This is a genomic window from Schaedlerella arabinosiphila, assembly GCF_003885045.1.
In the GTDB taxonomy this organism is placed as follows: Bacteria; Bacillota; Clostridia; order Lachnospirales; family Lachnospiraceae; genus Schaedlerella; species Schaedlerella arabinosiphila.
Map to the genome: position 1 here is coordinate 5,939,398 of NZ_RHJS01000002.1, position 115,343 is coordinate 6,054,740.

The window sequence follows — 115,343 nt, forward strand, 5'->3', positions numbered from 1 at the left end:
GAAAGGCCGGTACAAACTATGGATTTGCTGAAAAGAAAAATAGACCAGGATCTTGCAGACTGGAAAAAGAATCCGGATCGGCTTCCGCTGATCGTAAAAGGGGCCCGTCAGATCGGAAAGACAGAGTCGATCCGAAGCTTTGGCAGAACCCATTATAAAAATATCATTGAGATCAACTTTGCGCTGCAAAAGCAGTATAAAGGAATTTTTGACAATGGGTTTGAGGTGGATACCATTGTCAAAAATATTTCTTTGATCAATCCGAATCTTGAGTTTGTGCCGGGAGAAACTCTTTTCTTTTTTGACGAAATCCAGGATTGCATTAACTGTGCAACCAGTCTGAAGGCATTCAGGCTGGATGGCCGCTTTGATGTGATCTGTTCTGGTTCGATGATGGGGATCAATTACAATGAGATCGAATCCAACAGTGTAGGATTTAAAGAAGATTATGAAATGTATTCTATGGATTTTGAGGAATTTTTGTGGGCAAAAGGATACTGTGGGGAACAGATCGAAGATCTGTATCAGCATATGCTGCAGATCAAGCCGCTTTCCGAGCTGGAGCAGACGGTTTTTTCAGATATATTCAGGGAGTATATGGTCATTGGCGGAATGCCTGCTATCGTAAATACATTTGTCAAAAATAATCACTACGGCGGCACGTTGAAAATGCAGCAGCAGATTCTGCTGGACTATGAAGAAGACATTACAAAATATGCGAGCGGGCTTGATAAAACGAAAATTTTAAATGTATATCGTAAAATACCGGTATTTTTGGGCAGGAGCAACAAAAAATTCTGTATTTCCAAAGTAGAACGGGGAGCCAGAAACAGGGAATATGTGGGCGTGGTTGACTGGCTTGAGAATGCCGGGATGATTAATGTATGTTATTGCATGGAATTGCCGGAACTTCCTCTGAAAGGAAATTATGATCCCGATAACTACCGGATTTATTTTAGAGATACCGGACTTCTAATTGGCTCTCTCGATGAAGAGGTGCAGGAGGACCTGCGGGCAAATAAAAATTTCAATACTTATAAAGGCGCTGTTTATGAAAACATTGTCGGTGATATGCTGGTAAAACAGGGATATCCGCTCTATTTTTATAAGAATACGAAGGGGACGGTAGAGATGGATTTCTTTGTGCGCGACGCAGATTCATTGATTCCGGTGGAAGTCAAGGCAAATGACGGAGCGACCATTTCTTTGAATAATCTGATCAGCCAGGAGAAATATGGAGACATTGCTTACGGGATTAAACTGGGGAACAAGAATATAGGCTTTAACGGAAAATTTTATACGTTTCCGTATTTCCTGACATTTTTTTTGAAACGTTTTTTGAAGGAACGAAAAAAGTAATGCAGCCTATAGAAGTGCGGCTGAGCATTGAAGTGAATTATGCCGGGCTGCATCCGAATCAAAGAATACGGGGCTGTGAACGTTTTCAAAGAACCCAGCCCCGGAAATCTTTCTGACAGGATGGGCAGGCTGGAAATGCTGCTGCAGGGAATTTGATGAAGTCAGAGCAAGCGTTCAGTATGTAATATTCCACCAAATCACTCAGCCCTGCAGTACCTTCAATACTGCCTCTTCCGTATTTTCAACACCGATGCCGGAGATAAAGGGCATGCCCATGATCACCGGGACTGCGTAATCCTTTCTGATTCTGGCGGTGGAGATAATCAAGGCGGCTCCGGACAGGTTGGATTCGATCTCAGAGATCCGCACCTGGCAGATTTCCGCATCAATGCCGTTCTGCCTGCAGAGGTCCGCGACCTTTTTTGCTGCGATTGTTGAGGTTGCCACGGCTCCGCCGCATGCTACGATGATTTTCTTTTTCATAGTGACCGCTCCTTTTCTTTTATAATGTCGATGACATTCTGTACGTCTCCTGCTTGCGTTATGTTTGTCAATATGTCTGTATCCTGGATGATCGTCAGGATTCTCTGCAGTTCTTCCATCTGTTCACCGGGGTTTGCCACTGCCAGCAGAAATACGATCTTTACGCGTATTTCCTCATTGTCGGTACCCATCTGGATGAATGGTACCGGATTTTTCAGCACCGCGATGGCGGTTGCCGCCCGATAGACCTGGCTGGCATCCGTATGTGGGATTGCCACGCCGAATCCGTCTATGTCCAGGCCGGTGGGATATTCCTTCTCCCTTGCACACAGCGCGTCTATATAAGTATCCTTCACATATCCTTCCCGGATCAGCGCGCCGCCGAGCCGGCTGAACACATCTCTGCAGGACACTGCCTCCATATTCAGGATGACCAGCGATTCCTTTAACGCTTCCCAAATCATGTACATACCTCCTGACCGCGGCCAATCTGCGCAGCGTCTGCCAGAAAAGGGCCGACCCGTATATTTTGGCCTGTTCAGATTATAGTATAAATAGAATCTGTTTGTCCGTCAATTCATTTGTTGCGATCCCGTATTATGAATCCTGCATTGCAGATCGGTAAAGCCGATGGAAATCTATTTGATTACTGTTCACACCCTTTGGGGGCCCCAGTAACTGTATCCAATCCATTTTAAGTCGCTTTCGGTGAGAGGCTGGATATTATAGATATATAAAATGTAACTATTGACATTACATCAAAGACGTGGTATGATGCTTGTTGTAACAAAGAGTATTACATTTGACGTGAATATTATCATAAAACGGAGGGAGAATGATGAATGAGAAAGCAAAAAAATATGTGGATTTATTTCGAAAGGTCAAGATTGCATCCGCCGCGACCGTAGACCAGGACGGACATCCGCGCAGCAGGATCATCAACGTGATGATCGCCGCGGAGGAAGGGATGTATATCGTGACCTCCAAAGGGAAACCATTTTATGAGCAGCTCATGAACACAGGGGAGATTGCACTGAGCGCCATGTGTCCGGACTGTCAATCTTTGAAGTTTTGCGGTAAGATAAAAAAAGTGGAAAAGCAGTGGGTGGATAAAGTTTTCCAGGAGAACCCAGGGATGAATGAGGTCTATCCGGGGGATACACGCTATATCCTGGACGCATTTTTGATCTATGAGGGCTCCGGGGAATGGTTCGATTTGATGCATTATCCCATCAGCCGGGAGACATTTTCCTACGGGACGGAGGAAGAGAGGGCCGGATTTGAGATTACGGACGAGTGTATCGGCTGCGGCTCCTGCCTGAGGGCCTGCCCTCAGAAATGCATTGCACAGGGAGAGCCCTGGCGGATTGATCCGGTACACTGCCTGCAGTGCGGCGCATGCAGGGAAGTGTGCCCGGCGGGGGCGGTGCGCAAGCTTCACGCGTAGGTACCGGAAAATATGAGGCAGGACTTTTACGAATTACCGCCTGACAGTATCCGGGAGCTTATTATCAATTGTGAGTATCCATATGCGGAAAATACAAAAGGAGAAAAATCAAATGTTATGGAATGAAGTCATCCAGGCTTACATGGAAAGGAAGGAATGGTTTCTGGAGCTGATGGTGCAGCATATCACTCTGGCGCTTGTCGCTGCTGCACTGTCCGGAACCATCGGCCTGCTGGTGGGCATCTGGATTGCGGAGCACGAGCGGATGTCCGCGCCGGTCCTGGGGATCGCCAATGTATTTTACACGATCCCTTCGATCTCGCTGCTAGGTATGCTGATCCCATTTCTGGGAATCGGAAATAATACGGCGGTTGCAGCGCTGACCATCTACGGGATTATGCCCATGGTGCGCAACACCTACGCCGGAATCCGGGGCGTATCTGCGGATGTAGTCATGGCGGCAAGAGGGATGGGGAGCACAGACCTGCAGATCATGACCAGGATCAAACTCCCTCTGGCGGCAGGGGTGATCATCGCCGGTGTGCGCAGCATGGTGGTCATGACCATTTCCACGGCGGCCATTGCGTCCTTTATCGGGGCAGGCGGTCTGGGCGTGGCAATTTACAGAGGTATTACAACTTACAATATGGCGCTGACCTTCGGGGGCAGTTTTCTGATTGCGCTTCTGGCGCTTTTCAGTGACCTGCTGCTTGGAAGGCTGGAAAAAAACATGAAGAAGAGGAGTGGAAACTGATATGAAAATGAAACAGACAGCAGCAATTTTAACGGCATTGATTGTGGTATTTGCCGGCGTGGGATGCGGGAACAACGGTGGAAATGCGGACCCGGGCGGAAGCACTGCCTCCCAGAGCGGGGAAAATGAGCCGGGCGGGGAAAAGAAAGACGCGGCGGATGCCGATGAAAAGAAACCTGCAGAAGGCTCCAAGGAAGCAATCCAGATTGCAACCAAACCCATGACAGAGCAGTATATCCTGGGCGAAATGCTTAAGGCTCTGATTGAGAAAGACACGGACTATTCGGCGGAGATCACAAAGGGAATCGGAGGCGGAACCAGCAATATCCATCCGGCTATGGAAAAGGGCGAGTTTGACCTGTATCCGGAATACACCTCCAGCGGCTGGGTCATGGTGTTAAAGCATGAGGCCGATGAAGTGGAGGATGAGGAAATGCTGGAAAAACTGAAGGAGGAATATGAGGAAAAGTTTGACATGACCTGGGTCGGACTCTACGGCTTTAACAATACATTTACGGTTGCCGTGAGAAAAGAGGCGGCGGACAAATATCAGCTCAAGACCACTTCGGATATGGCCGATGTATCGGATCAGCTTGTGTTCGGCGGCAACCCGGATTATATCGAGCGGGAGGACGGTTTTAATCTGCTCTGCGAGACCTACGGTCTGGACTTCAAGGACGTGCGGGACATTGACATCGGCCTGAAATACGAGGCCATGGAGCAGGGCGACATTGATGTGACCAATGGATTTACCACGGATGCGCAGCTCAGCCGCGATGATATTGCAGTACTCGAGGACGATAAACACCTGCAGGTCAACTATTTTTGCTCCACGGTAGTAAGAAAGGACGCTCTGGAAACATATCCGGGCCTGGAAGAAACGCTGCTGAAAATGGACGGTATTTTGACGGACAAAGAAATGGCTGCGCTGAATTATCAGGTGGAGGTAGAAGGGAAAGACGAAGCGGAAGTGGCGGAAGAGTTCCTTAAGGAAAAAGGGTTGATGTAACTGAAAGGAACATTTGGATATGATTCGATTCGATCATGTGAAAAAAAGTTTTGGTGAAAATTGTATATTGGAGGATTTCAGCCTGCAGGTGCGGGAAGGGGAATTTTTAACGGTTATCGGCAAGTCCGGGTGCGGTAAGACCACCATGCTGAAACTGGTCAACGGCCTGCTCATGCCGGATTCCGGACAGATTTTCGTGGAAGGAAAGGATCTGGCCGGGACAGACCTGGTGGCGCTGCGGCGGCGGATCGGCTATGTGATTCAGAACGGCGGGATATTTCCCCATATGACCGTGGAAAAAAATATTACCTATGTCCCGGTCATCAGCGGCAGAAAAAATAAAATCGAGAACCACCGGCTTGCGCTGCGGCTGCTGAGAACCGTAGGTCTGGAGGAAGAGATGGCAGCCAGATATCCGTCGGAGCTCTCCGGCGGACAGCAGCAGAGGGTGGGAATTGCCCGTGCGCTTGCGGCCGGTCCGAGAATCCTCCTGATGGACGAGCCATTTGGCGCGCTGGATGAGATCACCAGGCAGACCATGCAGGATGAAATCCTGCGGCTGCAGAAAGAGCTGAAACTGACCATTGTATTTATCACCCATGATATCCGGGAGGCCATGAAGCTGGGGGATCGGATGCTGGTCATGGAGCAGGGAAAAGTCCGCCAGCTGGATACGCCGGAGCAGATCCGGCTGAACCCGGCGGATGCATTTGTCCGGGAGCTTGTGAAGGGATATACGGGTGCGGCCCTGGCTGGCCATACGCCGGTATGGGGGCCGGAATCCGAAGCAGAGCCGCCGTCTCCGGCGATGGCTCACAGCGGCCGGAACAGTTTGTGGGAAGGAGCAGTGGATGCAGATTACAAGTAGATTTACGATTGCGGTGCATATGCTTCTGTGTATGGATGTATTCCAGGAGGAGTACAAGGTTACCAGCGATTTTATGGCGTTTAGCATCGGGGTCAATCCCGTGATCATCCGAAAACTTTTGTCCCAGCTAAAGGACGCCGGACTGGCGGAGGTCAGGAGGGGACCCGGCGGGGCTGTCCCTGCCAGGCCGCTGGATGAGATCACATTTCTGGACATTTACCGGGCGGTGGACTGTATCGGGGAAAATACGCTGTTCCATTTTCACGAAAACCCCAGCCAGGACTGCCCGGTGGGGAAAAATATTCATCGGATACTGGACGACAGGCTTGTCCAGGTGCAGGACGCCATGGAGCGGGAGCTGGAGGCGATTACGCTGGGAATGGTGAAGGAAAAGCTGGAACACTGACGATAATGGAGCTGGCAGATTGTACATGGGAGATTGGGCAGAAGCAGAAACGGCATTGAAGAAGCAGATTGACAGCGGACTTCCGGTTCCCTGCCTGCTTGCATGGGATAGCATAACTTTCTGCTTGACGGACACAAGGAAAATCCTTATGATTTTATTAACAGGGACTAGGTAAATTTGGAGACTTCCCGGAGGTGGCTATAGTGAAAGAATTTCATGTGACAGGCACATGCAATCCGGATCGGCATTATATGGTAGATATCAGCGGCCGGATAGAGCAGATTACCAGCGATTACATCGACAAAGGAAAATATTTTACTATCAATAGAGCAAGGCAGTATGGAAAAACAACACTGATGTTTTTACTGCGGAGATATCTGCTGGAAAAATATGTTGTCATTTCGATCAGTTTTGAGGCGGCAGATGAATTGTTCGTTTCCTCCTATGCATTGGCAGCAGGACTCTGTAGGAACGTCGGCCGCCAGCTCCGGATGCAGGATGTGCCGGAGGACATGATAAGAAAGTGGGAAGTTCCCATTTCTAAAGAATTTCCATTTGATGATTTCGGTGAACGGATTTCAGAGCTGTGTCTTCAGTGCGGCAGGAAGATTGTGCTCATGATAGATGAGGTTGATAAAAATTCTGACAATCAGATTTTTTTGGGATTTTTGGGACTGCTGCGTGCTAAATACCTTGCTCAGGCCGGCGGAATGGATCAAACTTTTCAATCGGTGATTCTGGCAAGCGTCTATGACATCAAAAATCTCAAGCTAAAACTTCGCCCGGATGAGGAGGCAAAGTATAACAGCCCGTGGAACATTGCAGAAGATTTTAATATGGATTTTAGCTTTCAGCCGGGAGACATTGCCGGAATGCTTACGGAGTATGAAGCTGATTGTTCTACAGGGATGGATATTGAGGAAATCAGCAGGCTGATTTACGATTATACCGGCGGCTATCCCTATATGGTATCCAGGATCTGCAAGCTGCTCGATGAGAGAATTGCCGGGCATGCAGATTTTCCAGAGAAAAAAGATGCATGGACAAAGGCAGGAATCTTAGAGGCAGTACGGCTGTTTCTGAAGGAACCGAATACGTTGTTTGACGACATGGTGAAGAAGCTCTGCGACCATCCGGAGCTGAAACATATGCTGGAGGATATTTTGTTTTGCGGTGTCCGGTATTCGTTTGAAATTCATAACCCCAATATCAATGTTGGCGTTATGTTTGGATTTATCAGGGAACAGGATAATACCGTGATGATCGCAAACAGGCTCTTTGAAACAAAAATGTATAACCTGTTTCTTTCGGAGGCAGAGCTGGATGGAGAACAGCGCAGCAAGGCGCCTGTTTACAACCAGTTTGTTGCTCATGGAATGCTTCAGATGCGCCTGGTAATGGAAAAATTTTATGAGCATTATGAAGAAATATTTCATAACTGCAGTGATAAGTTTATAGAAGCGGAAGGCCGGCGTATCTTTTTGATGTACCTGAGACCGATCATGAATGGATCGGGAAATTATTATATAGAAGCACAGACACGGGATCATAACAGGACAGATGTTATCGTTGACTATAAATCCCAGCGCTATATTATCGAAATGAAGCTTTGGAGAGGAAACGCCTATAACGAACGTGGTGAAAAGCAATTGTTTAATTATCTGGATTATTATAAAAAGGATACCGGATATCTCCTGAGTTTTAATTTCAACAAAAAGAAAGAAACCGGAATAAAAGAAGTTCTTATGGATGGGAAAAGAATTATTGAAGTTGTTGTTTAATGTTTACAATTGAAAGATGTTTAAAAGGCACTGCAAAATACAATCCCTGCAGTGCCTTTCCCTTCTTTATTCCACCGTCTCAATCGAATCCACAATACTCATTTTCCCAATCCCATACAACGGTATAGCTGTCGCCGCCATACATGCGGCCACGGACACTGCCGCCGCTTCCAGGATGGCGGCCGCGGGAACGGCCGTAAGCCGGAGCATATCGGAGGCGGCTGCCTCCACGAAAATCGTGCAGATGTATCCGCACACCCCGCCGATGACCGAAGCGATCAGTCCGTAATAAGCGCCCTCCCACAAAAAGGTTTTATAAAGGCTGAGGCTGCTCATCCCGATTGCACGCTGCATCCCGATTTCATGGATGCGGGTATGGATATTCGTGTAAACGGTATTGACAATATTCAAGATTCCGATCAGCCCGATAAAGAGGATCAGTCCCCAGCACAGAAGACGGATCTGCTCAAAGCTCTCAGCCATCTGCGAATCGGCTTCCCGGTAGGAGAGCCATCTGCTGCCTGGATTTTCTGCGCACCATGCATCCAGCCAGCTTTCAAATTCTTTCTCATCCGCACCCTCTGACAAAGTGAGATACACTTCCGAAAACTGTTCATTTCCCACCAGACTGTTATACAGCGGATCTACAATTATGATCTGAATGCCGTTGGTAAATCCTCCGCTGCTGTCAGCTAGAGGGTTATTCAGGATTCCGGCGATCCGCAGAGACGTTCCGTTGACCGTGATCCTGTCGCCCTCATGAAATTCCGTATGCGCTATGTCATGTCCTTCCGCAGCAAATGCAACGGGATTTTTTAAAAGGCATGCCGCGCCGTTTCGCAGATCCTCCAGGTCTTTTTCTGTGAGGCCGGAAACCATGTTTTCCAGACGTTTCTGATCTACAGAGCCAATCTGAACGGTTTCGCTGGGACCAGGGGTAAAATCCAGATCAATCGGAAACACGCCGTTTTCCTGGCTGTATACAGTCAGCTTGTTGGTGGAAAGCTCAGAAATCATGTCCTGTTCACTGCACTTTTCCAGGGCTTCCGGAGAGATCCCGCCTGCATCATTGGAAACAGAGTAGTCGCCGATATGCATATCCTGTACGGCCTGGCTGGCGTCCAGCAGTCCGCTGAAGCTCTGCAGGGCGACGAAAACGGTGATGCTCATGACAATGGACAGAATGGTGATCACCGTGCGGCCGCGGTTTCGCTTGAGATTCAGCCGTGCGTAAAATGCTTCGAAATTGCGGATTTTTTTCTGTGTTCTGCGGCGGCGCCGGATTTTTACAGTCTGACCGCTCATGGCCGCGGTGGGAGACACATGGGAAGCATACCGGGCGGACGGAAATGCGGCCAGCACTGCAAACAGCAGCGTGACAAAGACGCTCAGAACCATAGGCAGAGGCCCGCCGGTACGGCTGTCTGCGATCATAGCATTCAATTCACGTGTATTTTCCGCCAGAAACAGATCCGGATTCAGCATTCCAAGCACTGCGGTCAGAATCCCTTTTGCCGAAATGCTGCCCAGCAGAAGGCCCAGCGGAAGTCCGATCCCGCAAAGGATCAGGAGCTGCACCGTAACCAGAAGATAGAGCTGTCTCTGCTCGCTGCCGATGGCGCGAAGGGTTCCGTATTCGCGGATGCGTTTTGTAACGGCCACTTTCAGAATGTTATAGATCACCAGCCCGGCGGCCAGAAGGATCAATGCGCCTGTCAGCACGCATGCCGCCGCCATGAACGGGAATCCGCTGCCGGTGTCCGCATTGGATTCTTTTTCATAGGATATGCCCAGCGCATCCAGGAGAATCCAGTTGTATTGAACATCATCTTCTGCAACCTGCAGCGTTTCGGACAGATCCCATACGATAGACTGAAACTGGCTGTGATTCTCTGTCTTAAAATCCGTGGAATACAGAAAATACCGTTTTGGAAGCAGTTCCTCTGCAGTCCCCTCGCCGACCACCGCGCCCAGGGTTCCGCTTACATAGCTGATATAGTTATTTTCCAGAATCCCGGTCACCAGGAAATCAGCAGTATACTCATAAGGGGGCTGGGTATCCGTTTTCAGGCTGACGCTGACAGGCAGGCGGACGGTATCGCCCAGGCGAATGGTACCCGGCTCTGCCCCGGAACCCGCGCTGCCGGCAGCAAAACCAAGATACCGCAGCGTTTCTTCCGACAGCGCGATCTCGCCTGCCCTCTCCGGAAGCCTTCCTTCTTTCAGTGTACCGACGGAGGGATACGCCTGCAGCGCGTTTCCCTGATATTCCCGCAGATCCAGGGTCAGGCTGCTGTCCTGCAGCGGGACGCGGCCGAGAAAGATCCAGCTTCCCACATCTTTGAGACGGGAATCCTCGAAAAGGGCCTGATTCTGTTCTTCATTCAACTGATGAAATGTGGCATAGCGGTTTCCGTTCAGGCCGGCCGCCTGATCCACGCGCATCGTCTGCAGTATACCGATGGACTGCCCCATGGCGGCGGTGGCGGCGGTGGACAGAATCACGGCGATGAGAACCAGGACGGACGTAACCTTTTGGGCCTTTAATTCCTTCCAGGCAAGAGATAAATAAGATTTCATTCTGCGTTCACCTCCGAAAGTACCCCGTCTACGATCATAAACTGGCGTTCGGCCATCTGTGCGATCCGCTTGTCGTGGGTAATGATTACCAGCGTTTTTCCCATGCTTCTCCAGATATTTTTCAATAAATCCATGACCTCGCCGCCGCTTCGGCTGTCCAGGTTGCCGGTGGGTTCGTCCGCGAAGATGACGTCTGGTTTGGCAATCAGGGCGCGAGCGATGGCGGTTCGCTGCTGCTGCCCGCCGGAAAGCTCATGGGGCAGATGGCTGAGCCGCTCCCGGATTCCCAGCAGTTTTGTAAGTTGATCCAGATACCCTTCATCCGGCTGCTTTTTATTCAGAAGAAGGGGCATCACGATATTTTCCCTGGCGGTCAGGACGGGGAGCAGATTGAACTGCTGGAAAATAAAACCGATGCGCTGCCGCCGAAACGCGGACAGCTCCTTGTCCCGAAGTTCGTAAATGTTCCTGCCGTCATAGGTCAGGCTGCCGGAGGTGGGCCGGTCCAGCCCGGACAGCAGATGGAGCAGGGTGCTCTTGCCGCTTCCGGAAGGCCCTATGATGGAGAGAAACTCTCCCTGGCTGATTTCCAGGCCGGCGCGGTCCAGTGCAGCCACACGGCCCTCTCCGGTGCCGTAAATCTTTGTCAATTCTTTTGCTTCGATATTCATAAAAATAACACTCTCCTTTTTTCTGGTCTGGCAGCGAAAGCTGTCTGCCCGGAAGGCGCCGAAACATGTCTTCCGGTATGGTCGATAAGGAGAGTGTAAAACATAAATCTCAAGAAACGCTCAAGGTTTTGAAAATATAAAAAATTCCAGTTGAAAATTTAAAAATATGCGGTGGCCTTTGCCCCATGTCCTTTTACATTTTCTAATTTCAATTTTCCTCCATGCTTTAAGCAGATGGTCTGGCAGCTATAGAGACCCATCCCGAAATGGCTGACATTCTCCGCAGGCAGTCCGGGGGATGCAGAATCCCTGGCAGGCTCCCCGGCCAAACCAAACGGCTTCGGCCCGTTTTGGATCAATTCGTCAGAAAATCCGGGGCCGTCGTCCGCCACGGACAGCAGGATATACGGATCTTTCATTTCTACTGTAATCTCCAGCTTACACTTTGCAAAGCGCGCCCCGTTGGCAATCAGATTTTCCGCGACGATCATGAACAGCCCATGGTCCAACTCCGCAGACAGCATTTCTGAGGACTCAATCCCCCCATACCCAATCGCTGTGGACGATGTCTCTCCAGGCCCAATCGCTGTGGACGATGTCTCTCCAGGCCCAATCGCTGCGGACGATGCCTCCCCAGGCCCAATTGCTGCGGACGATGTCTCCCCAGGCTCAACCGTCCTTTGCGCCGCTGTGATCCCCGGTACCGTGACCCGGCAGGAAAGGCCGGGCGCAAGCAGTCGGGCGGTGTCCACCAGTTCCCCATACAGAAGATCGCATGGAACCTTTTTTTTCCGCACAGGCATCTGTTCCAGCCGCTGGATGCTGCTCATGCTTTCAATATACTGCTCAATACGGAGGGTATAAAGTTCCAGCCGGCGGATGGTCGATTCATCGTGGATTCCTTTCCGCAGCAGTTTGGAGGTTCCTTTTAACACTGTGACTGGGTTTCGCAGGTCGTGGGCAAACGCGGCGTTCAGCCGTTTTCGTTCCTCAGCCTGCCGCCAAAGCGTCTGGTTGTTGGCCAGCAGGGTTTTCCGCATTTTTTCAAATGCAGAGCAGAGCTGCCCCAGTTCATCCTGTCCGGGCGGTACAGGAATCGCAAAATCCAGGTCGTTTTCCATGATATGCGCTGCGCCGCTGTTCAGGATTTCCAGCGGTTCTTTGAGCTTGACCCGGTAGAACAGCATGGAGGTTATAAGGATCGCAGCCGTGAAGATCAGGATGGGCAGGGCGATCTGCAAAATCCCCAGCAGCAGGAAGAGAATTTCTGTGCCGGCGGAAGGCTCAGACTGGTCAATCATGACCGCCTGGGTTTGGCCAAAGTCCATAAAACTGCGGTTATTTGGAAAAAAAAGCCTGCATTGGATACATCCGATAAAGGCGCCGACGGAAAGGAGGGACGCCAGAAGCAGTCCGAAAAACATCATCGTAAACAATGCATTTTTTAAACGCATCCGCCTTATCCAACCCATTTGTAGCCCACCCCCCAGACGGTTTCGATGTAGCTGTCGGGAGAAACGCCGGAGAATTTGGCGCGGATCTTCCGGACGTGTTCCATCACGGTATCGCTGCTTCCGCCGCCGTCCAGTCCCCAGACCAGCTCATAGATGCGCTCCCGGTCAAAGACCTGGCCGGCATTCATGGAGAGCAGCTCCACAATGTCAAATTCCCGTTTGGATAAAGGAATATTTTCGCCGTTGAGTTGGACGGTCCGGGCGGAATAATCGATGGCCAGTTCCCTGAAAAAACGCACCGCCGCATTTCCCTGCCGTCTCTGTTCCCGCCGCAGATGGGCGGCAATCCGGGCGCCCAGTTCATCCAGATCGAAAGGCTTTACAATATAGTCGTCGGCCCCGGTCTGAAATCCGACGACCTTATCCGCAGATTCGATGCGGGCCGTCAAAAATAATACCGGACAGTTTACATACTCCCGAATCTGCCGGCAGACCTCAAGCCCGTCCATTTCCGGCATATTGATGTCCAGCAGGATCAGATCCGGCCGGGCGGAGACCTTCTCCAGGGCTTCCCGGCCGCTGTATGCGGTCAGTATATCGTATTCCGGTTCAAAATAACTTTTTATCATATCCACAATGCCCGTTTCGTCATCCACGATCAAAAGCGTTTGTTTTCGCATCACTTATCAGCTCCCATGTTTTTTATCAGTTTTATTCTACGGTCTTTCCAGTGTTTGTGCAAGAAAATTTTACGTTACTGTTACTGGAGCACCCAAAGGGTGTGAACAATAACAATTTTACGTCGGCGGGACCTCTAACTCCGTCTGCGCTATTATTGACTTTGGGGCAGGTTTCTGGTAGAATTTTCTGTAACAATTCAGAACAGAGGCAGCTTTGGGGTAAATCGTCTGCGCAGCAGGCGCACCTGCGGCCGGCTGTTCTTTTTAAGGATACGTCCGGCCAGGGGCGGACGATTTCATGTTTGACAGGGAGAGAGACAATGAAAAAACGATCGGCATATTATTTCCTGACCGGGATTGCGGTGTGCTGTCTTGCGGCCTGCAGCGGGAAGCCGGAGGGGTTGGAAGGGCAGAAGAACGGGACGGGAGAAAAGCTTACGGTCACTGCCCTGTATTACACGGAACTGCCGGAATTTGAGGCGCTGGCGGAGTCTTCCTTCAAAGACATTGACCTGCAGATCGAGCAGGAGAGCGTTTCCGCATACAACGGTGTTACGCTGCAGCGCCTTAAGGAAGGGCAGGGTCAGGATCTGGTGTTCACCTCCATGCCCAGGGGAGAGGCCGGGGAGTATGTGCTGGACTTGAGTGCGAATGCATTTTCCGCAGATTTTACCAGTTCCACGATGGATCTGATCCGGCGCGGCGGAAAGACCATCTGGCTGCCCATGCCCGGCGTGTACAAAGGGCTGATCGTAAACCGGACGCTGGCCCGGGAACTGGGGAAGGACGTGCCCGAAAGCCTGCAGGAATTAAAAGCACTGATGAAGGCTGCCAAAGAAGCAGGTGCAGGGGCGGACGAAAACGGATTTACATTTGGGGCCGCGGAGATGGACGAGCTCTCTGTAGGGGAAATGATCCTCGGTACGATGATTCCGGATTTTCTGGGGACGATGGAAGGCGAGTGGTGGGCCAATGATTTTCTCGGCAAAAAAGCAGATGCAAAGGGGATATTGGAAGAGCCTTTGTCCTTGTTTTTCTCCCTTGCGTCGGAAGGATATATGGATCCTGTGTGTATTTACAAGGGAATGGCCCAGGAAAGCATTGCCCCCGCGGCAGAGCGCATGGTCTTGCGGAAACTGTCGGTATGCAGCGGCAACAGCGACACATTGCACCGCATCCGGGAGAGCGGCACGGAGGATGAATTTGTGATGATCCCCTTTTTAAGCGGCGCGGGCCATCCGCCTTGGGTGACCACTGCACCGGCTTCTTATCTGGGTGTCAATAGGGCGCTTGCAGAAGACGAAAAGAAGCTGGATGCGGCGCTGCGCCTCCTGGAGCTGTTTGCAAGCCCCGAGGGACAGGCGGCGGTGCTGCGGGATACGCGGGCCAGCATGTCTTATCTGAACGAACCGGTGGAAGGCTCGGGCGCGGAAAATACCGGGCTGGAGCGGTACGTGGAAGAGGGATATGTGTACAACACCAATCGTTTTTACGCGGATATGACCGGGCTGCTCGGCAGCAGTATGGTGAGGGTCAGCATGGGCAGGACGGAACTGTCCGAAGCCCTGTCTTCCATCGACAGCCTGAATAAAAACAGGACGGACCACAATACGGGGGCGGAAGAATAAGCTATGGCAGATATCAATAAAAAGAAAGAAACAGGACAAAAAGAAAACGAAGAAGAACAGGAAAAAGGCAGGGGCGTCCGTTTTATCACGGCGCTTTGCATTTTGCTGGTGGTGGTGAACTTTTCTACCTGGTGGCTTTTAAAAAGTTCCCAGGAGACGACGGAAGATGCGGTCTACGGCGTCAGCAGCCTGTATCTGGAAGAGTTGACGATGCAGAAGGCGAACCAGTTTACGGATACGATGAAAAGCGAGATCCGGCAGCTTCTGGTGACCATCCATGCTCTCCGGGAATCGGATCTGGCGGATCAGAAATCCATGCAGTCGTTTATCGGACAGATGAAGAATAACAACGATTTTGATTTTTTCGCGCTGATCGATGAGCATGGGACGGTGTATACGGAGAACGAAAGCTTCCCCGGAATTTCCAAATTTCAGTTTCCGGAACGGGACTTTACGGAGCCTGCGGTGTCATTTGACCAGAGTATCGGAAATGAAAATCTGGTGCTGCTCACGGTGCCGCTGGAAGGCAGGTCTCTGGACGGAAGCGGCCTGATCGCGGCGTCTGTGGGGATCGACGCGGACACGGTGTCGGACAGGCTGGCCCTGAGCCAGAGCGACGGACGGTCGTTCAGCAATGTGGTAATGGCTGACGGCAGCTATGTAATCCGAACCTACCATATGCATATGCCGGAAAATACCAACCTGTTTTCCCTGTTGGAGCGGGATGCCGAATTTACAAACGGGACTTCCGCAAAAGGCTGGAAGGAAGACATGAAAGCGGGGAAGCCTGGGATGGCAGTCTATGAGCTGCAGGACGTCCTGCATTATACATATTATATGCCCATTGAAGGTACGGACTGGTTCATCACGACCACGCTCCATTACGACCTGATCAGCAGAAATGTGGATGTGATCCGGACGACTCTGACCAGAAACAGTACGATTCAGCTTATTTTGATCCTGTTTGTCCTGTGTGCGCTTTTTGCGGTGTACCTGTCGATGCAGAAGCGGAACCAAAGGCTGCATTTTGAAAAGCTGCAGGCAGAGGAGGGGAGCAAGGCAAAAAGTGCCTTCCTTTCCAATATGTCCCACGATATCCGTACGCCGATGAACGCTATCATTGGATTCACCAATCTGGCCGTCAAGCATGCGGAGGATGCCGAAAGGACGAGAAATTATCTGAACAAGATCCTGGCTTCCGGCAACCACCTGCTGGCATTGATCAACGACGTGCTGGAAATGAGCCGCATTGAGAGTGGGAAGCTGCATCTGGAAGAAACGGAATGCAATCTTCTGGAGGTGCTGGACGGCTTAAACAGCATGATTTTCGGACAGGCTCAGGATAAGCAGCTGGAGCTGGCCATGGATGCGGTTCATTTGGCGCATGCCGAGGTATACTGCGACAAACTGCGGTTGAACCAGATGCTGCTCAACCTGCTGGGCAATTCGATTAAATTCACACCGGCAGGAGGAAAGATCTCGGTGCTCGTTGAGGAGACCGGGGGCGCCCCGGAAGGCTTCGGTTCCTACGTGATCCGGGTTAAGGACAATGGGATCGGGATGTCTCCCGAGTTTGCGGCAAAGGTATTCACCCCCTTTGAGCGGGAAAAAACATCGACGGTCAGCGGGATTCAGGGAACCGGGCTGGGAATGGCCATTACGAAGAATATTGTGGATCGGATGAACGGAACCATTGAGGTGGTGACCGCGCCCGGCCAGGGCTGCGAGTTTGTGATCCGGCTCAGGCTCAGGCTGCGGGAAGGGGCGGCACAGGCTGCGGGGGCCGGCGGCAGCGAAAAGCAGCGGGGCTTCGGGCAGCAGGATACGGCGGAGATCCCGGAAAACAAACCGGAATTTTCGGGCAGACGGATTCTGCTGGCGGAGGATAATGACCTGAACCGGGAGATTGCAGCGGAGATCCTGGAAGAAGCCGGATTTGAAATCGAGGAAGCAGAAGACGGAGGCACCGCCCTTGAGAAGGTGCGTGCATCCGAACCGGGATATTATGATTTGATCCTGATGGATATCCAGATGCCGGTTATGGACGGCTATGAGGCATCCAGAGCCATCCGCAGTCTGGAAAACAGAGAGCTGGCCGGGATTCCGATCATTGCCATGACGGCAAATGCGTTTGAGGAGGACCGGAAAGCAGCCCTGGAGGCGGGCATGGACGGACATCTGGCGAAACCGCTGGATCTGGATATGCTGTTTGCCGTGCTGGAAAAAATGCTGCGCTGAGGCCGGGAAGGCAGCGCGGCCCGGCGGCTTTATTTTGGAAAATGAAGGGTTCCCCAGACCGGCGGACTGATGACGAAGAGCACTTTCGTGACGGCATCCGTATCGTTGATACACATATGCGGAAGATCTTCCCGGATGATCGTAGTGTCTCCGGTGCGCAGCTCGATCACTTCGTCTCTAAGTATCAGAGTCAGGACGCCTTCGAGAACAAGAAGCGTTTCCTCCGAGTGATGGACGATGGGGATCTCGGTATCCCGGGAGCGGGGCTGCAGGACGGCTTTTACCATCAATATCCTGGGCAGAAAATTTTGAGAAGGAAGCGGCGTCAGAAATTCGTATTCGATGTCGCTTTTTTTCGTATGTACGGACACACGGTCTTCCTTCCGGATCGTCAGGCTGCCGTTTTCCTGCTCATCCTCGATCAAAACATACAGCGGAACGCCAAATTCCTTCGCGATCTTCCGCAGGGAGGACAGGGATGGTTCTGCTTCGTTTCTTTCTAATTGTGAAATATATCCGATCGACAGGCCGGTACGCGCTGCCAGTTCTTTGATCGTCAGGTTCATTTTTTTCCGGTATTTTCTGATCTTGTTGTCTGACATGAAAAACTCCTTACTTGCAACGAATATACTGGTATTATTCTAACGTTTTTCACCGCATTGTGCAACAAATTTTTCTTTCCGCATGGTTTGTATCCCACACCTTTTAACCCCCTTTTTTTCTTCATGAAACAAATTTGACTGGATCAATTTTAGAATTATATTGACCTGAAATTATATATATAGTAAAATTAGTTGAAATATCTGATGAAAAATATTGATATTTTCTGAATTTTACCGGAATGGTTTTGGACGGCGGACAGGCAATGTCTGCGCAGGCAGACAAATCGATTGGTTTGGAAAAGGAGAAAAAAGATGAGAATTACAGGAATGAAAGTGGAGAAAGTGAGGATTCCCATGACGGCATCGCTGAAGGTGGCGTTTGCTACAGTGGATTCGCTGGAAAGCGTTCTGATCCGTGTGGAGACAGACGAAGGCTGCGTGGGATTCGGGGAAGCCTCCCCCTTTGCGCCGGTGACAGGGGAGACGCTGGATGGAGTCATCGCGGTGCTGGACATTTTCCGGCAGGGGCTGATGGGCATGGACCCTATGGATATTGAGGCGGTGCATGCCATGATGGACGGCGTGATCGTAGGAAACGGAGCCGCAAAATGCGCCGTGGATCTTGCCATGTACGATCTGATGGGTAAGGCGGCGGGAGTGCCGGTGTACAAGCTTCTGGGCGGATATTCGAATACCGTGCAGAACGACATCACCATCGGTATCAGCACCCCGGAGCAAATGGCGGAGGAAGCGAAAAAATATGTGTCCGAATATGGATATCGGATTTTAAAGGTCAAGGCGGGCATTGACTGGCAGGAGGACATCCGCGCCATGAAGCTGATCCGGGGAGCGGTAGGCCCCCAGATCCGTCTGCGGGTGGACGCAAACCAGGGATACGATATTGCCAAAGCCCAGCGGGCCCTCAAAGGCTTCCGGGAATACGGCGTTGAGGCGGTGGAGCAGTGCCTACCCCACTGGGATCTGGAAGGAGCCGCATACCTTCGGAACCATGCGGAGGGAATCCACATGATGCTGGACGAGTCGATCCACGATCCGGTGGACGCGGCCAGAGCGTGCCGTCTGGGGTCTGCAGATATTTTAAATATCAAGCTGATGAAATGCGGTGGGCTGTATCCGGCGCAGAAGATCAATGCCGTGGCAGAGGCAAACGGCGTGACCTGTATGGTGGGCTGTATGCTGGAGACCAGGCTGGCGATTACCGCAGGCTTAAGCCTGGTGGCGGCCAAGAAAAATGTGACGGAAGCAGACTGCGACAGCTTCTTATACTACAAAGAAAATCCGGTGGAGGGCGGATTTGTCCAGGATAAGGATACGTTTACACTGCTGAATAAACCGGGCTTTGGGGTGACATTCTAATACTGCCGGGAAGTCAGAAAATACAAGAGAGGTGAGAAAAAAATATGCAGTTTCCTATTTTTCAATCTACGGATGCGATGCTGACAGTCATTCTTATGATGGTCGCGTTTTCTCTGTGGGTGCAGAAATTTAAACTATTTAAGTATGTCGGGCCGGCGCTGACGGTGATTATCCTGGGAATGATCCTGGTGAACCTTCACATTGTGCCGGGAGCCCAGGACGTGTACGGTGTGGTCATCACCTACTGCGTACCCATGTCCATTTCCATTTATCTGCTGAATGTAAACTTGAAGGAGCTGGCAAAGCTGTCCGGAAAGGCGCTGGCAGCCCTGCTGTCGGCGGTGTTCAGCGTCTGCCTGATGGCAACCCTGTTCGGTGCAGTCTTCGGCGGAAAGATGTTTGAAGGATGGAAGATCGCGGGGATGTTTGTGGGGACTTACACAGGAGGAAGCGGCAACCTGACCGCCATTGCGGTAGGGCTGGACGCGGCCAATGATACCATCGCCGCGGCCAATGCGGCGGATTATGTGATCGGTATGCCGACCATGTTTTTGATGTTTGCGGCTCCGGCGCTGTTCCAAAACGTGAAATTTTTGAAAAAAGTGTGGCCTTATGAACTGGAAGAAAAAGACCGGGTAGGCGAAGGGGATCATCCGGTACTGATGGGGGATGAAAAGTGGAGCATCAAGGATATCGCATGGCTTCTGGCGATTTCCGTACTGATCGTGACTGTTGCCACAAAGCTCTCCGCCTTTATGCCCTCTGATTTTGCCAGCGCGGGAAGAGTCCTGCTGATCTCCACATTTTCCATTATCGCCGCGCAGATTCCTTTTGTGAGCAGGCTGCGGGGCAATATCAACCTGGGGCTGTTTTTCGGGCTGATGTATCTGGCGATCATCGGATTCAGCGTAGACCTGGCGTCCTTCTTTAGTTCCACGATGATTATTACCGTGTTCTGCTTCTGCGTGATTATCGGAAGCATTCTGCTCCATCTGCTGATCAGCAGGCTGTGCAAGGTGCCTTACGAATATGTGATCCTTGGAATCACCGGCGCCATTGCGGACGGGACCACCGCATCCCTGGTGGCATCCAGCGCGAAGTGGAACCGTCTCATCAGCGTGGGCCTGCTTATGGGCGTGGTCGGCGGAGTCTGCGGAAATTATCTGGGGATATTGGTTGCGTATGTGATCCGGGCGATCATCGGAGCTTAGAAACAAAGGAGTTTCGCTTACAGACAGGAGAAAGAGTGAAAAAATATGGAACGATGGGGATTTTATCTGTCAGGTATCCGATATGGTATCTGTGAAAAAGAAGGAGAACACATTTTTCATCAGCCTCTGCTTGTAGAGACAGGGGAATTTGGAGAAAAGAGAGAACTGACAAAGGAAGAGGAGTGGTATAAAAAGCTGGGGAAGATGGATGTCCTTGACGCCCTTCTCCATACGGAGGAGTACGAGCACGCCCTGGCGGAACAAGAGGAGGGATTTTCCACCCCGGCGGGAACCCGGTATGAGCGAAAGAGCGAAACGGAGTACGTGGAGCGGGAGATCAAATTTCCGAAAGACCTGCTGGTGGAAGACGGGCAGATCATCGCCTTTGTGACGCCTGCCCGGGACTGCTGCTCCCTGCTTGTGCGGGAAGGCTTTGAGGACAGAACCCTTCTGGCAAAATGGAAGGAGACCTACCCGGAGCCCATCTGCCGCGTCCGTCCGGTTCAGACGTACATGGTGCCCATGCGGGACGGGGTTCGTCTGGCGGCGGACGTATACCTTCCCGAAAAGGAGGGAACGGCAGCGGCAGTGCTGGTCCGCACCCCCTACGGAAAATCCAATGACATGGAGCCTTACTACCGATTTGTCCAGAGGGGCTTTGCCGTGGTCATCCAGGATGTCCGGGGCCGGGAGGACAGCGAAGGCGAATGGCTTCCTATGTACTATGAAGTGGAGGACGGGGACGACACCCTGAACTGGATCGCGGCCCAGCCCTGGAGCAGCGGGGATGTGGCCATGACCGGCGGTTCGTACCTGGGGTATGTCCAGTGGGCGGCGGCTGCCAGCGGCAATCCACATTTGAAGGCCATGCTCAGCAGCGTCTGCTCCGGCAGCGCCTTTGTGGATGTGCCCAGACGGGGCGGGTGCTTCAATTCCGGTATGCTGGCATGGGCCTTTGCCGTGTCCGGCCAGCGCATGGACGCGCAGAAAATGGTGCGGGAGGACTGGGACGAGGTGCTTGCGATCCGTCCCCTGGAGGACCTGGCGCCGAAAGCGCTGGGGTACGATGTGCCGTTCCTGCGCAAATGGATTTCCCATATGGACTGCGACGAGCTGTGGCAGCGGGGAAGCTGGAAGGAGCGGTTCGGGGCGCGGCGGGTGCCTGCGCTGATCATGTCCGGCTGGTTTGACGACAACGGGATGGGGACTACGGAAGCCCTGGACCTGTATGCGGATTATGAGGAAAAGAAGGTGGTTCTGGGGCCCTGGATGCACAGCGGCAATGCCAATTATGACATCCACGGGTTTGCGCTTGGAAACAATGCCCTCCGGTATGACATGGATCTGCTCTGTTTTGCATGGCTGGAGCATTATGTCAACGGTGTGGAAAACGGGATAGAGAAGACTCCGAAGGTAGAGTATTATACGATGGGGAGCAACCAGTGGAAAACAGCGGACAACTGGCCCGTTCCCGAAACCCGGGAGCTGGTGCTTTACCTGGACGGGGACGGAACAGATGGGGCAAAGCAGCAGCCCGGGAACGAAGACTGCGGGGCAGCAAGCCGGGAGCAGCAGCCTGGGGACGAAGACTGCAAGGCAGTGGGCCAGGAGCAGCAGCTTGAGGAGAACACCTGTGCCGCAGCAAAGAACCGGGGCCGCCTGACCACGGAAAAAGCACTTGCGGCAGGGGCAGATATCTACCGCTACGACCCGGAAAATCCGCCGGTTCATATCATTGACCTGTCGGAAAATGAGCTGGAAGTGCCGGAGGATTACACGGAGGAGGAGAAGCGAAAAGACATTCTGTGCTACTCCACGGAATCTCTGGAACAGGATCTGACCATTACCGGGGACGCCTTGGCCCAGATTTACATTTCCTCAGACTGCGAGGACACGGATCTGGTAGTGCGGATTACGGATGTGGACGAAAACGGGCGTTCCATGAAACTGGCGGACGGCGTGATCTGTGTCCGTTACCGGAACCAGTTCTCCCACCCGGAATTTATGGAACCGGGAAAGGTATATCCTGTGGAGATCCGCACCACAAAGCTGTCCCACACCTTCCAGAAGGGGCATAAGCTGCGGGTGACGGTTACGTCCGGCGCGAAAAACTTTATTTTCCCCAACCGGAATACACGGGGCGGGTTCAACGGCGTGGAGATGAAGGTTGCAGAAAACCGGATTCACCGCGGCGGGGAATACGCTTCCCGGATCGTGCTCAGACAGGAAATCTAAAAAAAGAAGACTGCCTCCTTGTGAATCGAACAAGGGGCAGTCTTTTTTACGCGCCTTTTTATTTTGTAACCAACTCCACTTCTACAGGCAGGGACTTTTCAACCTCTTCGCCTGCGATCAGCTTGATCGCCGTCAGGACAGCGGTCTCGCCCATCAGCTCCGGTTTCTGGGCAACCGTAGCCGTCATCCGTCCGGCTTCTACCTCATTTACCGCGTCGTCGGTGGCGTCGAAGCCGACCACCTTGATATCCTTCCGGGTGGCCGCGATTGCCTGCAGCGCTCCAAGGGCCATCTCGTCGTTGTGGGCAAATACGCCTTTGATGGAAGAATCCGACTGGAGGATATTTTCCATAACGGTCATTCCCTCCGCGCGGTCGAAATTCGCGCTCTGGCTTGCCACAACGTCCAGATCCTTGTCTGCCGCTTCATGGAAGCCTGCGCCGCGGTCGATGGTAGCGGATGCCCCGGGAACCCCTTCCAGCTCCGCAACTTTCGCGCCTTTTCCAATCTGCTCGATGAGATATTCCGTAGCCATCTTCGCACCGGCCACATTGTCGGACGCGATCTGGCAGTGTACGTCAACTCCGTTTACCACACGGTCAACGGAAATGACCTTGATGCCCTGGGAAAGCGCGTTCTGCACGGCAGGCGCAACCGCGTCGGAATCCACCGGATTGACGATCAGGACGCTGACGTTTCTGGAAATCAGGTCTTCGATGTCGTTCTGCTGTTTTGCGCTGTCGTCACCGGCATCCGCAACCGCCAGTTTTACACCTTCTTTTTCTGCGGCCGCCTCCGCGCCCTCAGCAAGAGATACGAAGAACGGGTTGTTCAGTGTGGAGACGGAAAGCCCGATGGAACCGTTTCCGGTGCTCTCCATGATCTCCCCTTCGCCATCGATGGTGATCGCGTTGCACCCTGCCAGGCTGAGTGCCATAGTTAATACCATCATGATACCTGCTATTTTTTTCAACATTTATTTTTTCCTCCTTCATGCTGCAGCCTGCATGCGCCGCAGGCTACCCTGTGTATGTATCGCTGATTTTTTGCGCATGTGTGTGAAGTGGCTGTGAATAGTAACAAACAATACGCCCCACCATTATCTCTTGCGGTCCGACAGTACGGCGATCAGGATGACGAACCCTTTGATTACGTCTTGATAGTAAGAGGATACGCCAAGGATGTTCAGGCCGTTGTTCAGCACCGCGATGATGAGCACGCCGATCAGTGTTCCGTAGATCTTTCCGCGTCCGCCGCTCATACTCGTACCGCCGAGGGCTACGGCCGCAATGGCGTCAAGCTCAAACCCGTCTCCAAGCTGGGGCTGTGCGGAACCGAGTCTTGAAAGCAGGATCAAACCGGACAGGGCGGACATAAAGCCGGAGATCGCGTACACGATGATTTTGGTTCTGTGGATGTTGATTCCTGCAAGCTTCGCGCATTTCCAGTTGCTTCCTGTCGCGTAGACCGCCCGGCCGAAGGTGGTTTTGTTGAGCAGGAAATAAAAGCCGGCAAAGATCAGAAGCAGCAGGATGGCCGGAATGGGGACGCGGTAAAAATTCCCTCTTCCCAGCAGTTTGAGCACAAAGCTGTCTCCCAGGTTGGAGATCGGCTTTCCGCCTGTATAGATCATCGTAGCACCGCGGTAAACTGTCATGGTGATCAGGGTCGCAATGAACGCCTGCAGCCTTCCTTTTGTCACCAGAAGCCCGCTGACTGCGCCCAGCACGGTTCCGATTGCCAGAGCCAGAAGCATGGCGGCGCCGGCCGGAACCCCGCTGGAAATCATGCCTGCACAGAGTACGGTGCTTAAGGCAAGGACAGAGCCGACAGACAGGTCGATGGCATCCGTCAGGATAACGCAGGTCATACCGAAGGCGATCAGCCCGTTGATCGAGGACTGGCGGAGCAGGGATAAAAAGTTGCTTCCTGTCCGAAATTCAGGGCTTATGATACTGATTCCGGCAACCAGCAGTACCAGCGCGATTAGGGCGCCCTGATCCTGCAGATGATCTGTTATTTTCTTCTTATTTGTTTCCATTAAATTGTACCTCCTGTCGCTAATGTCATGATATTTTCCTGATTGGCTTCTTCTTTATAAACGATTCCTCTGACCAGGCCCTCGCGGACCACCATTACCCGGTCGCTCATGCCCAGGACTTCCGGCAGCTCGGAGGACACCATGATGATCGCCACCCCTTTTGCCGCCAGGTCGTTGATGATGCTGTAAATCTCCTTTTTCGCGCCGATATCCACGCCCCGGGTGGGTTCGTCCAGGATCAGGATCTTCGGGTCTGTGTAGACCCATTTCGCGAATACGACCTTCTGCTGGTTGCCGCCGCTTAAGTTGCTGCACTCATGGGACGGCCCGAAGCAGCGGATGCGCAGTTCTTCGATCCCTTTTGTCACCAGTTCCCGTTCCTTCTTCCGATCCAGCACATGATTGTTGGAAACGATGGGGAGGTTGGCCAGCGCAATGTTTTTCTCTATGCTTTCCTCCAGCATCAGCCCTTCTACCTTCCGGTCCTCGGTGATGAAGCCGATCCCGTTTCTCATGGCCTGGATGGGGGACTTGATCTGCACCTCTTTGCCGTTGATCTCGATTTTTCCGGATTCATAAGGGAGGTTGCCGAAAATGGCCTGCATAATCTCGGTTCTTCCCGCGCCCATCAGGCCGGACACTCCGAGAACCTCCCCGGCTTTCACCTCAAACTCCACATCCTGGAACACGCCTTTTTTGGTCAGGCCGCTGACCTTTAAGACAGTTTCTCCGATCTTGCAGTCGCGCTCCGGATAACGCTCCCCGATCTCACGTCCGATCATCAGCTTGACGATCTCATTCATATTGGTCTCCGGAATATGTTTGGTTCCCACATAGGTACCGTCGCGCAGTACGCTGATCCTGTCGCACAGCTCAAAGATTTCCTCCATTCTATGGGAAATATATACGATGGAGACTCCGGCTTTGCGCAGCGACTGGATCACTTCGAAGAGAACCACCGTCTCGCTCTGGGTCAGGGCGGCAGTGGGCTCATCCATGATGATGACCTTGGCGTCCACCATGAGGGCCTTGCAGATCTCAATCATCTGCTGCTGGCCTACGGACAGGTTGGACATGACCTCGCCAGGATCAATCCTGACGCCCAGCCGTCCCAGCGCTTCCGAGGCTTTCTGCCGCATGGCCTTCTGGTTGCAGAATCCGAACCTGTTTTTGATTTCTTTTCCCATAAATAAATTTTCTTCCACCGTCAGGTCAAATAATACGTTCAGTTCCTGGTGGATAAACACGATCCCCGCTTTTTCCGCTTCCTGCGGGTTCTTGTAGTTTACTTCCGCGCCGTCTACAATGACCGTCCCTTTGTCTTTCGTGTAGACGCCTGTTAAAATCTTCATCAGGGTAGACTTTCCGGCTCCGTTTTCACCCATGAGCGCATGGACTTCCCCATGACCCAGGACAAATCCGGCATCCTTCAGCACCTGATTCGTTCCGAAGGATTTGTCAATCCCCTTCATTTCGATCTGCATTTCATTTCCTCCTAGTATAATAATGTTGTCGCGGGATGGCATTCGAAAATGCCTTTTTCTTTAAAACAGGCAGGCAGACTGCAGGATGATGTTGGCGTAGGGGGTTGTTTCCCCTGTTCGGATGACCGCCCTGCATGACTTCGTACGTGCCTTTAACTCCGCGTGGGATACGTATTCGACCTGGCATGCCGTATCCATCTGTTCTACCAGTTCCAGGATTTCTTTTAGAACCGCCGGGTTCTGCTCACGGATTTCCTCCGCAAGAACCACCTTTTCGATCTTCATTTCCTTTTCCACTTCCCTCAGCACTTCCATGAAGGAGGGAACGCCCAGCTTCAGCGCAAGGTCGATGCGTTCCGTCTCGTCCGGGATCGGGAGGCCGCAGTCCCCGACTGCCAGCGTATCCGTATGTCCCATATAGGACAGAACCCTTGAAATATCCGCGTTTATAATTCCGTTTTTCTTCATATTGCTACCTCCCAGATTTGTAACCAATTTGCGAAGCAAATTGATTGCTTAACATGTGATCCTATTGATTCTCCATTGCAGCCATGACTTCTTCGCGGGTCGGCATTCCGCCCTGCGCTCCGAACTTTTCCGTGGACAGGCCGGCCGCCGTATTGGCAAATGCGAGAGCCTCCGGGAGCTCTTTTCCCTCGGTGACAGCTACGGTGAACGCTCCGTTCAAAGTGTCTCCGGCTCCGGTGGTATCTACGACATTCGCTTTTCTCGCGGGCACCAGGATGACCTGACCGCTTTTCAGACAGGTGCTGACGCCCCGGGAGCCCTGTGTGATCACCAGCTTTTCCGGATATCTCTTCATCATCTCCTCAAACGAAATGTCTCTGCCGAACAGGATCACGGCTTCATGCTCGTTGGGGGTCAGGTATGTAACCTTTTCCAGAATTTCCTGCTTCACCGGCCGCGCGGGACCCGGATTCAGGACGACCTTGACGCCGTTTTCAGCACAGAGGGCGATGACATACTCGACTGTCTCCTGGGGGATCTCATGCTGGAGCAGGACGATCTCGCACTCCAGAAGGGAATCCTTCACTTCGTTCACGTAGTCGATATTGACATGGTCGTTTGTGCCTGCAACGACTATGATCGTATTGTCGTTGTCCCCAACCGTGATCATGGCCAGCCCGGTGGGCACCCCTGTAACCGTCTTGATGCATTTTGTCTCAACGCCTGTGTCCTGCAGGTTCTTTAACAGGCTTGCACCTGCCGCGTCGTCTCCTACGCATCCGAACATCTCGACCTCTGCCCCCAGCTTTGCCATGGCAACCGCCTGATTCGCACCTTTTCCGCCTGGAATATACTTCAGATCCCAGCCCTTGAGTGTCTCTCCTTTGAGAGGAATCCGCTCTGCCTTCACCGTCATGTCCATGTTAATGCTTCCGACTACTCCGATCTTTCCCATGATTTTGTACCTCCTTTTTGAATTGTATAATCTGCATTATAAACTTTTATATAAAATTTTCAATAGTTTTTTATAATATTTTTTGATAAAAATTAAAATTTGTTTATATATGATAAAAATAGATGAAAAAAATTGTGCAAAATTACCATGGATATATCTGCTGTTATGGAAAAGGATATATGGAAAGAATTTTTAGAATAAAAAATAGAATAAAAATTTTATATAAAATTTTATAAAATTTTGGCTGTGGGAGAGATTTGAGCGTATATTTCTGGACAAAAAAAGGCCGCCGCATTTTGCTGGATGCGGCAGCCTTGTCTTGTCGTTTGTATCTGTTCCGGCCATACCGGATCGAATTTGATCGGTTCCTTCCGGCCATTTGGAATCCATCCCCGGACTGTATGAACACAGAGCTCTTAGCCTGTAATTTCTTTCACGCTTCCACGTTCTATAAAATCCGCACAGACCTGGATTTTCACCTTTGCCTTACTGTCAGTCCTGTCCGCCGAGAGCAGTTCGCGGACCGCCCTGGCCCCCAGCTCCTGCTTGTATACGTGGACCGTAGACAGAGGCGGATCAGAAACCATCCCATAGGCCACATTGTCAAAGCCGATGACCGATATATCTCCGGGTATGTCGTAACCGTATTCTTTCATGGCCTGCATACTTCCGATTGCAATCACGTCGGTATCCGCAAAAAATGCCGTGGGCAGTTCTTTCGCATGATCCAGGTACTCCTTCATCTTCTGATACGCAGTTTCGATTTTGGTGCCCACCGTTGCGGTATATTCCGGCTTCGCGGGGAGTCCATGCTGATTCATCACCTGGCGATAGCCTGCCTCTCGGGAACGGAATGCCTGTATCCGAAATTCTCCGCGCAGGTAACCGATCTTAGTATGCCCTTTTTCTACCAGATATTCCACGGCTCCGGCGGCGGCGTCCATATCATTGACCAGTACGCTGTCAAAGGCATATTTGTCGCAGCGTCCATCCAACAGTATGATCCGGTTTTTCGCGCCGGCATAGGGTTCATAATCCTCCTCGAGCATCTCTGTCCCGAGAAGCACCACCGCGCTCTGCATGTCCGACAGAATGTCGTAAAGCTGTTCCTGATAATCCGGATCATGGATGTCCACATAACAGAATACCGTTTCATAGCCCATGAGCTTTGCCTGGTGCTCTACGCCTTCGATCACGGAGGGGTGAAAGGTGCTGTCATCGATGATCAGCCCATTCCTCCGGAATATCACAAACCGGATCTTCGTGATCTCCTCGTCCACGCGGTAGCCCAGTTCTTCCGCAACCTTTAATATCTTTTCGGCAGTCTCCTTATTCACTCCTTTTTTGCGGTTCAGCGCATTGGAGACCGTAGACATGGAAAATCCGGTTTCCTCGCTGATTTTACGAATATTTACCTTCATGCTCTATCTGTCCTCTCGCTTCAAGTAAATATTATTATAGCATACTCAAAAAATTTTTGGAAAAGATTTTTGCGGTACGGGCGGAACTTTTTCCAGCTGTGCGGTTGCAATCCGACAGGTCGTTTACATGCAATTTATTGCAATGGAAATGACCTGTCGGATTAGCAACCCATTTATTAATGAGCAAAATGTGGCTGCGTTAGCAGACACAAGAGTGCGTTAGCACGGATTTTGCGAATGGATGAATGGGTTGGATACTCTTTAGAGTATCCAACCGCACAGCTGGAACTTTTTTCGAAAAATAATCGCTGCTATGAAAAGGCAACCAGCATAGAAACAATAAAATTACCTGTGCCATGCAGCAGAATACTCGGAAGAATGGAGCCGTTGAAGAGCTTCTCATTTAAACATCCCAACAATAACGCGCCCATTCCGGTAAAAATAAAAACTAAGGTATGATACCACAATCCTACATCCAGTCCCGCTATCACATAAAGTATATTGTGCATCAGTCCGAACAGAACCGCCTGCAAAAGAACCCCTTTCACGATTCCTGCCTTGCTGCAGAACCGTTTGCATAAAAAACCTCTGTACAAAATTTCTTCCGCTACGCCATTAGCGATAAAATTTTGGATGAAAGCCGGCAGGATGGCAGCAGCTCCGATTCCTGCAAAAACATTGCCGGATATAGAAGAACTGTCTTCTATGTATTCCAGTGTTTTGGGATCGATAAACTGTGTAAAATCAAAATTATAAAAGAAGTAATATAAAACTGCAAAAGCGAGCAGTACATACCATTTGGTTTTTAACTGGGGTTTGTAAAGCCCGACCCACTGAAAAAATCCTTCTTCCTTTCGGTGTCTGAAAAACCACCAGGCCGCAGGCACGGATGAAAATAAAATCAAATTTACAAACATTGTGGTTATGCTAGATATGACAAGTTCCAAGACAAGTCCCTCCTTAAATTTTTCCAACCGTACAGCCGGAAATTTTTTGGTTCCCGCGAAGCAACGAGCCAAGTAGCCATGCTTGCATGGATATTTGGCGACTGCCGCGAGGGTCAAAGACACCGTAGCTTGCTGCGGGGTCTTTGGTTTCTGGAATGAATCCTTGGTTATATTATCATAACGGCCCTGATATGGCAACCCGTCCATGTTACAGGTCACGCCTGACCGGTCTCGAACTGTAATCCATATATTCATCCGAGCATCAGAAATATTTTTGTGTATTGACAAAATGATATTAAAATGATATCATATCACTATCAAAACTAATTGGCTTTTTTTCAGGCATAAGAGTCGGGAAGGCGAGGAGGACATGTGACATGAAAGAAAAGGTATTGAAAAACAAGAAAAACGGTATCGCGATGCTGCTGCTTTTTTTACTGCTCTATATAGCGGCAATCGCAGGTACCGTTGTGGGCGGGATCATCATTTCCAGGAAGGGACTTCCGATCCTGCTGATCATCAGCTGTATCTGGCTGGCGGTGGGATGGATTCCGTTCTGCGGCCTGAAAGTATTGAAGCCTCAGGAGGCCCTTGTACTGACGCTGTTTGGAAAATATGTGGGAACCCTGAAGGAAGAGGGCTTCTACTACGTGAACCCATTTTGCGCCAGCGTGAATCCGGCGGCCAAGACTAAGCTGAGCCAGAGCGGGGATGTGGACAGAGGCGCACGGAAAGCATTTTCCATTTCCATGGAAGGCACTAACGTACAGGGAGAGACGCCGGCCAGCAATAAGATTTCCCTCAAGGTCATGACCCTGAACAACAGCCGCCAGAAGATCAACGACTGCCTGGGCAATCCGGTGGAGATCGGGATCGCGGTGATGTGGAAGGTGACCGATACGGCGAAGGCAGTGTTCAACGTAGACAACTACAAAGAATATCTTTCCCTCCAGTGCGACAGCGCCCTCCGGGATATTGTCCGTATTTATCCCTACGACGTGGCTCCCAATGTGGATACCACCGGGGACGGCGTGGCGGACGAAGGCAGCCTGCGGGGCTCCAGCGAGGTGGTGGCCAACCGGATTCGGGAGCAGATCCAGCAGAAGGTAAGGGACGCCGGCCTGGAGATCCTTGAGGCACGCATCACTCACCTGGCCTACGCGCCGGAGATTGCGTCGGTGATGCTCCAGAGGCAGCAGGCTTCCGCGGTTGTGGATGCAAGGAAAATGATCGTGGACGGTGCGGTCGGCATGGTAGAGATGGCGCTGAACCGTTTGAATGAGAATCATATGGTGGAACTGGATGAGGAAAGAAAGGCGGCTATGGTTTCCAATATGCTGGTGGTGCTCTGCGGCAATCATGACGCGCAGCCCATTGTAAATGCAGGAAGCCTGTATTAAAATATGGCTGAGTCAAAAAAGAAGCAGGTTCCTCTGCGGCTGTCGGAAAAGCTGTACAACGCCATTGCCGCATGGGCGGAGGATGACTTCCGTTCCGTGAACGGACAGATTGAATATTTACTGACGGAGTGTGTAAGACAGAGGAAGAAAAACGGAAAATATGTTTCAGAGCATCTGGATGAGCCGCCGGAGCTGGATATCTGAAACGAAAGTATTCATACGGCAGAAAAATAGTCGCCGCTGTGTTTGAATTACAGCGGTTGCTGTTCACACGGCGTCGTGCAGCAGAGTGCACGACGCCTATTCATTCATATGTGCAAAAAATCATTTACTTTCTTCTTGCTTTCTGTTATACTTGCCGTGTGAAAACTTATCGGACAGCGCCATTCTGGCAGTCCGGCACTTCTGGCATTTCGCCGTATTTCACAGTAGCTTTTACACTCTTTTACAAAAGAAAGGAGTCATACTCTATGTCTGAAAAACACGTAACTGGCGGCAAGCTGTGGGATGAAATCCTCAAAGCGATTGTGGATGCCATGCCGGAGCAGCTCTTTCCGCTCTTCAAAGAAATTTATGGAAAAGACTATCCGAAAGGTACTTCCATCACCCTGCTCGCCACGGAATCCTCCACCTATCAGGAGAGCCCGGATACACCTCCCGGCTCCCGTTTGTCCGATATCACACTTTTAGTAAACGGTACGGACTATTATCATCTGGAATGCCAGATGCATAACGATCAGGATATAGTGATCCGTATGATCGCTTATGATCTGCACTTTGCAATGCAGTACACGACTTCCGCAGACGAGAAGCAGGGAGGGTTCGTCATGCATTTCCCCCGCTCTACGGTCATTTATCCGGAAAAGAACGGGAAACTTCCGGATTGTCTGCGCTGCCGCATTGTCTTTCCAGACGGCAGCGAACACATTTACCAGATTCCCACTGTCCGGATTCAGTCTTATTCCCTTCAGGAAATTCATGAAAAGCATCTGGATCTTTTTCTGCCTTATGTACTGCTCCGCCTGCGCCCCCGCATGAATCCGAGAAGAAAAAGCCAGCTTACCAAAAAGGAATTGACAGACTTTACTGCCCAGGTTATATTAATCTTAGAAGATGAATGGAAACAAGGTTATCTGACGGAACGCGAATTTGATGACTATATCAATCTTTTCCGCCGTGCAGCAGACAGAGTCTTAAAAAAACATGCTGATTTTCGAAAGGAGGTAGACCTTATGACAAAACCGCTGATCGAACTGCCCAGCGTCCTCCAAAAGCGTCTTCGTACTGAGAACGACGCCCTGATCGCTGACCTTGCTGAAAAAAATAAGCAGCTCGCGGATAAGGATGCAGAGCTTGCGGATAAAGATGTGGAGCTTGCCAACAGGAATACTCTGCTTGCGGATAAAGATGCAGAGCTTGCCAACAAAAATGCAGAACTGGCCCGAATGAAAGAACTACTCGCGCAGTATCATATTCCTGCGGCAACATAATTCACCTCTCTGCAGGTATACCCAAGGGCGACCCATCACGGAATTGGCAGGATGCGCTGCCGTGAGCACCTGGTCAGGGAGCGGTTACTGTTCACGATGCCTTGCACCTTGCTGCAAGGCATCCGGCCAGTAAAATAGCGGTTGCGTGCATCCAGCCCTCGCGCGGTTCTAAACTGGTGATTGACATTCCACCATACCAATGTTACACTAAAAAAGCAAATAAAATATTCAGGGGAGCTTGTATCGGCAGGCTGAGAGGAAGTAATCAACTTCGACCCTTATACCTGATGCGGATAATGCCGCCGTAGGAAGTCACAGTTGATTTTTTTCGGAGATACCGTACCAGGTATCTCCTGTTTTTTTGCAGAAATATGTCACAAATGTGCTGCGATTTGCAGCAACACCAAAGTCAAAGGTATTGTTAGAATACTTACCAGCAACGGGAGGTAAAAAGATGCGGAAAGAACTGCTTGAAAATGTCAGAAACTCACACCCACTGATCCACAATATCACCAATTATGTGACTGTCAACGACTGCGCCAATATCCTGCTGGCCTGCGGGGGTTCGCCGATCATGGCGGACGACGTGGAGGAGGCGGAGGAGATCACATCCATCTGCGGAGGACTGAATATCAACATCGGCACCCTGAACCAGCGGACCATTCCTGCCATGCGAAAGGCCGGGATTCGGGCAAATGCATTGGGCCATCCGGTGGTTCTCGACCCGGTGGGAGCGGGCGCGTCGCGGCTTCGGACTGACACGGCCATGGATCTGCTGGAACATGTAAGGTTCTCGGTCATCCGCGGAAATATTTCCGAGATCAGGACACTGGCATCCGGCACGGGCAGCACCAGAGGGGTGGACGCGGACATTGCGGATGCGGTTATGGAGGAAACTCTGTCCGAGGCGGCAGCATTTGCGAAAGAATTTTCCAGAAAAACAGGCGCGGTACTTGCAGTCACAGGGGCCATCGATATTGTGGCGGATGAAAAGACGGCCTTCTGTATCTTCAACGGACACCCCATGATGAGCGGCATCACAGGCACCGGATGTCAGCTCTCCGCCATGACCGCGGCCTATGTCACCGCCAACAGAGAGTGCACGCTGGAAGCCGCAGCCGCAGCGGTCTGCGCAATGGGAATCTGCGGGGAAAAGGCATGGCAGCGTATGACAGAGGAGGACGGAAACGCCTCTTACCGGAATTATATCATTGATGCGGTCTGCCGTCTGACAGGCAGGGAACTGGAGCAGAAGGCCCGGTATAAAATCTTATGATGCGGTGTGAACAGCAACGTGCTGATTACAATTACAGGAGGCGAACATCATGAAATGCAGCAAGGAAACCATGCTGCTCTATGCAGTTACGGATCGTGCATGGACAGGAAAACAGTCCCTGGAAGAGCAGGCAGAAGCCGCGCTGAAAGGCGGCGTGACCTGCCTGCAGCTTCGGGAAAAAGAACTGGATGAGGAAGAATTTCTGAAAGAAGCCATAGAATTAAAGCGGCTCTGCGCAGCCTATCATGTCCCCTTTATTGTCAATGACAACGTGGAGATTGCCGTAAAATGCAAAGCGGACGGCATTCACGTAGGCCAGGAAGATATGGAAACGGGAAAAGTCCGTGCCCTGGCGGGGCCTGAGATGATGATCGGCGTCTCCGTCCAGACCCCGGAACAGGCCGCGGCGGCCCAGGAGGCGGGGGCAGACTATCTCGGGGTAGGGGCGGTATTCGGTACTGCTACAAAGCCGGATGCCATCGACGTATCCCTTGAAACTTTGAAAAAGATCTGCGAAACCGTATCCATCCCGGTTGTGGCCATCGGCGGCATCTCGAAGGCAAATATGCACCGGCTTTCCGGTTTGGGAGCGGACGGGGCGGCTCTGGTATCGGCTATATTTTCCGCAGGGGATATCGAACAGGAATGCAGGGAACTGCGGAGGCTGTCGGAACAGACCTTTTTGACTTCCCGGCAGTTCTGAAACGAAATAAAGCACAGACAGGAGAAAACGGATGAATACAGCATTATCAATCGCCGGAACCGACCCAACCGGAGGCGCCGGTATCCAGGCGGATTTGAAAACAATGACCTTAAACGGTGTATTTGCCATGAGTGTGGTCACTGCGCTGGTGGCGCAGAATACCACAGGCGTAACAGGAATCATGGAGGTGTCTCCGGAATTTCTGAAAAAACAGATCGACGCGGTATTTGAGGATATCCGCCCGGATGCGGTCAAGATCGGCATGGTATCCTCCTTCGGCCTGGTGGAAATCATTGCGGATCGGCTGAAAGCATATGAAGCAGAGCATATCGTACTGGACCCGGTCATGGTGTCCACCAGCGGTTCCAGGCTGATCAAGGAGGATGCGGTGGAGGCGCTGGAAAAATGGCTGATGCCTCTTGCGGAGGTGGTGACGCCCAATATCCCGGAGGCAGAGATTTTGTCCGGTATGACCATCCGCAATGAAAAGGAAATGGAAGAAGCCGCGAAAAAGATCAGCGGCACATACGGGTGCGCGGTGCTGTGCAAAGGCGGACACAATATCAATGATGCAAACGACCTGCTGTACGCGGACGGAAGCGGTACATGGATTTTGGGAGAACGCATCATAAACCCCAATACCCACGGAACAGGGTGCACCCTGTCCAGCGCCATTGCCTCGAATCTTGCAAAGGGGCAGGGCATGGAAGAATCGGTAAGGAACGCCAAACGTTACATTTCCGGGGCGCTTGCGGCCATGCTGGATCTGGGAGCAGGGAGAGGCCCCATGGACCATGCATATTACATTCACGGCCTAACCGGCCGTGAACTGTAACTCATGCATTCGACCTGCACAGCGAATTTGCGGCGAAACATTGAAAAAAGGCATATCTTGTGGTATGATGGCGGCATGTTTGGAATCGGATTCCAACTGTGCCGTCATTGCTTTTACAAAAAGAAAGGAATTTATATGAAATATATCAGACAATTTGGAATCATCCTGTCGGTGACCTGCGCAGGCGAGCTTTTGAAGTATCTCATTCCGCTTCCGATCCCGGCCAGTATATACGGACTTGTACTGTTGTTCGGCTTACTGTTTTTCAAGGTGATCAGGCTGGATCAGGTGAAGGATGCTGGCGAATTTTTGATCGAGATTATGCCGCTGATGTTCATTCCGCCGGCAGCAGGGCTTCTGGTTTCCTGGGAGCAGATGCGCGGGATGCTGGCTCCGCTGTGCGTGATCATTCCCGTTACCACATGCCTTGTCATGTTTGCAACCGGTAAAGTCACAGATTTTATGCTGAAACATAAGGAACCGTAGATACAAGGAAGGGAAATAAAAAATGAATGGATTTTTTCTGGAATCGGCAACACTGGGAGTCGTCATCAGCCTGGCAGGCTATTCGGTTGGAACGGCGGTAAAAAAGAAATGGAAGCTGCCCATCCTGAATCCCCTGCTGATCGCCATCGTGCTGGTGGTCGCATTTCTTGCCCTGTTCAAAATTGATTATGAAGCCTATAACAGCAGCGCAAAGTATCTCAGCTACCTGCTCACCCCAGCCACCGTCAGCCTTGCAATTCCGCTGTACCAGCAGATCGAGCTTCTGAAAAAACACGGAGCGGCTATATGCATCGGCATACTATCCGGCGTACTGACAAGCCTGGTATCGGTCCTGGCACTGGCATTTATTTTCCGGCTGACCCACGAAGAATATGTGACGCTGCTGCCTAAGTCCATCACCACAGCCATTGGGATGGGCGTATCGGAGGAACTGGGCGGATATGTGGTAATCACTACCGCCGTGATCATCATTACAGGCGTATTCGGAAATATGGCCGCGGAGACATTGTGCAGGGTTTTCGGAATCAAACATGCCATCTCCAAAGGTCTCGCCATCGGAACCGCATCCCACGCGGTAGGCACGGCGAAGGCCATGGAAATGGGAAAGATCGAAGGAGCCATGAGCAGCCTGGCGATCGTGGTCAGCGGGCTCTGCACCGTCGCAGGGGCGGCTGTGTTTGCCTCCTTTCTTTGATGGGCAGAATTTCATAAATGATCGGGAATGAATCAGCTTGACGGCAGGCCGTCAGAGTAACCTATTCCCGGTCAGCTTTCAGGAAGCTGCTCCGCCTTGTTCATCCGGTAAGTGATCAAAAAATCCTGGGGACTGACACCCACATGCTCCCGGAAAATCTTGCAGAGGTAGTTCTGGTGGATTTTACGGGATTCCGCAATTCCCGCAATGGTAATATTATTTTGAAAATTCTGGGCAATATAGCTGAATGCCCATTCCAGATAATAGGTACTCATGCCGCTGCTGGAGGGTGTGGTTTTGGATGCGGATGAACGCATCAGGCAGTCTATGAACATGTACAGGTGCGACAGCAGGTTAAAAGGCATTTCCGTAGGATGGTGCGCGATATAAAGCATGGATTCCTTCAGCTTGGCGGAATAAATCTTTTCCGAGGAGCGGTACACCGGATTATTGATCGAAAGCCCGGAAAGCATGAGCGCTTCCTTCGCGTGCATTCCGTCAAATTCAATCCAGGTATATTCCCAGGGATGCTCTTTATCGGCGGTATAGGTGGTAATCTGCCCGGGCACAATGAGGAATCCCTGGTTGCTGCGGATATGATACGTATGGTCCGCGCCGTTCTCGTCCGTAGCCTGCAGAGTGCCGCAGCCTGAGATTACATAATGGAACAGATAATGGGAACGGATATGCGGCCCATAGGAAGACAGCGGGTCATTTTGCGCATATCCGAACTGGTAGATACACAGGTCGATAAAAGTCTGATTCTGATTCCGCCGACGATTCTGCCGTCGAACTGGAATATGGATTCATTTGCAAAAGTTACAGACCTTCTGCCCTTTGGAAAGCTGTATATCAATACGATCCTGATGATCGTTGTCCGTGTAGTCTGCGCGGTGGCTTTCTGCTCCATGGCAGGATACGCATTTGCAAGTGGCCGCTGATCGTAAATACAGATATCAATGCCACCACATTGTCTGCCGGGCTTTCCAGCCTGAACGGACAGTTCAGCACCAACTATCCGGTGCTGATGGCAGGCTCCCTTCTGGCAATGCTGCCGATGGTCGTGCTGTACCTGATCTTCCAGAGACAGTTCATCGAAGGCGTGGCAATGACCGGAGGAAAATAAACGTTTCGCGGGCAAGGAGGAACGGGCTCATGAAAATAATTACAATACAGACAAAGCATACGACCTATCAAATCGGCATCCATCCGCTTGGCTTTTTGCTGCATTTGTATTACGGCGCAAAAACAGAACAGAATATGAGTTATCTGCTTCAATACTATGGAATTGGGCGAGTATGGGGCGATGCAGCTTTACTTTAAGGCGGATGAAAATTCAGATTACTTAGGAACACACTCTATCTGATACATTCAGGCGGCGCCGGGAAATAGATGAATCTGACGATCAGTCTATTTCCCGGCAGATCTGCGGTTTTGGAAGATGTGGTTACAGATGAAATTCTTTGTACAGCTTTTCACGATATTTTTTATCGCTTGTTGCTTTGCGTATATCATCCATTCGATTTGCCTGTATCAATTGCTGAATTAACTGGCTGACCCGATTTTCACCTTCTTCTAACATCATTTTCCCTATTCTTGTCATACGTACCTCCTTTCTCAGCTGATTCAGATCAAACTCGTCTAAAAATTTTTCCGCCATTGCATATACCACCGCTTCCATTTTCTGCGTTTCTTTTGATGTTAATGATTTACACTGTTTGATTGTACAAAACGCAGCCCGGAAACGTTCCATCAGGCTGGATTGCCCATCCATCAAGGGTGTTAAAATCAAAGGGATAAGATCCGATTTCGTGACGTGACGGCCGCTTTTGATCTTTTTCTCAAGCTTTTCCAACACTTTATCCGCATTTTTGGACTTCATCGTAATGGGGCGTACTCTGTAGGTGTTGAGCCCCTCCCTGAATTTTGTCATCGGATGCCGGATGTTGCCTGAATATAACACATAGGTTGTTACGCTGACATCGTGGAGATAACTGGTCAGGGCTTCATATGTGCGGAAACGTTTCAAAGACTTTAGCCCTTCATTCGAACTTTGAAATTCAAAATGCAGCCATGAGCCGTCCTTCATTTCCAGGTTAAAATCCTCAAACAGCTTCTTTACTTCAAGATAAACCAATTCCGTAGGGGCAATCCGGATAACCTCCCCCTTGATCCCCAGATAAGGGAGCAGCTCGTCTGCAAAAAACTGCATGACAGTTTTCATTGCCGCATCCTCCGGCTGATGAGCCACATCTGCTGCCTGCTCCGAAGCGGCAGGCATTTCCATGTACTTGTTTTTATTTTTCTCCATGCACGTCCTTTCCGTAAACATAGAGGAGAAGCCTTGCGGAAAATCTGCTGCCAGTAGATTTTCCACGCCCTATGGAATCAATTTTCAGCATATTGTTGTCTTAACTATAGCAAAAAATGAACCGACAGACAATGATGTTTACCAATTTTTTTGAGTAATAATATTGCTGGCTAATGTTTGTACTTTGGCTGACTTTTCCATTGAAATACTCCCGAACTCTGGGAAGATCTACTTAGGAAATGGATCTTAAGATTATCTCGGGCAAGAAAACCCGATCAAGAATTGTGAAAGCTTCTCCCTGTGACCATGTCCCGTCTGTCATATTGAACATAGGCAATTCAATAAAATCAGTGTATATGCCGGAGCAGGAAATGTCAAGGAAAAAATTCTGCTGAATAGGAACATTTTTTTTTAATGGTATAGCCGGTTCATATCAGGTAAGGACGCGAAACAATCTTGACTTTTCACCTGCGCAGGTGTAGTATTACCTTATATCTTACAAATGTAGTACATAAAGGAAGAAGACAAGATGTATCATAAAAAGCGATACCAGCTCCCACTTGCGATGATGCTCACATTCCTCATAATAACCGGATGCAGCGCCTATTCCCGCAGCGCTCCGCAGGAATCTTCTCCTGCCCGGGAAATCCGTGCTGCGGAAAATAAACAAAATCGACAAAACCAGCACCCCCAAAATAACCTTTCCCCCATTCCGTCCATCCTTTCCGAATCCTACCGCGGCATTTTTGAGGAGGCGGTCAGGACGGATACCACAGACACCCTGGAAACGGCGGCCCGTCTGGTGGAACGGATCGGAGAGAGCGGTTATCCGGCGGTGGACTGCCAGAACCAGGTCAATATGGTCAATGGGGATCGGGCCGTGGATTTCTGCAGGCAGGCGAAGGCGGGAAAACAGGCGGAACTGACGATTTTTTCGGTTGAATACAGCGGAGGGCTGACCCAATACGATCTCCAGGCGGACGCAGGAGAGCTTTCGGTTACCCGGAGCTATTATCACTTCGAGGACGGAGAGCTGAAGCAGAAAAACACCTGCACCTATCCGGCAGATTTCTGGGAATACACGGAGGAAGGTTATCTTCTGTTTTGCGGCAGCTATTTCTCACAGGAGTATTATATCTATGCGGTAAATGACGTGACGGCATGCACCGCGCTGCGCGTGGAGCCGCTGGACGAAGAATACAGACAGATGAACCGGAAGTATATCCTGCCTGTAGGCTACGGCCTGAACAACCTGTTCCTTACGGATTGGAATGAACAGGACATAGGCCAACTGGATGTGTATGATTTGTTTGACAAACTTTATCTCCTGGTCTGGGGGGAGGCGGTTCCCTACAGGATGGACGAAAACCTGGGCGTGGGCGCGGTGTATCGGATTCCCGGGGAGGAATTTGAACAGGTGATACGGACGTATCTGCACATCGACCGGGAGACGCTTCGCTCGAAGGCTGTTTATTTTCCGGAGGAAGGCGTCTATGAATATAAGCCCAGGGGGCTTCACGAGGCAGAGTCCGCAGACGTGCCGTATCCGGAGGTGACAGGCTGCAGAAAAAATTCAGACGGAACGTTCACCCTGACTGTCAATGCGGTCTATATGAGAAACAACACTTCCAAAGCATTTTCCCATGAGGTGGTCATCCGCCCGTTGGAAGGGGAAAGGTTTCAATATGTATCCAACCGGGTGATCCCGTCCCAGGATAACTTTGACCCTGTATGGCGCAGGGAACGGCTGACGAAAGAGCAGTGGGAGGAATTTTATGGAGAGAATTAAAAAACGACTTTCCGCAGGTTTTATGATCTTGATGTTGACTGTGTCAGGCTGCAGCGCATCCACACAGGAAGAACCGAAAAACAGCGGCGGTTCCGGGAAATCTTCTGCGATGGAATCCGAAGCGGACGCAGACGCTGGCAGCCGGCAGGACGCGGACAAGGGGTACGACCTACCGATCTCCCAATCTGCAAAGGAGGAGGCGGAAGCGGACTGCAGAAAGGCCATGGAAACGATCCGCGCCATTTATGCAGAAGCAGACAAGGGCGATGCGCTCAACCCCATGCCGGATCGGGAAGTGATTTTTGAAATGTACGAAGCGCTGCAGGAGACAGGCTGGCCGGTGACTGCTTCGGGTTTTCATTATATTATGGGAAATGATGAGAAAATGGAAGCATTTTTGGAAAACTGCCTGGACGGAACAGAAGGTGAACTGACCCTCTACAGGATCAACGCCGGCGGAGGGCTCAACAGGAGTCATTTCCTGTTTGACGGCACGGACATGTATGTGACCGACACTGCAGCGGCATGGAACGCGGAGAACAGTCCCGTTATCTCAAACCACTCGCTCCACAGGATTAAAGAGTGGAAATATACGGAAAAAGGATGGTTTTCCTACGAATACTGTTTGCCGGAATTTCCGGAGGTGACTGAGATCGCCAACGGCAACAACCTGCTCCGGGTCAGACCCATGCCAGAAGAATATATAAAAATGGCTGAGACATACCTGCTCCCCATCGGCTATATGGGCAACAACCTGCTTCGGTCGGACTGGGACGGCGATCACCTGGAAGAGCTGGACTACAACGGACTCTACGAGTATTTATATGTTTTGAAAAATCAGGAAGCAATGGCAGAGGAAGCATATGCCGGCGGGATTCCCAAAGAAGAATTTGAAAATCTGATCACGGAATATCTGCCTGTAAGTGCAAAAGATCTGGCCGGGTATGCGGTATTTGATGCAGAGAAACAGACTTACGGGTGGGAACACTTAGGGCCGGTGACTTATGCGGCCAACCGGTTCAGCAGTTCGATCCCGGAGGTGCGGGAGATCAAAGAAAACCCGGACGGTACGCTGGAAGTCTCGATTGACGCAGTCTGCCAGGCCATGGGGGAAGACTGTGTGATCAGCCATATTCTGACCATGCGGATTCTGGAGGACGGAGGCGTCCGGTATCTGGGAAACCGGGTTCTCGGGGACGGACTGAAACAGATCACCGAATACCAGTACAGGCTGCCGAAGGACCAGAGGTAAGGAAACGCTGTGCTATGAGGAGGAGACGCTGTGCTATGAGGAGGAAACGCGGATGCAGGAAAGCAGGTTATTCAAGATTGTGTATCATCTGCTTGACAGGGGACAGGCGACGGCCCCGGAACTGGCAGAAAAGTTTGAGGTATCGGTCAGAACCATTTACAGAGACATTGATGCCTTGAGCGGGGCAGGCATCCCTATTTATACGGAAACAGGCAGAAACGGCGGGATTCATTTGCTGAATGAGTTTGTTCTGGATAAAGCCATGCTGTCGGAAGAGGAAAAGCAGGAAATCCTGACAGCCCTGCAAAGCATGAATACCGCCCAGGATATGGGCGGCAGCCAGACATTGCAGAAGCTTTCCGCGGTGTTTCATCTTGATTCAGAGAACTGGCTGGAAGTGGATTTTTCCAGATGGGGAAATAAGGGATTTGATAATAAAAAATTTGAACTGCTGAAATCGGCGGTCATCCATCGAAAATCCGTTAAAATACATTACGCGGGCTCCAGCGGGGCGGCCGGAGAAAGGATCGTGCAGCCGTGTAAGCTTGCCTATAAATCAAAAGCATGGTATTTGAAAGCATTTTGCACAGAAAAACAGGATTGGCGGGTATTCAAATTAAGCCGAATTTTTGATTTGGAAATTTTAGACGAATGCTTCGAACATCGGGAGTACCCAAAATCGATCGACAGCGCCGAGGGAGAATACAACCAGATTACGCTGCGGTTCCCGAAAGAAATGGCATACCGCGTCTATGATGAGTTTGATGAAAATGATATACAGCGGAAGGAGAGCGGTGATCTGATCGTGTCCGCCAAAATGCCGGAGGATGCTTGGCTGACCGGCTTTCTGCTGTCGTTTGGAACGCAGGTAGAGATCCTTTCGCCTGTCTCCCTGAGACATGCTTTGGCAGAGCAGGCGAGATTGATCTATGAAAAATATAAGGAAGCATGAAGTTAATTTTCTGTGCCTTTGTCAGTGACAGTAATGCTAACGCTGGGAATCCCGCTGACACTTTTTGACACGAGTCTTTCAATTCCTTCCAACTGTTCTTCGGAAATGGGGCTCTTCGGATCGGCGCATAAGGTTACGGAAACAGCCGATTCCTCAGAATCAGCAGCATCAAAATGGTCAATCGTGACCAGCGGATCACTGCCTTCTGCGATCATTCCGATTGTCTCCTGCAGCCTCGTTTCCAACTCGATTTTGCGATATTCATCTTTGTCTTTTTCCGTCATATCTGTCTGGTCTGCGTCAACAAACGTATCGTATGTGATATTACTGTTTGAAGCCTGCTGATGCTTTGCAGCCGAAAGACGGCTTACAGTGAACAGAGAACCGGCGCACATGAAACCGGCCAGAATGACAATGATACCAATATACCTTTTTTTACTCATTTCTTCCTCCTTTTTAAGGGCCTGCTGCGAATTTCAAAAAGCCGGAATCTCTGACACGCAGCTCTGTTGGATTCCATACCTGTTAAAAAACAAGAATACACTAAGTCGAGTTTACTTTCAGATATAAAAAATGTCAATAAAAATTTCATATTTTCTTGACTTTTGTCATATCATATATCATAATAAACTTAATTATATTTTACTTATTTACGATTAAGTAAATTGTAATTAAGTATTATGCGAAATGTGAGGTGACGGGATGTTTATCGGAAGAGAACGGGAAACGAAAACGCTGGAGAAGCTATATCGAAGCGATGTATTTGAATTTGTTGTAATATACGGAAGAAGGCGGGTCGGCAAGACGACCCTGATCAGTGAGTTTATCAAGGACAAGAAGGCGGTTTTTTATCCAGGGATCGATTCCAATGAGAAGCAGAATCTGGAGATCCTGAGCGCCAGCATCCTGTCTGTATTCACGGGGACGGAGGTGGGGTCGGTATTCCGGGATTTTCATGAAGCGTTGGAGCTGATCTACCGGATGTCAAAGGAAGAGCGTTTGATACTTGTGATTGACGAATACCCATATCTGGCCAATTGCTATGGGGGAATTTCTTCCTTGCTGGCATCGTTTATCGACCACAAGTTTCTGGAATCCAAATTGATGCTGATTCTCTGCGGCTCATCGCTTTCCTTTATGGAAAATCAAGTGCTGGGATATCAGAGTCCGCTCTATGGGAGAAGGACCGCGCAGATGAAGATCCGGCCCTTCACATTTGCCGAATGCAGCAGGTATTACCGGCATTTTGACAGACAGGAGCTTGCGCTGGCTTACGGGGTCACAGGGGGGATTCCGCTGTATATGTCCAAGCTCGATGACAGAAAGTCCATGGAAGACAATATCAGGGACAATTTTTTCGACACGTCGGCCTATCTGTTTGAGGAGCCGGGAAACCTGATCAAGCAGGAGTGCCGGGAGCCGATGCAGTACAATGCGGTCATCAAAGCCATTGCCACGGGTTCCAGCAAGATCAGCGAGATATCCGGGGCATCCGGGCTGAACGACACGGGGGCGACCAGCAATTACATTTCCAAATTGATGTCGCTGGGCATCATTGAGAAGGAATTTCCATATAAGATGGAGCACTCCAGGAAGACAATCTATAAGCTGTCGGACAGTATGTTCCAGTTTTGGTATCGCTTTGTGCCCGCGAATCTGTCTCTCATCGGGCAGGGGGCGGGAGACCGGGTTTACCAGCGGGTGGAGAAGCAGATTCCTGCCTATATGGGATTCGTGTTCGAAGAGATCTGCAAGCAGTATCTCTGGCAGGAGAATTTAAAAGGAAAACTGCCCGTTGAGTTTACGGATATGGGCCGCTGGTGGGGCAATGACCCTGTAGAAAAGCGGCAGACAGAGATCGACATTCTTGCGGATAATGAGGAAGGAGAAGCGATCTTTGGGGAGTGCAAGTGGAGAAATGAGCTGACCTCTGAGGCGGAGCTCAAAGAACTGCAGCACCAGAGTACGCTGTTTCACTATAAAAAAAATGTACTGATCCTGTTTTCGAAAAGCGGGTTTACGGACGGATGCCGGGAGCTGGCGGACAAGCGGGGGGATGTGCTGCTGATCAGATTTGAGGATATGGAGTGGGAGAAGTAGCGGGGATTTTTTACGGAAGTGATTGACAGAAGTGTAAACAAGTGGTATTGTAAAAAGGGAGTTAGGAATAACTAACATAGGTGCGTTTGAGGTAACGCACAGTTATAGGATTCATTATGCAAGTCAGAAGGATGTCAGAAAATGACTGTTTTCTATCAAATATTTTGGATAGATATTTTTCGGGCATCCTTTTTCGGAAAGATGAAGTTAGTTTTGGCTAACAAAAAGAAAGGAGTAAAAAATGAGTGTTGTAATCATAGGCGGGCATGAACGTATGGAGTCAAAATATAAAGAAATCTGCAGAAGATACCACTGTAAAGTAAAGGTTTTTACAAAGATGAAAACAGATCTGAACCATAAGATCGGCAATCCGGATCTGATGATTCTGTTTACTGCTACGGCATCTCATAAGATGGTGCGCTGTGCGCTCGCGGAATCGGAGCATAGCAACGCGGTTCTGGAGCGTTCCCACAGCAGCAGTGCAAGCGCACTGATCAATATACTGGAAGCATATGCATGAGCATTTTGCCGATATTATGTTCGGGGCAGCAGGCGGATATATCCATTTGCGGAAGAAATACATCCATGAATAAAGTACCTGGCGGCAGGATGATGCACTGCGTGGCAGGACGACAGTATAAAACAGGAGGGAATCTGCAGGATGGGCAGGAGGAGTGCGGCGTTTTTTACTGGGATCCGGAGGTGACGGCAAAGATCCTGCCTGCCGTATTCCTCTCGGATTTTACTTCCACAGGGAAGATGTCATTTTCACGTTGGATCAGAAAATCGACTTCATACGGAGGATTGCTTTGGCTCCAGTATCTGGGAACGACTTCAAACTGGGTGATCAGCGTCTGGAGCACATAGTTTTCGGTCAACGCACCTTTAAATTCCGTGAACAAACGGTTTCCTTCGCCAAAAGCAGTCGGGGCCAGCATTGACAGACGGCGGAGAAGCCCCACGTCTACAAGATAGATTTTAAAAGCCGCCAGGTCGTCATAAGCGGAGACCGGAAGTCCCGGTGCGCTGCTGCGGTATATTTTATGCACCAGCCTGGCATCTGCCAGCCATTGCAGTGCGTCCTCATATTCCCTTGCCCGCGCCCCTTCTTTTACTGCCTTATAGATGAATTTCTTGTTTTCTCTGGCAAGCTGGGAGGGAATTGACTTCCAGATCATGGAAATTTTGGGGAATTCTCTGACATCAGGGTGTTTTGCAAAATCCCGTTCATAGGCACCAAGGATATCAGACAATGCATCCTGCATCGCATTCACATCGCGCGCTTCTGTCCACATCAGTACGGATTCCGGCATACATCCGGTAACATAATACATCTTTAATTTTTCACACAGGGGGTTAAAAAATGCATCCGGCAATGGCTCCATAGTATCCACTGTACCCAGAAAAGCAGCAAGATTTTCATCCCCGTTTGCTATCAGAAATTCGGTGAAAGTCATGGGGTCGATCTGCATGAAATTTACCTTGCCTACCGGAAAAGAGGAAGGCTTGGACAATGCGATTCCCAGCAGGGAGCCCGCACAGGCAACATGATACTCCGGAGCATTCTCGCAGAAGTATTTATGTGGCTTCATCACATGATTATGTAAAACAAGCGGCGTACCTTGTAAAATCCTCTGAATTGCGGTATATTAACAGAAATACAGGATCACAGCCAAGGATTCGATTTTGCGAGACCAGGAGGAGACGACAATGCAGGATACCAACGAAATTCCCCGCATTTTAATAGTAGAAGACGACGCGGACATCAACCGTCTGCTCTGCCGGATTTTAAAGAAAAGCGGATATTGCCCGGAGCAGGCATTTTCGGGGACGGAGGCCAGGCTGCTGCTTGGGACGGGCAGCTATGACTTGATTATTCTGGATCTGATGCTGCCGGGGATGACCGGGGAGGAGCTTTTGGACAATATCCGTAAGGAACAGAACCTTTCCATGCCTGTGCTCATCCTCTCCGCAAAAGGAAGCCTTGAGGACCGGGTGGGGCTGCTCCTGGAGGGGGCCGATGATTACCTCACCAAGCCATTTGAACCGGAGGAGGTCGCGGCGAGGGTCTGCGCCCTGCTCCGCCGGTGCGGGAGAACACGGCAGGATGGGGCGGCCGGAAAGGAAACGCAGGCGTATACCGTCAGGAACTTGACCGTTTACCCGGAGGCACGCCAGGTTATGGTAAAGGGGAGGGAGATCCCCCTGACCGGCCATGAATTTGATATTCTGCTTCTGCTCATCCGGAATCCGGACAAAGTATATTCCCGGGAAAATCTGTACGAGCAGGTCTGGAAGGGCGGCTATTACGGCGAGGACAATACCGTCAATGTCCATGTCAGCAACATCCGTAAAAAGCTGGCCAAGGCAGATCCGGATGAGGAATACATACAGACCGTATGGGGGATTGGGTTTAAGCTGAAGCATAGCAGACCACAGACTTGTTTGCTGCATAAGGAGGCAATGTGATATGAAAAGATTTCACGTAACAGGAAATTGTGTCAGAGACAGGCATTATATGGTAGATACTACGGAGAAAATAAACACGATCATTGAAGAATATATTCAGCAGGGAAGCTATTTTACGATTAACCAGGCAAGACAGTATGGCAAGACTACGACACTCTATCTTCTGGAAGAAAAATTACGAGAAACATATATTGTCCTGAATCTAAGCTTTGAATCTGCTGATGAGTATTTCAAGTCTTCTTTGAATCTTGCAGAAGGGCTCGTGATGGACATCGGAGATTCTTTGATGCGTCAGAATATCCCGATGGAGATACTGAATGAATGGAACAGCCCCGTTTCAGAAAGATTTCCCATGAGGACACTTGGAAATAAAATCAGCCGTTTATGCAGCGAATGTTCCAAAGAAATTATCTTGATGATTGATGAAGTAGATAAGAGCTCTGATAACCAGATTTTTTTATCATTTTTGGGTATTTTGCGGGAAAAATATCAGAAACAGCTTGCAGGGAAAGACCATACATTTAAATCAGTGATTTTGGCCGGAGTTTATGATATCAAGAATTTAAAAATAAAACTACACCCTGGGGAGGAAATAAAAAACAACAGTCCTTGGAATATTGCGGCAGACTTTTTAGTGGATATGAGTTTTACAGCAAAAGAGATTGCGTCCATGCTGGAGATGTATGAGGAAGATTATCACACGGGAATGGATATCATCGAAATGAGCAGTCTGATTTATGAATATACTTCTGGTTACCCATATCTGGTATCCAGGATATGTCAGCTGTTAGACGAAAGAATTGCCGGAAGCCAGTTCTGTCGAGATAAGAAAGACATATGGACGAAAGAGGGCATACTTGAAGCAATCCGTATCCTTTTGAGAGAACCAAATACATTATTTGACGATATGATTAAGCATCTGCAGGAGTATCCGAAACTGAGTCAAATGCTGAAAAATATCCTGTTTCAGGGCAGGCGTTATACCTATGAGGCGAATGCACAGGTGACGCAATTAGGAATTATGTTCGGTTTTTTGAAAGAACAGAATCAGGCTGTTTGTGTATCAAATCGGATCTTTGAAACAAAGCTGTACAATTTTTTCCTTTCAGAGGAAGAGAATGTTTATGAAAATCAGCCCGATATTGTGAAAAACCAATTTATTGTTCAGGGAATGCTGCGGATGGATCTGGTCATGAAAAAATTTTACGAATATTTTGAAACTGTTTTTTCAGATGCGGATGAAAAATTTGTAGAAGCGGAAGGCAGAAGGATTTTTCTGATGTATCTTCGTCCGATCATCAACGGGGCAGGTAATTATTATATTGAGACACAGACACGCGACAAATCAAGGACAGATGTGATTGTGGATTACAGAGGAAAGCAGTTTATAATTGAATTGAAATTATGGAGAGGAAAAAAATATCATCATGACGGACAAACGCAGCTTGCAGGATATCTGGAACAATATCATCAGGATAAAGGGTATCTTTTGACATTTAATTTTAATAAGTATAAGCAAACTGGAGTGACGGAAAGTATGTACAAAGGAAAAAAGATTTTAGAGGTTGTCGTTTAGTAGGATTGAATGAAGCTATGAAAAATAAATATTCAGGAGATTCTTTATGATTTCTTTAAACTTTCTTGAGGACAAATTAACACCTGCGCTGTTATGATTCCATATGAAGACGGAAGACCCTCGAAAAGAACAGCAGAAAAACAGCGTTGAGAGGGAGACATCCGTCTGAAAAAAGAACAGTTCAGAAAGGAATCGACAGCCATGAATGAAGCAGTCATTGAAGCCAGGGACATTACCAAGCAGTACAAAGACCTGACAGCCCTGGACCATGTGGATATTACGGTCCGGCGGGGCGAGATCTACGGGTTGATCGGGGATAACGGAGCCGGGAAATCCACATTTCTCAAAATCGCAGCAGGACAGATTTTTCCCACCGGGGGCTATCTCCGCCTGTTTGGGAATGAAGATGAAAAAGCAGTGCAGAAGAGCCGCTCCCGTATGGGCGCCATTGTGGAAAACGCCGGATTTTTTCCCAAAATGAGTGTGGAAAAGAATCTGGAATACTACCGGATTCAGCGCGGTATCCCGGGAAAGGAAACGGTAGAATCCGTGCTGCGTACGGTCAATCTGCTGGAAAAAAGAAGGGTAAAATGTGAAAAACTGTCCATGGGGATGAAGCAGCGTTTCGGACTGGCCCTTGCCCTCTTAGGAGAGCCGGAGCTTCTTCTGCTTGACGAGCCCATCAACGGCCTGGACCCAAGCGGTATCATCGAGATGCGGGAGCTTTTGCTTAAGCTGAATCAGGAAAAGCGGATCACCATCCTTCTATCCAGCCACATTTTGTCGGAGCTGGAGCAGATCGCGACTATGTACGGTTTCCTGAGCCGGGGGGGTGTGCTGGAAGAGATTTCCGCCCAGGCCCTGCGTGAAAAATGCGCCGGCTGCATCGACCTTCGTCTGACAGAACCGGAAAAATACGCTGCAGTTCTGGAAAAAGAGCTTCCGGGCACTGCATATCAGGTTCTGCAGGATCAGACCATACGAATCACGAATCCGGGGCAGGAATCCGCCCGGTATGGCCGTCTGGCATACGAGCACGGAATCGGCGTACAGGGGCTGGACGAACGTCACATGTCCCTGGAGGATTATTACGTCAATATTAAGAACAGGGGGAAACTGTAATGGCAAATTATATGAAAAGTGAATGTTACCGAATCCTGCATGAAAAAACAATTTATCTGCTGACGTTGACGATGGCGTCCCTTCTAGTTCTTATGAATGTGGTGCTGTATCTGTTTTCAGCCTATGCGCCCGGGTTTTATTATGGAACCCTTAGGTTTTCTTTCATTATGCTGATTTCAGATATGGAGGTATTCTACATCGGCGCGTTTCTGGTGGTCATGCTTTTGTCTTCCGATGAATATAAAAACGGAGTTTTGAAAAATGCGGTTGCAGGAGGGATAAACCGGGTTCACATGTTCATCGGAAAATGCATTGTATACGGGATTACCGCGATGGTCAGCGCGGCCCTGATTCTGGCGGCATTTATCTCCACGGCCTATCTTCTTTTGGAGACGGACTTCTCCATACCTCTGGAATCCACGCTGCCGCTCAAAGTACTGCTTCTGGGTGCGGCGGCAAATGTGCCGTTTTCCCTGGCGACTGTCGTTCTGACTATGGCGCTCTACAATATCTTTCAGAAGGATGCTCAGGTGGGAATCGGATGTGCAGTCATCATGTATCTGATTCCGACGGCGTTTCGCCTGCTGGGATTCCAGATTCCGATCTGCGCCCGAATTGCCGCCTGGATGCCCTGGAATTTTGTGAAAACAGAGGTCAGCGCGGCATTCAGCATCATACAGATGGACGCCTTGTGGATGCACCCGGAAGGATTTTTGAAAGAAATGATTGCAGGCGCGGTGGGGATCGTGCTGTTCGGCGCGCTGGGAATCTGGGGCTTCCGAAAGAAGGACATTGCCTGACAGAAGGCGGCCTGCTGCGGGGACTTGATCGGATCTACGCAGAAAGCCGCAGGCGGCAGAAATTCTGTGTTAGAGCACTCGCGGAAACTCCCTTGTATCTATCTTTGCGGCTGATTTTCCGAGAGTACTCTGTTCAGGATGGAGGTGAAACCTGTTGGAGATTTTTCTGGCATTTGCGGTATGTCTTGCGCTCTACTTCGGTATGCGGTATGCCTTATTGAAACGGAGTATACGGGAAATCAATAAAGAGCTTGGGGAGATTACGCAGCGGATCGAAGAAAACCGGATTCTAAAATTATACGCTCCCCAGCGTGAGCTGGAAGATCTGCTGGTTTCCCTGAATCATCTGCTGGAGCAGGTCAGGGCGGAACGCATTTCCTATGAAAAACGCGAGCTGGAATTTCAGAGGCAGCTGGGAGATATCAGCCATGACCTGCGGACTCCGCTGACCGCCATTCAGGGATATCTAAGGCTCATCGACCAGGAACGCCTGGGCAGTGAAGAGCGGGAATATCTGGAGGTGGCCCTGCGCAGATCCGCGCATCTTAAGCATTTGATCAGCCAGTTTTATGAATTTTCCACATTGCTCTCCGGAAACTACAGCATGGAGCTGCGCCAGGTGGATCTGGGCCGCATGTGCAGGGAACAGATCCTGGGGTATTACGGGCAGTTGGAGGCTGCGGGCATCAAAGTCCAGGTTCAGATCCCGCAAACCCCCGTATGCATCCGGGCAGACGAAAACGCGCTGTCCAGGATCATCGACAACCTGCTGCAGAACGCCCTACGTTATGCAGGACGCCGGCTGGTAATCCAGGTCAGGGAGGGAGAAACGGCTGCGCTCATCTGTGCCAATGACGCAAAAAACCTGACCGGGGAGGATGTACGGCAGATGTTCCGCCGGTTCTACACCGGAGACCGGGCCAGAAGCCAGGGCGGAACCGGGCTGGGACTGGCAATCTCCAGGCAGTTGGCAGAACAGATGGGCGGCTCTATGACGGCGGAGTGTAGGAAGCCGGAGGGCGTCCAGGAAGAAGAAAGCAATGATGTTTGGCTGGTTTTAAAAACCGTATTTCCATGTGAAACGCTTTAAAACCATAAAAAGTGGCTGTCGGGAAATGGAAAAATTTACACAATATATACTGCGAACCATTCAGGATACAGCAATATACTGCGTATGATTCCTATTTTCTGACAGCCCATTTTCCGCTGTGCAGAAGAGGAGCGGGGAGAATGCCCTCCCGGCTATGTGGCGGACAATCCGAATCGAACCTCACAATCCTTCCGAAAGAACGATATCCCATAACAATCTATCTTTCGATAGCCTTCTTCACGCAATTCCTCCATATACTTTTTATCATAAATCTGCTGTACTGCTTTTTCTGCATCCACTTCCAGATCATCAATCGAATCGGATACCTTTAATTCCAGAATAAATGACCGACCCCGCAGGGAAGGGCTCTTCACCATGATATCAGAACGTCCATTCCCCGATTCACGGTTAGATTTTACCAGATAGTTTTCACTCTGACTTAAAATACCGGTTAAAAAACCATGATAATAATTTTCCGCACTGTCATAAAAACTGACGGATCGAAAAAGCTGCCCGTTCAGGATATCCGTCATCCGCTGTGCGTTTCCCTCTTCCATTGCCTGGTACAGATCATGAAAATCTTCCTTTTTTATAATCTCTTTCATCCAGTTCCTGATGGTATTCTCATAAATCGTCATGACCTCGATATTGGGAATACGCACCTTTAAAAAAATATATTTTTCTTTGAAATATTCATTTACTTTTGTCAGATATCCTGTAAAATAAAGAAAATTCCACAGGTTTTCACCATCACTGTGCATATCTCCATAAGTTACTTCTTCATGCACCTGAATATCTAATGTCTCACCGCTTAAAAGCCTTTCAATCTGCCCTTTGGTCTCCCGGTCAGCCCTGACAATCAAATCCCTGATGATATCATTGGAACTGGTATTGATCCAATAGGGACGTGGAAATGCATTCACATCTGAATATAAATCATACAAAAATTTTATGACGCTCCAAGGATTATAAACCTCTGTATTTCCGAACAGATATCCGTCATACCATTCTTTCATGATGGGGAAGCGATTTTCCACACCATAATACGACATCATCTGAATGACCTCCGATTCAATAAATCCAAAATGTTCACTGTATTTTTTATCAAGTACAGAGATAATATTCAAATGGTTTAATCCTGTAAAAATACTCTCTTTTGAAATCCTCAGACATCCGGTGATAACGGCAAACTGCAGATAATCATTTGTTTTCAATGCCGACTCAAACAGCGTCCGGATGAAGTCCGTCATTTTTTCATAAAATCCTCTGAAATACGCATTCTCCAGCGGTACATCATATTCATCGATCAGGATAACCGTATTCCTGCCTGTAATCTTATACATGCATTTGCTGAATAATTTTAACGCGCTCCGGATCTGCTTTTCATCTGCATTTTCATCCGCAATCTGGAGGTACTGCTCATATTCCGTTGGTGTAATCCGTTCTTTTCCCTGCTCAATGAAATTTCTATGCCTGTCGAACTCGGACGCAATCTCCGCCTGCAGTGCATAGCAGGCTGTCTCAAAATTTTCCTGCTTTGCAGATTTCAGCGTCAGGTTCATCACAGGATACTTTCCCATCTGACCGGTATATCTCTCCCCGGCATCCAGAATCCTCATCCCCTGGAAGAGCTCTTTATTGCGGTGATTCTGTTCCATATCCCCGCTGTCTTCAAAAAAATAGCGGAGCATACTCAGGTTTAAAGTTTTTCCGAATCTTCTTGGACGGGTAAATAAATTTACTTTCCCTTTCAGATCCAATAATTCTTTTATCAATAGGGTTTTATCCACGTAATAATAACCAGACTTTACCATATCTTTAAAATTTTCCACACCGACCGGTAATGCTTTCTTCATTGAATCACCTCCATGTCCCCCCAATTATACCAAAGACCTGCTGAACAGGCAAATGTAATTCAATCAATATTTTAACAGTTTTTGTGGAATTAGTCCGGTATGTAAGCTATAATAAAAAGTAGCAATTGCATGTAGAAGAGAGGTGCTGCTATGGGAATTTATTTAAACCCGGGAAATGAAAATTTCAAAAGTGCATTACGCTCCGAGATCTATGTGGACAAATCCCTTTTGCTGAAATATACAAACTCTGTAGTAGACACGGAACAGAGATGCCTCTGCGTCAGCAGACCGAGACGCTTTGGAAAATCAATCACCGCTGATATGCTTGCCGCATACTATGGAAAAGACTGCGATTCATCAGGGATGTTTGCAGAACTTAAAATTTCAACAGATAAAAGTTATAAAGAACATTTGAATCAGTACCATGTGATTCATGTAGATATGAATACGTTCTGCCATAAACGGGATGCTGCAACCAGGCTTGAAATTACGGCTTCACAGGCTGTGGATTTATTTCATATGGAAGTGATCAAAGAGCTTCGGAAGCAATTTGGGGAATGTGTGAAAGAGGACGCGGCAGACCTGCTGACGGTTTTGGCGGATGTGAACGACGTGCTCGGAGAGAAATTTGTCATTATTATTGATGAGTGGGATACGATTTTCAGGGAAAACAAGCTGGATACAAAAGCGCAGGATGCATACATTGATTTGCTAAGAGGACTGTTTAAAAATGCAACCTCAAAAAAGTTTCTGAAACTTGCCTATATTACTGGGATTCTGCCTGTTAAGAAATACGGTACGGAATCGGCATTGAATAATTTTGATGAATTTACTATGATACAGGCCGACCCGCTGGAAAAATATGTGGGTTTTACAGAGAACGAGGTACGGGAGCTCTATCAGAAATATGAGATGAGTTTTGAGGAGGCAAAAGGCTGGTATGATGGATATGTTCTGGGCGATCACGTTCATATTTACAATCCGAAATCCGTTGTAGATTCCCTCAGGAGAAAGCACATTTCCAATTATTGGACAAGTACGGAAACCTATGAATCTTTGAAGACATATATCGGCATGAATTATGAAGGGCTGAAGGATGCGGTTGTTTCCATGATTTCCGGCGGAAGAATCAGGATAGATACGGGTACATTTGAAAATGACATGGTACACTTTGCAAGCCGGGATGATGTATTAACCGTATTGATTCATCTGGGGTATCTGGCATATGAAGCAGAACAGGGAGAGGTGTATATTCCCAACGAAGAGGTACGTTCTGCGTTTGTCCGGGCTGTCAAGAAAAATAAGTGGGATAAGGTGATCCAGGTAATTGAAGCTTCAGATATGCTCTTAAAAGCAACATGGAGTCAGGATGAACAAGCTGTTGCCAGAGCAGTTGATAGTTGAGTTAAAATGCGGAAAAAGTACGAGGACAGCATTAGACCAAATCAGAGAACGACGATATGCAGAAGCACTGGAAGAGTATAAGGGGAATTTGCTGTTAGTTGGGATTAATTATGAGAAGGAAAGCAAAGAACACCAATGTGAAATAGAAAAAATAGTGTGGTAGAAAGAAGATACGCACCTATATATTACAGAAAAAGCCAGGATTTATATCACAAATCCTGGCTTTTTCTGCGCCCGAAACATCCAGCCACCGCAAAGATGGCGGAAAATAGTTCTATCAGGGTGTTCTGGCTTACAAAGCCATTCAACCGTTAATCTTTTACCCGGTCTATCTCTGTCAGATTAACACCCAAACTGGAAAGAGTTACTTTTAATTCTAAATATCTTTTGTGCATAGAAGCATAAGTATCAGGAGCTATCTCTTTAATTGGCAGCATCCAATCCTGTAATCTTGAAAATTCTGTTACATAATCTTTGATGATATCTGCTGCGCTTGGCATAAGGCCACCTCCCTTTGAGAAAAATATGTGAAACGTATTGCTGATACATTCATTGTACCATTTATTTTCATGAGAGACAACTGAGATTTTTTAAAGAAGAAAGTAAAAATACCACTACCTATTCGGAGCAATTTGTGCTACAATTTATTTACAATATTGTAACGATTCGGGACAGCAGCTGCGTATGCAGTTTCTGCCTGAGGTCTGCTGTCCTGAGCCGCTGCATAATAAAAATAGAATAGGGGAAAAGATATGGCAAAAGAAATGATTGCAATGCTTCTTGCCGGTGGTCAGGGTTCCCGCTTGTATGCCCTGACGCAGAATCTGGCAAAACCTGCAGTTCCTTTCGGCGGAAAATATCGGATCATCGATTTTCCGCTGTCGAACTGCGTAAATTCAGGCATTGATACTGTCGGTATTCTGACCCAGTATCAGCCGCTTGTTTTGAATGAGTATATCGGCAACGGCCAGCCGTGGGATCTGGACCGTCTGCACGGAGGGGTGCATGTCCTTCCGCCGTATCAGCAGGCATCTGGTTCTGACTGGTACAAGGGGACAGCCAATGCGATATACCAGAACATTTCCTTCATCGAGCGCTATGACCCGAAATATGTCATCATCCTGTCGGGAGACCAGATCTGCAAGCAGGATTACAGTGACTTCCTGAAGTTCCACAAAGAAAAAGGCGCGGAATTCAGCGTTGCCGTTATGGAAGTGCCCTGGGAGGAGGCGCCCCGTTTCGGCCTGATGGTTACAGACGAGAATGACAAGATCACAGAATTTCAGGAGAAGCCGAAGAACCCCAAGTCCAACCTGGCTTCCATGGGGATCTATATCTTCAACTGGGATGTACTTAAAAAGTATCTGATAGAGGATGAGGCAGATCCAAATTCGGAAAACGACTTTGGAAACAACATAATCCCGAATCTTCTGCGTGACGAACGGACCATGTACGCGTACCGTTTCAGCGGATACTGGAAGGATGTAGGAACCATTTCTTCCCTGTGGGAGGCCAATATGGAAGTCCTTGATCCGGAGCACAGCGGTATCAACCTGTTTGACGAAAACTGGAAGATCTACAGCCGCAACAGCGGTATGACCGGACATAAGATCAGTGCGGACGCGATGGTAGAAAATTCCATGATCACCGACGGCTGCCGGATCGGAGGAGACGTGAAGCACTCCATCCTGTTTGCAGGCGTCAAGGTAGAGTCTGGGGCAAAGGTTGAGGACGCAGTCATCATGGGCGGAAGCGTCATCAAAGCCGGCGCGGTGGTAGAACACTGTATCATTGCGGAGAACGTCGTGATTGGGGAACATGCGAAAGTAGGAGCAATGCCCGATGGCGAGACAAACGGCGTGGCAACAGTCGGCTCCGGCGTTTTCATCGGAGACAACGCAAAGATCGGCCCCAATGCCATGGTCAATAATAATGTAAAGGACGGTGAAGAGCAATGGTAAATTCGAATGCAGATGCATTGGGTATCATTTTCCCAAATAGTTATGACGATCTGGTGCCGGAGCTGGTCACCGAACGGCTGATGGCCTCCATCCCATTTGCAGGCCGTTACCGTATGATCGACTTTATTTTATCCAGTATGGTGAACAGCGGGATTGACAATGTTTCCGTCATTGTCCGCCAGAATTACCATTCCCTGATGGACCACCTTGGTTCCGGGCGCGAGTGGGATCTGACCCGCAAAAACGGCGGTCTCAACATCGTACCACCGTTTGCCGAGAAAAATGTAAAGATTTACAACGGACGCGTAGAGGCTTTGGCAAGCGTGCTGAGCTTCCTGCAGAACCAGAAGGAAAAATACGTGGTTATGTCAGACGCCAACATCGCGGTGAACTTTGACTTCGCGGCATTTCTGAATACCCACATTGAGAGCGGGGCGGACGTGACCGTGGCATATACGGAAGAGGAGCTTCCTGAGAGTGCACTTCTGGCGGAGACAGACAACAAGGGTCTGTATTACACACTGGATCTGGAGAAGAACCGGGTCAACAACATCAAGATCAATTCCCGGTCAAGCGGAATCCAGAATTTCTCAATGAATATTTATGCCATTGAGAGAGCGCTTCTGATCGACCAGATCAGACAGGCTTCTGTGCGCGGCTATGTATTTTATGAGAGGGACATCCTGTCACCCCATCTTGTGACCCTGAACGTACAGGGATACAAGTACGAAGGCTACACCGCACGTATCAGCGATATGCACAGCTACTTCGAAGAAAATATGAAGATGCTGGACGACGCCAATGTGGACGCGCTGTTTGCGAATCCCATTTACACCAAGATCCGTGACGACAACCCCACCAGATATATCCCCGGCTCCCGGGTGAAGAACATCATGGCGGCGGATGGCTGCGTGATTGAGGGCGAAGTGGAGAACAGCATCCTGTTCAGGGGCGTGAAGGTCGGCAAGGGCGCGAAGGTGAAAAACTGCGTGCTCATGCAGGACACGGTTGTAGAGGCAGGAGCGGATATCGAATACGTGATTTCCGATAAGAATGTGGTGATTTCCGAAGGAAAAGAACTCAAGGGGACAGATACATTCCAGATATTCGTTGAAAAGAGAAAGAGGGTTTGACGGAAAAAGTCAGCCTGTGCAGCAGGAAACAGAATCTGCGCTGAGAATATGATAAGGGGCTGCCGGGAAATCGGATTTACACATAATCTGTGAAAATTCAGCTATTTCCCGGCAGCCCTTTGAATATCATCGTATGCAGAAAAGCTGTCGGCGTCAGTTTTTCTATACTGCGGCAGAAAAAAATGCGGAAACAATGTATTATGCGTTAAAAAAGAACTCAGATCCCCACATTTCCGCTGCTGACCCCTGCTTTGGCGTCCTCCTCCAGGGGCAGCCAGTCAATGACCTTCTTGATATACCGGTTCCAGAAGTCCCATTCGTGGGAGCCCGGCCCTTCCTCGTAAGTTACATCCACTCCGGACGACAGCAGCCAGTCACGGAACTTCCGGTTTGGTTCCACCAGCGAATCCTCAATGCCGCAGGCCAGATACATCTTCGGCAGTTCTGCCTGCTTTTCCAGCAGCTTCTTTACCAGCCACTTAGGGTCTTTATCGCTGTCCTTTACCTTGGACAGGTCTCCGAAAAAGCTTTCCGCAAAGTCCCTTCTTTCTATAAAAAAGGGGGCGTCGTTGGTGCGCTCCTCCAGTCCGTCAATGAGCATGGCAGAGGACAGTCCGGCGATATATCCGAAGGTATCGTGGTATTTCAGGCCATTGCGGATGGCGCCGTATCCGCCCATGGAGAGTCCGGCAATAAAGGTATCCTCCCTTTTGTCGGACAGCGGGAACATCTTCCGGGTGATCTCCACCAGCTCTTTCCCGATCAGCTCCCCGTAGTAATTGTGGGAGCTTTCCTGATCTACGTAAAACATGTTATCGCCGGAGGGCATGACCACGGCCAGATCCTTTTCCTCCGCCCACCTCTGGACATTGGTGCCGGATACCCAGTCAGTATAATTTCCGAAAATGCCGTGCAGGAGATACAGGGTCTTAAAGGGTTTCTCTTCCCGCTGGGGCATTCCCGGAAATGTAAGCTTGTCCACCGGAAGGATGACATGGAGCGGAACCGTCCGCATCAGTGATTTTGAAAGAAAATTTACTTGAATGAGTGCCATTTCTATAGTTCCTCCTCACTTTGATGATATGTTTTATTTTAACAGAAAAGGGGATCAAATACCAAACTTTTTTGACTGCGGGGATGCCCCTGGGCATACATTTTGTGACCGTTTTCTAAAATAAGTAAACATATGAGTAATAAAAGGTGGTATAATGTGATTTAAAATTCAAGATATGCAAATGATATGTGTATGAGGATTTAAACCGGCGCAGGGTGGATATAGGTAAAGCCTGCCGTGAAATAATATCGATCAGGAGGACATGTAAATGGAACAGCTACTACAGGAATTTAAAGGCGATCTCACAGAGTTTCGTGAAATGACGAAAAAATTTTATGCAGGTGAAGTCAGCAAGAAGGATTACAAAGGATTTTCCGGCGGCTTCGGCAGTTACGCACAGAGGGACGGGAAGACAAGTATGCTCCGTCTCCGTCTGCCGGGCGGAAGGCTGACAAAGGAAAAGTTAAAATTCGTAGCAGACGTGATTGAGGAGTATAAAATCAAAAAAGTACATTTTACCACATGCCAGACCATCCAGCTCCACGATTTAAGCGAAAAAGATGTCTGCCAGATCATGGAAAAAGCATTTGACGCGGGGATCATTACAAGAGGCGGCGGAGGGGATTTCCCGAGAAACGTCATGGCTTCGCCGCTGTCCGGCGTGGAAGCCGGGGAGTGCTTTGACGTGATGCCTTATGCCATGGCGGCCTCCGATTATCTGCTGCATTTCATCAAAACGGTAAAGATGCCAAGGAAGCTGAAAGTGGGATTTTCCAATTCCCCGGCAAACGAGACTCATGTGACCTTCCGGGATCTGGGATTTGCGGCCAGAGAGGATGGTACATTTGACGTATACAGCGCCGGAGGGCTTGGAAGAAATCCGATGATGGGCGTACAGGTAGCTTCACATGTACAGCCTTCGGAGATTTTGTACTATATCAAGGCAATGGTCGATACTTTCCTTGCACACGGCAACTATGAAAACCGGGGCAAGGCCAGGACGCGCTATATGCAGGAAGCTCTGGGAGCAGAGGGCTATCGGGCGGCATATCTGGAAATGCTGGAAAAGGCCAGAGGGGAAGACTTAAAACTCTCGGTTCAGGAAAACCCGGTGAAAAAATCCGGGGACGGGACGCATCTTTCCGGCAGACGTGTCATTGCACAGAAGCAGAACGGCCTTTACGCGGTCAGCTACCATCCGGTGGGCGGTGTGCCGGAGACGGAAAAGTTTGCGGAGCTGTATGCGGCCATAGAATCCATGGAGGATGTAGAAGTGCGGATCGGGCCGGATGAGCAGATCTATATCATCAACCTGACCGGGGAGGAAGCAGAGAAGGTGCTCTCGGTCACGGCAGACAGCGCGCGTACCCTGTTTGAGACATCTGTTGCCTGTATTGGAAGTACCATCTGCCAGATCGGACTTCGGGATTCCCAGGGTGTGCTGAAGTCGATTTTTGAAGAAGTGGAACAATATCATTTTGCGGACGGAGTACTGCCGAGAATCCACATTTCCGGCTGTACCTCCTCCTGCGGAACCCATCAGATCGGCGCACTGGGATTCCACGGCGGCGTGAAGCGGGTGGATGGCACGGCGGAGCCAGCATTTACCCTGCATGTCAATGGATCGGCCAGGGAAGGCGGGGAACGCTTTGCCGAAGAGTGGGGGCTGATACTTCAGAGGGACATGCCCGCATTTTTCACAGAGCTGGGACAGGCGGTCGAGGCGGAGCATACCACCTATGAAAAGTGGTTTGCGGCAGAACCGGAAAAGCTGCGGAAGATTGCCGAAAAATATCTGTAATATCAGGAAATATATCACCGTACAGCCGGAATTATTTTCCAATAGGACAGCTATATGTCATATTAGATGTGCTATACTTTACCGGCAGTATAAGAAGCGGCTATATAGCAGATTTGCTTCGGGGCTGACAGGATCAGAATTGGAGGTGAAGATATGGAAAAATGGTTGTATGTAATGACGATCAAGAAGGCAAAAACATATAACAAGGTTACAAAAGCCGTAATCACAAGGCATGTAGAGAATCTGAGAAAACTGGATGCCGAAGGGAAAATCGAGCTTTGCGGCCCCTTTAAGGGGTATCCAGGAGTTGCCGGCATGGTCATTTTTAAGACCCAGAGCTATGAGGAGGCCGAAGCGCTGTGCAAGCAGGAACCGCTTGTTGCCGAGGGGTATGCGTCCTATATTCTGGCAGCTTTGCAGGTAGCCGACAAGGACAACAACTATTTGCTATAAAAAAGTGCCAGCTGTGAGTACCTGGCCAGAGGGTGAACAATAACCGTCTGGCCGGGGGCTCCCGAACAAGCCCATTTTTTACTTGACACATTCTTTAAATCACTGCTATAATACACCTACATATCAGGGAAAAATCTTTATTCATCCATTTATTCAAAGATACAAATCTGAAATTTATCAATGGAATCCCCAATATGGAAGTCACAATGAAATAAATGTTTCGTATTACATTGGAAGAGACGGCGTGGCTGCTAAGCGGAAGAGCACTTCTGGTTACTGTTCACAATGAGATCTTCTGTCAGAAAACACTTGCATTTTCTCTCCAATGTCATACAATGGAAAGGAGACAAGATGAAAAGAAAACTGGAACAACTAAATTTACTGGACGATTTTTTGTTCGGCAGCGTATTGTCTTATCCGGAAATCGGGGAAGCGTTCTGCAGAAGGATTTTGAAAATCCTGCTCAATGTGGATATGGACAGACTGCATGTAGTCCCTCAAAAGGTCTATTATGGCTCGGATACGGATCAGCACGGCACAAGGCTGGATGTGTATATTGAAGAGACCGGAGGGGCAGGGACCGTTTACGATGTAGAACCGGACAAAAATGACAGCATTGAACTGAAACGCGCATTACCCAGGCGGGTCAGGTTTTATCATTCCAAGATCGACGGAGGGAGTCTGAAAGCGGGGAACGATTACTCAAAGCTAAAGCAGGTGATTGTTTTGATGATCATGCCCTACGATCCGTTTGATAAAAACCGGATTTTATACACGATCCGCAGAAAATGTGAAGAGGAGCCGGATATGGATTACGATGACGGGGCGGCAACCTATTTCTTTTATACAAAGGGAAAGAAGGGGGAACTGTCAGAAGAGGCGCGGAAGCTTCTCCGATATATGGAGGATTCCTGCGAAGACAATGCGGATAGCGCGCTGCTTGAGGATATCCACAAAATGGTAGAGACAGTCCGGTACGACAAGGAGGTGTCTTTAGAGTATATGAAGGTATATGAAAGAGAACGGATGATTGAGAGCCGTGGAGAAGCAAAAGGTAAGATCAAAGGTGAGATACTGGGAGAAATGAAATTCATCCGAAATATGTCAAAGTCTATGAAACCGGACAAGATTTCAGAATCCTCCGGGCTGGATCAGGAGTATATTGAAAAAATCCTTACCTACATATGGAAATATCCTGAGGAAACGGATGAGGCGGTTGCGGACAGGATACTTGCTGCCGGGAAAAAAGAGGAATGACAGAAGCATAATTGGTCAGACAAGGGAGAACAGCAAGTGTCTGATCCTGGTCAATCATCATACAGATGGATCGGGATCAGGCACATGCTGTTTTTGCATACGCATGCAGATTGGCCGCCATTAGAAAAGAAAAATAAAATTTGGCTGGATTTTGTTATGGAATTTTGTTTTGAAAAAAAGTCTTGACATTTTTTTGAGTGAAGTGATAAAATACATTTTGTGAAAAATGTTTTATATACGAACAATTTGTGATACAAACAATTGTTGAATCAAACAATTAGCAGCGTGAACAATTGAAATCGTATCCAATCAGTGCAGCGAAACCGCAAGTACATGATTTTGTAAAGGAACAGATCAAAAAGAAAGCAGCCATATCCCAACGAAGAAGGAATACGCTGCAAACCAGGAGGTGAGTGGAATGTGTAAATCATGCAGTATCAACGATCAGGTTGGATTTGAGATTCAACGGACGGGGCATATGATGTCCCGGAGGCTGGAGGCACGGGTGAAGGCGGAGGGTGTCGATGAGGTGACGCTGACCCATGGATGGATCATCCGTTTCCTCTACGAGAACCGGGCGAAGGAGATTTTCCAGAAGGATATTGAGAAGTATTTTCTGGTGGGCAGATCCACGGTGACAAACAGTATACAGCTCATGGAGAAGAAAGGACTGGTGCGCCGGGAATTTGTTGAGTGCGACGCAAGGCTGAAAAAAGTGCTTCTGACGGAAAAGGGAATCCGTGCCCATGAGACCATTGAGGCAATGATCGCGGAGATGAACTGCGGGCTGCTGGACGGAATTGACGAAAAAGACGCGGAGACGTTTCTCAGGGTCATCCGCAGGATCAAGGAAAATATAGAACAGCAAAAGTAATAACATGAGCAATAATAAGAGCAATAACAAGAGCAGCAAGAAGGAGGAGCCTAATGATCAGGACTTTATTAAAAGAAGTGAAAGAGTATAAGAAAGCGTCCATCGCAACACCTTTGTTCATGCTCCTGGAGGTTTTGATGGAAACGCTGATTCCGTTTCTGATGGCATCCATCATTGATGACGGTGTTAACGCGGGAGATATCGGGCACATTTACAGGGTGGGCGGCTTCATGGTGGCCGCTGCTGCGGTGGGCCTGTTTGCCGGAATGGCAGGCGGGCGGTACGGGGCAAAGGCTTCCGCCGGATTTGCAAAAAATCTGCGGGAATCCATGTTCAACCACATCCAGACATTTTCATTTGCAAATATTGACAAATTCAGTACAGCCGGGCTGGTGACCCGTCTGACCACAGATGTGACCAATCTGCAGAATGCGTACCAGATGATTTTGCGGATGTTTACCAGGGCGCCGGCCAGCATGATCTGCGCAATGGTCATGGCATTCAATATCAACGCAAGGCTTTCCAGCATTTATCTGGCGGCAGTTATTATCCTGGGCGTGATCCTGTTTTTCATCATCCGCCATGCCACCGGATTTTTTCAGCAGGCATTTCCAAAGTACGATGAGTTAAATGCCTCTGTCCAGGAAAATGTATCCGCGGTCCGGGTGGTGAAGGCATATGTGAGAGAAGAGCAGGAAACAAGCAAATTTCAGCGGGCAAGCCAGAACATTTATAATATTTTCGTAAAAGCGGAATGCAACGTGATCGTAAATGCTCCGCTGATGATGTTTACGGTGTATACCTGCATCATCCTGATCAGTTGGCTGGGGGCGAAAATGATCGTCAGCTCGGCACTGACTACAGGCGAATTGATGAGTTTGCTGGCTTACTGTATGAATATTTTAATGAGCCTGATGATGCTGTCCATGGTATTTGTCATGATTTCCATGAGTATGGCCAGTATCCGGCGTATTTCCGAGGTGCTTCATGAGACCAGCGACCTGGACAATCCGGCGGAGCCGGTCTATGAGGTGAAGGACGGGAGCATCACCTTCCGCCATGTGGATTTCGCGTATAAAAAGGACAGCGCCGAGCCGGTTCTCAAGGACATCAATCTGGAGATCCGCTCCGGTGAGACCATCGGGATCATCGGAGGCACCGGCAGCGCCAAGACCAGCCTGGTCAACCTGGTGAGCCGCCTGTACGATGTGACGGACGGGGAAGTGCTGGTCGGAGGAAGAAATGTCAAAGAGTATGATATGGAGTCGCTGCGGAACCAGGTGTCGGTGGTGCTGCAGAACAACGTGCTCTTTTCAGGAAGTATTTTGGAAAATCTTCGTTGGGGCGATCCGGACGCGGCAGACGAGGAATGCGAGGCGGCCTGCCGGCTGGCCTGTGCGAATGAATTTATCCAGAGATTTCCGGATGGGTACCATACCCACATTGAACAGGGCGGAAGCAACGTGTCCGGAGGGCAGAAGCAAAGGCTCTGCATCGCCCGCGCCCTGTTGAAAAAACCGAAGATCTTGATTTTGGACGACAGCACCAGCGCTGTGGATACGGCCACGGACGGTAAGATCCGCCGGGCATTCCGGGAAGAGATCCCGGATACCACGAAGCTCATTATTGCGCAGAGGATTTCCAGTGTGCAGGATGCGGACAGGATCATCGTTATGGAGGAAGGCCGGATTGACGGCTTCGGAACTCACGAAGAGCTGCTGGCGCAAAATGAAATTTACCGGGAAGTTTATGAATCCCAGACCCAGGGCGGCGGGGACTTTGATGAACCATCCGGAGAGGCTTCGGAGGAAAAGGCACGTGAAAGATCCGGGGAAGCTTTGGACGAAAAGGGACGTATTGAAAGAAAGAGAGGTGAAGCCTGATGCCAGGACCGATGAACAGAGGCCCCAGAGGTATGAAGCCCCAGGTAAAGAACCCGGGAAAGCTTCTGGCGCGGCTGATGAACTATGTTTTCCGGGATTATAAGATCCATTGTATTTTTGTATTTATCTTTATTTTCCTGGGTGTGATCGCCAATGTACAGGGAACCATGTTTACAAAAAATCTGATCGACGATTATATCACTCCGTTTCTGCTGACGGATTCGCCGGATTTTTCACCCCTTGCCCATGCCATCGGCAGGGTGGCGGTATTTTATGGGGTGGGGATTGTTTCCACCTATGCGTATAACCGGATCATGGTCACGGTGACCCAGGGTACTCTCCGGGATATGCGGAATGAACTGTTTGCCCATATGCAGAAGCTTCCGGTCAAATATTTTGACACCCATGCGCACGGCGATATCATGTCGGTTTATACCAATGATATCGACACGCTGCGGCAGATGATCAGCCAGAGCATTCCGCAGATCATCAACAGCGCGTTTACCGTGGTGAGCGTCTTTGTCAGCATGGTGATCCTGAATATCCCACTGACCATCGTCACCTTGATCATGGTAGGATTGATGCTGTTTTGTTCTCAGAAGTCGGCCGCAAACAGCGGAAAATATTTTCTGGAACAGCAGCGGAACTTAGGGGCGGTGAACGGATTCATTGAGGAAATGATGAACGGTCAGAAGGTGGTCAAGGTCTTCTGTCATGAGGAGGAGAGTAAGAAGGAGTTTAAGAAGCTCAATGACCGGCTTTTCGTAAGCGCGGACCGGGCCAATACATTTGCCAATTTCCTCGGCCCCATCAATGCCCAGCTTGGAAATATCAGCTACGTGATCTGCGCCATCGTCGGCGGCATCCTGGCCCTCAACAGGGTGGGTGGCTTCACGTTGGGCGGGCTGGCCAGTTTTCTGACCTTCAACAAGAGCTTCAGTATGCCCATCAATCAGGTCAGCCAGCAGTTGAATGCCATCGTTATGGCCATGGCAGGGGCGGAGAGGATCTTCCAGCTCATGGATGAACCGGAGGAGACCGACGCGGGCTATGTGACCTTGGTGAATGTGACCGAGGAAAATGGGGAACTGAAAGAGAGCAGGGAGCGCACCGGAAGATGGGCATGGAAGCATGTCCACCAGGCGGACCAGTCCGTGGACTATGTGGAGCTTACGGGAAATGTGGTCTTTGACGGTGTGGATTTTGGATATAACGATGAGAAGATCGTGCTCCACGATGTAAAATTGTTTGCAGAGCCGGGACAGAAGATCGCCTTTGTCGGTTCCACCGGGGCAGGCAAGACCACCATCACCAACCTGATCAACCGATTTTACGACATTCAGGACGGGAAGATCCGGTACGACGGCATCAATGTCAACAAGATTAAAAAAGCCGATCTGCGCCGTTCCCTGGGGATCGTGCTGCAGGACACCCATCTGTTTACCGGGACGGTGAAGGAAAATATCCGTTTCGGCAAGCTGGACGCCACCGAGGAAGAGATCGTGGCGGCGGCAAAGCTGGCCAACGCGGACGGATTTATCCGAAGGCTGCCCAATGGGTATGATACCATGCTCACCGGGGACGGGGCGAACTTAAGCCAGGGACAGCGGCAGCTTCTTGCCATTGCCAGGGCGGCAGTGGCAGACCCGCCGGTACTGATCCTGGACGAAGCCACAAGTTCCATCGACACCAGGACGGAGCGGATCATCCAGGAAGGCATGGACCGCCTGATGAGCGGACGGACCACATTTGTGATCGCCCATCGGCTGTCCACGGTACGCAATTCGGACTGCATCATGGTGCTGGAACAGGGACGGATCATCGAACGGGGAACCCACGACCAGCTCATCGAGGAGCAGGGAAAATACTATCAGCTATACACAGGAAATGCCATCAGTGCATAAGAAAAATCGGGGCGAAACGGGAATTGCCCGCTTTCAGAAAATCTGCTGCCGGCAGTTTTTCCGCATACGATGGTAAAAAATTCCACCTGTACGGTTGGATGCTCTTTGAGCATCCAACCGTACAGGTGGAAAAAATTACTTTATAGATCGGCTGTAATGAGGAGGAGCACGGATGGAATACATTCCTGCCAAAACAATCGTAACAAAGACGAAAGCCCCGTCCCAGTGGTTCGGGATTGACTATAATATGAACATTTACAAAGGCTGCTGTCACGGCTGTATCTACTGTGACAGCCGATCCGACTGCTATCAGATCGACGATTTTGACCGTGTGCGGGCCAAGGAAAACGCGCTGCAGATCATCCGGGACGACCTCCGACGTAAGACGAAAAGCGGCGTAGTCGGTACAGGTGCCATGAGTGACCCTTATAATCCCTTCGAAAAAAAGCTGGAACTGACACGCCATGCCCTGGAGCTGTGCGACGCCTTCGAATTTGGCGCGGCGGTCGCAACGAAGAGCGCGCTGATGGAGCGGGATATCGACATATTGCAGAGTATAGCGGAGCATTCCCCGGTACTCTTAAAAGTGACGGTGACAACGGCGGACGATGATCTGGCCGGGAAGATTGAACCTCATGTTTCCCGGCCGGATGCAAGGTTTCGAATGATTGAGAAGCTGAGCAAAAACGGGCTTTATACCGGTATCCTGCTGATGCCGGTGCTGCCCTTTTTGGAGGACAGTACAAATAACATCGGGGAGATCATCCGCCGTGCAGAAGCCTCCGGAGCCAGGTTTATCTATCCGGATTTCGGCATGACCCTGCGGGGAAACCAGCGGGATTGGTATTTTGCAAAGCTGGAGGAATTGTTTCCGGGGAAAGGTCTGGCAGACAAGTACTGGAAACGGTACGGCAATTATTATGAATGCCGAAGCCCCCAGGCAAAACGGTTGTGGGAGTATTTTGCAGGGGAGTGTGAGAAGCGGGGGATTGCGTACCGGATGGAGGATATTATCAGCCAGTATAAGAGGGCTTACAGGGTGGAGCAGTTGAGGCTGATTTTTTAGAATTTACTGTGAATCGTAGTTACTGGTCACGCCCCGACCAATCACTACGCTGATTGGTCGGGAGGATGCACATAAAAGGCGGTATTCAGACCGCCCATTGCCGCAGGCAATTTAAAATACGGCCAATTCCGTGATGGAGCGTCTTTGGGTATACATGCAGAGAGGTGAATTATGTTGCCGCAGGAATGTGATACTGCGCGAGTAGCTCTTTCATTCGGGCCAGTTCTGCATTTTTGTCAGCAAGCTCCGCGTCTTTATCCGCGAGCTGCTTATTTTTTTCAGCGAGGTCAGCGATCAGGGCGTCGTTCTCAGTACGAAGGCGCTTTTGGAGGACACTGGGCAGTTCGATCAGCGGTTTTGTCATAAGGTCTACCTCCTTTCGAAAATCAGCATGTTTTTTTAAGACTCTGTCTGCTGCACGGCGGAAAAGGTTGATGTAGTCATCAAATTCGCGTTCCGTCAGATAACCTTGTTTCCATTCATCTTCTAAGATTAATATAACCTGGGCAGTAAAGTCTGTCAATTCCTTTTTGGTAAGCTGGCTTTTTCTTCCCGGATTCATGCGGGGGCGCAGGCGGAGCAGTACATAAGGCAGAAAAAGATCCAGATGCTTTTCATGAATTTTCCCGTTCTTTTCCGGATAAATGACCGTAGAGCGGGGGAAATATATCGAATCAGGTGAAGAACAATACAAACCAAAACCAAGAGAAAAGAAAGCGGACTAAAAGGCAGGGAAGAGCGTACTTAAAATCGTTCTTCCCTCTTTTTCGCCCATCCTGCCGGCCGAACATCGAGAAGCGCAGTACAAGCTGCCGCATGAATCATAACAAATAACTAAATATTTCCTAAATGTTTTCTTAACCGCCACATCGCTGTTTACACCACATTTCCAACATGCTACAATACCTTTATCAATTTCCGGTCTATGATTGGAATTTTGCAATATGGAGGATAAATGTATATGAACCGAATTTTATGGAAGCATGCGACAATGAAAAAATGGCTGCAGTATTTCCTTGTATTTTTATTGGCATTTACTTTGTCAGGTTGCGGCGCTGCGCCGGAATCTGCCGAAAAAGCCGGCAGTTCTGCGCTGTCAGGTAAAACTTCAGATACAGATCAGGAAAAAACAGACGTTGGGCTGTCGGAAAAAAGCGGAACGCCGCAGACAGCAGAGAAAGAGATACAGGGAAAAACGGATGCAGCCCAGTCTGAAGATGAGGATACATCAGGGAAAGAAAATACAGCCCAGTCCGAAGATGAAGAAAATCCGAAGATAGATGAATCTTCCCAGGCATCCGATGATATTCCGCATCAGACTACATCAGACGAAGACTCCGAACTGCAGGAAGACGGCGTTTACACATCCAGGGATGAGGTGGCGCAATACATCTTTACGTACGGTCATCTCCCATCCAATTTTATCACGAAAAAAGAGGCAAAAGCCCTGGGATGGGAAGGCGGGGGCCTGGAACCTTATGCGCCGGGCAAGTGCATCGGCGGAAGCCGTTTCGGCAATTACGAAGGGCTGCTGCCGGAGAAGGAAGGACGTGTTTATACGGAGTGCGACATCGACACGCTGGGGGCTGACAGGCGCGGCGCCAAGCGGATCGTTTTTTCCAACGACGGACTGATTTATTATACGGAAGACCACTATGAATCTTTTGAACTTTTGTATGGAGAGGAATAAATATGCGTATATGTATATTAGACGGGGAAAACATCCTGAATAAAGAAATGCTGCACGACACACTGGCCGCGGCTCTGGATTTTCCCGACTGGTACGGCAGGAACCTGGACGCTCTGTATGACTGCCTGACCGATCTGGCGGAGGAGACGGAGATCCGGTTTCGGAACGAACAGGCATTGGCGGAGCATCTGGGAAATTATGCCGGGGCCCTGAAAAAAGTCATCTGCACCGCCGTGGAAGAGAATCAGAATATACAATGTATTCTGAATCATGCATGAATTGATATAAATATAACAAAGCACTGAAACCCGAAGGAGGATCTATGGACTTAAATAAAGAAAACATGCGGAAAATAAGGGAACTGATCGTCTTTACGATTGTTATTCTGATCGGGCTGTGGAAATACACCCTGATCGTGGATTTCCTGGGATTCATCTTAAATATCATCTTTCCGTTTTTACTGGGCGGCGCGATCGCCTTTATCCTGAACGTGCCCATGAGCTTTCTGGAAAGCAAAATATTCGGAAATGACGGCAAAGACGGCAGGCCCGGTCTCAAATATGCCAGGCCCTGCAGCCTGACGCTGACGATCCTGTGTGTGATCGGTGTGATCGTTCTGGTGATGTTTGTGGTTATCCCGCAGCTCGGTTCCACCTTTATGGGCCTGGGCAAGACGATCCAGGATTTTACCCCGGTGGCCATGGCGTGGGTTGAGGAAATATTCCACAACAACCAGGAGATCATGGCGCTGCTGGAGGATTTGAACATGGACTGGGACAAGATCCTGGACGGGGTTGCGGCCTTCTTTAAAAACGGCGCGGGAAGCGTGCTGGATACGACCATGTCTGCGGCAAAAAGCATCATCAGCAGTGTGACCACATTTTTCATCGCATTCGTATTTTCCTGCTACATCCTGCTGCAGAAGGAAAAGCTGCGCGTCCAGGTGCAGAAAATCTTTTATGCTTATCTGCCCGGGAAGATCGTGGAGAAGATACTGGATATCTGCTCCCTGACCTACCGGACATTTTCCAGCTTCCTGGCCGGACAGTGCGTGGAGGCGCTGATCCTTGGGATGATGTTCCTGGTGGCAATGTGGATACTGCGGCTGCCCTACGCCCTGCTGGTGGGAGTCCTGATTGCATTTACGGCGCTGATCCCGATCTTCGGGGCATTTATCGGATGCGTCGTGGGGGCATTTCTGATCCTGATGGTGGATCCGGTGAAAGCATTAACCTTTGTGGCCATGTTCCTGGTGCTGCAGCAGGTGGAAGGCAACCTGATCTACCCCAAGGTGGTAGGCAATTCCGTGGGGCTTCCCTCTATATGGGTGCTGGCCGCGGTCAGCATCGGCGGCAGCCTGATGGGCGTTGTGGGAATGCTCGTATTCATCCCGCTGGTGTCCGTGGTGTATATCCTGTTCCGTGGGGACGTGTATAAAAGACTGGAGAAAAAAGGGATTGCGCTGGAAAATATGTCAGGCGAAGATCAATAAAATCGCTTATTACAAAAGAATCGTTGGGAAATGAGATGCTCCCTTTCAGGCAAGTGAAATAAAAAGACCTGTTGCCTGGAAGGGAGCATTTCAGAAAGAACATTTTTCGGCAGCAGCCTTCCTGAAAAAAGCCGTTTTTATGGAAGCCGGGGCGCAGGCAGCGCATGGGCCCGTATGATCGCCCGGATAGCATTGTAGAGATCCGGCTTCAATTCCTCGAAACTGACCGGTTCATTTTCCAATATGGTACTGTAGCAGGCGGAACTTGCCAGCTCCGCGATCAGAAAGAGCATGGTCTCCGGGGCGCGCAGCCGGAGGGCGGGATCCGCCTGGATCAATTGCTGGAAATAGTCCATGCTGCTCAGCTCCGCATTCAGATCCGCATCGTCTTCGCTTTTTGTCACAGCCTGCTTAAAGACGCCCCAGCTCAGATTTTTCGAGATGAACCGGAGGATGGGCTTATTCTTTTCCAGCTTGCCGATCACATAATCCACGATAAAGATCATCTTGTCCTCAAAGGACGGGATGTCGGCTTTCTGAAGCTCCTCGTGGGCCGCCAGGAACAGTTTCCTGGCGGTTTCCGCGATGAGCCTGTCCCGGATCTCATACTTATCCTTAAAGTAAAGGTAGAACGTGCCCTTTGCCACGCCGGCCTTCTGGACGATATCGTGGATGGACGTTTTCACAATTCCCTGTGATAAAAATAAATCATACGCACTGGAAAAAAGCGCGTCCAGCTTCAGTTGTTTGTTTTCTTCGACTTTTCCCATAGTGTGTTCCTCCTGATCACAGACAATGTGCGCTGCAGCGGCTGCGGGCATCCGGCCCCCTGCCGTCTGGCCTGTATAGAATCCATTTTGATGATGCACATCATTATAAACAAAAAATGACCAAAAGTCAATAATTTTATCGCTAAAATTCGACTTCTGGTCATTTGCAGGTTACAGTTTGGTTTTCCTGTCAGGAAAGGAGGATTTCCCTGCCGTTTACATATTTTCCGGCCAGCCGTCCGCCTTCCTCCGCCAGATAAATATACCGTTCCAGACGTTCCTTTGTATTCAGTTCTTTTGCCGTGCGGATGCCTGAATCGTCAAGCACCAGCGCGTCCAGTTCATATCCGTTTTCAAAGCTTCCCACTTTCCCGAAGAACGATCCGCCCCCTCTGGTGGCCAGGTAGAAGGCTTCCTCCATGGTCAGGGGCTTTTTCTCCTGGTCGATGAGCCGCCAGTAAAGCTTGGAAACGCCCACCGCGTCGGCCATGCAGCGGAACATGGACATATTTGTCCCGCCGGCGATATCGGTTCCAAGTCCGACAGGGATTCCCGCATCCAGATATCTGCGGATGGGGGCGATTCCGGAAGAAAGGTTGGTGTTGGACTGGGGGCAATGTGCCACGTACACCCCGTTGTTCTTCATCAGTTCCACTTCCAGATCCGAAGAATGTACACAATGGGCCATGACCGTTTTCGCCTCTTTGCCGAACAGGCCGTAATGCTCATAGACATTTCCATAGCAGGCAGACCAGGGGAACAACTCCTGCACCCATTGGATCTCTGACAGATTTTCCGACAGATGGGACTGCACCGGAAGACCGTATTCCTTCTGCAGCTTACCCAGCCCTTCCAACAGGGGTTCGCTGCATGTAGGCGCAAACCGGGGGGTAAGGATGGGACGGGCATTGGAATATTTTCCAGAGGTCTCACGAAGCCATGCGGCGGTGCTTTCCAGGGATTCCAGGGCATCCGTTTCCCGCAGGGCATCGGTACAGTTCTGGTCCATATTGACCTTGCCCACATAAGTGGACAGGCCGGAAGCATCCAGCTGCTTCATCAAAAATTCCGTGGCCGGAAGATGGATGGTGCCGAAAATCACAGCTCTCGTGGACCCGCTTTTTTTCAGATCTTCGACAAAAATCCGATAAGCTTTTTCGGCATATTCCAGATCCGAGTACCGGCTCTCCTCCGGAAAGGTATGGGTATTCAGCCATTCCAACAGTTCCAGATCCATCCCGATGCCCCGGAAAGGGTATTGGGGGGCGTGGATATGCAGGTCGGTCATGCCGGGGATGATGAGCCGGTCTCCATAGTCCTTCACCGGCAGATTCCGATATTCGTCCGGGATCACCGGATAAACGCCCCGGGAAATTCCTTCGCAGCAGACCAGATATCCCTGCTCAGTTACCGACAGATGGTTCTTCGTCTCTGAATAACAGATATTTCCTTTTAAAATAAATGAATGTTCGCGCATATGCATCTCCTCCTTCTGCTTTTGCTGCAGGCTGCCATTTTGAATTGCCTGGGGCAATGGACGGCCTGCGCCTGCCAATATCGCATATAAACCGATAAAAAAAGAATTAACTACAACAAACGAATGTCTATGTAGTCAACTCTTACGGCAGTCGGTAGAAACTCTGGGCCAATCCCCAGGATATACATATCAGCGATCACTGTATTTAATTCTATCTCCGCAGATGTACCAAACACCTGCATTCCATTTTATTATATACTTTTTGAAAAGGATTATCCATACATGTTTTTCACGAAAAATTCAGATTATTTTTGTGTATATGTTATAAAATATGTGTCTGGATATTTCTGGTCTGTAAGTTCCCCTGACAGATTTTTTTAAAAGCGGTACAAAAATAAAAATGACTAAAAGTCAACAATTTTTAAAAATAATATTGACTTTTGGTCATTTCTGTTATATAGTACTTTTGCAATAGAAAATGACCAAAGGTCATTCTGGAAAAGGAGGCATTTAACATGGTGAAAGCAGGTAAAAAGATTGTGAAGTACAGGATCGTGATTCTGATACTTGGCCTTCTGCTGTTGATCCCTTCTGCGTTGGGATACTTTAAAACCAGGGTCAATTACGACATCCTGTATTATCTGCCGGACAACATCGACACGATGATCGGGCAGGACATTTTGATGGACGACTTTGGAAAAGGCGCCTTTGCGATGGAGGTCGTGGAGGGCATGACCACGAAGGAAAGCGCGGATCTGAAAGCACGGATTGAAGAGGTGGAAGGCGTAGCGGATGTGATCTGGTACGATTCCCTGATGGATACGTCGGTTCCCATGTCCGTACTGCCGAACCGGTTTCGGGAAGTGTTCAATACGGACAGCGCCACGCTGATGGCAATCTTTTTCGAAGATTCCACGTCGGCAGACGGCACCATGGATGCCATCCACGAGATACGGAGCGTGACCGGCCGCCAGTGCTATCTCAGCAGCATGTCCGCGGTGGTGACGGATATCAAGGATCTGTCGGAGAAGGAGACACCGATCTATGTATTGATCGCCGTGATCCTGACCTGTATCGTGCTTTCGGTATTTATGGACTGCTGGGTGCTTCCCATCTTCTTCATGCTGAGCATCGGAATGGCTATTGTTTACAATATGGGTACCAATTATTTTTTAGGGGAGATTTCTTATATTACAAAAGCGCTCAGCGCGGTCCTGCAGCTAGGGGTAACCATGGACTATTCCATTTTCCTCTGGCACAGCTATCAGGAGAACCAGCAGCACTATGACGGAGACAAGGAAAGGGCTATGGCGCACGCAATTGCGAATACATTTTCTTCGGTGGTCGGAAGCTCCGTCACCACAGTGGCAGGATTTATCGCATTGTGCTTCATGAGCTTTACGCTGGGCCGGGATCTGGGAATCGTCATGGCAAAGGGCGTGATCTGCGGGGTGATTAGCTGCGTAACCATTCTGCCCTCCCTGCTTCTGGTGTTTGACAAAGTGATTCAAAAGACCACCCATAAGTCTATGATCCCGAGGATGGATAAAACGGCGGCGCTGATCACCAGGCATTATAAAGCGTTTGTGCTGGCGTTCCTGATCCTGCTGGCGCCTGCGCTTTTGGGTTACAGGAAGGCGGAAGTCTACTACAACCTGGATGCCACCCTTCCGAAATACCTGCAGAGTATTCAGGCCAATGAAAAGCTGGCGGATGAATTTGACATGAATGCCACGCACATGGTTCTGGCGGACGCGAAGCTTCCATCGAAAGATGCCAGAGCCATGCTGAATGAAATGTCGGACGTGGCGGGCGTCAAGTTTGCTCTGGGCTTGGACAGCATTCTGGGACCCGCGGTTCCAAGGGATTTCATCCCGGCGGAGGTGACGGAGAAACTCAAACAGGGAGACTGGCAGTTGATTCTGGTCCAGTCGGAATATAAGGTGGCCACGGATGAGGTCAATGAGCAGTGTGAAATCCTGAATTCGATCATCAAAAAATATGACAGCTCCGGGATGCTGATCGGGGAAGCACCCTGCACCAAGGATCTGATCACCATCACGGATAAAGATTTTAAGGTAGTAAGTGCGGTATCCATAGTTGCGATTTTTCTGATCATCACTGTGGTATTCCAGTCCGTTTCCCTTCCGGTGATCCTGGTGGCCGTGATCGAATTTGCCATCTTCATCAACCTGGGAATCCCCTATTATACGGGAACGAAGATGCCGTTTATCGCATCCATCGTCATCGGGACGATCCAGCTTGGAGCTACCGTGGACTATGCGATCCTGATGACGACCCGGTACAAGAAGGAACGGGGAAACGGCAGGGAAAGACAGGAAGCGATCCGGATTGCGCTGTCATCCTCAATCAATTCCGTCATTGTATCGGCGCTGGGATTTTTCGCCGCAACCTTCGGGGTGGGACTGTATTCGGATATCGATATGATCTCTGCGTTGTGTACCCTGATGGCACGGGGAGCGATCGTGAGTATGTTCGTAGTCATCTTCATCCTGCCGTCCATGCTGATGGTATTTGACAAGGTGATCTGTGTGACGACGAGGGAAATGCATCAGAAAAAGGAAAAGCTGAAAACAGCGGCTACTTCATAAGTGGAAGTCAGAGCCTGGAATGAAAAATGGACCCAAAAAATTGGATTCATTTAGAAAAATTGGATTTATAATAGAAAAATTAGATTTATAATAGAAAAATTGAATTTGTAAATGAAAATCTGATATATAAACGAAAAGCGGATTTATAGACGAAAATCAGAGTTATAAATGGATTGAACAGGAGGTTGTGCTTTATGAAAAACAGAGAAGTAAGGGTATTCATAGCAAGTATGATGTTGGTAAGTCTGGTAGCGGGAAGCCTGGACGGGGCTTGGCTTCACGCACCGGAAAAAGGGAATGTGACAGTTACAGAAATAGGATTTGCAGGCGCGGAAAATAAAGAAACGGCAAAAACCAATTCGGAGACGAAAGCGTCGGAGAAAAAAACGGCGGAAAAGAAGGCTTCGAAAGAGACGTCATCCGAGACAGGCGAATCCGCCACCAAAACTTCCGCAAAGCCCACAAAGGAAGAAACCGTATATGCAAAAATTGACGGGAGCGGCTCCGTAAAATCTGTGACCGTGTCCGACCAGCTCAGAAACATTTCCGACCAGTCAAAGCTGGAAGATATCTCGGATCTCCAGGATATTGTAAATGTCAAGGGCGACGAGGCATTTTCCGCAATGGGCAAACGAGTCGTATGGGATACGTCGGACGCGGATATCTGCTACCAGGGCACCACGTCAAAGGAACTGCCGGTAGGGGTTCGGATTTCCTATAAGCTGGACGGAAAGGAGATTTCCGCCGCAGACCTGAAAGGGAAGAGCGGGCATGTGGTGATCCGCTACACATATGAAAATAAAAGCGGAGGCAGCGGCAAGGCTTCCACCCCGTTTATGATGGCAACGGGACTGATCCTGGATGGGGAGAACTTTAAAAATGTGACCGTGGAGAACGGCAGGCTGATCTCTGACGGGGAACGGAACATGGTGATCGGTTACGGTTTCCCGTCTATGAAACACCTTCTTGGAATTGAGGAGAAGGATCTGGATATTCCGGATTATTTTGAGATGGAAGCGGATGTGACAGAGTATGAACCGGTGGAGGGGATGACCATCGCGACCAACAGCATTTTCAATGACCTGGATACAAACGGGTTTGACAGCCTGGATGAATTGAATGATTCCATGGGCGAACTGCAGGACGCTTCCAGCCAGCTTGTCAGCGGAAGCGGGGAACTGAAAAACGGGATCGACACGCTGCTGGCATCCTCCGGCACGCTGACAGACGGAATCAACCAGCTTGTAAACGGAGGCGGGGAGCTGCAGTCCGGAACCAGCGAACTGGCGGATGGAAGCAGCGAACTGCTGGACGGAAGCCATAAGCTGGCAGACGGAAGCCAGGAGCTTGCGGATGGAAACGCAAAGCTGGCAGACGGAACCGGACAGCTCTATGACGGGACCAGGACATTGGCAGACGGGGCCGGGGAGCTGAATCTGGGTCTCAGGACAGCGGCGGAAAAGACGCAGTCCGTGCTGCTTCCCGGGGTGAATGCGTTGGATGCAGGCGTGACGCAGATGCAGGGACAGCTAGGGGAAAAACTCCCGATCCTTGTCGGCGGAGTACAGGAGCTGGACGGCGGAATCAAACATGCGCAGAGCGGAGCAGCAGCGCTTTCTAGTGCGGCGGGTGAACTGGAAAGCGGGGCAAACGCTTTGTCAGGCGGTGTCAATGAACTGAGTGCGGCCATTGATCAACTGGCTGCCGGAGCAAGCAGTCTGGACAGCAGCATTCCCACTGTTACGTCAGGAAATACACAGAATATCAGTACGGCCGCGGTGCAGAATGCGGAGAACATTTCAGCCCAGGCCGCGGCATTGGAAGGGCAGTTGAACGCGATTTGGCAAAGCGCAGCGGCGGCCGCATCAGAGCCGGCAGCTTTTAATGATTCGGGAGCAGCGCAGGATTATCTGTATTCGGTTCAATCGGTACTGGGCAGCATCAGTACGGAGGACCCGGACGTATTGGCGGCATTGACAGAGGCCCAGAGCCTGGTAGGAAATGCAATTTACGCCATGGGCAGCAGCGATGGCGGAGGAACATCCAATTATGCCGCGGAACAGGCCGCTGAGCAGGCCGCGGCGGCAATTGGAACTGCTCAGTCGCTGTCCGCAAATGCAGACGCACTTGCAAATGATGCCGCAGGAATTTCTGCACAGGCTGATGCCGCGGCGCAGCAGCAGGCAGACCTTATGGCGGCGCTGCCTGCTATAAAATCAGGGGTACAGCAGCTGTCGAACGGACTGGCAGGAGTACAGCAAAAGTTACCTGCTCTGGTGGAAGGAGCCGGCACGTTAAGCGGGGGCGCAGGAGCAGTAAGAGAGGGGATGGATGGACTTAAGGCAGGGATAGACCAATTGGCAGAAGGCACATCGGCTTTGAGTGCAGGCGTAGACGGTATGGCCGCACAGGTCAATTCAGGAGTGGAACAGCTGAAAGCCGGAACGGCCCGGCTTGCAGACGGGGTAGGAGGCAAAGACGGCCTTGCCGGCGGCCTGGCCCAGTTATCCGCCGGCGCCCAGAAGCTGGATGCAGGAAGCACGGAGCTTTCAGAAAAAATGGGAGAAGCTGACGCAGGCGCAAAAAGCGCGGCCTCCGGCGCAGCCGAACTGGCTTCTGGAGCCGCGGAGCTTTCTTCCGGAGCCACGGAACTGGCCTCCGGAGCCTCCCGGCTCAACGACGGCGCGCTGACATTAAAAGACGGCCTGGATACCCTGCAGTCCGGCTCCGGCGCCCTGGTCGCCGGCGTACAGCAGTTGGATGACGGCGCGGCGGAACTCAACGATGGCATGATCCGATTCGACAGAGACGGAATCCAGAAGCTGGTAGACGCGTTCGGAGGAGATGTGGAAGACCTGCTGGATAAGATGAACGATATGTTGGATGCTTCCAGAGCGTATAAGAATTTCTCAGGGATTTCCGATGGTATGGACGGAGAGGTGAAGTTCGTATTCGTGACAGAAGAATGACAGGCACGATGGGACTATAGAAGGACTTCCGGCACGGGGAAATGTGCAGGGGGGAGGAAAAGGACGGCTGCGGCCGTCTTTTTTCTGCTGCAGAAAAATGGACTGGACGCACAAAGAGAATCCAACCGTTCAGCTGAAAATTTTTCTGAATGGGGCAATCTGTAAAAACAGGGTGTTAAAAGACACGGATTTAAGGTATACTACATATGAAAGAGTATTTTCATATTGGGGAGCGGATCTTTTGGAGGCCGGACTATTTTTATGCGGAGGAATATAACCAGACTATGGACGAATTTTATCAACGGATCGAAGACTTAAAACAGGCGCTTGCCGGACAAAAACTGGTCATCTTTGTAGGGGCGGGGGTATCCAGAAATTCGAATCTGCCGACCTGGGGACAGATGGTGCAGACGTTTGCGGAGCGGATCGGCTATCCCTCCATCGAAAGGCTGGCAATGGAGGAATACATACGGATTCCGCAATACTATTACTGCATGGATGAAAGCGAAGGCCACAGGGACTATTACCAGCTTCTGCGGGACCTGATCCCCAGGAACGCAAAGTCCAACATTTTGGATGAACTGATCGTATCCCTGGGCCCCAGGCATCTTGTGACCACCAATTATGACAAGCTGCTGGATCAGATCGCGGACGGGTACGAGGTGATCCGTGAGGACCGGGACCTGCTTAAGGGTACGGCAAACCAGTACCTGATTAAGATGCACGGGGACATCGACCAGATAGAAAAGCTGGTTTTTAAGGAGGAGGACTACCTCTATTACTCCGAGACACACCGCCTGATGGAAGTATTTTTAAAATCCCTGCTGATCGACCATGTATTCCTGTTCGTTGGATATTCCCTGAATGATTATAATCTGAAGACATTTGTGAGCTGGATTGAATACATTGCCCAGGAAATGAAAGTCAAGGACGGGATGCACAAAAACTATTTCCTGTCCAGCAGCGAGCAGGCGGAGAAGGACTATCTGCAGAAATATTACGAAGGAAAAGGGCTGGAAGTGATCAACCTCTACAACCTTCCGGAGGAGGTCAAAGACCAGACCTGGCGGGTGCCGCTGGAAGAAGATCTGGGAAGAAGGACTTATGTGGTGCTGGAATTGCTGAAAAATGGAAATACAGAAATATATTGAGTGAGTCTGGAGAGAGCCTGTTTGTCAGGCTCTTTTTCTTTCGGGATTATTTTTTCGTTACTATTCATAATAACTTTTTTCGTTACTATTCACAGTTGATTTAAACCAAAGGCTTATCCACTAGAAATTTTGAGTACAAACATAACAAGAAAATTTCTATTTAGAAAGTCGCTAAAACAATGAAAAAAATGTTGTTTTTAGTGATTTTCTTCTTGTATTTCATATCGGTATGTGTTATAATTAACACATACCGATATGAGGAGGAATATTATATGAGCATTGTTTATCAGACGGACAAAAGATCTGGAATTACTTATGCTTATGAATCGAAAGCATACTGGGACAGCGAAAAAAAGCAATCCCGTTCTAAAAGAACATTGATCGGCAGGGTTGACCCGGAAACCGGCGAGATCAGAAAAACAGACGGACGATGCCGAAAAAATAGCCCTTATCAAACCGTACAGCTGACGGAACAGGATGAAATTTTAAACCGGTTAAAAGGCATGAAGATTTCTGAGCTAAAACAGGAAATATTACGCCTGGAAATCGAGAACAGGGAACTCAGGAATAAACTGGAATCCCAGTAATCAAAGGAGCAGCTATCGTGATCTACAGTAACAGCAAACGTGTCAGCCTGGAGCGAATGTCCGCTGAAATCATAAATCTAAAAGACAGGATACAGGATTATCAGGAACGCTGCCATTCCCTCACCAATGCCCTGGCCAGATGTGAAAAATCAAAAGAAAAAATGAAAGCCGCTTATGAGGAAATGCTTTCCGAAAGAGACGCGCTCATCAAGGAACTAACAAATAAGGTGCTGCATCTTGAAGCTGTAGCGGCTCATGACGGCACAAACACGGGAATGTCTACTGCTACTACGCCAATCAACAAGAAAAAAGTGATCCCCAATTCCAGGCGTGGAAGCAGTTTAAAAAAGGGCGGACAGCCGGGCCATGAGAAGCATGGGATGGAAAAATTTGAAGATTCCGATATTACGGAGACCATTTCCCATGAGCTTGACCTGTCTGCTGAAACCTGTGATTTTTGTGGTGGGAAACTCATAGATACAGGGGAGTCCATTTCAAAAGACGAATTCGATGTAGAGATCAAAGTTGTGAAACGCAGGCATGAATACCATATTTACAGTTGCGTGGACTGCGGCGCGACAGTACGCCTGCCGATTGAGAAACGTCTGAAAGAACAAAATCAATATGGAAGCCGTGTACAGGCGTTGGCCCTTTCTATGATGGCTACCGGAAATGTAGCGGTTAATAAGGCGCGTATGCTGGTCAGTGGTATGACGGACGGGCTGATGTGTCCAAGTGAAGGCTTTATCTGCAAGCTGTATAAAAGGGCCTCGGGGAATCTTCAGGCATTTATGTCTGACCTGAAAAGGGTATTGATTACAAGGGCACTCCTTTACTGGGATGACACTGTGGTCATGATACAGACGAAAAGAGCCTGTATGCGTTTTTATGGAGACGAAACGATCTCGTACTATACCGCCCATGAGCATAAGGACCTGGAGGGCATGCTTGATGACCAGATCCTTACAGCGCTCACTCCGGAAACAACGGTCATGCATGACCATAACAGGGTGAACTATAACGAACTTTTTTGTTTTCAGAACATTGAGTGCAACCAGCATCTGGAAAGAGACCTTCAAAAGATAGCGGATGATAATCCGACCCATAAATGGGCAATTGGTATGAAAGGACTGATATCATCGACAATAAAGAAGCGTAAGGATCTGATCTTGAAAGGAATAGAGTCCTTTCCGGACCAGGAGATAAAAAGTTTTAAAACGAAAGTGGAACGTTTTTTGAAGAAAGGGGATAAAGAAAACAAAAAATCCAAAAACAAGTATGCTGTTTCCTTCGAAAGGACCGTTTTGGATCGGATTGAAAAATATCAGGAGAATTATTTCAGATGGGTAGAGGATTTCCGCCTGCCGACAACAGATAATTTAAGCGAGCGAGGGCTGCGCGGAATCAAATCCCATATGAAGATCTCAGGACAATTTGACAGCGAAAAAACCGCAAAGTATTATGCGACAGTGAAGACCTATGTGGAAACGTGCAGAAAGAATCACATAAACGAAATGGAGGCACTTTCAAGATTATGTGCCGGAGCTCCTTACACTGTTGAAGAAATCTTTGCATAAACTGTCAGTTCATAATACCAGCAAACCAAGAGACTATTTCAAATCCCTTGGTCTACTGGTGTTTATAATTTTAAATCGACTGTGAATAGTAACCTTTTTTCGAAATAATTTTCCAAAAACCTATTGACAAATAAGAGAAAATGTCTATAATTAATTATATCGAAAAGATAATAAATAAATGAAAAATAATTCGCATTAAGCACAAAAAACAAGAAAATAATTCAAATATTGGTGAATTATGCTCAAAAATATAATCGAAAAAATAATAAATAAATGAGGGAAAGGGAGAGCAGGACATGACAGAAGCAAGTGTAAAAATGAGGGAACTTGGTATTTCGGAGGAGGCTGTTGAGGAGGTGCTGTTCGTAGCCAAAAGGATGGACGACAAAGGACTGGTAAATTCCTTTGCGGGAAATATTTCCACAAAGCGGGACGGCAAGATCTACATCACTCCCACCGGACAGAACAAAGGGATGCTGACCCCGGAGAAGATTGCGGTCATCAACGAGGACGGAGAGCGGATCTGGGGGATGAAGGAGACTTCGGAGATCATCATGCATTCCATGGCGTATGATATCTGCGAGGAAAACGGATGGGATGTAGGCGGCGTGGTACACAGCCATTCCAAGGTGCTGACCGCGTTTTCCATGGCCTGCCGGGATATTGAGACAGAGGCGCTCCCGGAGATGATGGGGAATTTCCACAAGATCCCATGCGCCCCCTACGGCGCGCCGGGGACAAAATACATCCTCACCATGGCGGAACCATACCTGGCGGAAGGCTACCGCATCGTCCTGCTGGGGAACCACGGCAGCCTGGCGGTGGGAAAGACGGTGGAGGATGCCATGAACATTGTGGAGGCCAGCGAAGCTATTGCGGAGCAGATTCTGATTACAAATTACATCTTAGGCGGCGAAAAGAAGCTGGACGCGCTGGAAGTTGCAAGGTTCTACGAGATATACAAAGAGAATCGCGCAAAACGGGTAAAATAACCTGCATTTGTAAATAACCGCGATTTCGATTTAATGATTGATTCGCATGCCTGTGAACGCTTATAATGATTCGGTAAGGGACGTCGCATTCACTGCTGCGCCCGTATAAAACCAAAAGCGTTATGCTCTTCAAGAAAGGCGGACAGGACATATGGAAAATGAATCAATTCTGGAAAGCAGAAAATACTACCAGCGGAACAAGATGCTGAACGTGATCCGCACACACACGGACGTTTCCCGAAACGACATCCGGAAGATCACGGCCTACAGTATGACCACCGTGATGAATACTGTGGAGGACATGATCCACGACGGGCTGATCTGCGAGGAAGAATGTGAGGAAGCCAGGGTTGGAAGAAAGCCGGTGTGGCTCCGGCTGAATCCACGGGGAGGCTATTTTGTAGGGGTGGAGTGGAACCGTACCTGGATGCATTGCGTCGTTCTCGATTTTACAGGAAAGCCGATCCATCGGCAGAGAAAGGCGATCGACGACGCGCACCGGTGTACGGACGGGCTTCTCGGCCTGATCAAGGACATGGTCCGGGAGGCGATCCGGGTGCCTGAAGGCGGGAAAGAAAAGGTCATCGGGATCGGTCTCGGCGTCCCCGGCTACAGCGACAAGGTGAAGGGGATTGCACTGTCCTACACCTACTTTGAAGGGTGGAACAACATTCCGGTGCGGCAGATTATAGAAGAGGAATTTCAGATTCCCTGCTATATGGGAAATAACGTAGACGTAATGATCTATGCGTATAAATGGCTGGTGTTCCGCGGCTCCTGCGACGATATGCTGTTTGTATCCGTGCGGACAGGCGCCAGGGTGATGCCGGTCATCAACAACCAGGCGGTAAGCAGCCGGTACGGGTTTCCGGGAGAACTGGGACATATCCGGGTGGGCACCGGCAGCAGGATGTGCTCCTGCGGACGCTACGGCTGCCTCAACTCAGAGGTATCGGACGTGGCGATCATGGGTAAGATTCGGGACGGCGTGCTGGCCGGAAGATTTAAAGGGATCGCAGAGATGATCCAGGGGGACACGGAGAAAATCACCATGGCGGTGTTCCGGGAAGCAGTTCTTGCCGGGGATGAAGATTCCCTGGGGCTTCTGCAGCAGGCCAGCCAGTATCTGGGAAAAGCCCTGGGTATCCTGGTCAATATCTTTGCGCCGAGCAGGATCGTCCTGTACGGGGAACTGGCCTCCATCGGAGCTCCCTTTCTGGAACGCCTGAGAACATGTGTGGAGCGGGATGCCATCCCTGAAAATACGGATATATTAAATATAGAAGTTTCCGAATTTGGTCCGGATCTGGGGGCAATGGGCGCTGCGGCGCTTGTGCTGCAGGAAGCATTCGAATTTCTGGAGGAAACGATCTGAAAACAGGACTTGAAGCGAAAATACGATCTGGGATAAGAGACGATCTCACTTACCGGATGATTTGACATGAAAGAATATTTGATATGAAGGAAAAATTGATGATAGCCGCCGATATCGGCGCGAGCAGCGGAAAAATGGCGGCCGCCGTATATGACGGCCGGCAGATGCACATAAATGAATATTGGGATTTTCCGAACCGCCCGGCCGACATCGGGACGGCCCTGTACTGGGATGTGTTCGGGCTGTACCATTCCATCCTGGACGGGCTTGCGGTGTTCCGGGAAAAATACGGACAGGCCGAAACCTTTGCCGTAGATACCTGGGGAGCAAGCTATGGACTGCTGGACAGATACGGACGGCTTTTAGAGCCGGTTTACCACTACCGGGACGAGCGGACGGCGGGTACCATGGAGGATATGAAGCAGGTGATGGATGAGTGGGAGCTGTTTTTGCTCACAGGATGCCAGTGCAACAGCACCTACACGCTTCCCCAGCTTTACTCCTGTGTGGTGCAGAAAAGCAGGATACTGGAAACGGCGGAGGATCTGCTGTTTTTACCGGATCTTCTGTCTTACTTCCTGGGGGGACAGATCAGTTGTGAGATGACCATCGCGGGAACCTCCTGTCTCCTGGAAAACCGGCAGGAGGATTGGAGCCGGGAAGTAATGAAGCGATTCGGGCTTCCGGAGAAAATGCTTCCTCCCATTGTGGAACCAGGCACTACGAAAGGCAGATTGGGGGCCTGGGCTGTGGAAAAAACCGGGATGCAGGACACCAGGATCATTGCCGCGGTGGGGCATGACAGCGCCGCTGCAGTGGCGGCCATACCGGAATTTGGAAAAGACGCGCTGTATATCAGCGTAGGGACCAGCATCAGCATGGGAATCGAAAGGGAGCACTGCCTGCTGACCAGGGAGGCATTTGAAAAGGGCTTTAAAAATACCGGAGGAATCGACAGGAGAAAGATCATTTACCGTGATTTCTCGGCAAGCTGGCATATCAATGAATTTTTGCGGACCAAGCGGGAAGGGGGGAAGGACTACTCCCACCCGGATCTGATCTGGCTGGCCCAGAATACGCCGTCCCCCAGGGTCTATATCGATGTGGAGGACGGACTGCTCAACACCGCGGGAGGCGATGCGTGCGCCAAGATGAATGATTATCTGCGGCGTACAGGGCAGCGCCTGCTGGAAACAGACGGGGAATTTATCCGCTGCATCTATGAAAGCATTGCGATGAAGGTTCGGTATTACGCGTATGCATTCCGGGAACTGAAGGAGGATTTCAGGCGGGTCTATGTGATCAACGGGGGTTCCAGAAACGGGCTTTTGATGCAGTTCATCAGCGACGCGCTGAATATGGAGATCTGCGCGGGCATGCCCTATGCGACCATTTCCGGCAATCTGCTGACACAGCTTTATGCCCGGGGCGAGGTGGCGTCGGTGGAGCAGATGCGGCAGCTTTCAAAGGAATCCTTTGAACTGAAGGTGTACGAGCCGCAGCAGGGCGCGCAGTGGAAAGAGGAATTTGCAAGATACATCACATTGAGGTCCAGTCAATCAATCATACATTAAAGGAGGAAAAAACATGTTTAAGAAAATGGTAAGTGTAATGCTTGCAGGAGCAATGGTAATCAGCCTTGCAGCCTGCGGCGGAGGCGGTTCGGGCGCAGATTCGGGAAGCGGCAGCCAGAGTGGGACAAGCGGCGAAAGCAGCAGCGATGAGGGCAGTGATGAGGGAGGCAGCGGCGAAGCCGGCGGTACGATCTCTCTGTGGACCTGGTCACCGGTTACGCGCACAGCGGAAAAGATGATCGCAGCATTTGAGAATGAAAATTCCGATATCAAGATTGACTATACGAATTACAACTACAATCCGGAATACTTAGAGGCAATCTCCGCAGCTTCATCCGCGGACAACCTTCCGGACATCATGGGGCTGCAGCCCGGTTCCCTGACCCAGACCTATTCCGATTATCTGATTGATCTGGGAGAATATGCAAAAAAGGAATGGGGCGACGACTGGACATCCGTGTATGACAACGTGACACAGAGCCAGCTCCAGCTTGGTAATAAAGAGGGAGACGAAAGCTACTACATTCTCCCCATTGAGACGCAGGTAATCTATATCGAGTACAACAAGACCCTCTTTGACAGTCTCGGCCTGAAGGCTCCGACTACATACGCAGAGCTGGTAGATTGCTCAAAGAAGCTCAGAGACGGCGGCTATGCTCCGTTATTCTTCGGCGGCGCTGACGGATGGCAGCATGTAAACCTGCTGATCATGTGTACTTCACAGATCGACAAAGATCTCTTCGACGCATGCCAGAACGGCGAGAAGGAATGGACCTGCGACGAGATGAAGAAAGCAATGACCAACTACAAGAAGCTGTTTGACGACGGCGTGATCCAGGACGGCGCGCTTTCCTCCACAAGCTACAGCGACGGAACGACTTTGTTCCTCGCAGGCCAGGCGGGAATGATGGCTCTGGGTTCCTGGTGGGCGCAGGAATATACGGCAGAAGATGTGTCGGATGCGGTTGCAAACTGGGATTATGATTACTTCTACCTCCCGGCAATCTCTGATGATGTGGAAGACTCCAAGCCCATCGGCGGCGTAGACTTCGGATACGGCATCACAAAGAACTGCAAGAATCCTGAAGCGGCATGGAAAGCTCTGGCCAGCTTCGCGGCAGGCGCAGGCGGACAGGAGATCGCAAACGATATGAACAACCATCTGTCCTACCCGGATATGGAGCCGGATACCAGCGCGATGATCGAAAGGGACGGCCTGCAGAATGCGGTTGACGAGTTCAACAGATCCGGTAAGGATATCGCAGGCGGCCTGGTAAACCAGCGTATCGCGGAATCCACCATTGAGACGGCGGTTCAGGAGGCGATGCAGGGCCTGGTCGGCGGAGAATACGATGTGGACAAAGCGGCAGCGCACATTCAGGAAGCGCAGGATGCTTTAAAGTAGGCCGAAAGATTATTTTGGAAATTATCATTGATTGAATGCCTGGATCGGAGGGGAGCCTTTGCGGGCTCCCCCATTTTTTTCAAGGAAGGAGGGTGTTGAGTGGAGAATACGAAAACAAAGAAAAAGCAGAAGATCAACTGGATCGCATATCTGTTTATCGCGCCGGCAATGTTTTTCTTCTGTCTTTATATTTTGTATCCTATTTTGTTTGTTTCGACACACAGTGTATATAAGTGGTCAACCCTGTCGAATATGGAATTTGCAGGACTGTCAAATTATCTCAGCTTATTCAAAGATTCTACATTCTGGACGACCATTAAAAACTCGGCGGTCTGGATCGTGGTCACGGTGCCGATACAGGCCTGTCTTGGATTTATTCTTGCGTATATCATCGAAGAACGGCTCGGACGAAAAAAGCGGAACGGAAAAGGAATTTCGAAGATGGTATTCCGTACCATTTTTTTTATCCCGGTGGTAACCTCGGTAACGGTTGTGGCGATCGTGTGGAGCAAGATTTTTCAGCCCTATCAGGGGATTTTGGGATATTACCTGAGCCATTGGTTCAATATGTCCCCCACCATCAATGTGCTTGGAAACGCGAAGGTGGCCCTGCTCGGAGTGATGCTGGCGAATATCTGGGAGTGGACGGGATGGTCCATGATCATGTATGTGGGCGGCCTGTCGCAGATCTCCGATGATATCAAAGAAGCGGCCCGGATCGACGGCGCCACGGTATGGCAGGAATTGAGATACGTATATCTGCCTTCCCTGGCATCGGTGCACAAATCCCTGCTGATGCTGGGCGTCATCGGCTCTCTGCAGACCTACGCGCTGGTGGGCGTGATGACCAACGGCGGACCGAACCATGCCACGGAGATGCCGGGAACGTACATCTTCCTGAAAGGCTTTACCCAGAACCAGATGGGATATGCATGTACCATATCCGTAGCGATCCTGTTAGTCGCTTTGATCCTGACATTTATACAGGTGCGTTTCCTTGGTTCCGGTGATTTCATGAGGAAAGGAGAATGACCATGGCAAATTCAAATCATAAAACGGGATCCCGTCCGCAGATGGGGCAGGCAGGATGGATACTGCTGCTGATATTTGCGACGGTCATGACGCTGCTGCCCTTGATCTTTACGCTGAGCCTGTCTTTTCGGACGCAGAATTCCATCTACGATCCGCGCCTGTTTGTGACAGAGCTGACCAACGGCAATTATATCAAGGCGATGAAGGATAATCCGACCATTCCCTACAATTTTCTGGCAAGCTTTGTGATCTCGACGGTTTCCACGGCTGCGACGGTATTGTTCGCTTCCATGGCGGTGTTCGGATTTTCCAGGGAAAATGTGAAAGGGAAGCTGCTGATGTACAATATGATCATGTGCGCCCTGATGGTTCCGATCAGCGCGCTGGTGATCCCGATTACCCAGCTCAACAGCAGGTTCGGGCTGCTTGACAACTATTTCGGGCTGATCCTTCCGTATATCGCGCTGAACATCCCTTATGCGGTCACGATCCTCCAGGGGTTTATGTCGGGAATCCCGAAGGAACTGGAGGAGGCAGCCATTATTGACGGCTGCACCACCCCGGGGCTGTATGTGCGGATCGTACTTCCGCTGCTGAAATCCGGTATTGTGGTGGTGTCCATCTGGACGTTTTTGACATGCTGGAACGAATTTTTCCTGGCTCTCTGTACGATGACCAAGGCGACCACTAAGACGCTGCCGCTGATCGCGCAGCAGTACAAGGGCGTGTACAACAGTCAGCCGGGAGTTCTGTTTGCGATCCTGATTATTATTACGATCCCGATGATCATTTTCTATACCATTGTCCAGAAACAGTTTGTAAAGGGGATGACATCCGGAGCGGTAAAGGGTTGACGGCCTATGTGGATATTTAACAGTGAAGAGACGGCGCTTGGTGAAGCGCTGGAAGGAATGATATCAGCGGAACCGGAAACATACCGGAGGCTGGATACAAAGTATGGCTACGGTATGTTCCGCAGAGACCTGCCACCGGACCGGGTGCGGATCATCGTGGACGGGGGCGGCGGCTACGGGCCGATGTGGGCGGGATTCGCCCGGCCCGGCCTGGCGGATGCCGCGGTACACGGCGAATTTAACAGCGCTCCGAATGCCTACGTGCTCTATGAGATGGCAAAGGCCGTTGATGCCGGGAAAGGCGTGCTGTTTTTGTGCAATCATTTTATGGGGGATTACCTGAACAACGACATGGCGCTGGAACTGCTGGAGCGCGAGGGAATCCGTGCAAAAGCCTGTTATATCTCAGATGATGTATGCAGCTGCATCGGTGAGGAAAAAGAAGCGAGGGGCGGGCTCCACGGAATCGCGCAGATTGCCAAGCTTGCCTGGAACTGTGCGGCACGGGGGGATTCTCTGGATCAGGTCTTTCGTCTGGCCCAAAAGGGAAACGACAGGCTGCGTTCCATTACGATGAAGGTGGAAGACCAGGGGCAGATCCTGGTGGGGCCGGGATTTTCCGGGGAACCTCCAAAGGAGACCGTGCCCTTTGAATCGGCAGACCAGTTGGCGTCCCTGGCCCTGGAAAAGCTACTGGCAGAGCTGGAGCCTTATGGCCCGAAGGAAGTTTTTCTTTGCATCAACCGTCTGCGGAGGATGTGTTTTACCGAGGGCTTTGTGGTGCTAAGAGCGGCGGTGCGGTATCTGCGGGAACGTGGGATAGGCGTGTGCGGGAGTTCTGTGGGAACGTATTTTGATGTGTTTGATTCCAATGGATGCATGATATCGCTGCTGGCGGCGGATGAGGAAATGAAAGCCTGCCTGGGCAGCGTATCCGGGTATGATTTTACGGTTTGAATGGAATGAGATGGGGCTGCTGCGGTGCGGTAACGACGGGAGTACAGCTTGGGCAAAATGAGACCTATGGATCTGCTGCGGTGCAGTAACGACGGAAGTGCAGCAACAGCGGATATTACAGCTTTAGCGGAATAGGATGGACAGGGCTGAGGTGCCGCGGCAGCAGCGGACATTCAGTCTGAGCGAGGTGAGACAGATGGGGCGGATAACGGTAGAAACACTGCAGAAAATGTTTGCGGATGGGGCCCGACTGATAATAGAGAAGGAACCGTATTTGACGGAAATTGATTCGGTTATCGGGGACGGGGATCACGGGATCGGGATGAAGCGGGGGTTTTCCGCGGTTGCCGGGCTGCTTGCAGGGAAGTCATTTTCCTGTGCGGATGAACTCTGCCAGGCGGTCAGCATGGAACTGATCCGGAGTATGGGCGGGGCTTCCGGAGTGATCTTTGGAACTATGTTTTTCGGCGGCATCAGCAGGCTTCCGCATAAAGATACGGTATCCGGGGAAGAACTGGCGGATTATTTTTACGAGGGCGAGCAGGCTATTGAACGGAGGGGCAGATCAAAGCCGGGCCAGAAGACGATGCTGGACGCGCTTTATCCCGCTGTCTGTACCATGAAGGATCATGCGGAGGCAGAAATCCCGGATATGTTTTTGGCAGCGCATCGGGCGGCGCTAAAAGGCATGGAAGAGAGCAAATCCATCCTGCCACGGGTGGGGCGCAGCAAAAATTTCCGGGAGGGCGCAGTCGGGCTTCCAGATCCGGGGGCTGTGTCTGTATGCTATCTGTTCCAGGCGTTTTCAGAGAGTGCGAGATAGGAAAGGGGTAAGAATTATGTTGGAGAGAGTCAGCAATATTTTGAGGCTTGCGGATCAGTGCAGCACGTCTGCGATTGCATTTATCTGTACGGATTATAATATGGTATATTCGGTCGTGACGACGGCGGAAAAAACAAACACACCTGTCATTGTGATGTTATTACCGGAGCACGTGGAGATGAACAATACCATGAATGTCAGCGGATTTGCGCAGATGACAAAGGAACTGGCAGCCTCGGTAAAGGTTCCGGTGGGGCTGCATCTGGACCACAGCTATGATTACCGGTCGGTGATGGACGCCGTCCGGAAAGGATTTGACTCGGTGATGATCGACGCATCTTCCCATGAGCTGGAGGAAAATATCGCCATTACCGCGAAGGTGGTGGAAACCGCCCATATATTCGGCGTGGATGTGGAGGCGGAGATCGGGCACGTAGGGCTTGCTCAGGACTGCGACGGGGATAAGAGTGATTTTTATACAAAGGCGGATGCCGCCGAGAGATTCTGCAGGGAGACGGGCTGTGATTCACTTACGATTGCCATCGGAAATGCCCACGGCGTCTATGTGGAAACACCCCATCTGGACATTGCGCGGCTGGAAGAAATCAATGCGGCCACAGATGTGCCCCTGGTACTCCACGGAGGAAGCGGCATCCCCCATGACCAGCTGGAGATCGCATTTACAAAAGGGATCAATAAGTTTAATGTGGGTACGGAATTTCTGGGAGTGTATTACGATGCAGTTACGGAATACGTGAAAAAAACGGAAGGCGACGGCAGGCCGCTGAAAATGCTGGAGGTTCCCATGTTCGTACAGGAACGGCTGGAGAAGTATCTGGAAGAAAAACTGAAATTATCCAGATTTTGAATCAAGCAGCTATATCATATTGAATGCCCATGACGGCTAACTGTGCACCTGCTGCATGGTTAGCCGTCATTTCATGTCTCCTGTTGAATTTCTTGTTGCATATATGATCTAACCATGCTATACTGACAGCACATCAAAATCAAGGACAGCATTTTTTCAAAACTTCTATCTGTCCGCCGGATACGTTTATGTATCAGGATCTGTTTTTTCATGGCGTCTCAGCCGGAAAATACAAATTTGAAAATTTCACGGAAACCAGGTATTGACGAAGGAAGAACAGATGGAATTTATCATCCTGCCCCTGACTTACAAGGGAAAGGAAAAAAGCAGGCATGTATCCGATGGTGCTTTGAGATGGCAAAGCTGCTGGATGACGACAATATGCAGCGTTTTCTATTATCCGGAATGCTGGTATTCGCGGACAAGGTTATCACTGCAGAAGATTCCAAACAGATCAAGGAGTGGATTATGATGACAAAGGTTGGACAGTTATTTGAAGAAGAAAAGATACAATACGGTAAAGAGATTGAAAAAAATGTTACCCAAAACGTAACCCGGCGTAAAGAACTGGAATTTACAGAAAAAATGCTTTGCGCCGGCTTATCTGTTAAAGAGGTCAGTGAAATGATGACTGTTTTAACGCTGGAAGATGTCCGGGAAATCGCCGGAAAGATGAGACATAATTCTAATACGGCGAACGGATGAAGCTTATCAGGGATAAGCAGGCCGTCAAAAGCTGATGGGTAAATCCTGCAAAAAATACGTCGGGATGGCATTGAATGGATGCCGTGTCGGCGTATTTTTGTTTGGCATTATCCGTTACAATTTGCGGCTGACTGGTCTGTGATATTGTAAATAGCGGCCATTTCTTGAGTGCCAAAGTTTTTCTACCTTTTTTCTATATTCCCTTGACAAATGTTTTATTTTGTGGTTACATGAACATATGAACAATTATTCATATGATATAGATTTGACTTGGAGGGAGATTATGGGAGAAGGAAAAATTCAAAAGGAAGAAACAATAGAAAAGGACAGAAAACATCAGCATCCCGGCTGTACACACGAGGGCCATACCCATGAGTCTCATGCACACAGCCACGCAGCCAAGTCGCACTGCGGCTGCGGCCACGACCATGCTCATGATGGCGACGGTCATGGGTCCCATGCACACAGCCACGCAGCCGAATCGCATTGCGGCTGCGGCCACGACCATACTCATGATGGCGACGGTCATGAACCACATGTTCACAGTCATGCAGCCGAATCGCACTGTGGCTGCGGCCACGACCATACTCATGATGGCGACGGTCATGAACCACATGTTCACAGTCATGCAGCCGAATCGCACTGTGGCTGCGGCCACGACCATACTCATGATGGCGACGGTCATGAACCACATGTTCACAGTCATGCAGCCGAATCGCATTGCGGCTGCGGCCACGACCATACTCATGATGGTGACGGTCACGAACCACATCTTCACAGTCACGCAGCCGAATCGCACTGTGGCTGCGGCCACCACCACAGCCATGAAGGCCACCACCATGAGCCGGCAGAACGCCGTCCGGAGAACCATGCATTTGACGGTGTAAAGAAGCAGATCTACATCATCGAGAACCTGGGCTGCGCCAACTGTGCGGCGAAGATGGAACGGAAGATCCAGGAACTGCCCCAGGTGGATTATGCCAACCTGATCTATGCGACCAGGCAGCTTCAGGTGGTGACGAATACGGACGAAGAACTTCTGCCGGTATTCCAGGGAATTTGTGCTTCCATCGAAGACGGCGTTACGTTGACAAAACAGGAGACAAAGCAGGCAGCATCGGAACGAAAAGCAGCAGAAAAAGAAAAAGCCAAAGAGAACAAAAAAGACATCTGGGAACTAGGAATCGGCGCAGTGCTCATGGCTGCGGGAATTGTGACGGAAGGGGATTTACCGGCCGTATCCGCGGTTCTTCTGGTCATAGCATACTTAATACTGGGCAGGCACGTCCTGTTGACGGCCGGAAAAAATCTCACAAAAGGCCATGTGTTTGACGAAAATTTTCTGATGAGCATTGCCACCCTTGGCGCATTTGCCATACAGGATTATAAGGAAGCGGTCGGCGTCATGCTCTTTTACCGTGTCGGGGAGTTGTTCGAGGAGATTGCAGTCGCGCGCAGCAGAAGTCAGATCATGGACGCCGTAGACCTGCGCCCAGAAGTGGTCAGTCTGGTACAGGGCAGTGAAGTGCAGGTAATCCCGGCAGAGCAGGCAAGGCCCGGCGATCTCCTGCTGGTCCGTCCTGGAGACCGTATCCCGCTGGACGGGACGATCATGGAAGGGGAAAGCCGGATCGATACCTCTCCGGTGACAGGAGAGCCCGTACCCGTTGCGGCGGGAATAGGGGACAGCGTAATCTCCGGCTGTGTGAATACCTCCGGCCTTCTCAGAATCCGGGTGGAAAAAGCGCTGGAAGATTCCATGGTAACAAAGATCCTGGATTCCGTGGAAAATGCGGCCGCAAGCAAGCCGAAAATCGACCGCTTTATCACTCGGTTTTCCAGAATCTATACGCCCATTGTCGTAGCGCTTGCGGCGGCAACAGCCATCCTTCCGTCCCTGGTGACCGGCGACTGGCAGTATTGGGTATATACGGCGCTGACGTTCCTTGTCATTAGTTGTCCATGCGCACTGGTACTGAGCGTACCCCTTGCGTTCTTCTCAGGAATCGGCGCAGGTTCCAAGCTGGGGATTCTGTTCAAGGGCGGAATTGCGATTGAAGCCCTGCAGAATGTGAAAGCGGTTGTTATGGATAAGACCGGGACAGTCACGGAGGGAAACTTTGAACTCCAGAGGATACTTCCCGCGAAAGGATTTGCGGAGGAGCAGGTGCTTGCCATGGCGGGAACCTGTGAACAGAACTCCACTCATCCCATTGCGGCCAGTATTATGGCGGCAGTACAGAAACAGGGGATCACACCGTGGGCGCCGGATTCTGTGAAGGAAATCGCAGGAAAGGGCATCGAAGCGGCTGCAGAGGAAGGGACACTTCTCTGCGGCAGCCGTTCGCTCCTGTTAGATGCAGGCATATCCACAGATGATGAGCGGGCGGAAAGCGGCGGAACAGAAGTGTTTCTGGCAGTCAATGGAAAATACGCCGGCAGCCTGATCATAGCGGATACGGTGAAGGAGGACGCAAAGTCCGCGGTTACGGCAATGAAACGGCAGGGAATCGTAACCGCCATGCTGACCGGGGACGGGCCGGAGACCGCCCAGGCAGTTGCGGCAGAGACCGGGATCGACGAAGTCCATGCAAAGCTGCTTCCGGAGGAGAAGCTCCGGGAACTGACACAGATCCGCAGCACACACGGCAGCGTTATGTTTGTCGGAGACGGGATCAACGACGCGCCTGTGCTGGCCGGCGCGGATGTGGGGGCGGCCATGGGAAGCGGCGCGGATGCGGCCATCGAGGCGGCAGACGTGGTGTTTATGACCTCTGCCATGAGCGCGATCCCACAGGCGCTGTCCATTGCAAAGGCAACCGGACGGATCGCAAAACAGAATGTGATCTTCGCCCTGGTTATCAAGGCCGCGGTCATGGTGCTCGGCCTGGCAGGGCTTGCAAATATGTGGATGGCAGTTTTTGCAGATACAGGTGTGGCGATGCTGTGCATCTTAAACTCCATCCGAATCCTCTATAAAAAACAGTAAGCTCGAAAAAACCTCGCTAACAGTTTTTTATGCATCCCACGTAAACGGATACAAGACATCCGTTAAGTGCTCATAGCTAAAAAAACAGTAACCTGGAAAACGAGCGTTATGTCTCCTGTATAAATTCCCGGTATTGGCCCGGCGTGTATCCGGTTTTTTTACGGAACAGTTGGCTGAAATACCGGGAATCTGTATATCCCACGTTGGCGGCGACCTCATAGATCTTCAGATTGATGTCCTGCAGATACTTTTTGGAGGCGTCAATACGCACATCAATGAGATATTCCTTGATTGAGGTTTTTTCGATGTTTTTGTACAGCGTACTCAGATAACAGGCCGACAGGCCGATCTCATCGGCAATGGATTCCAGGGAAATGTCATGCGCATAATTCTGGCGGATATACTCCTTTGCCTTCTCGATAAATTTCTGGCTTTTGTTTGTGCGCAGATGCCCGATTTCCTGTATGACTTCCCTTAAATAATCTGAAAAAATTCCTTTGATATCCTCCAGATTTGTACAGCCCGTGAGCCTTCGGATGATTTCATCCGAGAGTACGGCTTCCGAAAGAGTAAACTCCTGGTTCAGCGCATTGGAAAGGTAATAGTACAATTCCAAAAACTTATTGGTCGCCAGTGAACGGTCACCGTGAAGCTGAAGCACATTCAAATAAAAAATATTCAGATATTGTTCCGTGTGGGGAATGTCGCACAGCTTTAAATATTTCAGGAGATCCTCCTGGATATACTTGAAATTCGGCAGGCTTTCACCGGTGCTCCTCAATTCCACATCCGTAATGCAGATGATCTCATTAAATCCAATATAAAACGAATATTTGCTTGCAGATATGGCATCCTTCACCGACTGGCGCAGATAAGCGATCTCCTGCACAGCCGTGGAAAGTCCGATGGAAAACGGCTGCTCATAATTAAAGTCCAGATATTGCCGGATTCGGTCTGCGATGCGGTACACCTCCTTCTGTACGGTTTCAATATCACTGTGGTCTGAAGAAAGCAGGATCGTGATGGAGCCGGTATCATAGAAATAGATCGTCTTAAAGGAATCGACCGTAAACAGCATCAAAGTCTGCGCCAGCTTTGACACATTGATAAAATCCTTCTCAATTTCCTGAGCGTCGTTATCCTGTGAAAAATCAATATAGAGGGCCTGATAGGAACGGTTCAGGATATCGATTCCAAACAGGCGGAAGGTAGAGTCAATGATCTCCAGATCCTCCAGATTTTCCCGGATGATCTTAAAAAACCATTCCTGCATCAGCGGCAGGCATTCCAGTAGCTGCTTTTTCAGCAAAAAATCCTGTGCTTCGGCTTCCTTCTCCTCACGGAGTATCCCGTGGATCTGAGAGAGCTGTTCATAAAGCTCTTTTTCATTCACCGGTTTCAGCAGATAGTTAAACACATTGTACCGCAGGGCTTTCTGGGCATAGCCAAAATCATCAAACCCGGATAAGATAATGAGTTTGGCATGGGGCATCGTTACACGGAGCGTATCGCACAGATCCAGCCCATTGGAGGCTCCCATACGGATATCGGTGATGATCAGATTCGGATGGGTTTCCCGGATGATCCGCAGCGCCTGCTGGTTATTATTTGCGGTTCCCACAATTTTGTGGGGGATATCAAAAGTAGAAATCAGCTTCACCAGATGATGGATCACCAGTTGTTCATCGTCTACCAATACAATATACAGCATATACTTCTCCTTTACAAAACGCTTTTTGCAATCCGGATGATTGCAGTGACGCCGCCGTCGGCATTTTCTTCATAGACCAGATCCGCCTGATTTCCGTAGCAGTTGCAGAGCCGCTGGTATACGTTCTGAATGCAGTAAAAGTTCAGGTTGTCTTCCTTATAGAGCGTACGGCGGCGTACCAGGTAGTTCAGCATTTCAATATCGCTTCCCAGCCCGTTGTCGGCCACGGACAAAAACAGTGTTTCTTCCGTTTCCCATACGGACAGAGTGATCCATCCGGTTTCTTCCATCTCTTTAAAACCGTGGAGGATACAATTTTCTACCAGGGGCTGCAGGATCAGCTTGATAATCCGGTAATCCGGAATGGAAGCAGGGAGATTTAACTTCAATTCAATCTGGTTTGCGTAGCGCAGCTTCTGGATCTGGATGTAGGAGCATACCTGCTCGATCTCTTTTTCCAGTGAAATATAGTTGTTCCCGTTATTCAGGCTGCTTCTCAGAAAATTGCCCAGCCCGGCGACCATCTCACCCGCGTGCCGGCTGTCCTGTGTGGCGATCAGGGCGCTGATGGATTCCAGGGTATTATAGATAAAATGAGGATTCATCTGCGACTGGAGCGCTGCCATTTCCGCCTGCTTAAATTTTAGAAGCGTTTCCTCACGGGATCTGATCAGTTCTTCGTTTCTGGCCAGCATATGATTGTAAGCGTCATAAAGCTGGTTGATTTCAATGCAGTTTTGCCGTGCCTGGCCGGGGGCCTGTTCCATTTTCTGGATCTGCATACAGAGCCGGTTGACAGGCTGAGAGATTTTCCGGCTGTTCATTTTAGAAAGCAGGGCGGCCAGAAGCAGGGTAAAAGCAAAAATCAGCGCCATCAAAATAAGATTCTGCAGGGTATTCCGATAGAGCTCCCAACTGCTGATACTGCCGATCACCCTCCAGCCTGCGGTGACAATGGGAAATTCCACGTGCAGGTGGGAGTATGAGGGCTTATCCATGCCTTTCTGCAGGCTTTGGAGCAGGGAGTCCGGTACTTCCGTATAAGGGAAAAGGAGCTGTCCGTCAGCTTCCATGAGCACATACCCCTTTTCACCAAAGGAAATGGAGCCGAGATGGCGGATCAGCCTTTCCACAGACACGTTAGCCTTGATGACGCCCAGCCTTCGGGTTACATTTTTTACATCGAAAAAAATACGGGCGGCACACAAAGTCGGCCTTTTAAAAGTATCCGTATCCACAAACCAGTAGGTTCGTCCGCCTGCATCCAGGGTGCTTTGAAACCATTCCTGGGAGGAGACGCCATCTGCGGAAAACAGGGCGCTGCTGAATTGGCCGGATGCCGAAAAGCTGGGAAGAAACCGGTGGCTGTCATAGGCAAAGATCTGGACGGAATCCAGATTTTTTTTGAACAGATCCACGGAAAACAGCATTTCATTGACCTTGGTCAGAAGCGAGGCGGTGGGAGAGGAAAGCAGTTGCTTAAGGGCGGTCTGAAGTTCGGAATCTGCATGGGTAAGCGTCAGATAATCATCAATCATCTGTGTATGATTGTTGATATTGATCTGGGCCTGCTTCAAGGATTCGTACATATTCTGTTTTTCATTGGAAAGCGTATTGGCCGCGTCAATGGCGGCGCTGAAAATACTGATCAGCAAAGCAGCGGCAACGATCAGGCACATGTAGTTATGGAAAAGTATTTTCTCAAAAGATTTTGGTTTCGCCATGGCTGCCTCCTTTGTACTGTCCGGGAATCTGTATATACAGCGGATTGAGAACTGTAACAAGTATTCGGGGTTTCTGTCTGGATTATACCTGTTTTTGGAAAGAAAAGAAAGCGTTTGGAAAAACTCGAAAGAAATCAAACAAAATAGAAAGTTTACCATATTTCAATCTATGGACGTCTGGATTAAGATAACTGAAAATGAAACGGAAAGGGGTTGGAACATGAATCTGAAAAAGTACGATGTGATCGTTGCAGGCGGCGGAACGGCAGGGATTGCGGCCGCACTTGGAGCCGCCAGGGAAGGGGCGTCCGTGCTTGTGATCGAAAAAAATGCGTATTTGGGAGGGACGGCTGCGTCCGGGCTTCCATTCATTGATTTTTTCAACAGGGACGGAAAACAGGTGACGGCGGGGATTGCAGAGGAGCTCATGCAGCGTCTTTTCAGTGAGCGTGCCGCGCTGGGCCACATCCGGACGCAGGGAGGGCACCTCAATTCCGTGACGATGATCGATCCGGAATGGGTCAAGATCTCGGCGGAGGAGATGCTTCTGGAAAGCGGCTGCAGCATCCTTTATCATACTTTTGTATGTGCTGCGGATGTAGAGGGCGGCTGTTTGAACAGTATAACCGCGGCCAATAAAAACGGCCTGACGAAATTCCATGCAGGATGCTTTATTGACACGACAGGAGACGGGGATCTGGCAAAATTCGCAGGAGCAAGGTACAGTACAGGCAGGGAAAGCGACGGGCTGTGTCAGGCCATGAGCCTGTTGTTCAAGCTGGGGGACGTGGATGTGGAAAAAGCGTCGGCGCTGTTTTCGGAAAATCCGATCGTTGCCTGCCCGATCGGAGGGGATCATGCATACAATCTGCACATCAGCGGAAACTTAAGCCGGTGGGATGATGTGATCCTGAAAGAAAATCTTTTTCCGCATGGAGGACATAATATCTGGGCAGGAACCATGCGTGAAAATGAACTCACCTATGTAAATACGGTTCGGGTCAGTGAAAAAAACGGCGCGGATGCATGGGAATTGTCGGAAGCGGAGATCGAAGGAAGAAGGCAGATGAAAAAGATCATCCGGTTTTTGAATGCGCATGTACCGGGAATGGAAAAAGCGCATATTACCAGCGTTCCCAATGGAATCGGGGTGCGCGAGACCAGGCGGGTGGAAGGGGAGTATATCCTGACAATGGACGACGTTCTGCAGGGAAGAAAGTTTGAAGACTGCATTGCAAAAAACGGATACTGCATCGACATCCATGATCCGAAGGGCAATGGATGGGGCGTTACCCACATCCAGAGCGAAGATCATTGCTATGATATCCCGTACCGGTGTATTGTGCCGAGACGAATCGACCGTTTGCTGGTAGCAGGCAGATGCATTTCCGCCACATCCGAAGCGCTGGCCTCTGCCAGGATTATGCCGAGCTGCATGGCGCTTGGGCAGGCGGCAGGCGCAGCGGCGGCGATCAGCGCGGAGAAAAAGATATGCCCCAGGGAGGTTCCGGTCAGGGAAATACAGGCAGCGCTTAGAAAGGGCGGAGCCTGGATTTGAAAATGAATTTTTGTAGAGGAGGACAATCATGAAAAGAACATATATGAAAAAGAGGATCACAGGGATCGCATTATGTATTCTGCTGGCAGCAGGACTGGCAGCGTGCGGCACGCCGAAAAATGAAAGCGGAAGCAAAGCAGAGAAACAGGACGGCGGGGATAAGAGCGAAATGTCCGGATCGGACGGGGAGATCGTATTGGAATTTCCGAGCTGGCAGGCAACAGAACCTGGTTTTCAGGAATTTTGGGAGGAAGCCACAGCGGAATTTGAAAAGCGGCATGATGGCGTGAAGATCAACCTGTATCAGGTGCCTTTTGACAGCTATGTAGATACGCTGACCACGCTGTACGCGGCAGGAACGGCACCGCAGATCACGCACATTCCCTCCCGGTATTTTGCGCAGTTTTCGGATATGGGCTGGTTTGAACCGCTGAATGAACGGCTGGAAAAAACGGAGATCTTAGACAATTGGAGCAGTCTTCAGGACGGGCTGCAGGCAGACGGCGAATACTACGGTGTCCTGCTTCTTGGAAACGGATATTCCATGTATTACAACAAGGCCATGTTTGAGGAAGCAAAGCTGGATATCCCGACAGACATCAATTCCTTTATGGAAGCGGCAAAAGCTTTGACCAGGGATGAGGATGGAGACGGGGATCCGGAAACTTACGGATTCGGTGCCTGCCAGGTTACGGATACAAACTTTTATAATGAAGCGACATCCTTCATCGTGGGTATGGGAGGAAAATGGTCCGAGAACCGCGACCTGGCCCCGATGACCTCAGAAGAGACCGTGGAGGCATTGAAGCTGTATCAGTCGCTTTTCCAGAATAATTATACTCCGGTAGGGCTTTCCGTGGAGCAAAAGCGTCAGTATTTTGTAGAAGGAAAAATGGCCATGATCTTCGACGGCCCCTGGGTTGCGTCCCTGATCGACAGTGCGGCGGAGGATGTGAAGCCGAACTTGCTTGTGGCGGCGATTCCGTTCGAAAATATACCGGGTTCAGTGAGCAACAGCCTGCATATCCCTGCGGCGATCAGTGACGAGGAGAAGGAGCTTGTATGGGATTTCATCCAGATGGTGGCAGAAGATGATTTCCAGAAATTATATATGGAAAAGGTAGGCTCCCCTTCACCGAGCAAACGGGCCATTGATGAGGAAATACTGGCAGAAAATCCATTCCTCGGACAGTTTGTGGAGGATGCAGAGAAGGCACAGGAGATCCTGCCCTCCGGTTATGAGAAGAATTACGGTGAGTTTACACAGTATATCATTGACGGCGTGATGACAATGGTTACGGAGCCATATGCGGATGTGGAGGAAACTCTGGAAGCAATGAAAACAAAGATTACGGATGAATTGAAGTGATGAAAACAAAAAGTGAGAAAAGAAATCACAGGATGGCGCTGGCGTTTGCTTTGCCCGCAGCAATATTTTCCATGCTTCTGATTATATACCCTCTATTTACGACGGTGAAGCTGAGCTTTCAGAATGTAAAATTTATTGGAAGCCTGACAGATGACCCGGGGCTTACGCTGGAAAACTATACCAAATTATGTTCCAATACTGATTTTTGGAATGCTCTTGGCAGGTCCGTGCTGTTTACATTTCTGGCGCTGTCACTTTCCTTCCTGATCGGGCTGGGGCTTGCGCTTCTGCTGAACAAAAAATTCCGGTTCCAGAAATGTGTTCGTACACTGATCCTGCTGGCGTGGCCGATTCCCGGTGTGATCGTTGGACTCCTTTTCACCTGGCTTTTCGATGCGAACTACGGAATTATCAATATGATCCTGAAGTCTATGCATCTGATCGACAGAAATGTAAAGTGGATCACTATGGGCAATACGGCGAAAATCACCGTGATCACGGCAACGATCTGGAAAAGCTACCCATTTTTCACGCTGACGCTCCTTGCAGGACTAAAGGGGATCTCATCTGATTATTATGAGGCGGCCAGTATTGACGGTGCGAATGGGTGGCAGAGATTTGTAAATATTACGCTTCCGGCGCTGAAATCGGTGATCGTAACCTCCCTTCTTTTGAATGGGCTGTGGATCTTCAGGAACTATGACCTGGTGTATACCATCACAGGCGGCGGCCCGAACCAGGCCACGGAGACATTGCCGCTGCTCTTATATAACCAGGCATTCAAGTACTACAATATGGGGTATGCGTCGGCGGTGGGAATGGTCAGCCTGCTTGTATGTTCCGTGTTTGTGATTCTGGCAATGCCGTCGCTGAAGAAACAGTTCTATTGATTCGCTGTTTTAGGGAGAACGAAGGAGGATATATGAATACATATCATCATAGAAGAATCCGGAGGGCCGGGACATATCTGCTGATCCTTCTGGCAGTCGTTGTGCTTGCGTTTCCGCTGTACTGGATGACGGTAACCGCATTTACGTCAAGAAGCGCCCTGCTGGATAATGTCCGGGTGCTGCCGGAGCCGGAAAATATGACTGTGGATAATTTTAAAAAGATCATAGAATCCCATCCCATCCTTACCTGGTTTGGAAATTCGGTTTTTGTAACCGCGTTTAGTACGGTTTCGGCCCTGATTGTTTCTACCATGGCGGCATACAGTATGTCGCGGTATAAATACAGGTCCACAAATTTTCTTGGATTTTTTCTTCTTGTGGTCCGAATGCTGCCGGAAACGCTGCTGGTTGTTCCGCTGTATATGATGTTTACCAATATGAAGCTGATCAACAATTATGCGTCACTGATCATAAGCAATATCACATTTATCATCCCTTTTTCCACCTGGATGATGAAAGGGTACTTTGACAGCATTCCGACTACGCTGGAGGAGGCGGCCCGGATTGACGGGTGCAGCAGGCTTGGGGCGGTCAGAAAGGTGATCCTGCCGCTGGCTGCACCGGGAATTGCGGCAACTGCCACATATTCCGCGATCTTGGGATGGAGTGAATTTCTGTTTGCGAGGACGTTCATTACACAGCCGCAGAAATGGACGGTTACGGTAGGCATCGCGTCTTTGATGGGAGAATATACAATCATATGGGGAGAAGTGATGGCAGCGGCAGCCCTGTCCGTGCTTCCCATCGCACTGGTCTTTATCTTCCTGGAAAAATATATGGTGGCCGGGGTGACGGCAGGAGCCGTGAAAGGTTAAGTATAAAGGATAAAAACCAAAACAGGCAGACTTCAGCAAGCGAACTTGCTCAAGTCTGCCTGTTTCTTTTCCACATGTGTGTGAAGTGGCTGTGAATAGAAATCTTCCAAAAGGTTATAAAAATTTAAAATCCGGTCTGCTTGACCCGCCTGCGTATTTCACGTATAATAAATTCGTGAAAAGGAGAATAGGCATATATGGGTAAGATAGAAGTAGAGCACTGTGATTTTGTGCATGTTCACGAAGATATTGTGAAGGACGTCCGGGAGCATATGCCGGATGTGGAGAAGCTGCAGGAGCTGGCGGATTTCTTTAAGGTGTTTGGGGATTCCACAAGGATACGCATTCTGTGTATCCTGCTCTGCGGCGAGATGTGCGTCTGCGACCTGGCCCAGACGCTGGATATGACCCAGTCCGCCATCTCGCACCAGCTCCGTGTGCTCAAGCAGATGAAGCTGGTCACCAACCGGAGGGAAGGGAAGACCGTGTTCTATGCGCTTGCGGACGGGCATATCAGGACGATCATCAATCAGGGTATGGAGCATATACAGGAGTAAGTGATGGCAAAGGAAGTTAAGATCAGGTTCATCGAGCTTGCGGCGGGACTGGCGGTATACTTTGGCTGGCTGGCCGGGGCGCATTACGATTACTGGAATCTTGCGGTGACGGAGGAGATGAAGCTGGCATTGGTTCTGCTGGCATATGCGGTGCTTGCGGCAGATGCCTGCTGGCAGATTCTCAAAAAGCTGAGACACCGGCAGCTCTTTGAGGAAAATTTTCTCATGCTGCTGGCTACCGGCGGCGCGCTGTATGCCGGGAGGTATGCGGAAGCCGTTGCCGCGATGCTGATTTTTCACATTGGAAAATTGATCGAGACCATGACGTTGGATCACACCAAACGGTCGATCGCAAAGTTTATGGATATTCGTCCTTCCTTTGCAAACCGGAAACGAGGGCTGGGGGAAGAGACAGTCAGTCCGGAGGAGTTAAGAACAGGGCAGATCATCGTGATCCGTCCCGGCGAGAAGATCCCGGTGGACGCGGTGGTCATGCGGGGCAGCAGCAATATTGACGAGAAAGCGCTGACAGGGGAATTTCAGCCCAGAAGCGTCAGTATGGGCAGCAGGATCTACAGCGGCAGCATCAACATGGACAGCCTGATTGAGGCGCGGGTGACCCGGGTGTACGAGGAGTCCACGGCCGCAAAGATCCTGAACATGGTGGAAAGCGCCATGAAAAATAAGGGCGAGAGCCAGAGCTCCGCGGAATGGTTTACCCGTCTTTACAGTCCCGTTGTGACTGTACTGGGGCTGCTGGTCATGTTCCTTCCGCCCATGCTGCTTCCCGGACAGGACTCGGAGACCTGGTTCTACCGGGGGCTGATCTTCCTGGTTGCGGCCTGTCCCTGCGGCCTGCTGGTATCGGTTCCGATTGCATTTCTGGGAGGGATCGGCGCGGCGTCCAGGCAGGGCGTGCTGATCAAAGGCGGCAGCTATCTGGAAGCCCTGTCCCAGACAGAAACCTTTATTTTTGACAAGACAGGGACATTGACGGAAGGAATATTCGGATTAAAGGAGATCTGCCCGCGGGGAATTACGGCTGCCCAGCTGCTGGAGATCACAGCCTATGCGGAGGCATATTCCAGCCATCCCATTGCATTATCCCTGCGGGATGCCTACGAAAAAGGGATCGACACCTCCAGGATCGGGTACATACAGGAACGCCCGGGGCTGGGGATCGAAGCCGTCATCGACGGGATGCGGGTCTATACCGGCAACCACAGGTTTATGGAGGCGCTGGGAATCCAGATTCAGAAAGTGAAGGGCAGCGGCACTGCGGTTCATGCCGCGGTGGGCAGGAGATATGTGGGATATGTGCTGATTTCTGACCGGGTGCGCGGGGATGTCAGCGATACCATCCGCTGGCTGCGTCAGCAGCATATGGAAGTCATGATGCTGACGGGAGACAATGAGCATGTGGCAAATGAAGTGGCCCATGCGCTGGGAATCGAATATGTCTACGCAAACCTGCTCCCCCAGGACAAGGTGACCCAGTTGGAAGAGATCATGAACGATCAGATGGAAACGGAAAAACTGGCATTTGTGGGAGACGGGATCAACGATGCGCCGGTGCTGGCCCGTGCGGATATCGGGATTGCCATGGGCGGGCTTGGATCGGATGCGGCCCTGGAGGCGGCGGACATCATTCTGATGGAGGACGAACCCTCCCGGATTATCAACGCCATCCGGATTTCCAGGGGAACGGTCCGCACGGTCAGGGAAAACCTGTACTTTGCCGTTTTCATCAAGGTGATCCTGCTGGCGCTTGCATTTGCCGGAGGAATCACCATGAGGGAGGCAATCATTGCCGACATGGCGGTGCTGGTGATCAACCTGCTGAACTCGTTCTGGGTTCTGAAGTATCCGGAGTGGTAATGGGAAGTATTTTATGAATAAAAAAATAAGGAGCTTGCGTGCATGAGAAATAGAAAAATAAGATATCTGGTGTTGTCCGCTGCATTGATGTGTGTCCTCACAGCCTGTTCAAAAAACGGGATCAAAGAAGGGACAGAACTGTTGGAGAAGGGCGATTTTGAGAAAGCGGCGTCCGTCTTTGAGCAGGCGGCAAAGGAGGCCGAGGCAGAGGGCGAAAGGGCGCCCGAGGCTTACCGGGGAATGGGAATGGTCTGTTATGCCCTTGAGGACTACGAGGGCACCCGGCAGAATCTTCAAAAGGCATTGGACGAGGGCGGCCTGGAAACGCCCATCATCTATAATCTGATCGGGGTCAGTTCCATGAAGCTGGAAGATTATGACACCGCGCTGGCTGCATTTGACAAGGGGACGGGCCTTCCGGAGAGCGGAGTCGTTTCCCGGGGGTCGAAGGAGGAAGAGACGGCAGATTACAGCGAAGTGATCCGGGAAATGAAATTCAACCGGGTAGTCTGTCTTGAGAAAAAGCTGGATTGGGAAAATGCCAAGGCAGCCATGGCGGAATACGCAAGCCTTTATCCCGACGATGCCAATGCGCAGAAAGAAGCGGAATTTCTCAGTACACGGTAAGGCGGTTTTATGAAGAAATCATATCAGATCACGGAATTTTGCCACCGTTTCCTCCGGGATTTTATTGTGGAGAAGGACTGCTGCATAGACGCAACGGCGGGAAACGGCAATGATACGGAGTTTTTGTGCCGCATGGCAGGGCCCGGCGGCAGGGTCTATGCATTCGACATCCAGGAGGAAGCGCTGGAGCATACCCGGCGCAGGCTAAAGCAGGCGGGGCTGCTGGAACGCGCTGTTCTGATCCGGGACGGGCACGAGCATATGGAGGAATATGTCAAAGGGCAGGTGTCTGCCATTGTCTTTAACTTCGGCTATCTGCCGGGCGGAGACCACAGGATCGCCACCCGGCCTGAGACAAGCCTGCGTGCGGTGAGAGCGGGGCTCGGGCTGCTAAAGCCGGGAGGCGTTATGAACCTGTGCATATACAGCGGCGGAGATACCGGGTATGAAGAGCGGGACGCCCTGCTGGGATTTTTAAAGGAACTGGATACCAGGAAGTGGCTGGTAATCGTCAGCAGCTATTATAACCGAGGCAACGACCCACCGCTGCCGGTATTCGTGATCCGGCTGTAAAGCTTCAGATATTCTGTGAAGGCTGCGTAAAGACTGGGTGAACGGTAACGTATATTCACTCTGCTTCGCAAATTGGCTGAAAAAATGGAGAACATGTATGGAATTATATGATTTGAAACAGGAGGAAGAGCGGTTCATTCTGGTCGGGATTCAGTTAAACGACAGTGAGCCGGCGGAGGAATCCCTGGATGAACTGGAGGAGCTTGCAAGGACGGCAGGAGCCGCGGCTGCGGGCCGGCTGATCCAGAGCCGGGAGGCCATGCACCCCCTGACTTATATCGGAAAAGGAAAGATAGAAGAGCTGAAAGACCTGATCTGGGAGCAGGATGCATCGGGAATCATCTGTGACGATGAGCTTTCCGCGGTGCAGCTCAACAACCTGCAGCAAGAACTGGAATGCAAGGTCATAGACCGGACGCTGCTGATACTGGATATCTTCGCCGCCCATGCGGTTTCCGGAGAAGGGAAGATCCAGGTAGAGCTGGCCCAGCTCCGCTACCGGGCGGCACGTCTTACGGGGCTGGGGAGATCTCTTTCCCGTCTGGGCGGCGGGATCGGAACCAGGGGCCCCGGAGAGAAGAAGCTGGAGATGGACCGGCGTCTGATCCGGGAGCGGATCAGCCACTTGAAGCGGGAACTAAAGGAGGTGGAGCAGCACCGGGAGCGGATTCGCACACAGAGGAAAAAATCATGCATGAAGGTGGCGGCCCTGGTGGGCTATACCTCGGCAGGAAAGAGCAGCATAGAAAATGCGCTGACCCAGGCGGGGATTTTGGAGGACGCGATGCTCTTTTCCACACTGGATACGACGACCAGGGCTCTGGAACTGGAAGGGAAGCAGAAGATCCTTCTGACAGATACGGTGGGATTTATACGGAAGCTGCCCCACCATCTCATTGAGGCATTCAAAAGTACGCTGGAGGAGGCGCGGTATGCGGACATCATCATCCATGTGGTGGATGTGTCCAACCCCCAGATGGATACCCAGATGCATGTGGTCTATGAAACGCTTCGCCAGCTCGGTGTGGAGGGTAAGCCGGTGGTCACGCTGTTCAACAAACAGGATCTGATCTCCGGGCATGAAAATTTCCGGGATTTCCAGGCGGATTATACGGTGGATGGGTCGGCAAAGACCGGCCAGGGGATGGAAGAACTGAAAGCCGTTCTGCTGGAGATCATCCGCAGGGGGCAGGTCTATGTGGAACGGCTGTATCCGTTTCAGGAGGCGGGAAAAATCCAGGTGATCCGGAAGAATGGGCAGCTCTTGCAAGAAGAGTATCTTCCGGACGGGATTGCAGTAAAAGCATACGTGCCCAAAGAGATCTATCTGTCCGGAAGGATTTGACTGCCGGACAGCCCATTAAAATATGAAGATTCGAGGTAAGAGAAACCTATGCTATCAAAAATCAGTGTAAAGAAGCCATATACCGTAGTGGTTGCCGTAGTGCTGGTCCTGATCCTGGGATATGTGTCCTTTGACAAGATGACGGTGGATCTGCTGCCGGACATGAACCTGCCTTATGCGGTGGTTATGACAACCTACCCGGGAGCCAGTCCGGAGGAGGTGGAGGCAACAGTCACAAGACCGGTGGAGCAGGCCATGGCCACCATCAGCAACATCAAGAATGTGAGCTCTTCCTCCATGGAAAACGCATCGACGGTTATTTTGGAATTTGAGCAGACCTCGAATATGGATTCTGTCACCATTGAGATGCGGGAAAGCCTGGATCAGATCAAAGGTTACTGGCCGGACACGGTGGGCAACCCGATGATCATGAAACTGAATCCCACCATGCTGCCGGTGATGGTTCCGGCAGTCAGCGTGGAAGGCGCGGATCCGGCGGAGACCACCCGGATTATCAGGGAAGAGGTTCAGCCGGAGCTGGAGAGCCTGGAGGGCGTAGCCTCGGTCAATCTGTTCGGAGACGTGGAGGAGACGATCCGGGTGACGATCAAGAAGGCCAAGGTCAGCAGCGTGGATGCCAGCGTGCAGAACCAGCTTGACAGAAAGTTCAAAGAGGCGGAGGATGCATTGGCCGATGCCAAAGCCCAGGTCGAGGACGGGAAGAACCAGTTGGAGGCCGGGGCAGGCGCGGCGGCAGGACAGCTTTCTGCGGCAGAGCAGCAGATCGCTCAGGGGGACGCGGAGCTGATGCAGGGCCGTCTCGAGATCAAAGAAAAAAAGAGCCAGTTGGAGCTTGCGCGCACTACCCTCCAGATCGCGGCGGCAGGACTGGACGCCAGTGAACAGGCGTTGAACGAGCAGAAGCAGGAGCTGGAAGACTTCAACAGCCGCAGGGGCGAGATCGAAGCGGAGTATCAGCAGGTTCAGAAAGAGATCCAGGATCTTCTGGCTTCCATGGGGCAGCAGGGCGGCGACGCAGGAGAGCAGCCCCCCGCAGGCGGCGGGACGGACAATCCCGGTTCCGCCGGGGACGGCAGCGGCACTCCGGGAGCAGGAGAAAACGGTACGGGCATTCCGGAGACAGGAGGAAACGGTACAGGCATTCCGGGAGCAGGAGGAGGCGGCACTGGGACGCAGCCCAACCCGAATCCAGGGGGCACGGAGGTGACACTGCCGGACGGTACAACGATCACGATCCCCGGAGGTATCCCCGATAACATGCTGCCCGGCGGCATCCCCGACATCTCGATTCCGGACGGTACGGATCTGGAGAAGCTGGCGCAGCTCCAGCTTGCCCAGGCAGCGCTGGCTTCCCAGCTTGCACTTCTGGATCAGTATGATTCGACTATGGGAGTGATCAATGAGGGGCTTGCCCAGATCGGCTCCAACCGGCAGCTCATTTCGGACAAGCAGGCGGAGCTGGACATGGGGGAAACCATGCTGAACCAGGCGGAAGCCCAACTGAATGCGGGAACCCTCACCCTGGCCCAGGCAAGGGCCCAGATCGGCGCGGCCCAACTGACGGCGGCGCTGGAGATGAGCACCGTATCCGCCCAGCTTGCGGTGGGGGAAACGGCCATCCAGGCGCAGGAAGAGGAACTGAAGAAAGCCAAGGACACGGCCAGCGCCGGTGCGGATATGGAAGCATTGCTGACGGGAGAGACCGTGCAGACACTATTGACCGCGCAGAATTTCAACATGCCGGCGGGCTATGTGCAGGAGGACGGCATTGACTTCCTTATCCGCGTGGGCGATAAATTTTCTTCCATAGAAGAGCTGCGGAATCTGGTACTCGTAGAGCGGGAGGGCATCAACCCCATCCGGCTTTCCGACATCGCGGATGTGGAGCGGATGGACAATGCGGATGAGACCTACGCAAAAATAAACGGGGAAAACGGCATTCTGTTCCAGATCCAGAAGCAGACCGGCTATTCCACCGGGGATGTGACGGACCGGGTTCTGGAACGATTGGATCAGATCCAGAAAAAGAACAAGGATATACATACCGTGGTGCTGATGAACCAGGGCGTGTACATTGACATGGTAGTCGGCTCCGTGCTGCAGAACCTGGTGTTTGGCGCGGTGCTTGCGATCCTGATCCTGCTGGTATTTCTGCGGGATATCCGGCCCACCTTTGTCATCGCCTGCTCGATCCCGATCAGTATCCTGACCGCCATTGTGCTGATGTATTTCAGCGGAGTGACGATGAATGTGATCTCCCTGTCCGGCCTGGCGCTGGGCGTGGGAATGCTGGTGGACAACTCCATCGTCGTGATCGAAAACATTTACCGGATGCGCAATGAAGAAGGCGTGTCTGCAAAAAAAGCGGCGGTCATGGGGGCAAAGGAAGTGGCCGGCGCCATTGCGGCTTCCACACTGACCACGGTGTGCGTCTTTTTGCCCATCGTATTTACGGAAGGTATTGCCAGGCAGTTGTTTGTGGACATGGGGCTGACCATCGCCTACTCCCTGCTGGCGAGCCTGGTGGTGGCGCTGAGTCTGGTGCCCATGATGTCCGCCGGGCTTCTGCGTAAGACGCAGCAGAAGGAGACCCGCCTGTTTGTGGCAATCCAGAATGGATACGAAAGGCTGCTGCGGATCGCGCTGAAAGGAAAGCTTGTGGTACTCGCAGGCGCGCTGGCCCTGTTTATAGTGAGCGGCGTCCTGTTGATTTCCCGGGGAACCCAGTTCATGCCATCCATGCAGAGTACGGAGATCAGCATGACCGTTTCAACGCCGGAGGGCACGCCGCTGTCGGAAACAGCCCAGGCTGCGGACGCATTTGCCGCGCAGATCGGGGAGCTTGCCGATGTGGAGGACGTAGGCGGCATGTCAGGTGCATCCGGCGTCATGGGCGGTTCCTCCGCTTCCAACGAGGTGCAGTTCTATGCGCTGGTCAGTGAGGACAGGAGCATGTCCGATTCCAGGCTGCAGAAAGAACTGGAAAAGGCGGCGCAGGAGCAGGGCCTGGAGATCAATGTGAGCATGTCCGACATGGATATGAGCGCCCTGGGCAGCTCCGGGATCTCCGTGCAGATCAAAGGAAATGAGCTGGATACCCTGCGCAGGATCGCAGGGGAAGTGGCTGAGATCGTTTCAAATGTAAAAGGAACACAGAACGTATCGGACGGCATGGAGGAGGTGACCAGGGAACTCAGGGTCGTGGTGGACAAGGCAAAAGCCATTGCCCATAATCTGACGGTGGCGCAGATCTACCAGGAATTAGCGGCAAAGCTGCGGGATCAGACTTCCGCCACCAGTCTGGAGATGGACGCTGCCACCATCGACATCCTGGTGGAGGAGCAGAAGAACCAGGAGCTGACCAGGGAGGATATCAAAAACCTTGTGCTGGATGTGAAAAAAGAAGACGGCAGCACGGAAAAGCTGCCATTAAAAGATGTGGCGGCCTTTGAGGACGGCGAGGGACTGCAGGCCATTTCCAGGGATGCCCAGAGCCGGTATATCAATGTCAGCGCAGAAGTGGAGGAGGACGACAACGTAGGGCTGGTCAGCAGCAGAATCCAGAAGGAACTCAACAGGTATCAGATTCCGGAAGGCTATACGATCCAGATGACCGGGGAAGACGAGACCATCCGGGAGACCATGGTGGAGCTTATGAAAATGCTGGCCCTGGCGGTGGTGTTCATGTACCTGATCATGGTGGCCCAGTTCCAGTCGCTTCGCTCCCCGTTTATCGTCATGTTTACGGTGCCCCTGGCATTTACCGGGGGATTTCTGGGGCTTTTGGTGTCCGGGAGCCTGATGAGCGTGATCGCCATGATCGGATTTGTTATGCTGTCGGGAATCATTGTCAACAACGGAATCGTATTTATTGATTACACGAACCAGCTGGTTGCCGCGGGATACGGGATGACGGAGGCGCTGGTGGAAGCGGGAAGAACCAGGCTGCGCCCCATCGTCATGACGGCGCTGACGACCATACTGGGGCTTTCTACAATGGCGCTGGGAGTGGGCTCCGGCTCGGATATGGTTCAGCCCATGGCGGTGGTCACCATCGGCGGACTGACCTATGGGACGCTGCTGACACTATTTGTAGTGCCCTGTATCTACGGGCTGTTTCGGAAGCGGGAAAAAGCAAGACTGAAAGAGGGAATGGAAGAAGCGTTTGAGGATTTAGAAGATTTCATGGAAGATGTGTATGAGGATGAGTAGTAAAGATCCTTTCGGATCGGGGGAAGAAACCGGATTTTCAAAGGCATTTGACAAAGGCAAGGAGGACCGGGATATGTTTCAGGAGGCATCAGAGTTTGCGGCAAAGGCGCATGAAGGACAGGTACGAAAAGGAACAAAGAAACCATATATTGTTCACCCGATGGAGGTGGCGGAGATTGTAGCGGGTATGACAAAGGATGAGGAGGTGATCGCCGCCGCCGTCCTGCACGATACGATTGAGGACTGCGCGGGTGTGACGGAAGAGGTTCTGCGCAGCCGTTTCGGAGAACGGGTGGCGTCACTGGTGGCAGGTGAGAGCGAAGATAAATCCAAGACCTGGGAAGAGCGGAAGGGGACTACAATCCGCCATCTGAAAACGGAATCCAGGGAACTGCAGATGATCGCCCTGGCAGACAAGCTTTCCAATATGCGGGACATCGACCGGGATTATCCGGTTCTGGGTGAAAACCTGTGGATGCAGTTTCGGATGCACAGCAAGCATGCCATCGGCTGGTACTATAAGGGTGTGATGGAAGCTCTGGACGGGGCTTTTCATGATGTTCCGGCATATCAGGAATACTGCCGTCTGGTGAAGAAACATTTCGGGGACGCCCCGGCATCCCTGGAGTGGAAGGAAGAACGGAAACGGAGGGGAGAAAGATGACCGGCACGAAGGTGATCTGTTTTGCGAACAATAAGGGCGGAAGCGGAAAATCCACTACATGCTCCAACGTGGGCTACGGCCTGTCGGCCCTTGGGAAAAAAGTACTGCTGGTGGACGGGGACATGCAGCTGAATTTATCGCTGTCTCTGTTCGAGGAGGAACAGGTGCTGGACTTCGCGCGCAGTGAGAAGAACCTGTATGAAGGGATACGCAGGCAGGCGGATCTGACCGGATTTATTGTGAAATCTCCGTTTGAAAACCTGGACCTGATTCCATCCTCCACATTGATGTGTTCTATCGAATACGAGCTGTTTACCAAATGGCAGCGG

Annotated in this window: 97 protein-coding genes, 2 pseudogenes and 2 riboswitches (1 of these 101 running past the window's edge); of the genes and pseudogenes, 73 read left to right on the top strand and 26 right to left on the bottom strand. The window is 50.4% G+C overall.

What is annotated here, in order from left to right; genetic code table 11:
• The first annotated feature begins 18 nt into the window (after nt 1-18).
• Nucleotides 19-1,359, top strand: coding sequence for an ATP-binding protein (locus EBB54_RS27905; protein ID WP_125129965.1), 1,341 nt, complete (start codon nt 19-21; stop codon nt 1,357-1,359).
• A 201-nt stretch (nt 1,360-1,560) separates the two neighbouring features.
• On the opposite strand, the gene gatB is transcribed toward EBB54_RS27905, so the two are convergent.
• Nucleotides 1,561-1,842 carry a PTS galactitol transporter subunit IIB gene (gatB, locus tag EBB54_RS27910; protein ID WP_125129967.1) on the bottom strand — a complete coding sequence of 94 codons (282 nt, stop codon included), beginning with the start codon at nt 1,840-1,842 and terminating at the stop codon, nt 1,561-1,563.
• Nucleotides 1,839-2,306 carry a PTS sugar transporter subunit IIA gene (locus tag EBB54_RS27915; RefSeq protein WP_125129970.1) on the bottom strand — a complete coding sequence of 156 codons (468 nt, stop codon included), beginning with the start codon at nt 2,304-2,306 and terminating at the stop codon, nt 1,839-1,841. The genes gatB and EBB54_RS27915 overlap by 4 nt, the downstream gene beginning before the upstream one ends.
• Before the next feature lie 371 nt (nt 2,307-2,677).
• Between EBB54_RS27915 and EBB54_RS27920 the strand changes: the two genes are divergently transcribed.
• From EBB54_RS27920 to EBB54_RS27945, 6 genes are all read left to right on the top strand, one after another.
• Entirely contained in the window at nt 2,678-3,289 is a 612-nt protein-coding gene (locus tag EBB54_RS27920) for a 4Fe-4S binding protein (RefSeq protein WP_125129972.1), read from the top strand.
• Between the two features lie 112 nt (nt 3,290-3,401).
• A complete protein-coding gene (locus EBB54_RS27925) occupies nt 3,402-4,043 on the top strand; it encodes an ABC transporter permease (protein ID WP_125129974.1) in 642 nt (213 codons plus the stop codon).
• A gap of 1 nt (nt 4,044) precedes the next feature.
• On the top strand, nt 4,045-5,052 hold the full coding sequence (locus tag EBB54_RS27930; protein WP_125129976.1) for a glycine betaine ABC transporter substrate-binding protein: 1,008 nt from the start codon (nt 4,045-4,047) through the stop codon (nt 5,050-5,052).
• A 19-nt stretch (nt 5,053-5,071) separates the two neighbouring features.
• The gene (locus EBB54_RS27935) at nt 5,072-5,920 is read left to right on the top strand and encodes an ATP-binding cassette domain-containing protein (RefSeq protein ID WP_125129978.1); all 849 of its coding nucleotides are present in this window, start codon (nt 5,072-5,074) and stop codon (nt 5,918-5,920) included.
• The gene (locus EBB54_RS27940) at nt 5,904-6,326 is read left to right on the top strand and encodes an Rrf2 family transcriptional regulator (RefSeq protein ID WP_004080236.1); all 423 of its coding nucleotides are present in this window, start codon (nt 5,904-5,906) and stop codon (nt 6,324-6,326) included. Before EBB54_RS27935 ends, EBB54_RS27940 begins: the two co-directional genes overlap by 17 nt.
• 203 nt (nt 6,327-6,529) lie before the next feature.
• Nucleotides 6,530-8,107 carry an AAA-like domain-containing protein gene (locus tag EBB54_RS27945; RefSeq protein ID WP_125129980.1) on the top strand — a complete coding sequence of 526 codons (1,578 nt, stop codon included), beginning with the start codon at nt 6,530-6,532 and terminating at the stop codon, nt 8,105-8,107.
• Nucleotides 8,108-8,173: 66 nt separating this feature from the next.
• On the opposite strand, the gene EBB54_RS27950 is transcribed toward EBB54_RS27945, so the two are convergent.
• The 4 genes from EBB54_RS27950 to EBB54_RS27965 form a co-directional block, all read right to left on the bottom strand.
• Nucleotides 8,174-10,687 carry an ABC transporter permease gene (locus EBB54_RS27950; protein WP_125129982.1) on the bottom strand — a complete coding sequence of 838 codons (2,514 nt, stop codon included), beginning with the start codon at nt 10,685-10,687 and terminating at the stop codon, nt 8,174-8,176.
• Entirely contained in the window at nt 10,684-11,358 is a 675-nt protein-coding gene (locus tag EBB54_RS27955; protein ID WP_125129984.1) for an ABC transporter ATP-binding protein, read from the bottom strand. Before EBB54_RS27955 ends, EBB54_RS27950 begins: the two co-directional genes overlap by 4 nt.
• Nucleotides 11,359-11,516: 158 nt before the next feature.
• On the bottom strand, nt 11,517-12,830 hold the full coding sequence (locus tag EBB54_RS27960; RefSeq protein WP_243127846.1) for a HAMP domain-containing sensor histidine kinase: 1,314 nt from the start codon (nt 12,828-12,830) through the stop codon (nt 11,517-11,519).
• Nucleotides 12,818-13,492 carry a response regulator transcription factor gene (locus EBB54_RS27965; RefSeq protein WP_004080289.1) on the bottom strand — a complete coding sequence of 225 codons (675 nt, stop codon included), beginning with the start codon at nt 13,490-13,492 and terminating at the stop codon, nt 12,818-12,820. The genes EBB54_RS27960 and EBB54_RS27965 overlap by 13 nt, the downstream gene beginning before the upstream one ends.
• 320 nt (nt 13,493-13,812) lie before the next feature.
• On the opposite strand from EBB54_RS27965, the gene EBB54_RS27970 reads away from it, so the two are divergent.
• A complete protein-coding gene (locus EBB54_RS27970) occupies nt 13,813-15,120 on the top strand; it encodes a hypothetical protein (protein WP_125129986.1) in 1,308 nt (435 codons plus the stop codon).
• Between the two features lie 3 nt (nt 15,121-15,123).
• Complete coding sequence (locus EBB54_RS27975; protein WP_125129988.1) at nt 15,124-17,358, top strand: hybrid sensor histidine kinase/response regulator; 2,235 nt, start codon at nt 15,124-15,126, stop codon at nt 17,356-17,358.
• A 29-nt stretch (nt 17,359-17,387) separates the two neighbouring features.
• On the opposite strand, the gene EBB54_RS27980 is transcribed toward EBB54_RS27975, so the two are convergent.
• Nucleotides 17,388-17,960: a helix-turn-helix domain-containing protein gene (locus EBB54_RS27980; protein ID WP_125129990.1), complete on the bottom strand. Its 573-nt coding sequence runs from the start codon at nt 17,958-17,960 to the stop codon at nt 17,388-17,390.
• A gap of 312 nt (nt 17,961-18,272) precedes the next feature.
• Between EBB54_RS27980 and EBB54_RS27985 the strand changes: the two genes are divergently transcribed.
• Genes EBB54_RS27985 through EBB54_RS27995 form a run of 3 tightly spaced genes read left to right on the top strand, consistent with a single transcriptional unit; the run spans nt 18,273 to nt 22,783 of the window.
• Entirely contained in the window at nt 18,273-19,337 is a 1,065-nt protein-coding gene (locus EBB54_RS27985; RefSeq protein WP_125129992.1) for a mandelate racemase/muconate lactonizing enzyme family protein, read from the top strand.
• A gap of 44 nt (nt 19,338-19,381) precedes the next feature.
• A complete protein-coding gene (locus EBB54_RS27990; RefSeq protein ID WP_125129994.1) occupies nt 19,382-20,548 on the top strand; it encodes a DUF819 family protein in 1,167 nt (388 codons plus the stop codon).
• Nucleotides 20,549-20,593: 45 nt separating this feature from the next.
• Nucleotides 20,594-22,783: a CocE/NonD family hydrolase gene (locus EBB54_RS27995; RefSeq protein WP_125129996.1), complete on the top strand. Its 2,190-nt coding sequence runs from the start codon at nt 20,594-20,596 to the stop codon at nt 22,781-22,783.
• A 58-nt stretch (nt 22,784-22,841) separates the two neighbouring features.
• Here the strand turns inward: EBB54_RS27995 and EBB54_RS28000 are convergent, their stop codons facing one another.
• The 7 genes from EBB54_RS28000 to EBB54_RS28030 all read right to left on the bottom strand — a co-directional run bounded on the left by EBB54_RS28000 (nt 22,842) and on the right by EBB54_RS28030 (nt 30,306).
• Nucleotides 22,842-23,759: a D-ribose ABC transporter substrate-binding protein gene (locus EBB54_RS28000; protein WP_125129998.1), complete on the bottom strand. Its 918-nt coding sequence runs from the start codon at nt 23,757-23,759 to the stop codon at nt 22,842-22,844.
• Between the two features lie 123 nt (nt 23,760-23,882).
• A complete protein-coding gene (locus tag EBB54_RS28005) occupies nt 23,883-24,824 on the bottom strand; it encodes an ABC transporter permease (protein ID WP_125130000.1) in 942 nt (313 codons plus the stop codon).
• Complete coding sequence (locus EBB54_RS28010) at nt 24,824-26,308, bottom strand: sugar ABC transporter ATP-binding protein (RefSeq protein WP_125130002.1); 1,485 nt, start codon at nt 26,306-26,308, stop codon at nt 24,824-24,826. Before EBB54_RS28010 ends, EBB54_RS28005 begins: the two co-directional genes overlap by 1 nt.
• Nucleotides 26,309-26,368: 60 nt before the next feature.
• Nucleotides 26,369-26,776, bottom strand: coding sequence for a D-ribose pyranase (gene rbsD, locus EBB54_RS28015; RefSeq protein ID WP_125130004.1), 408 nt, complete (start codon nt 26,774-26,776; stop codon nt 26,369-26,371).
• A gap of 61 nt (nt 26,777-26,837) precedes the next feature.
• A complete protein-coding gene (gene rbsK, locus EBB54_RS28020; RefSeq protein ID WP_125130006.1) occupies nt 26,838-27,731 on the bottom strand; it encodes a ribokinase in 894 nt (297 codons plus the stop codon).
• Nucleotides 27,732-28,147: 416 nt separating this feature from the next.
• A complete protein-coding gene (locus tag EBB54_RS28025; RefSeq protein ID WP_125130008.1) occupies nt 28,148-29,152 on the bottom strand; it encodes a LacI family DNA-binding transcriptional regulator in 1,005 nt (334 codons plus the stop codon).
• A 311-nt stretch (nt 29,153-29,463) separates the two neighbouring features.
• Nucleotides 29,464-30,306 (bottom strand): CPBP family intramembrane glutamic endopeptidase, encoded by an 843-nt coding sequence (locus tag EBB54_RS28030; RefSeq protein WP_243127847.1) that lies wholly within the window; start codon nt 30,304-30,306, stop codon nt 29,464-29,466.
• Nucleotides 30,307-30,476: 170 nt separating this feature from the next.
• On the opposite strand from EBB54_RS28030, the gene EBB54_RS28035 reads away from it, so the two are divergent.
• From EBB54_RS28035 to EBB54_RS28070, 8 genes are all read left to right on the top strand, one after another.
• The gene (locus tag EBB54_RS28035; RefSeq protein ID WP_125130010.1) at nt 30,477-31,499 is read left to right on the top strand and encodes an SPFH domain-containing protein; all 1,023 of its coding nucleotides are present in this window, start codon (nt 30,477-30,479) and stop codon (nt 31,497-31,499) included.
• Nucleotides 31,500-31,502: 3 nt separating this feature from the next.
• Entirely contained in the window at nt 31,503-31,703 is a 201-nt protein-coding gene (locus EBB54_RS28040; RefSeq protein WP_004080322.1) for a hypothetical protein, read from the top strand.
• A gap of 266 nt (nt 31,704-31,969) precedes the next feature.
• Nucleotides 31,970-32,989, top strand: coding sequence for a hypothetical protein (locus EBB54_RS28045; RefSeq protein WP_125130012.1), 1,020 nt, complete (start codon nt 31,970-31,972; stop codon nt 32,987-32,989).
• A 220-nt stretch (nt 32,990-33,209) separates the two neighbouring features.
• Nucleotides 33,210-33,317, top strand: a riboswitch (TPP riboswitch).
• 126 nt (nt 33,318-33,443) lie between these two features.
• Nucleotides 33,444-34,265: a hydroxyethylthiazole kinase gene (gene thiM / locus EBB54_RS28050; protein WP_125130014.1), complete on the top strand. Its 822-nt coding sequence runs from the start codon at nt 33,444-33,446 to the stop codon at nt 34,263-34,265.
• A gap of 49 nt (nt 34,266-34,314) precedes the next feature.
• A complete protein-coding gene (thiE, locus tag EBB54_RS28055; RefSeq protein ID WP_125130016.1) occupies nt 34,315-34,968 on the top strand; it encodes a thiamine phosphate synthase in 654 nt (217 codons plus the stop codon).
• 31 nt (nt 34,969-34,999) lie between these two features.
• The gene (gene thiD / locus EBB54_RS28060; protein ID WP_125130018.1) at nt 35,000-35,803 is read left to right on the top strand and encodes a bifunctional hydroxymethylpyrimidine kinase/phosphomethylpyrimidine kinase; all 804 of its coding nucleotides are present in this window, start codon (nt 35,000-35,002) and stop codon (nt 35,801-35,803) included.
• A 135-nt stretch (nt 35,804-35,938) separates the two neighbouring features.
• A complete protein-coding gene (locus EBB54_RS28065; RefSeq protein ID WP_125130020.1) occupies nt 35,939-36,289 on the top strand; it encodes a CidA/LrgA family protein in 351 nt (116 codons plus the stop codon).
• Between the two features lie 22 nt (nt 36,290-36,311).
• On the top strand, nt 36,312-37,004 hold the full coding sequence (locus EBB54_RS28070) for an LrgB family protein (RefSeq protein ID WP_004080329.1): 693 nt from the start codon (nt 36,312-36,314) through the stop codon (nt 37,002-37,004).
• A 71-nt stretch (nt 37,005-37,075) separates the two neighbouring features.
• On the opposite strand, the gene EBB54_RS28075 is transcribed toward EBB54_RS28070, so the two are convergent.
• Nucleotides 37,076-37,810: an AraC family transcriptional regulator gene (locus EBB54_RS28075; RefSeq protein ID WP_334295307.1), complete on the bottom strand. Its 735-nt coding sequence runs from the start codon at nt 37,808-37,810 to the stop codon at nt 37,076-37,078.
• Between EBB54_RS28075 and EBB54_RS32400 the strand changes: the two are divergent.
• Both EBB54_RS32400 and EBB54_RS30295 read left to right on the top strand, forming a co-directional pair.
• Nucleotides 37,766-38,130, top strand: a pseudogene (locus EBB54_RS32400) (hypothetical protein); the annotation flags it as partial. The gene EBB54_RS28075 and the pseudogene EBB54_RS32400 sit on opposite strands and share 45 nt — an antisense overlap.
• Nucleotides 38,131-38,159: 29 nt before the next feature.
• Nucleotides 38,160-38,327, top strand: coding sequence for a hypothetical protein (locus EBB54_RS30295; protein ID WP_154677816.1), 168 nt, complete (start codon nt 38,160-38,162; stop codon nt 38,325-38,327).
• 124 nt (nt 38,328-38,451) lie between these two features.
• On the opposite strand, the gene EBB54_RS28085 is transcribed toward EBB54_RS30295, so the two are convergent.
• Entirely contained in the window at nt 38,452-39,315 is an 864-nt protein-coding gene (locus tag EBB54_RS28085; RefSeq protein ID WP_125130022.1) for a hypothetical protein, read from the bottom strand.
• 529 nt (nt 39,316-39,844) lie between these two features.
• On the opposite strand from EBB54_RS28085, the gene EBB54_RS28090 reads away from it, so the two are divergent.
• Genes EBB54_RS28090 through EBB54_RS28100 form a run of 3 tightly spaced genes read left to right on the top strand, consistent with a single transcriptional unit; the run spans nt 39,845 to nt 43,308 of the window.
• Nucleotides 39,845-41,104: a DUF6070 family protein gene (locus tag EBB54_RS28090; RefSeq protein WP_125130024.1), complete on the top strand. Its 1,260-nt coding sequence runs from the start codon at nt 39,845-39,847 to the stop codon at nt 41,102-41,104.
• Nucleotides 41,091-42,356, top strand: coding sequence for a DUF6070 family protein (locus EBB54_RS28095; protein WP_125130026.1), 1,266 nt, complete (start codon nt 41,091-41,093; stop codon nt 42,354-42,356). Before EBB54_RS28090 ends, EBB54_RS28095 begins: the two co-directional genes overlap by 14 nt.
• Before the next feature lie 52 nt (nt 42,357-42,408).
• Nucleotides 42,409-43,308 carry a helix-turn-helix transcriptional regulator gene (locus EBB54_RS28100; protein WP_125130028.1) on the top strand — a complete coding sequence of 300 codons (900 nt, stop codon included), beginning with the start codon at nt 42,409-42,411 and terminating at the stop codon, nt 43,306-43,308.
• A gap of 2 nt (nt 43,309-43,310) precedes the next feature.
• On the opposite strand, the gene EBB54_RS28105 is transcribed toward EBB54_RS28100, so the two are convergent.
• Complete coding sequence (locus EBB54_RS28105) at nt 43,311-43,751, bottom strand: hypothetical protein (RefSeq protein WP_125130030.1); 441 nt, start codon at nt 43,749-43,751, stop codon at nt 43,311-43,313.
• A gap of 259 nt (nt 43,752-44,010) precedes the next feature.
• Between EBB54_RS28105 and EBB54_RS28110 the strand changes: the two genes are divergently transcribed.
• Together EBB54_RS28110 and EBB54_RS28115 are read left to right on the top strand one after the other, a co-directional pair.
• Entirely contained in the window at nt 44,011-45,408 is a 1,398-nt protein-coding gene (locus EBB54_RS28110) for an ATP-binding protein (RefSeq protein ID WP_125130032.1), read from the top strand.
• 241 nt (nt 45,409-45,649) lie between these two features.
• On the top strand, nt 45,650-45,928 hold the full coding sequence (locus tag EBB54_RS28115) for a DUF2325 domain-containing protein (protein WP_004080367.1): 279 nt from the start codon (nt 45,650-45,652) through the stop codon (nt 45,926-45,928).
• Nucleotides 45,929-46,124: 196 nt separating this feature from the next.
• Here the strand turns inward: EBB54_RS28115 and EBB54_RS28120 are convergent.
• Nucleotides 46,125-47,003, bottom strand: a pseudogene (locus tag EBB54_RS28120) (ATP-binding protein); the annotation flags it as partial.
• Between the two features lie 115 nt (nt 47,004-47,118).
• On the opposite strand from EBB54_RS28120, the gene EBB54_RS28125 reads away from it, so the two are divergent.
• The 5 genes from EBB54_RS28125 to EBB54_RS28145 all read left to right on the top strand — a co-directional run bounded on the left by EBB54_RS28125 (nt 47,119) and on the right by EBB54_RS28145 (nt 52,465).
• A complete protein-coding gene (locus tag EBB54_RS28125) occupies nt 47,119-47,877 on the top strand; it encodes a response regulator transcription factor (RefSeq protein WP_125130034.1) in 759 nt (252 codons plus the stop codon).
• 1 nt (nt 47,878) lies between these two features.
• A complete protein-coding gene (locus tag EBB54_RS28130; protein WP_125130036.1) occupies nt 47,879-49,453 on the top strand; it encodes an AAA-like domain-containing protein in 1,575 nt (524 codons plus the stop codon).
• Nucleotides 49,454-49,654: 201 nt separating this feature from the next.
• Nucleotides 49,655-50,575, top strand: coding sequence for an ABC transporter ATP-binding protein (locus tag EBB54_RS28135; RefSeq protein WP_125130038.1), 921 nt, complete (start codon nt 49,655-49,657; stop codon nt 50,573-50,575).
• Nucleotides 50,575-51,375, top strand: a complete 801-nt coding sequence (locus EBB54_RS28140) for a hypothetical protein (RefSeq protein ID WP_125130040.1) — start codon at nt 50,575-50,577, stop codon at nt 51,373-51,375. Before EBB54_RS28135 ends, EBB54_RS28140 begins: the two co-directional genes overlap by 1 nt.
• Before the next feature lie 154 nt (nt 51,376-51,529).
• Entirely contained in the window at nt 51,530-52,465 is a 936-nt protein-coding gene (locus EBB54_RS28145; protein WP_125130043.1) for a sensor histidine kinase, read from the top strand.
• Between the two features lie 152 nt (nt 52,466-52,617).
• Here EBB54_RS28145 and EBB54_RS28150 read toward each other — a convergent pair whose 3' ends face one another.
• A complete protein-coding gene (locus tag EBB54_RS28150) occupies nt 52,618-54,321 on the bottom strand; it encodes an AAA family ATPase (protein ID WP_125130045.1) in 1,704 nt (567 codons plus the stop codon).
• Between the two features lie 150 nt (nt 54,322-54,471).
• Between EBB54_RS28150 and EBB54_RS28155 the strand changes: the two genes are divergently transcribed.
• A complete protein-coding gene (locus EBB54_RS28155) occupies nt 54,472-55,725 on the top strand; it encodes an AAA family ATPase (RefSeq protein ID WP_330554651.1) in 1,254 nt (417 codons plus the stop codon).
• Between the two features lie 311 nt (nt 55,726-56,036).
• Here EBB54_RS28155 and EBB54_RS28160 read toward each other — a convergent pair whose 3' ends face one another.
• The gene (locus EBB54_RS28160; protein WP_004080381.1) at nt 56,037-56,225 is read right to left on the bottom strand and encodes a hypothetical protein; all 189 of its coding nucleotides are present in this window, start codon (nt 56,223-56,225) and stop codon (nt 56,037-56,039) included.
• Nucleotides 56,226-56,477: 252 nt separating this feature from the next.
• Here EBB54_RS28160 and EBB54_RS28165 point away from each other — a divergent pair, with 252 nt between their 5' ends.
• On the top strand, nt 56,478-57,686 hold the full coding sequence (locus EBB54_RS28165) for a glucose-1-phosphate adenylyltransferase (RefSeq protein WP_125130047.1): 1,209 nt from the start codon (nt 56,478-56,480) through the stop codon (nt 57,684-57,686).
• Nucleotides 57,680-58,819 (top strand): glucose-1-phosphate adenylyltransferase subunit GlgD, encoded by a 1,140-nt coding sequence (glgD, locus tag EBB54_RS28170; protein WP_125130049.1) that lies wholly within the window; start codon nt 57,680-57,682, stop codon nt 58,817-58,819. Before EBB54_RS28165 ends, glgD begins: the two co-directional genes overlap by 7 nt.
• Before the next feature lie 217 nt (nt 58,820-59,036).
• Here glgD and EBB54_RS28175 read toward each other — a convergent pair whose 3' ends face one another.
• Nucleotides 59,037-59,873, bottom strand: coding sequence for an alpha/beta hydrolase (locus EBB54_RS28175; RefSeq protein WP_125130051.1), 837 nt, complete (start codon nt 59,871-59,873; stop codon nt 59,037-59,039).
• Nucleotides 59,874-60,141: 268 nt separating this feature from the next.
• Between EBB54_RS28175 and EBB54_RS28180 the strand changes: the two genes are divergently transcribed.
• The 7 genes from EBB54_RS28180 to EBB54_RS28210 all read left to right on the top strand — a co-directional run bounded on the left by EBB54_RS28180 (nt 60,142) and on the right by EBB54_RS28210 (nt 69,111).
• On the top strand, nt 60,142-61,674 hold the full coding sequence (locus EBB54_RS28180) for a nitrite/sulfite reductase (RefSeq protein ID WP_125130053.1): 1,533 nt from the start codon (nt 60,142-60,144) through the stop codon (nt 61,672-61,674).
• Between the two features lie 153 nt (nt 61,675-61,827).
• The gene (locus tag EBB54_RS28185; RefSeq protein WP_125130056.1) at nt 61,828-62,127 is read left to right on the top strand and encodes a YciI family protein; all 300 of its coding nucleotides are present in this window, start codon (nt 61,828-61,830) and stop codon (nt 62,125-62,127) included.
• A gap of 351 nt (nt 62,128-62,478) precedes the next feature.
• Nucleotides 62,479-63,384, top strand: a complete 906-nt coding sequence (locus tag EBB54_RS28190) for an Rpn family recombination-promoting nuclease/putative transposase (RefSeq protein WP_125130058.1) — start codon at nt 62,479-62,481, stop codon at nt 63,382-63,384.
• A 418-nt stretch (nt 63,385-63,802) separates the two neighbouring features.
• Complete coding sequence (locus tag EBB54_RS28195) at nt 63,803-64,258, top strand: MarR family winged helix-turn-helix transcriptional regulator (RefSeq protein ID WP_125130060.1); 456 nt, start codon at nt 63,803-63,805, stop codon at nt 64,256-64,258.
• A 53-nt stretch (nt 64,259-64,311) separates the two neighbouring features.
• Nucleotides 64,312-66,141: an ABC transporter ATP-binding protein gene (locus EBB54_RS28200; RefSeq protein ID WP_125130062.1), complete on the top strand. Its 1,830-nt coding sequence runs from the start codon at nt 64,312-64,314 to the stop codon at nt 66,139-66,141.
• Entirely contained in the window at nt 66,141-68,045 is a 1,905-nt protein-coding gene (locus EBB54_RS28205) for an ABC transporter ATP-binding protein (protein ID WP_125130064.1), read from the top strand. The genes EBB54_RS28200 and EBB54_RS28205 overlap by 1 nt, the downstream gene beginning before the upstream one ends.
• 172 nt (nt 68,046-68,217) lie before the next feature.
• A complete protein-coding gene (locus tag EBB54_RS28210; protein ID WP_125130066.1) occupies nt 68,218-69,111 on the top strand; it encodes an SPL family radical SAM protein in 894 nt (297 codons plus the stop codon).
• A gap of 169 nt (nt 69,112-69,280) precedes the next feature.
• On the opposite strand, the gene EBB54_RS28215 is transcribed toward EBB54_RS28210, so the two are convergent.
• A complete protein-coding gene (locus EBB54_RS28215) occupies nt 69,281-69,673 on the bottom strand; it encodes a hypothetical protein (protein WP_193554393.1) in 393 nt (130 codons plus the stop codon).
• Between the two features lie 399 nt (nt 69,674-70,072).
• On the opposite strand from EBB54_RS28215, the gene EBB54_RS28220 reads away from it, so the two are divergent.
• The 3 genes from EBB54_RS28220 to EBB54_RS28230 are packed head-to-tail and all read left to right on the top strand — an operon-like array spanning nt 70,073 to nt 72,293.
• Nucleotides 70,073-70,801: a ribonuclease domain-containing protein gene (locus EBB54_RS28220; protein WP_243127848.1), complete on the top strand. Its 729-nt coding sequence runs from the start codon at nt 70,073-70,075 to the stop codon at nt 70,799-70,801.
• A 2-nt stretch (nt 70,802-70,803) separates the two neighbouring features.
• Nucleotides 70,804-71,079, top strand: coding sequence for a barstar family protein (locus tag EBB54_RS28225; RefSeq protein WP_125130068.1), 276 nt, complete (start codon nt 70,804-70,806; stop codon nt 71,077-71,079).
• Between the two features lie 44 nt (nt 71,080-71,123).
• Nucleotides 71,124-72,293 carry an AI-2E family transporter gene (locus EBB54_RS28230; RefSeq protein ID WP_125130070.1) on the top strand — a complete coding sequence of 390 codons (1,170 nt, stop codon included), beginning with the start codon at nt 71,124-71,126 and terminating at the stop codon, nt 72,291-72,293.
• Between the two features lie 137 nt (nt 72,294-72,430).
• Here EBB54_RS28230 and EBB54_RS28235 read toward each other — a convergent pair whose 3' ends face one another.
• Both EBB54_RS28235 and EBB54_RS28240 read right to left on the bottom strand, forming a co-directional pair.
• Nucleotides 72,431-73,063, bottom strand: coding sequence for a TetR/AcrR family transcriptional regulator (locus EBB54_RS28235; RefSeq protein ID WP_125130072.1), 633 nt, complete (start codon nt 73,061-73,063; stop codon nt 72,431-72,433).
• Nucleotides 73,064-73,253: 190 nt separating this feature from the next.
• On the bottom strand, nt 73,254-74,540 hold the full coding sequence (locus tag EBB54_RS28240; protein ID WP_125130074.1) for an amidohydrolase family protein: 1,287 nt from the start codon (nt 74,538-74,540) through the stop codon (nt 73,254-73,256).
• Between the two features lie 112 nt (nt 74,541-74,652).
• Nucleotides 74,653-74,748, bottom strand: a riboswitch (purine riboswitch).
• Nucleotides 74,749-75,055: 307 nt separating this feature from the next.
• Between EBB54_RS28240 and EBB54_RS28245 the strand changes: the two genes are divergently transcribed.
• The 16 genes from EBB54_RS28245 to EBB54_RS28320 all read left to right on the top strand — a co-directional run bounded on the left by EBB54_RS28245 (nt 75,056) and on the right by EBB54_RS28320 (nt 97,010).
• Entirely contained in the window at nt 75,056-77,152 is a 2,097-nt protein-coding gene (locus EBB54_RS28245; protein WP_125130076.1) for an efflux RND transporter permease subunit, read from the top strand.
• Between the two features lie 194 nt (nt 77,153-77,346).
• Nucleotides 77,347-80,121 carry a hypothetical protein gene (locus tag EBB54_RS28250; protein WP_125130078.1) on the top strand — a complete coding sequence of 925 codons (2,775 nt, stop codon included), beginning with the start codon at nt 77,347-77,349 and terminating at the stop codon, nt 80,119-80,121.
• Nucleotides 80,122-80,327: 206 nt separating this feature from the next.
• Complete coding sequence (locus EBB54_RS28255; protein ID WP_125130080.1) at nt 80,328-81,272, top strand: SIR2 family protein; 945 nt, start codon at nt 80,328-80,330, stop codon at nt 81,270-81,272.
• Between the two features lie 272 nt (nt 81,273-81,544).
• Nucleotides 81,545-81,859, top strand: coding sequence for a hypothetical protein (locus EBB54_RS30845; RefSeq protein WP_004083136.1), 315 nt, complete (start codon nt 81,545-81,547; stop codon nt 81,857-81,859).
• A gap of 17 nt (nt 81,860-81,876) precedes the next feature.
• A complete protein-coding gene (locus tag EBB54_RS28265) occupies nt 81,877-83,436 on the top strand; it encodes an IS66 family transposase (protein ID WP_125126762.1) in 1,560 nt (519 codons plus the stop codon).
• A 296-nt stretch (nt 83,437-83,732) separates the two neighbouring features.
• Nucleotides 83,733-84,428 carry a class II aldolase/adducin family protein gene (locus EBB54_RS28270; protein WP_243127849.1) on the top strand — a complete coding sequence of 232 codons (696 nt, stop codon included), beginning with the start codon at nt 83,733-83,735 and terminating at the stop codon, nt 84,426-84,428.
• 151 nt (nt 84,429-84,579) lie between these two features.
• Nucleotides 84,580-85,803: an ROK family protein gene (locus EBB54_RS28275; RefSeq protein WP_125130082.1), complete on the top strand. Its 1,224-nt coding sequence runs from the start codon at nt 84,580-84,582 to the stop codon at nt 85,801-85,803.
• 83 nt (nt 85,804-85,886) lie between these two features.
• On the top strand, nt 85,887-87,377 hold the full coding sequence (locus EBB54_RS28280; RefSeq protein WP_243127850.1) for a rhamnulokinase: 1,491 nt from the start codon (nt 85,887-85,889) through the stop codon (nt 87,375-87,377).
• Nucleotides 87,378-87,390: 13 nt separating this feature from the next.
• Entirely contained in the window at nt 87,391-88,782 is a 1,392-nt protein-coding gene (locus EBB54_RS28285) for an ABC transporter substrate-binding protein (RefSeq protein ID WP_125130084.1), read from the top strand.
• Nucleotides 88,783-88,881: 99 nt separating this feature from the next.
• The gene (locus EBB54_RS28290; protein ID WP_125130086.1) at nt 88,882-89,814 is read left to right on the top strand and encodes a carbohydrate ABC transporter permease; all 933 of its coding nucleotides are present in this window, start codon (nt 88,882-88,884) and stop codon (nt 89,812-89,814) included.
• A 2-nt stretch (nt 89,815-89,816) separates the two neighbouring features.
• Nucleotides 89,817-90,668, top strand: coding sequence for a carbohydrate ABC transporter permease (locus EBB54_RS28295; RefSeq protein WP_004080435.1), 852 nt, complete (start codon nt 89,817-89,819; stop codon nt 90,666-90,668).
• A 6-nt stretch (nt 90,669-90,674) separates the two neighbouring features.
• Nucleotides 90,675-91,625 carry a dihydroxyacetone kinase subunit DhaK gene (locus tag EBB54_RS28300; protein WP_125130088.1) on the top strand — a complete coding sequence of 317 codons (951 nt, stop codon included), beginning with the start codon at nt 90,675-90,677 and terminating at the stop codon, nt 91,623-91,625.
• Between the two features lie 136 nt (nt 91,626-91,761).
• On the top strand, nt 91,762-92,448 hold the full coding sequence (gene dhaL, locus EBB54_RS28305; protein ID WP_125130090.1) for a dihydroxyacetone kinase subunit DhaL: 687 nt from the start codon (nt 91,762-91,764) through the stop codon (nt 92,446-92,448).
• 16 nt (nt 92,449-92,464) lie between these two features.
• Complete coding sequence (locus tag EBB54_RS28310; RefSeq protein WP_125130092.1) at nt 92,465-93,316, top strand: class II fructose-bisphosphate aldolase; 852 nt, start codon at nt 92,465-92,467, stop codon at nt 93,314-93,316.
• Nucleotides 93,317-93,670: 354 nt separating this feature from the next.
• Entirely contained in the window at nt 93,671-94,021 is a 351-nt protein-coding gene (locus tag EBB54_RS28315; protein WP_193554394.1) for a hypothetical protein, read from the top strand.
• Nucleotides 94,022-94,304: 283 nt separating this feature from the next.
• Nucleotides 94,305-97,010 (top strand): heavy metal translocating P-type ATPase, encoded by a 2,706-nt coding sequence (locus EBB54_RS28320; protein WP_125130094.1) that lies wholly within the window; start codon nt 94,305-94,307, stop codon nt 97,008-97,010.
• 106 nt (nt 97,011-97,116) lie between these two features.
• On the opposite strand, the gene EBB54_RS28325 is transcribed toward EBB54_RS28320, so the two are convergent.
• A complete protein-coding gene (locus tag EBB54_RS28325) occupies nt 97,117-98,721 on the bottom strand; it encodes a response regulator (RefSeq protein ID WP_125130096.1) in 1,605 nt (534 codons plus the stop codon).
• An 11-nt stretch (nt 98,722-98,732) separates the two neighbouring features.
• Nucleotides 98,733-100,445: a cache domain-containing sensor histidine kinase gene (locus tag EBB54_RS28330; protein ID WP_162307227.1), complete on the bottom strand. Its 1,713-nt coding sequence runs from the start codon at nt 100,443-100,445 to the stop codon at nt 98,733-98,735.
• A 220-nt stretch (nt 100,446-100,665) separates the two neighbouring features.
• Between EBB54_RS28330 and EBB54_RS28335 the strand changes: the two genes are divergently transcribed.
• From EBB54_RS28335 to EBB54_RS28390, 12 genes are all read left to right on the top strand, one after another.
• Nucleotides 100,666-102,003 carry an FAD-dependent oxidoreductase gene (locus EBB54_RS28335; protein ID WP_162307228.1) on the top strand — a complete coding sequence of 446 codons (1,338 nt, stop codon included), beginning with the start codon at nt 100,666-100,668 and terminating at the stop codon, nt 102,001-102,003.
• A gap of 28 nt (nt 102,004-102,031) precedes the next feature.
• The gene (locus EBB54_RS28340; protein WP_125130102.1) at nt 102,032-103,372 is read left to right on the top strand and encodes an ABC transporter substrate-binding protein; all 1,341 of its coding nucleotides are present in this window, start codon (nt 102,032-102,034) and stop codon (nt 103,370-103,372) included.
• On the top strand, nt 103,372-104,262 hold the full coding sequence (locus tag EBB54_RS28345; protein WP_125130104.1) for a carbohydrate ABC transporter permease: 891 nt from the start codon (nt 103,372-103,374) through the stop codon (nt 104,260-104,262). Before EBB54_RS28340 ends, EBB54_RS28345 begins: the two co-directional genes overlap by 1 nt.
• 32 nt (nt 104,263-104,294) lie before the next feature.
• A complete protein-coding gene (locus tag EBB54_RS28350) occupies nt 104,295-105,137 on the top strand; it encodes a carbohydrate ABC transporter permease (RefSeq protein ID WP_162307229.1) in 843 nt (280 codons plus the stop codon).
• Between the two features lie 197 nt (nt 105,138-105,334).
• The gene (locus EBB54_RS28355; RefSeq protein ID WP_004080444.1) at nt 105,335-105,694 is read left to right on the top strand and encodes an ArsR/SmtB family transcription factor; all 360 of its coding nucleotides are present in this window, start codon (nt 105,335-105,337) and stop codon (nt 105,692-105,694) included.
• Between the two features lie 3 nt (nt 105,695-105,697).
• The gene (locus EBB54_RS28360; RefSeq protein WP_125130108.1) at nt 105,698-107,572 is read left to right on the top strand and encodes a heavy metal translocating P-type ATPase; all 1,875 of its coding nucleotides are present in this window, start codon (nt 105,698-105,700) and stop codon (nt 107,570-107,572) included.
• A 42-nt stretch (nt 107,573-107,614) separates the two neighbouring features.
• The gene (locus EBB54_RS28365) at nt 107,615-108,199 is read left to right on the top strand and encodes a tetratricopeptide repeat protein (RefSeq protein ID WP_125130110.1); all 585 of its coding nucleotides are present in this window, start codon (nt 107,615-107,617) and stop codon (nt 108,197-108,199) included.
• Nucleotides 108,200-108,208: 9 nt separating this feature from the next.
• Entirely contained in the window at nt 108,209-108,772 is a 564-nt protein-coding gene (locus tag EBB54_RS28370; RefSeq protein WP_125130112.1) for a class I SAM-dependent methyltransferase, read from the top strand.
• A gap of 97 nt (nt 108,773-108,869) precedes the next feature.
• On the top strand, nt 108,870-110,117 hold the full coding sequence (hflX, locus tag EBB54_RS28375) for a GTPase HflX (protein WP_125130114.1): 1,248 nt from the start codon (nt 108,870-108,872) through the stop codon (nt 110,115-110,117).
• Nucleotides 110,118-110,165: 48 nt separating this feature from the next.
• On the top strand, nt 110,166-114,350 hold the full coding sequence (locus EBB54_RS28380; RefSeq protein WP_125130116.1) for an efflux RND transporter permease subunit: 4,185 nt from the start codon (nt 110,166-110,168) through the stop codon (nt 114,348-114,350).
• A gap of 73 nt (nt 114,351-114,423) precedes the next feature.
• Nucleotides 114,424-115,014, top strand: coding sequence for an HD domain-containing protein (locus EBB54_RS28385; protein ID WP_125131099.1), 591 nt, complete (start codon nt 114,424-114,426; stop codon nt 115,012-115,014).
• A protein-coding gene (locus EBB54_RS28390) for a ParA family protein (RefSeq protein ID WP_125130118.1) crosses the window boundary here: on the top strand, nt 115,011-115,343 show its 5' portion. 483 nt of this gene lie beyond the right edge of the window; the window shows 333 of its 816 coding nt (coding positions 1-333); it begins with the start codon at nt 115,011-115,013; the stop codon falls past the right edge of the window. Before EBB54_RS28385 ends, EBB54_RS28390 begins: the two co-directional genes overlap by 4 nt.

What these genes read in the sequence shown, in the direction of transcription:
- EBB54_RS28155 (WP_330554651.1), top strand. Translation starts at nt 54,472, where the DNA reads ATGGGAATTTATTTAAACCCGGGAAATGAAAATTTCAAAAGTGCATTA.
- EBB54_RS28380 (WP_125130116.1), top strand. Translation starts at nt 110,166, where the DNA reads ATGCTATCAAAAATCAGTGTAAAGAAGCCATATACCGTAGTGGTTGCC.
- EBB54_RS28070 (WP_004080329.1), top strand. Translation starts at nt 36,312, where the DNA reads ATGAATGGATTTTTTCTGGAATCGGCAACACTGGGAGTCGTCATCAGC.
- EBB54_RS28210 (WP_125130066.1), top strand. Translation starts at nt 68,218, where the DNA reads ATGGAATACATTCCTGCCAAAACAATCGTAACAAAGACGAAAGCCCCG.
- EBB54_RS27955 (WP_125129984.1), bottom strand. Translation starts at nt 11,358, where the DNA reads ATGAATATCGAAGCAAAAGAATTGACAAAGATTTACGGCACCGGAGAG.
- EBB54_RS28275 (WP_125130082.1), top strand. Translation starts at nt 84,580, where the DNA reads ATGGAAAATGAATCAATTCTGGAAAGCAGAAAATACTACCAGCGGAAC.
- EBB54_RS28045 (WP_125130012.1), top strand. Translation starts at nt 31,970, where the DNA reads ATGTCTGAAAAACACGTAACTGGCGGCAAGCTGTGGGATGAAATCCTC.
- EBB54_RS28025 (WP_125130008.1), bottom strand. Translation starts at nt 29,152, where the DNA reads ATGAAGGTAAATATTCGTAAAATCAGCGAGGAAACCGGATTTTCCATG.
- EBB54_RS28280 (WP_243127850.1), top strand. Translation starts at nt 85,887, where the DNA reads ATGAAGGAAAAATTGATGATAGCCGCCGATATCGGCGCGAGCAGCGGA.
- rbsD (WP_125130004.1), bottom strand. Translation starts at nt 26,776, where the DNA reads ATGAAGAAAAACGGAATTATAAACGCGGATATTTCAAGGGTTCTGTCC.
- EBB54_RS27940 (WP_004080236.1), top strand. Translation starts at nt 5,904, where the DNA reads ATGCAGATTACAAGTAGATTTACGATTGCGGTGCATATGCTTCTGTGT.
- EBB54_RS27925 (WP_125129974.1), top strand. Translation starts at nt 3,402, where the DNA reads ATGTTATGGAATGAAGTCATCCAGGCTTACATGGAAAGGAAGGAATGG.
- thiM (WP_125130014.1), top strand. Translation starts at nt 33,444, where the DNA reads ATGCGGAAAGAACTGCTTGAAAATGTCAGAAACTCACACCCACTGATC.
- EBB54_RS28205 (WP_125130064.1), top strand. Translation starts at nt 66,141, where the DNA reads ATGCCAGGACCGATGAACAGAGGCCCCAGAGGTATGAAGCCCCAGGTA.
- EBB54_RS27905 (WP_125129965.1), top strand. Translation starts at nt 19, where the DNA reads ATGGATTTGCTGAAAAGAAAAATAGACCAGGATCTTGCAGACTGGAAA.
- EBB54_RS27930 (WP_125129976.1), top strand. Translation starts at nt 4,045, where the DNA reads ATGAAAATGAAACAGACAGCAGCAATTTTAACGGCATTGATTGTGGTA.
- EBB54_RS28320 (WP_125130094.1), top strand. Translation starts at nt 94,305, where the DNA reads ATGGGAGAAGGAAAAATTCAAAAGGAAGAAACAATAGAAAAGGACAGA.
- EBB54_RS27985 (WP_125129992.1), top strand. Translation starts at nt 18,273, where the DNA reads ATGAGAATTACAGGAATGAAAGTGGAGAAAGTGAGGATTCCCATGACG.
- EBB54_RS28340 (WP_125130102.1), top strand. Translation starts at nt 102,032, where the DNA reads ATGAAAAGAACATATATGAAAAAGAGGATCACAGGGATCGCATTATGT.
- EBB54_RS28030 (WP_243127847.1), bottom strand. Translation starts at nt 30,306, where the DNA reads ATGGACGGGTTGCCATATCAGGGCCGTTATGATAATATAACCAAGGAT.
- EBB54_RS28135 (WP_125130038.1), top strand. Translation starts at nt 49,655, where the DNA reads ATGAATGAAGCAGTCATTGAAGCCAGGGACATTACCAAGCAGTACAAA.
- rbsK (WP_125130006.1), bottom strand. Translation starts at nt 27,731, where the DNA reads ATGGGAAAGATCGGAGTAGTCGGAAGCATTAACATGGACATGACGGTG.
- thiD (WP_125130018.1), top strand. Translation starts at nt 35,000, where the DNA reads ATGAATACAGCATTATCAATCGCCGGAACCGACCCAACCGGAGGCGCC.
- EBB54_RS28225 (WP_125130068.1), top strand. Translation starts at nt 70,804, where the DNA reads ATGCGTATATGTATATTAGACGGGGAAAACATCCTGAATAAAGAAATG.
- EBB54_RS28100 (WP_125130028.1), top strand. Translation starts at nt 42,409, where the DNA reads ATGCAGGAAAGCAGGTTATTCAAGATTGTGTATCATCTGCTTGACAGG.
- EBB54_RS28285 (WP_125130084.1), top strand. Translation starts at nt 87,391, where the DNA reads ATGTTTAAGAAAATGGTAAGTGTAATGCTTGCAGGAGCAATGGTAATC.
- EBB54_RS28240 (WP_125130074.1), bottom strand. Translation starts at nt 74,540, where the DNA reads ATGCGCGAACATTCATTTATTTTAAAAGGAAATATCTGTTATTCAGAG.
- EBB54_RS28065 (WP_125130020.1), top strand. Translation starts at nt 35,939, where the DNA reads ATGAAATATATCAGACAATTTGGAATCATCCTGTCGGTGACCTGCGCA.
- EBB54_RS28345 (WP_125130104.1), top strand. Translation starts at nt 103,372, where the DNA reads ATGAAAACAAAAAGTGAGAAAAGAAATCACAGGATGGCGCTGGCGTTT.
- hflX (WP_125130114.1), top strand. Translation starts at nt 108,870, where the DNA reads ATGGAATTATATGATTTGAAACAGGAGGAAGAGCGGTTCATTCTGGTC.
- EBB54_RS28310 (WP_125130092.1), top strand. Translation starts at nt 92,465, where the DNA reads ATGTTGGAGAGAGTCAGCAATATTTTGAGGCTTGCGGATCAGTGCAGC.
- EBB54_RS28160 (WP_004080381.1), bottom strand. Translation starts at nt 56,225, where the DNA reads ATGCCAAGCGCAGCAGATATCATCAAAGATTATGTAACAGAATTTTCA.
- EBB54_RS28090 (WP_125130024.1), top strand. Translation starts at nt 39,845, where the DNA reads ATGTATCATAAAAAGCGATACCAGCTCCCACTTGCGATGATGCTCACA.
- EBB54_RS28095 (WP_125130026.1), top strand. Translation starts at nt 41,091, where the DNA reads ATGGAGAGAATTAAAAAACGACTTTCCGCAGGTTTTATGATCTTGATG.
- EBB54_RS30295 (WP_154677816.1), top strand. Translation starts at nt 38,160, where the DNA reads ATGAAAATAATTACAATACAGACAAAGCATACGACCTATCAAATCGGC.
- EBB54_RS28165 (WP_125130047.1), top strand. Translation starts at nt 56,478, where the DNA reads ATGGCAAAAGAAATGATTGCAATGCTTCTTGCCGGTGGTCAGGGTTCC.
- EBB54_RS28190 (WP_125130058.1), top strand. Translation starts at nt 62,479, where the DNA reads ATGAAAAGAAAACTGGAACAACTAAATTTACTGGACGATTTTTTGTTC.
- EBB54_RS27950 (WP_125129982.1), bottom strand. Translation starts at nt 10,687, where the DNA reads ATGAAATCTTATTTATCTCTTGCCTGGAAGGAATTAAAGGCCCAAAAG.
- EBB54_RS27915 (WP_125129970.1), bottom strand. Translation starts at nt 2,306, where the DNA reads ATGATTTGGGAAGCGTTAAAGGAATCGCTGGTCATCCTGAATATGGAG.
- EBB54_RS28000 (WP_125129998.1), bottom strand. Translation starts at nt 23,759, where the DNA reads ATGTTGAAAAAAATAGCAGGTATCATGATGGTATTAACTATGGCACTC.
- EBB54_RS28255 (WP_125130080.1), top strand. Translation starts at nt 80,328, where the DNA reads ATGAAAGAGTATTTTCATATTGGGGAGCGGATCTTTTGGAGGCCGGAC.
- glgD (WP_125130049.1), top strand. Translation starts at nt 57,680, where the DNA reads ATGGTAAATTCGAATGCAGATGCATTGGGTATCATTTTCCCAAATAGT.
- EBB54_RS28355 (WP_004080444.1), top strand. Translation starts at nt 105,335, where the DNA reads ATGGGTAAGATAGAAGTAGAGCACTGTGATTTTGTGCATGTTCACGAA.
- EBB54_RS28325 (WP_125130096.1), bottom strand. Translation starts at nt 98,721, where the DNA reads ATGCTGTATATTGTATTGGTAGACGATGAACAACTGGTGATCCATCAT.
- dhaL (WP_125130090.1), top strand. Translation starts at nt 91,762, where the DNA reads ATGGACAGGGCTGAGGTGCCGCGGCAGCAGCGGACATTCAGTCTGAGC.
- EBB54_RS28195 (WP_125130060.1), top strand. Translation starts at nt 63,803, where the DNA reads ATGTGTAAATCATGCAGTATCAACGATCAGGTTGGATTTGAGATTCAA.
- EBB54_RS28250 (WP_125130078.1), top strand. Translation starts at nt 77,347, where the DNA reads ATGAAAAACAGAGAAGTAAGGGTATTCATAGCAAGTATGATGTTGGTA.
- EBB54_RS28365 (WP_125130110.1), top strand. Translation starts at nt 107,615, where the DNA reads ATGAGAAATAGAAAAATAAGATATCTGGTGTTGTCCGCTGCATTGATG.
- EBB54_RS28125 (WP_125130034.1), top strand. Translation starts at nt 47,119, where the DNA reads ATGCAGGATACCAACGAAATTCCCCGCATTTTAATAGTAGAAGACGAC.
- EBB54_RS28180 (WP_125130053.1), top strand. Translation starts at nt 60,142, where the DNA reads ATGGAACAGCTACTACAGGAATTTAAAGGCGATCTCACAGAGTTTCGT.
- EBB54_RS28115 (WP_004080367.1), top strand. Translation starts at nt 45,650, where the DNA reads ATGAGTGTTGTAATCATAGGCGGGCATGAACGTATGGAGTCAAAATAT.
- EBB54_RS28235 (WP_125130072.1), bottom strand. Translation starts at nt 73,063, where the DNA reads ATGGGAAAAGTCGAAGAAAACAAACAACTGAAGCTGGACGCGCTTTTT.
- EBB54_RS27990 (WP_125129994.1), top strand. Translation starts at nt 19,382, where the DNA reads ATGCAGTTTCCTATTTTTCAATCTACGGATGCGATGCTGACAGTCATT.
- EBB54_RS28035 (WP_125130010.1), top strand. Translation starts at nt 30,477, where the DNA reads ATGAAAGAAAAGGTATTGAAAAACAAGAAAAACGGTATCGCGATGCTG.
- EBB54_RS28230 (WP_125130070.1), top strand. Translation starts at nt 71,124, where the DNA reads ATGGACTTAAATAAAGAAAACATGCGGAAAATAAGGGAACTGATCGTC.
- EBB54_RS28245 (WP_125130076.1), top strand. Translation starts at nt 75,056, where the DNA reads ATGGTGAAAGCAGGTAAAAAGATTGTGAAGTACAGGATCGTGATTCTG.
- EBB54_RS28110 (WP_125130032.1), top strand. Translation starts at nt 44,011, where the DNA reads ATGTTTATCGGAAGAGAACGGGAAACGAAAACGCTGGAGAAGCTATAT.
- EBB54_RS28200 (WP_125130062.1), top strand. Translation starts at nt 64,312, where the DNA reads ATGATCAGGACTTTATTAAAAGAAGTGAAAGAGTATAAGAAAGCGTCC.
- EBB54_RS27980 (WP_125129990.1), bottom strand. Translation starts at nt 17,960, where the DNA reads ATGTCAGACAACAAGATCAGAAAATACCGGAAAAAAATGAACCTGACG.
- EBB54_RS28185 (WP_125130056.1), top strand. Translation starts at nt 61,828, where the DNA reads ATGGAAAAATGGTTGTATGTAATGACGATCAAGAAGGCAAAAACATAT.
- EBB54_RS28215 (WP_193554393.1), bottom strand. Translation starts at nt 69,673, where the DNA reads ATGAATCCGGGAAGAAAAAGCCAGCTTACCAAAAAGGAATTGACAGAC.
- EBB54_RS27970 (WP_125129986.1), top strand. Translation starts at nt 13,813, where the DNA reads ATGAAAAAACGATCGGCATATTATTTCCTGACCGGGATTGCGGTGTGC.
- EBB54_RS28150 (WP_125130045.1), bottom strand. Translation starts at nt 54,321, where the DNA reads ATGAAGAAAGCATTACCGGTCGGTGTGGAAAATTTTAAAGATATGGTA.
- EBB54_RS28010 (WP_125130002.1), bottom strand. Translation starts at nt 26,308, where the DNA reads ATGCAGATCGAAATGAAGGGGATTGACAAATCCTTCGGAACGAATCAG.
- EBB54_RS28040 (WP_004080322.1), top strand. Translation starts at nt 31,503, where the DNA reads ATGGCTGAGTCAAAAAAGAAGCAGGTTCCTCTGCGGCTGTCGGAAAAG.
- EBB54_RS28295 (WP_004080435.1), top strand. Translation starts at nt 89,817, where the DNA reads ATGGCAAATTCAAATCATAAAACGGGATCCCGTCCGCAGATGGGGCAG.
- EBB54_RS28370 (WP_125130112.1), top strand. Translation starts at nt 108,209, where the DNA reads ATGAAGAAATCATATCAGATCACGGAATTTTGCCACCGTTTCCTCCGG.
- EBB54_RS28335 (WP_162307228.1), top strand. Translation starts at nt 100,666, where the DNA reads ATGAATCTGAAAAAGTACGATGTGATCGTTGCAGGCGGCGGAACGGCA.
- EBB54_RS27920 (WP_125129972.1), top strand. Translation starts at nt 2,678, where the DNA reads ATGATGAATGAGAAAGCAAAAAAATATGTGGATTTATTTCGAAAGGTC.
- EBB54_RS28315 (WP_193554394.1), top strand. Translation starts at nt 93,671, where the DNA reads ATGGCAAAGCTGCTGGATGACGACAATATGCAGCGTTTTCTATTATCC.
- EBB54_RS28130 (WP_125130036.1), top strand. Translation starts at nt 47,879, where the DNA reads ATGAAAAGATTTCACGTAACAGGAAATTGTGTCAGAGACAGGCATTAT.
- EBB54_RS28350 (WP_162307229.1), top strand. Translation starts at nt 104,295, where the DNA reads ATGAATACATATCATCATAGAAGAATCCGGAGGGCCGGGACATATCTG.
- EBB54_RS28105 (WP_125130030.1), bottom strand. Translation starts at nt 43,751, where the DNA reads ATGAGTAAAAAAAGGTATATTGGTATCATTGTCATTCTGGCCGGTTTC.
- EBB54_RS28140 (WP_125130040.1), top strand. Translation starts at nt 50,575, where the DNA reads ATGGCAAATTATATGAAAAGTGAATGTTACCGAATCCTGCATGAAAAA.
- EBB54_RS27995 (WP_125129996.1), top strand. Translation starts at nt 20,594, where the DNA reads ATGGAACGATGGGGATTTTATCTGTCAGGTATCCGATATGGTATCTGT.
- thiE (WP_125130016.1), top strand. Translation starts at nt 34,315, where the DNA reads ATGAAATGCAGCAAGGAAACCATGCTGCTCTATGCAGTTACGGATCGT.
- gatB (WP_125129967.1), bottom strand. Translation starts at nt 1,842, where the DNA reads ATGAAAAAGAAAATCATCGTAGCATGCGGCGGAGCCGTGGCAACCTCA.
- EBB54_RS28300 (WP_125130088.1), top strand. Translation starts at nt 90,675, where the DNA reads ATGTGGATATTTAACAGTGAAGAGACGGCGCTTGGTGAAGCGCTGGAA.
- EBB54_RS28085 (WP_125130022.1), bottom strand. Translation starts at nt 39,315, where the DNA reads ATGGAGAAAAATAAAAACAAGTACATGGAAATGCCTGCCGCTTCGGAG.
- EBB54_RS28220 (WP_243127848.1), top strand. Translation starts at nt 70,073, where the DNA reads ATGAACCGAATTTTATGGAAGCATGCGACAATGAAAAAATGGCTGCAG.
- EBB54_RS28360 (WP_125130108.1), top strand. Translation starts at nt 105,698, where the DNA reads ATGGCAAAGGAAGTTAAGATCAGGTTCATCGAGCTTGCGGCGGGACTG.
- EBB54_RS27935 (WP_125129978.1), top strand. Translation starts at nt 5,072, where the DNA reads ATGATTCGATTCGATCATGTGAAAAAAAGTTTTGGTGAAAATTGTATA.
- EBB54_RS28330 (WP_162307227.1), bottom strand. Translation starts at nt 100,445, where the DNA reads ATGGCGAAACCAAAATCTTTTGAGAAAATACTTTTCCATAACTACATG.
- EBB54_RS30845 (WP_004083136.1), top strand. Translation starts at nt 81,545, where the DNA reads ATGAGCATTGTTTATCAGACGGACAAAAGATCTGGAATTACTTATGCT.
- EBB54_RS28270 (WP_243127849.1), top strand. Translation starts at nt 83,733, where the DNA reads ATGACAGAAGCAAGTGTAAAAATGAGGGAACTTGGTATTTCGGAGGAG.
- EBB54_RS27975 (WP_125129988.1), top strand. Translation starts at nt 15,124, where the DNA reads ATGGCAGATATCAATAAAAAGAAAGAAACAGGACAAAAAGAAAACGAA.
- EBB54_RS28175 (WP_125130051.1), bottom strand. Translation starts at nt 59,873, where the DNA reads ATGGCACTCATTCAAGTAAATTTTCTTTCAAAATCACTGATGCGGACG.
- EBB54_RS28005 (WP_125130000.1), bottom strand. Translation starts at nt 24,824, where the DNA reads ATGGAAACAAATAAGAAGAAAATAACAGATCATCTGCAGGATCAGGGC.
- EBB54_RS27965 (WP_004080289.1), bottom strand. Translation starts at nt 13,492, where the DNA reads ATGCGAAAACAAACGCTTTTGATCGTGGATGACGAAACGGGCATTGTG.
- EBB54_RS28385 (WP_125131099.1), top strand. Translation starts at nt 114,424, where the DNA reads ATGTTTCAGGAGGCATCAGAGTTTGCGGCAAAGGCGCATGAAGGACAG.
- EBB54_RS27960 (WP_243127846.1), bottom strand. Translation starts at nt 12,830, where the DNA reads ATGGGTTGGATAAGGCGGATGCGTTTAAAAAATGCATTGTTTACGATG.